The organism is Sphingobacterium sp. UBA5639 (assembly GCF_002421245.1).
GTDB lineage: Bacteria > Bacteroidota > Bacteroidia > Sphingobacteriales > Sphingobacteriaceae > Sphingobacterium > Sphingobacterium multivorum.
The window spans coordinates 34513-149855 of record NZ_DIJR01000036.1 but is presented as its reverse complement, the minus strand read 5'-3'; the positions used below and the strand labels follow the sequence as shown (position 1 = coordinate 149855).

Annotated in this window: 115 protein-coding genes and 3 tRNA genes (1 of these 118 running past the window's edge); 85 read left to right on the top strand and 33 right to left on the bottom strand. The window is 40.6% G+C overall.

The genetic code is table 11. From position 1 onward, the window contains the following. The 7 genes from B4Z90_RS23110 to B4Z90_RS23080 all read right to left on the bottom strand — a co-directional run. A protein-coding gene (locus B4Z90_RS23110; RefSeq protein ID WP_115047182.1) for a SusC/RagA family TonB-linked outer membrane protein crosses the window boundary here: on the bottom strand, positions 1-3089 show its 5' portion. Its footprint begins 163 nt before the window's first position; 3089 of the gene's 3252 nt are visible here — the first part of the coding sequence; its start codon is at positions 3087-3089; its stop codon lies off the left edge, out of view. Between the two features lie 579 nt (positions 3090-3668). Then, on the bottom strand, positions 3669-4040 hold the full coding sequence (locus B4Z90_RS23105; protein WP_115047178.1) for a hypothetical protein: 372 nt from the start codon (positions 4038-4040) through the stop codon (positions 3669-3671). Positions 4041-4170: 130 nt separating this feature from the next. Beyond that, complete coding sequence (locus B4Z90_RS23100) at positions 4171-4920, bottom strand: hypothetical protein (protein ID WP_115047176.1); 750 nt, start codon at positions 4918-4920, stop codon at positions 4171-4173. Positions 4921-4935: 15 nt separating this feature from the next. Further along, positions 4936-5424 carry a hypothetical protein gene (locus B4Z90_RS23095; RefSeq protein WP_115047174.1) on the bottom strand — a complete coding sequence of 163 codons (489 nt, stop codon included), beginning with the start codon at positions 5422-5424 and terminating at the stop codon, positions 4936-4938. A gap of 148 nt (positions 5425-5572) precedes the next feature. Continuing rightward, on the bottom strand, positions 5573-6262 hold the full coding sequence (locus tag B4Z90_RS23090; RefSeq protein ID WP_286803431.1) for a hypothetical protein: 690 nt from the start codon (positions 6260-6262) through the stop codon (positions 5573-5575). Between the two features lie 16 nt (positions 6263-6278). Beyond that, positions 6279-9776 (bottom strand): DEAD/DEAH box helicase, encoded by a 3498-nt coding sequence (locus B4Z90_RS23085; protein WP_286775364.1) that lies wholly within the window; start codon positions 9774-9776, stop codon positions 6279-6281. Then, positions 9773-11515, bottom strand: coding sequence for a hypothetical protein (locus B4Z90_RS23080; protein WP_075991004.1), 1743 nt, complete (start codon positions 11513-11515; stop codon positions 9773-9775). Before B4Z90_RS23080 ends, B4Z90_RS23085 begins: the two co-directional genes overlap by 4 nt. 800 nt (positions 11516-12315) lie before the next feature. On the opposite strand from B4Z90_RS23080, the gene B4Z90_RS23075 reads away from it, so the two are divergent. Together B4Z90_RS23075 and B4Z90_RS23070 are read left to right on the top strand one after the other, a co-directional pair. After that, positions 12316-13161 carry a S41 family peptidase gene (locus tag B4Z90_RS23075; protein WP_286775365.1) on the top strand — a complete coding sequence of 282 codons (846 nt, stop codon included), beginning with the start codon at positions 12316-12318 and terminating at the stop codon, positions 13159-13161. A gap of 34 nt (positions 13162-13195) precedes the next feature. Continuing rightward, positions 13196-14287 (top strand): DKNYY domain-containing protein, encoded by a 1092-nt coding sequence (locus B4Z90_RS23070; protein WP_286775366.1) that lies wholly within the window; start codon positions 13196-13198, stop codon positions 14285-14287. A gap of 29 nt (positions 14288-14316) precedes the next feature. Here B4Z90_RS23070 and B4Z90_RS25255 read toward each other — a convergent pair whose 3' ends face one another. Continuing rightward, positions 14317-14457 carry a hypothetical protein gene (locus B4Z90_RS25255; RefSeq protein WP_376746074.1) on the bottom strand — a complete coding sequence of 47 codons (141 nt, stop codon included), beginning with the start codon at positions 14455-14457 and terminating at the stop codon, positions 14317-14319. Positions 14458-14842: 385 nt separating this feature from the next. Between B4Z90_RS25255 and B4Z90_RS23065 the strand changes: the two genes are divergently transcribed. The 9 genes from B4Z90_RS23065 (at position 14843) to B4Z90_RS23025 (ending at position 29460) form a co-directional block, all read left to right on the top strand. Next, the gene (locus B4Z90_RS23065; protein ID WP_201639763.1) at positions 14843-16306 is read left to right on the top strand and encodes a hypothetical protein; all 1464 of its coding nucleotides are present in this window, start codon (positions 14843-14845) and stop codon (positions 16304-16306) included. A gap of 127 nt (positions 16307-16433) precedes the next feature. Further along, entirely contained in the window at positions 16434-16961 is a 528-nt protein-coding gene (locus tag B4Z90_RS23060) for an RNA polymerase sigma-70 factor (RefSeq protein ID WP_201639764.1), read from the top strand. 97 nt (positions 16962-17058) lie between these two features. Then, positions 17059-18006: a FecR family protein gene (locus B4Z90_RS23055; RefSeq protein ID WP_201639765.1), complete on the top strand. Its 948-nt coding sequence runs from the start codon at positions 17059-17061 to the stop codon at positions 18004-18006. A 67-nt stretch (positions 18007-18073) separates the two neighbouring features. Next, positions 18074-21418, top strand: a complete 3345-nt coding sequence (locus tag B4Z90_RS23050; protein WP_286775368.1) for a SusC/RagA family TonB-linked outer membrane protein — start codon at positions 18074-18076, stop codon at positions 21416-21418. A 53-nt stretch (positions 21419-21471) separates the two neighbouring features. Beyond that, complete coding sequence (locus B4Z90_RS23045) at positions 21472-22992, top strand: RagB/SusD family nutrient uptake outer membrane protein (protein WP_115047156.1); 1521 nt, start codon at positions 21472-21474, stop codon at positions 22990-22992. Between the two features lie 14 nt (positions 22993-23006). Continuing rightward, positions 23007-24839, top strand: a complete 1833-nt coding sequence (locus tag B4Z90_RS23040) for an alkaline phosphatase (protein WP_286775369.1) — start codon at positions 23007-23009, stop codon at positions 24837-24839. 165 nt (positions 24840-25004) lie between these two features. Beyond that, entirely contained in the window at positions 25005-26798 is a 1794-nt protein-coding gene (locus B4Z90_RS23035) for an alpha-L-fucosidase (protein WP_286803429.1), read from the top strand. Positions 26799-26998: 200 nt separating this feature from the next. Then, the gene (locus tag B4Z90_RS23030; RefSeq protein WP_286803427.1) at positions 26999-28894 is read left to right on the top strand and encodes a sensor histidine kinase; all 1896 of its coding nucleotides are present in this window, start codon (positions 26999-27001) and stop codon (positions 28892-28894) included. A 158-nt stretch (positions 28895-29052) separates the two neighbouring features. Then, a complete protein-coding gene (locus B4Z90_RS23025; RefSeq protein WP_286803425.1) occupies positions 29053-29460 on the top strand; it encodes a response regulator in 408 nt (135 codons plus the stop codon). Between the two features lie 103 nt (positions 29461-29563). Here the strand turns inward: B4Z90_RS23025 and B4Z90_RS23020 are convergent, their stop codons facing one another. Next, positions 29564-31339, bottom strand: a complete 1776-nt coding sequence (locus tag B4Z90_RS23020) for an aminopeptidase P family protein (protein ID WP_286803423.1) — start codon at positions 31337-31339, stop codon at positions 29564-29566. 234 nt (positions 31340-31573) lie between these two features. Between B4Z90_RS23020 and dacB the strand changes: the two genes are divergently transcribed. The 5 genes from dacB (at position 31574) to B4Z90_RS22995 (ending at position 39163) form a co-directional block, all read left to right on the top strand. Next, a complete protein-coding gene (gene dacB, locus B4Z90_RS23015) occupies positions 31574-32998 on the top strand; it encodes a D-alanyl-D-alanine carboxypeptidase/D-alanyl-D-alanine endopeptidase (protein ID WP_286803422.1) in 1425 nt (474 codons plus the stop codon). Positions 32999-33091: 93 nt separating this feature from the next. Continuing rightward, a complete protein-coding gene (locus B4Z90_RS23010; protein ID WP_070563373.1) occupies positions 33092-35374 on the top strand; it encodes an NADP-dependent malic enzyme in 2283 nt (760 codons plus the stop codon). A 32-nt stretch (positions 35375-35406) separates the two neighbouring features. Next, complete coding sequence (ruvA, locus tag B4Z90_RS23005) at positions 35407-35988, top strand: Holliday junction branch migration protein RuvA (protein WP_046672352.1); 582 nt, start codon at positions 35407-35409, stop codon at positions 35986-35988. 661 nt (positions 35989-36649) lie between these two features. Continuing rightward, a complete protein-coding gene (locus B4Z90_RS23000) occupies positions 36650-38506 on the top strand; it encodes a beta-N-acetylhexosaminidase (RefSeq protein ID WP_286803421.1) in 1857 nt (618 codons plus the stop codon). A 180-nt stretch (positions 38507-38686) separates the two neighbouring features. Beyond that, a complete protein-coding gene (locus B4Z90_RS22995) occupies positions 38687-39163 on the top strand; it encodes a GAF domain-containing protein (RefSeq protein WP_286709377.1) in 477 nt (158 codons plus the stop codon). A gap of 132 nt (positions 39164-39295) precedes the next feature. On the opposite strand, the gene B4Z90_RS22990 is transcribed toward B4Z90_RS22995, so the two are convergent. From B4Z90_RS22990 to B4Z90_RS22930, 13 genes are all read right to left on the bottom strand, one after another. Further along, entirely contained in the window at positions 39296-39898 is a 603-nt protein-coding gene (locus B4Z90_RS22990; RefSeq protein WP_286709376.1) for a hypothetical protein, read from the bottom strand. 31 nt (positions 39899-39929) lie between these two features. Next, positions 39930-41150 carry an LVIVD repeat-containing protein gene (locus B4Z90_RS22985; RefSeq protein ID WP_286709375.1) on the bottom strand — a complete coding sequence of 407 codons (1221 nt, stop codon included), beginning with the start codon at positions 41148-41150 and terminating at the stop codon, positions 39930-39932. A gap of 123 nt (positions 41151-41273) precedes the next feature. Then, the gene (locus B4Z90_RS22980) at positions 41274-42176 is read right to left on the bottom strand and encodes a WD40 repeat domain-containing protein (protein WP_286709374.1); all 903 of its coding nucleotides are present in this window, start codon (positions 42174-42176) and stop codon (positions 41274-41276) included. 257 nt (positions 42177-42433) lie between these two features. After that, positions 42434-43018 (bottom strand): bifunctional phosphoribosyl-AMP cyclohydrolase/phosphoribosyl-ATP diphosphatase HisIE, encoded by a 585-nt coding sequence (gene hisIE, locus B4Z90_RS22975; RefSeq protein ID WP_115047132.1) that lies wholly within the window; start codon positions 43016-43018, stop codon positions 42434-42436. A gap of 122 nt (positions 43019-43140) precedes the next feature. After that, the gene (gene hisF, locus B4Z90_RS22970) at positions 43141-43893 is read right to left on the bottom strand and encodes an imidazole glycerol phosphate synthase subunit HisF (protein WP_070563353.1); all 753 of its coding nucleotides are present in this window, start codon (positions 43891-43893) and stop codon (positions 43141-43143) included. Position 43894: 1 nt separating this feature from the next. Next, positions 43895-44647, bottom strand: a complete 753-nt coding sequence (locus B4Z90_RS22965; RefSeq protein ID WP_046672344.1) for a HisA/HisF-related TIM barrel protein — start codon at positions 44645-44647, stop codon at positions 43895-43897. A gap of 12 nt (positions 44648-44659) precedes the next feature. Continuing rightward, entirely contained in the window at positions 44660-45259 is a 600-nt protein-coding gene (hisH, locus tag B4Z90_RS22960; protein ID WP_046672343.1) for an imidazole glycerol phosphate synthase subunit HisH, read from the bottom strand. A 1-nt stretch (position 45260) separates the two neighbouring features. Beyond that, a complete protein-coding gene (hisB, locus tag B4Z90_RS22955) occupies positions 45261-46400 on the bottom strand; it encodes a bifunctional histidinol-phosphatase/imidazoleglycerol-phosphate dehydratase HisB (protein WP_046672342.1) in 1140 nt (379 codons plus the stop codon). Between the two features lie 4 nt (positions 46401-46404). Continuing rightward, on the bottom strand, positions 46405-47463 hold the full coding sequence (hisC, locus tag B4Z90_RS22950) for a histidinol-phosphate transaminase (RefSeq protein WP_070563350.1): 1059 nt from the start codon (positions 47461-47463) through the stop codon (positions 46405-46407). A gap of 118 nt (positions 47464-47581) precedes the next feature. Beyond that, the gene (locus B4Z90_RS22945; RefSeq protein WP_070563348.1) at positions 47582-48493 is read right to left on the bottom strand and encodes a ribonuclease Z; all 912 of its coding nucleotides are present in this window, start codon (positions 48491-48493) and stop codon (positions 47582-47584) included. 1 nt (position 48494) lies between these two features. Then, positions 48495-48875 (bottom strand): STAS domain-containing protein, encoded by a 381-nt coding sequence (locus B4Z90_RS22940; RefSeq protein ID WP_046672339.1) that lies wholly within the window; start codon positions 48873-48875, stop codon positions 48495-48497. Between the two features lie 33 nt (positions 48876-48908). Next, on the bottom strand, positions 48909-49859 hold the full coding sequence (locus B4Z90_RS22935) for a phosphoribosylaminoimidazolesuccinocarboxamide synthase (protein WP_286767636.1): 951 nt from the start codon (positions 49857-49859) through the stop codon (positions 48909-48911). A 200-nt stretch (positions 49860-50059) separates the two neighbouring features. After that, positions 50060-51025: a PhoH family protein gene (locus tag B4Z90_RS22930; RefSeq protein WP_046672338.1), complete on the bottom strand. Its 966-nt coding sequence runs from the start codon at positions 51023-51025 to the stop codon at positions 50060-50062. Positions 51026-51376: 351 nt separating this feature from the next. Here B4Z90_RS22930 and B4Z90_RS22925 point away from each other — a divergent pair, with 351 nt between their 5' ends. The 16 genes from B4Z90_RS22925 (at position 51377) to B4Z90_RS22850 (ending at position 66844) form a co-directional block, all read left to right on the top strand. After that, positions 51377-52165, top strand: a complete 789-nt coding sequence (locus B4Z90_RS22925; RefSeq protein ID WP_046672337.1) for an SAM hydrolase/SAM-dependent halogenase family protein — start codon at positions 51377-51379, stop codon at positions 52163-52165. A gap of 158 nt (positions 52166-52323) precedes the next feature. Then, positions 52324-52878, top strand: a complete 555-nt coding sequence (locus B4Z90_RS22920; RefSeq protein ID WP_070563342.1) for a hypothetical protein — start codon at positions 52324-52326, stop codon at positions 52876-52878. A gap of 160 nt (positions 52879-53038) precedes the next feature. Continuing rightward, positions 53039-54874, top strand: a complete 1836-nt coding sequence (locus B4Z90_RS22915; protein WP_286767614.1) for an ABC transporter ATP-binding protein — start codon at positions 53039-53041, stop codon at positions 54872-54874. A gap of 103 nt (positions 54875-54977) precedes the next feature. Then, the gene (locus B4Z90_RS22910) at positions 54978-55376 is read left to right on the top strand and encodes a hypothetical protein (RefSeq protein WP_286767613.1); all 399 of its coding nucleotides are present in this window, start codon (positions 54978-54980) and stop codon (positions 55374-55376) included. A 77-nt stretch (positions 55377-55453) separates the two neighbouring features. Continuing rightward, a complete protein-coding gene (locus B4Z90_RS22905) occupies positions 55454-56113 on the top strand; it encodes a heme exporter protein CcmB (protein WP_046672334.1) in 660 nt (219 codons plus the stop codon). Positions 56114-56150: 37 nt separating this feature from the next. Beyond that, on the top strand, positions 56151-56813 hold the full coding sequence (gene ccsA, locus B4Z90_RS22900; RefSeq protein ID WP_046672333.1) for a cytochrome c biogenesis protein: 663 nt from the start codon (positions 56151-56153) through the stop codon (positions 56811-56813). 147 nt (positions 56814-56960) lie between these two features. Continuing rightward, positions 56961-57170 (top strand): CcmD family protein, encoded by a 210-nt coding sequence (locus B4Z90_RS22895; RefSeq protein WP_046672332.1) that lies wholly within the window; start codon positions 56961-56963, stop codon positions 57168-57170. A 20-nt stretch (positions 57171-57190) separates the two neighbouring features. Continuing rightward, positions 57191-58174 (top strand): DUF6427 family protein, encoded by a 984-nt coding sequence (locus tag B4Z90_RS22890; RefSeq protein WP_070563329.1) that lies wholly within the window; start codon positions 57191-57193, stop codon positions 58172-58174. A gap of 175 nt (positions 58175-58349) precedes the next feature. Then, positions 58350-59675 carry a membrane protein gene (locus B4Z90_RS22885; protein ID WP_046672330.1) on the top strand — a complete coding sequence of 442 codons (1326 nt, stop codon included), beginning with the start codon at positions 58350-58352 and terminating at the stop codon, positions 59673-59675. An 8-nt stretch (positions 59676-59683) separates the two neighbouring features. After that, positions 59684-60313 (top strand): LPS export ABC transporter periplasmic protein LptC, encoded by a 630-nt coding sequence (gene lptC / locus B4Z90_RS22880; RefSeq protein ID WP_070563326.1) that lies wholly within the window; start codon positions 59684-59686, stop codon positions 60311-60313. Positions 60314-60606: 293 nt separating this feature from the next. Then, positions 60607-62712, top strand: coding sequence for a peptidylprolyl isomerase (locus tag B4Z90_RS22875; RefSeq protein ID WP_182983334.1), 2106 nt, complete (start codon positions 60607-60609; stop codon positions 62710-62712). 62 nt (positions 62713-62774) lie between these two features. After that, complete coding sequence (locus tag B4Z90_RS22870) at positions 62775-63296, top strand: DUF2480 family protein (RefSeq protein WP_286767611.1); 522 nt, start codon at positions 62775-62777, stop codon at positions 63294-63296. Positions 63297-63413: 117 nt separating this feature from the next. Next, complete coding sequence (locus tag B4Z90_RS22865; RefSeq protein WP_070563318.1) at positions 63414-64199, top strand: DUF3108 domain-containing protein; 786 nt, start codon at positions 63414-63416, stop codon at positions 64197-64199. A 5-nt stretch (positions 64200-64204) separates the two neighbouring features. Further along, positions 64205-64768: a DUF3109 family protein gene (locus tag B4Z90_RS22860; protein ID WP_070563316.1), complete on the top strand. Its 564-nt coding sequence runs from the start codon at positions 64205-64207 to the stop codon at positions 64766-64768. A gap of 50 nt (positions 64769-64818) precedes the next feature. Next, positions 64819-65790, top strand: a complete 972-nt coding sequence (locus tag B4Z90_RS22855) for a polyprenyl synthetase family protein (protein ID WP_070563314.1) — start codon at positions 64819-64821, stop codon at positions 65788-65790. Between the two features lies 1 nt (position 65791). Then, positions 65792-66844, top strand: a complete 1053-nt coding sequence (locus B4Z90_RS22850) for a TerC family protein (protein WP_115047120.1) — start codon at positions 65792-65794, stop codon at positions 66842-66844. 798 nt (positions 66845-67642) lie between these two features. Here the strand turns inward: B4Z90_RS22850 and B4Z90_RS22845 are convergent. Then, positions 67643-68587 carry a S24 family peptidase gene (locus tag B4Z90_RS22845; RefSeq protein ID WP_286803418.1) on the bottom strand — a complete coding sequence of 315 codons (945 nt, stop codon included), beginning with the start codon at positions 68585-68587 and terminating at the stop codon, positions 67643-67645. A 290-nt stretch (positions 68588-68877) separates the two neighbouring features. Here B4Z90_RS22845 and B4Z90_RS22840 point away from each other — a divergent pair, with 290 nt between their 5' ends. The 22 genes from B4Z90_RS22840 (at position 68878) to B4Z90_RS22735 (ending at position 81168) form a co-directional block, all read left to right on the top strand. Continuing rightward, on the top strand, positions 68878-69372 hold the full coding sequence (locus B4Z90_RS22840; RefSeq protein WP_286803416.1) for a hypothetical protein: 495 nt from the start codon (positions 68878-68880) through the stop codon (positions 69370-69372). Positions 69373-69493: 121 nt separating this feature from the next. After that, entirely contained in the window at positions 69494-71527 is a 2034-nt protein-coding gene (locus tag B4Z90_RS22835; RefSeq protein ID WP_286803415.1) for a hypothetical protein, read from the top strand. Position 71528: 1 nt separating this feature from the next. Next, positions 71529-72431: an AAA family ATPase gene (locus B4Z90_RS22830; protein ID WP_286803413.1), complete on the top strand. Its 903-nt coding sequence runs from the start codon at positions 71529-71531 to the stop codon at positions 72429-72431. Then, positions 72424-73101, top strand: a complete 678-nt coding sequence (locus B4Z90_RS22825) for a hypothetical protein (protein ID WP_286803411.1) — start codon at positions 72424-72426, stop codon at positions 73099-73101. The genes B4Z90_RS22830 and B4Z90_RS22825 overlap by 8 nt, the downstream gene beginning before the upstream one ends. A gap of 12 nt (positions 73102-73113) precedes the next feature. Next, positions 73114-73590, top strand: a complete 477-nt coding sequence (locus B4Z90_RS22820) for a hypothetical protein (RefSeq protein ID WP_286803409.1) — start codon at positions 73114-73116, stop codon at positions 73588-73590. Beyond that, on the top strand, positions 73587-73748 hold the full coding sequence (locus B4Z90_RS22815) for a hypothetical protein (protein ID WP_286803408.1): 162 nt from the start codon (positions 73587-73589) through the stop codon (positions 73746-73748). The genes B4Z90_RS22820 and B4Z90_RS22815 overlap by 4 nt, the downstream gene beginning before the upstream one ends. Next, positions 73723-74046, top strand: coding sequence for a hypothetical protein (locus B4Z90_RS22810; RefSeq protein WP_286803407.1), 324 nt, complete (start codon positions 73723-73725; stop codon positions 74044-74046). The genes B4Z90_RS22815 and B4Z90_RS22810 overlap by 26 nt, the downstream gene beginning before the upstream one ends. Positions 74047-74048: 2 nt before the next feature. Then, on the top strand, positions 74049-74297 hold the full coding sequence (locus tag B4Z90_RS22805; protein WP_286803405.1) for a hypothetical protein: 249 nt from the start codon (positions 74049-74051) through the stop codon (positions 74295-74297). A 90-nt stretch (positions 74298-74387) separates the two neighbouring features. Further along, positions 74388-74564, top strand: a complete 177-nt coding sequence (locus B4Z90_RS22800; protein WP_286803403.1) for a hypothetical protein — start codon at positions 74388-74390, stop codon at positions 74562-74564. Positions 74565-74759: 195 nt separating this feature from the next. Continuing rightward, complete coding sequence (locus tag B4Z90_RS22795) at positions 74760-75410, top strand: DUF3164 family protein (RefSeq protein ID WP_286803400.1); 651 nt, start codon at positions 74760-74762, stop codon at positions 75408-75410. Next, the gene (locus B4Z90_RS22790) at positions 75410-75631 is read left to right on the top strand and encodes a hypothetical protein (protein WP_286803399.1); all 222 of its coding nucleotides are present in this window, start codon (positions 75410-75412) and stop codon (positions 75629-75631) included. Before B4Z90_RS22795 ends, B4Z90_RS22790 begins: the two co-directional genes overlap by 1 nt. 4 nt (positions 75632-75635) lie before the next feature. After that, positions 75636-75878 carry a hypothetical protein gene (locus B4Z90_RS22785; protein ID WP_286803396.1) on the top strand — a complete coding sequence of 81 codons (243 nt, stop codon included), beginning with the start codon at positions 75636-75638 and terminating at the stop codon, positions 75876-75878. A gap of 95 nt (positions 75879-75973) precedes the next feature. Then, positions 75974-76204: a hypothetical protein gene (locus tag B4Z90_RS22780; protein WP_286803393.1), complete on the top strand. Its 231-nt coding sequence runs from the start codon at positions 75974-75976 to the stop codon at positions 76202-76204. Further along, the gene (locus B4Z90_RS22775; protein ID WP_286803391.1) at positions 76204-76434 is read left to right on the top strand and encodes a hypothetical protein; all 231 of its coding nucleotides are present in this window, start codon (positions 76204-76206) and stop codon (positions 76432-76434) included. The genes B4Z90_RS22780 and B4Z90_RS22775 overlap by 1 nt, the downstream gene beginning before the upstream one ends. 8 nt (positions 76435-76442) lie before the next feature. After that, entirely contained in the window at positions 76443-76973 is a 531-nt protein-coding gene (locus tag B4Z90_RS22770; RefSeq protein ID WP_286803388.1) for a 3'-5' exonuclease, read from the top strand. A 12-nt stretch (positions 76974-76985) separates the two neighbouring features. Then, the gene (locus B4Z90_RS22765; RefSeq protein ID WP_286803385.1) at positions 76986-77879 is read left to right on the top strand and encodes a ParB N-terminal domain-containing protein; all 894 of its coding nucleotides are present in this window, start codon (positions 76986-76988) and stop codon (positions 77877-77879) included. A gap of 6 nt (positions 77880-77885) precedes the next feature. Then, complete coding sequence (locus B4Z90_RS22760) at positions 77886-78929, top strand: nucleoid-associated protein (RefSeq protein ID WP_286803383.1); 1044 nt, start codon at positions 77886-77888, stop codon at positions 78927-78929. Further along, the gene (locus B4Z90_RS22755; protein ID WP_286803381.1) at positions 78919-79332 is read left to right on the top strand and encodes a hypothetical protein; all 414 of its coding nucleotides are present in this window, start codon (positions 78919-78921) and stop codon (positions 79330-79332) included. The genes B4Z90_RS22760 and B4Z90_RS22755 overlap by 11 nt, the downstream gene beginning before the upstream one ends. Beyond that, positions 79329-79922: a hypothetical protein gene (locus B4Z90_RS22750; RefSeq protein ID WP_286803380.1), complete on the top strand. Its 594-nt coding sequence runs from the start codon at positions 79329-79331 to the stop codon at positions 79920-79922. Before B4Z90_RS22755 ends, B4Z90_RS22750 begins: the two co-directional genes overlap by 4 nt. A 68-nt stretch (positions 79923-79990) precedes the next feature. Further along, positions 79991-80701, top strand: coding sequence for a hypothetical protein (locus tag B4Z90_RS22745; RefSeq protein ID WP_286803379.1), 711 nt, complete (start codon positions 79991-79993; stop codon positions 80699-80701). Between the two features lie 64 nt (positions 80702-80765). Then, positions 80766-80948 carry a hypothetical protein gene (locus B4Z90_RS22740; RefSeq protein ID WP_286803377.1) on the top strand — a complete coding sequence of 61 codons (183 nt, stop codon included), beginning with the start codon at positions 80766-80768 and terminating at the stop codon, positions 80946-80948. 52 nt (positions 80949-81000) lie between these two features. After that, complete coding sequence (locus tag B4Z90_RS22735; RefSeq protein ID WP_286803374.1) at positions 81001-81168, top strand: hypothetical protein; 168 nt, start codon at positions 81001-81003, stop codon at positions 81166-81168. On the opposite strand, the gene B4Z90_RS22730 is transcribed toward B4Z90_RS22735, so the two are convergent. The 8 genes from B4Z90_RS22730 to B4Z90_RS22695 all read right to left on the bottom strand — a co-directional run bounded on the left by B4Z90_RS22730 (position 81150) and on the right by B4Z90_RS22695 (position 87531). Continuing rightward, entirely contained in the window at positions 81150-82445 is a 1296-nt protein-coding gene (locus B4Z90_RS22730) for an ADP-ribosyltransferase domain-containing protein (RefSeq protein ID WP_286803372.1), read from the bottom strand. The genes B4Z90_RS22735 and B4Z90_RS22730 overlap by 19 nt on opposite strands. A 92-nt stretch (positions 82446-82537) precedes the next feature. Continuing rightward, the gene (locus tag B4Z90_RS22725; RefSeq protein ID WP_286803371.1) at positions 82538-83761 is read right to left on the bottom strand and encodes a phage portal protein family protein; all 1224 of its coding nucleotides are present in this window, start codon (positions 83759-83761) and stop codon (positions 82538-82540) included. Next, entirely contained in the window at positions 83754-84227 is a 474-nt protein-coding gene (locus tag B4Z90_RS22720; RefSeq protein ID WP_286803370.1) for a hypothetical protein, read from the bottom strand. The genes B4Z90_RS22725 and B4Z90_RS22720 overlap by 8 nt, the downstream gene beginning before the upstream one ends. A 1-nt stretch (position 84228) precedes the next feature. Then, entirely contained in the window at positions 84229-84663 is a 435-nt protein-coding gene (locus B4Z90_RS22715) for a phage protein Gp36 family protein (protein ID WP_286803368.1), read from the bottom strand. Positions 84664-84678: 15 nt separating this feature from the next. Further along, positions 84679-85158 carry a hypothetical protein gene (locus B4Z90_RS22710; RefSeq protein WP_286803367.1) on the bottom strand — a complete coding sequence of 160 codons (480 nt, stop codon included), beginning with the start codon at positions 85156-85158 and terminating at the stop codon, positions 84679-84681. Next, positions 85155-86747 (bottom strand): hypothetical protein, encoded by a 1593-nt coding sequence (locus B4Z90_RS22705; RefSeq protein WP_286803366.1) that lies wholly within the window; start codon positions 86745-86747, stop codon positions 85155-85157. Before B4Z90_RS22705 ends, B4Z90_RS22710 begins: the two co-directional genes overlap by 4 nt. Further along, positions 86744-87247 carry a terminase gpP N-terminus-related DNA-binding protein gene (locus B4Z90_RS22700; RefSeq protein ID WP_286803364.1) on the bottom strand — a complete coding sequence of 168 codons (504 nt, stop codon included), beginning with the start codon at positions 87245-87247 and terminating at the stop codon, positions 86744-86746. The genes B4Z90_RS22705 and B4Z90_RS22700 overlap by 4 nt, the downstream gene beginning before the upstream one ends. After that, a complete protein-coding gene (locus B4Z90_RS22695) occupies positions 87247-87531 on the bottom strand; it encodes a hypothetical protein (protein WP_286768181.1) in 285 nt (94 codons plus the stop codon). Before B4Z90_RS22695 ends, B4Z90_RS22700 begins: the two co-directional genes overlap by 1 nt. A 169-nt stretch (positions 87532-87700) precedes the next feature. On the opposite strand from B4Z90_RS22695, the gene B4Z90_RS22690 reads away from it, so the two are divergent. Genes B4Z90_RS22690 through B4Z90_RS22595 form a run of 20 tightly spaced genes read left to right on the top strand, consistent with a single transcriptional unit; the run spans position 87701 to position 102950 of the window. Further along, a complete protein-coding gene (locus B4Z90_RS22690; protein WP_286803362.1) occupies positions 87701-88687 on the top strand; it encodes an HK97 family phage prohead protease in 987 nt (328 codons plus the stop codon). Positions 88688-88706: 19 nt separating this feature from the next. Then, positions 88707-89723, top strand: a complete 1017-nt coding sequence (locus tag B4Z90_RS22685; RefSeq protein WP_286803360.1) for a hypothetical protein — start codon at positions 88707-88709, stop codon at positions 89721-89723. A gap of 14 nt (positions 89724-89737) precedes the next feature. Then, positions 89738-90241 (top strand): hypothetical protein, encoded by a 504-nt coding sequence (locus B4Z90_RS22680; protein ID WP_286803359.1) that lies wholly within the window; start codon positions 89738-89740, stop codon positions 90239-90241. Then, positions 90177-90602, top strand: coding sequence for a YcbK family protein (locus tag B4Z90_RS22675; RefSeq protein WP_286803357.1), 426 nt, complete (start codon positions 90177-90179; stop codon positions 90600-90602). The genes B4Z90_RS22680 and B4Z90_RS22675 overlap by 65 nt, the downstream gene beginning before the upstream one ends. A 17-nt stretch (positions 90603-90619) precedes the next feature. After that, complete coding sequence (locus tag B4Z90_RS22670) at positions 90620-91057, top strand: hypothetical protein (protein ID WP_286803355.1); 438 nt, start codon at positions 90620-90622, stop codon at positions 91055-91057. A 1-nt stretch (position 91058) separates the two neighbouring features. Beyond that, positions 91059-92231, top strand: coding sequence for a DUF2586 family protein (locus tag B4Z90_RS22665; protein WP_286803352.1), 1173 nt, complete (start codon positions 91059-91061; stop codon positions 92229-92231). 1 nt (position 92232) lies between these two features. Beyond that, positions 92233-92646, top strand: a complete 414-nt coding sequence (locus B4Z90_RS22660; protein ID WP_286803350.1) for a hypothetical protein — start codon at positions 92233-92235, stop codon at positions 92644-92646. Positions 92647-92658: 12 nt separating this feature from the next. After that, the gene (locus B4Z90_RS22655) at positions 92659-93204 is read left to right on the top strand and encodes a hypothetical protein (RefSeq protein WP_286803349.1); all 546 of its coding nucleotides are present in this window, start codon (positions 92659-92661) and stop codon (positions 93202-93204) included. 8 nt (positions 93205-93212) lie between these two features. Then, positions 93213-93398, top strand: a complete 186-nt coding sequence (locus B4Z90_RS22650) for a hypothetical protein (protein WP_286803348.1) — start codon at positions 93213-93215, stop codon at positions 93396-93398. Positions 93399-93401: 3 nt separating this feature from the next. Beyond that, a complete protein-coding gene (locus B4Z90_RS22645; protein ID WP_286803347.1) occupies positions 93402-95282 on the top strand; it encodes a hypothetical protein in 1881 nt (626 codons plus the stop codon). Continuing rightward, complete coding sequence (locus tag B4Z90_RS22640) at positions 95279-95884, top strand: DUF6046 domain-containing protein (RefSeq protein ID WP_286803346.1); 606 nt, start codon at positions 95279-95281, stop codon at positions 95882-95884. Before B4Z90_RS22645 ends, B4Z90_RS22640 begins: the two co-directional genes overlap by 4 nt. Before the next feature lie 3 nt (positions 95885-95887). Then, positions 95888-96853 carry a hypothetical protein gene (locus B4Z90_RS22635; protein ID WP_286803345.1) on the top strand — a complete coding sequence of 322 codons (966 nt, stop codon included), beginning with the start codon at positions 95888-95890 and terminating at the stop codon, positions 96851-96853. Beyond that, complete coding sequence (locus tag B4Z90_RS22630; protein ID WP_286803343.1) at positions 96850-97335, top strand: hypothetical protein; 486 nt, start codon at positions 96850-96852, stop codon at positions 97333-97335. The genes B4Z90_RS22635 and B4Z90_RS22630 overlap by 4 nt, the downstream gene beginning before the upstream one ends. Continuing rightward, on the top strand, positions 97336-97554 hold the full coding sequence (locus B4Z90_RS22625; protein ID WP_286803340.1) for a hypothetical protein: 219 nt from the start codon (positions 97336-97338) through the stop codon (positions 97552-97554). 2 nt (positions 97555-97556) lie between these two features. Further along, a complete protein-coding gene (locus B4Z90_RS22620) occupies positions 97557-97856 on the top strand; it encodes a hypothetical protein (RefSeq protein WP_286803338.1) in 300 nt (99 codons plus the stop codon). Then, a complete protein-coding gene (locus B4Z90_RS22615; protein WP_286803335.1) occupies positions 97856-98155 on the top strand; it encodes a hypothetical protein in 300 nt (99 codons plus the stop codon). Before B4Z90_RS22620 ends, B4Z90_RS22615 begins: the two co-directional genes overlap by 1 nt. Next, a complete protein-coding gene (locus tag B4Z90_RS22610) occupies positions 98148-99005 on the top strand; it encodes a hypothetical protein (protein WP_286803332.1) in 858 nt (285 codons plus the stop codon). The genes B4Z90_RS22615 and B4Z90_RS22610 overlap by 8 nt, the downstream gene beginning before the upstream one ends. After that, positions 98989-99459, top strand: coding sequence for a hypothetical protein (locus B4Z90_RS22605; RefSeq protein ID WP_286803329.1), 471 nt, complete (start codon positions 98989-98991; stop codon positions 99457-99459). Before B4Z90_RS22610 ends, B4Z90_RS22605 begins: the two co-directional genes overlap by 17 nt. Next, positions 99452-100195 (top strand): hypothetical protein, encoded by a 744-nt coding sequence (locus B4Z90_RS22600; RefSeq protein WP_286803327.1) that lies wholly within the window; start codon positions 99452-99454, stop codon positions 100193-100195. Before B4Z90_RS22605 ends, B4Z90_RS22600 begins: the two co-directional genes overlap by 8 nt. A 1-nt stretch (position 100196) precedes the next feature. Continuing rightward, positions 100197-102950: a hypothetical protein gene (locus B4Z90_RS22595; RefSeq protein WP_286803325.1), complete on the top strand. Its 2754-nt coding sequence runs from the start codon at positions 100197-100199 to the stop codon at positions 102948-102950. 120 nt (positions 102951-103070) lie between these two features. Here the strand turns inward: B4Z90_RS22595 and B4Z90_RS22590 are convergent, their stop codons facing one another. Beyond that, positions 103071-103268, bottom strand: a complete 198-nt coding sequence (locus tag B4Z90_RS22590) for a hypothetical protein (protein WP_286803322.1) — start codon at positions 103266-103268, stop codon at positions 103071-103073. A gap of 131 nt (positions 103269-103399) precedes the next feature. Between B4Z90_RS22590 and B4Z90_RS22585 the strand changes: the two genes are divergently transcribed. From B4Z90_RS22585 to B4Z90_RS22575, 3 genes are all read left to right on the top strand, one after another. Then, positions 103400-104587 (top strand): aminopeptidase C, encoded by a 1188-nt coding sequence (locus tag B4Z90_RS22585; protein ID WP_286752243.1) that lies wholly within the window; start codon positions 103400-103402, stop codon positions 104585-104587. A gap of 111 nt (positions 104588-104698) precedes the next feature. Beyond that, positions 104699-105937, top strand: a complete 1239-nt coding sequence (locus tag B4Z90_RS22580; protein WP_070563305.1) for a thioredoxin family protein — start codon at positions 104699-104701, stop codon at positions 105935-105937. Positions 105938-105990: 53 nt separating this feature from the next. After that, positions 105991-107229, top strand: coding sequence for a thioredoxin family protein (locus B4Z90_RS22575; protein WP_286767610.1), 1239 nt, complete (start codon positions 105991-105993; stop codon positions 107227-107229). 111 nt (positions 107230-107340) lie between these two features. Here B4Z90_RS22575 and B4Z90_RS22570 read toward each other — a convergent pair whose 3' ends face one another. Further along, positions 107341-109464 (bottom strand): prolyl oligopeptidase family serine peptidase, encoded by a 2124-nt coding sequence (locus B4Z90_RS22570; protein WP_286767609.1) that lies wholly within the window; start codon positions 109462-109464, stop codon positions 107341-107343. 321 nt (positions 109465-109785) lie between these two features. Here B4Z90_RS22570 and B4Z90_RS22565 point away from each other — a divergent pair, with 321 nt between their 5' ends. The 8 genes from B4Z90_RS22565 (at position 109786) to B4Z90_RS22530 (ending at position 115297) form a co-directional block, all read left to right on the top strand. Continuing rightward, positions 109786-111954, top strand: a complete 2169-nt coding sequence (locus B4Z90_RS22565; protein WP_286767608.1) for a M1 family aminopeptidase — start codon at positions 109786-109788, stop codon at positions 111952-111954. 59 nt (positions 111955-112013) lie between these two features. Continuing rightward, a complete protein-coding gene (locus B4Z90_RS22560) occupies positions 112014-112769 on the top strand; it encodes a UDP-2,3-diacylglucosamine diphosphatase (RefSeq protein ID WP_070563293.1) in 756 nt (251 codons plus the stop codon). Continuing rightward, positions 112751-113341, top strand: a complete 591-nt coding sequence (locus tag B4Z90_RS22555; protein WP_286767607.1) for a Crp/Fnr family transcriptional regulator — start codon at positions 112751-112753, stop codon at positions 113339-113341. Before B4Z90_RS22560 ends, B4Z90_RS22555 begins: the two co-directional genes overlap by 19 nt. 66 nt (positions 113342-113407) lie before the next feature. After that, positions 113408-113737 carry a DMT family transporter gene (locus B4Z90_RS22550; RefSeq protein WP_070563291.1) on the top strand — a complete coding sequence of 110 codons (330 nt, stop codon included), beginning with the start codon at positions 113408-113410 and terminating at the stop codon, positions 113735-113737. Between the two features lie 98 nt (positions 113738-113835). Then, the gene (gene prfA, locus B4Z90_RS22545; protein WP_070563288.1) at positions 113836-114909 is read left to right on the top strand and encodes a peptide chain release factor 1; all 1074 of its coding nucleotides are present in this window, start codon (positions 113836-113838) and stop codon (positions 114907-114909) included. 74 nt (positions 114910-114983) lie between these two features. After that, positions 114984-115057, top strand: a tRNA-Asp gene (locus tag B4Z90_RS22540). A 58-nt stretch (positions 115058-115115) separates the two neighbouring features. Then, a tRNA-Asp gene (locus B4Z90_RS22535) sits at positions 115116-115192 on the top strand. Positions 115193-115223: 31 nt separating this feature from the next. Next, positions 115224-115297 (top strand) — tRNA-Asp (locus tag B4Z90_RS22530). Positions 115298-115343 lie beyond the last annotated feature (46 nt).

Sequence of the window (115343 nt, the reverse complement as noted above, 5' to 3'; positions counted from 1 at the left end):
ACGCCAGAAAGTGTTAACTTTTCTGCTAGGCTTTTGGGAAGATTGTAGCCCAAAGCAATATTTGTCATCCGCAGGAATGAACCATCCTGCAGATAAAAATCAGAAAGACGCGTACTGTTACTTTGCGTACCGCCACGCGATGCACGGTATACTTTACCATTTCCTGGATTTTGAGCTGAACGATAGCGTTGTGCAACATCTGCATATTGATTGCCGGAACCTTCCATATTATAGAGGTAATAATCATAGCCATCCAGCACTTTATTACCCTGCGAACCGTTAAATGATGCGCGTAGATCGAATGCCTTATAGCGTGCGTTGATGGCAAAGCCATAGGTGAAATTAGGATGTGGATTGCCGATCACACGTTTATCGGCATCATTGACAACACCGTTGCCGTCCACATCTTCAAAATAAAGATCTCCAGGTTGTAGTGGAGTTGTTGAAGCCGCTGAAGGAGCGACAGTTTTATAGTTTTCCTCTGTTGCAACGCCCAGAACTTTAAAGCCGTAGAACATACCAATTGGACTTCCTTCTTGTGTAATATGCGTTAAGTATGAACGTTCAGCACCATTCGTCAAGATGGTAGAAGCCCCACCAAGATCGAGCACTTTATTTCTATTGACATTGATATTCCCGCTCAATCCTAATTCAAATTCATTTTTGCGAATCAATGTTGCATCAATCTGTACATCAAAACCTTTATTCTGCACCTTCGAATTTGGCAAATTGGTCAAGATTGTTGTTGATCCAGATACAGCGGAGAGTGGCTGGTTGAATAATAAATTGAAGGAACGGCTCAGGTAGAAATTGGTCATAATGTTGAGGCGGCCTTTCAACAAACCGAGATCCAGACCGGCGTTGTATTGCGAGGTTGTTTCCCAGCTCAATTTTGGATCAAGTAGATTGCCTGCCGTATAAGAGGTTTCTACTTTATCCCCAAGAATAACACCTGCTGGTGAGTTGATCACGGATATCGCATTGTAATCACCAATATTATTATTTCCACTACGTCCCCAGCTCGCTCTCAGTTTGACAGTCGATTGTTGCCCTAACCAATCCGTATAAAACTCCTCTTTGGAGAGCGTCCACCCTCCTGACACCGACGGGAAAGTTCCCCATTTGCTATTCGGGCCGAAACGGGATGAACCATCGGTACGGATGGACGCTGAAAGGAAATATTTAGAATCAAAGCTATAGTTTACACGACTAAAGTATGACTGGAGCGTTGTAGTACGTTTGAACGTATCGTCTTTTAGTAATTGGAAATTGGAAGGGTCGGCTCCTTTATCCGTAATTTCCCCAATCGCATTATTATTAAAACCGTTGGCTCTCACACCTTGATAATCGTAATCTGTTCGTTGAGCCGAATAGCCCAATAAAGCGGATACCTGATGTTTACCACCAAAAGTCTTGTTATAGTTTAACGTTGTTTCGACCAATTTGTCCAATTCATTTTTTGTCTTGGCATCTGCATAGGCAGCAGAAATTGCCTGCGGTGAAAACGGTTTATTGTTTCCATCGGATATACTTGTTGGACGGAAATAATCATACTTCTCGTCGTAAGTAGACAATCCACCGTTTATTTTAAGATTTAGGCCATCAATAATGGAAAAATCAGCAAAGGCATTGTATAGCCCTCTCTTTCCACGACGGTTGTTTTTAATCTCTGTAACATAAGCCAGTGGGTTTTCAGGATTCTGGATACCGTAATTGTTCGCCGAAAGATCGGCCATCAGATATTTGGCATAGGTTCCATCTTCGTTATAAACTGGGAGAGTCGGCAGATAGATTAATGCCGCCATTGACGGACTTCTGTCGTAACGGCCTGTCGTTACCTCGTTATTGTCGTTATATGTAAATGAAACATTTGCGCCAACGGTCAACCTCTTGCTTACTTTGCTATCGATATTGGCACGAAAATTAAAGACTTTTTGATCCGTCCCAAGCATGATCCCTTGTTGATTCTGATAAGATCCACTGAGGAAATAGCGATTTTTTTCGTTACCGCCATAGGTAGATAGATTATGACGTTGGAAAGGTGCATTGCGGTATAGGGCATCCTGCCAATCCGTATCATATTTCGCTTTTTTCGCTGTACCAGACGCAAAGTCATAGTAGTCTTCAGGAATACTCACCGAGCCGGCATTTCCGACATTGGCGATACGTGTTTTATTATCATCAAAGCGTCTACTATCGCTCCAAGCAATCCCTTTCGTCGCCAAAAGGTCTTTATACGAATTGTTACGACCATCAATCAGGAGATCAATAAATTGTTCCGAATTTAAAACATCGATTTTCTTGGAGAGCTGACCAAAGCCACCCAATACTTCGTAGTCCACATTACTTTTACCTTCCTTACCCCGCTTGGTTGTAATCAAGACAACACCGCCAGCACCACGAGATCCATAGATCGCTGCAGAAGCGGCATCCTTTAACACATCGATAGACTCAATATCATTGGGGTTGATATTTAAATTGTTTCCTGCTGGATATCCATCAATAACGTACAATGGATCCGAACCAGCATTGATCGATCCCATTCCGCGAACACGCATTTTGGTCCCATCGTATGGAGCACCACTTGTTTGCATCACCTGTACACCTGCTACTTTACCAACCAACGCCTGGGATAATTTTGGTGCGCTCAAATTGAGTTCCTCGGCCTTAACACTGGCAATAGCTCCAGTGACATCCGACTTTCTGATCCGCTGATATCCGATAGAGATGGTCACCTCTTCCAGTGTGTTCTCATCAGTCTGTAGGGAAAATATCTGCCCATTGGATTGGGTAACAGCTTGCACAAGTCTGCTATACCCAATAAAGGAAATACTCAGGTTATCGTCCATTTCGGCTTCGATCTGAAAATTTCCTTTTTCGTCAGACTGAACAGATTTTTTACTTTTCAAATTTTGAACGGTTGCTCCGGCGACAGCATTTCCTTGGGCGTCGACGACACGGCCTTTGACCATCCCCTGTACATGCGTAAATTGGGACGTGGTTAGTGTGAACGATTTGGCTTGAACAGCGGGTGAGCTCGCTGCAATGGCACATAACAACCAAAAGACATTGTTGGCTTTAAATTTCATAAGTAGCGCATTTGATTTATGGTTACAAGATTACAAATGCTATATGAAGGCAGGGTCAATAAAACATTAACAGTTTTTAACTAAACCGAGTTAGCATGTCATGAAAGCTTAACAAAAGGATAACAATACACCTAAGATTTATTTCCTAAGATTCCTGCTAACAAAGCTATAAATCAATAAAATCAGAAGATATAAAGTAGCAGAAAAAAGAATATTGCCGATCAATTTTAGAGGTTCAAATTCATGGTATCCGACCTGCTCATAAAGATCCAGGCTATAGCCGCTTCCTTCCCTATAAAATGTCCAAGGAAATCCTATTGTCAAGTTGCCGTCGACGTAAAGTTCATTGTGGTAGAAACAAGCTGTCAAAATAGCAAAAACACAAATAGTACCAACGAAGCCTTTTAATAGAGCCGGCACTATTTGTGTTTTTCGTTGTTCAGGTTTTACATGCATGATTAAATATAGCGATTCATTTTGATTGCATGTTATAATCACTGTAGTTGCCCTATGAATGACGAGTTAGGTTTAAACATGTTGATCGCCGTATTTATAAGGTTGATCAAACTTAACATAAAGTTACGCTATATCCCCCCCTTCATCTCCTTTCATAATACTATGAATACGATCCTCTAAAACTTTTTTGTGCCAGGCATCCAACAGTAGTCTTGTATTTCCGATCAGATCATCTCCACCAGTCTCCATCATTTTCACCCACTCTTCTGCAAATTCCCTATATTCAACAATACTGTTTTCGGACTGTGTATATTGGATCAAATATTCCATCGCAAATAGATTAGCCCAGCGATTGGGTTGTATTGGATCACACATATACTCTGCAATGTCAATTTTATCAATAAATTCCTGTACAACTTCTTCCGGTGTGAAATTGAACAGATCGCAGAATTGTTTAAATGCCGTTGTCAATTTAATATTTTCGATTGTTTCCATTATTTATTTAATTTAAGAAGTCATCATTTTTTTATCCTAGTTATCTCTATTTAACCGCTGTAAGATTACGCCATCTTCATCAAAAGACAGGTTGTTTCCCAAACTTTCCAAAGGTTGTTTATAACTCAAATTAGTCCTCCTTAGTTTCCAAAAGATTATCTAGCCAGACGTGATAAAGTGCAACTCTTTGATCAAGATCCCGATAGAAAAAATATCGTTTATTAAGCTCCTGTAAATCCATTATAAATCGTTTAAAAAAAGATGTATTACGATATTCCCAATCAATAAGGCCGCCATAACCGTCAAGGACACGATGAATAAATCCCAAAACTGGATTATAAGTCGCTTTATCGAGGTGCATTGCTGCTAAAAAATCAGGTGTTGATGCCTGCAGCATCATGGTATTGATATAATGCGATGGATGAACGGAATTCATCATGCAAGTCAGCAGAAAATCCTTACTCAATTTAAAGTATATGTTTTCATCTAAATAAATTCGATCTTTAAGCATTACCTTTTTAGCAAAAAGATCATAAAGCTGCGCAGTAATAATACGCCCTCTATTTCTGCGTTCGCCGGTACTATAATTTCTATTGACTGCTAATTTTACCTGACGTCGCAATAATTTTATCCCAACATCCCTGTCATTATCTTTGAATTCGATCTTCAAACGATTATGGTCTTTAGGAATTTTATCGTTGATAAAACGTATAGCCCTAGTCACAATATTATAGCTTGAATTATCTTTAAAATTTTGATCTATAAAAGAGTAATGATCCAAAAACAATTGGATAAAAGCTGGTACAGCGATACCAAAAAGCTCACATATTAACCGAAAATTTCGTGGTACCTTTAAAGGTACTCCAATTATATCTTCCATATTTTTTAATATTTTTTATTTATGTGCGATATAGCGGAAGCCAAAACTCTTGGCTTTAGTTTTCCGCAGCGGTGCACTCCCTTTCTTTCCTACGAACACGCCAATTTCATGCATCAAGCTTTTTATGCAAATTTTTTCTCCCAGATACTTTTCCGCATAACGCCATAGTTCAAGCGGTGTTCTATATTTCTTAAAATAATCCATCTCGATAAGCTTACCCAAAACGATTTCCACTACCATGCAATCGCATGCGAACTGTTCAGCTTGGGCTGAATCTTCTACCCTGATTTCCTCCATTAATTGAAAAAAAGTCATGGTTTCAACGGAATTGATAAAATATTCCATTTGATAGTATCGAATAGCCTTTTCTTCCCAAATCGTCAACTCAAACTGATAGCTAGATTTATTGTCAAATCTACTGATATCTATACCCCTACGGTTAAATACCCAACTGAGATGCACCATAACTTCAAGATTTCCGGCCGGAATTTTAAGTTCTTCCATTTCCTTAACATAGGTTTGCTCTTATCCCATTAAGAAAGCCATTTCTTCACGGGTAAAACCGCAGCTGATCCGATTTAATATCAGGAGATAAATAATACCCGCATAGTACATGGAAAATTCTGCGCGAAATCTCTCTCTGCCAATATCATTAATTAAATTTTGCATGCTCCTCCTTTCTATCAACCGGATAAAAAGAATACCTTCCTTCTACATTTCTGACGACCAACCTGTTTTGCTGAATGAGTCCATACAGCACATTTTTCAAATGCCTTGGATAAATCTGGAGATGAACCTGTCCCGTTTCCTTAACTTTCCGAAACAGTTGCCAAGGAGCTGCACCATGCCCAAAGAATTCCAGATCCAATAGCCCTTCAATCTTTTGGCGCACATGTAACATCGCATCCGATTCAAGCTGGACATCTTTTTCAGCTTTCCATTCCTCAAATTGCAATGCAATTGAAGACTTTTTTTGCGAGACAAACTGCCAAGGAATTTCGATAGGATAATGCCACCTGACCTCGTCCTCTTCAATATGAAGACGGACGAGACGTTCTTCGGTAACTTCATATCTTTCGCGATGGAATTCCATCGGTTCAATGCATGAGCTCATGTATATTCGATCCAGCAAGATCGATTCCTGGGTCAAAAAACTTCGTACCTGATACATTTTTTCAAAGTCTAAATATGCATGATCAGGTCTACCAACCAAGAACGACAGTTCTTCAGGTCTCCAGCCCTTTTCTATTCTCCGTTTTAGATAGGTGTACCATAGTTGAAAATCGTGCGAAAACATCATTCCCCCATAGGATGCTTTTTGTGGAGATACTTTTTTGATCATTATAGTGTACAATTGGTTATTCAAATAATTTAAGCAGCTCATCTTTACTGATCGATTTCATTAGATTAGCCTCATCTAAAATCAGTCCTTCGGATATTCGTTTTTTACTTTCTTGAAGGGCTAAGATGTGCTCCTCAACGGAATCCCGACAAACAATCTTATAAGCCATCACATGCTTTTCTTGCCCTATTCGATAACAACGATCTATCGCCTGTGCTTCGGCAGCAGGATTCCACCAGGGATCCAAAATATAGACATAGTCGGCAGCCGTTAGATTTAAGCCGGTTCCTCCCGCTTTAAGGCTAATGAGAAACACACGGCATTCGTCCTCGTTCTGAAATCTTTCGACCGCATTTTGCCGCTGATCTTGATTCATCTTACCATCAAGGTAGACATAAGCTATTCCCTTATTTTCGATTCGTTGAGCCACCAGCTTAAGCATGGAAGTATACGCCGAAAAGAGAAGAATCTTATGATTTGGAGCTACTTCATCCATGATCTCATCAATAAAATCCAATTTAATAGATTCATGACCGAAGCCGCCATCTTTCATCAGAATGGGGGAGTTGCAAAGCTGCCGTAGTTTTTGCAGCGCCTCGATCGCTAAAAATTTGGATTTCGTGGAATCAGCGCTATTCAGATTATTTTCAATCTCTCCCTTGAATATTTTTCTGACCTTATCGTATATTTTCCTTTGCTCTGGAAGCATATCCATATAGAGAATTGTTTCGGTCTTTTCAGGAAGGTCCAAAGCAACCTGTTTTTTTGTACGCCGAAGAATAAAAGGTTGGATCATCTTTTGGAGGCTAGAAGTCGTCTCTTGAACCATATCTACCTCTTTGACACCCTTATATGCCTTATTAAAATTTCGATAATCTCCAAAGAAACCAGGATTAACTAAAGACATTTGCGCATAAATATCTTGTATACCGTTTTCAACTGGCGTTCCTGTCATCGCTACACGGTAATCGGCCTTAACCATTGACAGCACCTCAAAACGCTTCGAATTACGGTTCTTGACGGCTTGGGATTCGTCCATAATCAGATAGCTAAAGTCTAAACTGGTTAAATACGCCGCATCAGTCAACATCGTTCCATATGTCGTAAGAACTACAGTGCCTTCCTCTTCAAAAATAAATGCTTCCCGGTGTTTCCCATGATAGATTTCTATTTTTCGATAGGGGGCGAACTTTTTATATTCATTTTCCCAATTGAACAAAAGAGAGTTCGGGACAACCACTAAAGCAGATTTTCCTGTAGAATGCTGTTGATAAAAGTATTCCAGCACTGTTATAATCTGCAATGTTTTCCCTAAACCCATATCATCAGCCAAAAGGCCGCCCCACTGAAATTCATTCAAAAAAGTTAGCCAGCTAAAACCTACCTGCTGATAAGGTCGTAATTGCGCTTTTAAGCTTCTAGGGATTTCCAAAAGAGGGATTTCATCCAAAGCTGCGAGTTTTTCACGACGTTCCCGAATACTGTCCTGAATAATTTTTTTATCTATTTTATCCAAAACCTTCTGCATAGACACAAGTTGAATTGTATTTAAGACAAAACAATCTTCTTCTCTTCTTCCTCCTAAAAACAATGGCCTGAAGATTTCTCGGTCAGCGCGGCGTATAATGCCAAAAGCCCCTTCAGTAAGAGTAAAAACTTTATCTGTTCCCATAATCAAATCCTCAAATTCATCCATTGAAATTGTGTGTCTTCCAAATTTCGGCCCCAGTAGAATTGAACATAGGTTATTTTCCAAACGGATATTACGTACAGTACAATTTAGAGGGAAAGGATAGTATGCGCTACCTTGCTGAAGATGGTCAATTTCTAACGAAATTTCATTGAGAGAGCAGCTTTCCATGAAATCAAATAGCCAAGTGGTATTTTCAATTTCTTTCAAAGGAATCAACCAGTTATTTTCTAATGCTGTCTCCTTAAGAATCGGATGTTGTGTTTTAACAAATTCCTGAAAAACCTGTTCTTCGAGCTTATCCCTTTCAAAATATGCCAATTGATTCTGTCTCTCCCCTAAAATCAAATTGCTACTGGAGTTTAACAAAAACCTACCCTCTTTCTCATATTCGGCAAAAGCCGCTATACAAAGGAATTGGTCAATTACAGAAATAGTAGCTATTTTTTTAAACGGCTTAAAGACTTGAGGAATTGTCATATTTTCCCCTACCCTATTTAAGATGACAAGTTCCGCTATTTTTGATAGGGGTATCAGATAATCGTTTAAGAAGGCATGATAATTCTCTTTAAAGACAGTCAATCTATATTTCCATTGTCTAAACTTTTGCAATACTCCAGCCTGGGTCAGATTATCAATAAATAAAATTTCCTCGTTAGATATTTTCAGAAAGAAACAATTTTCATCCCCCAAAAACTCAGGACAATCTATTAGCTGGTTTCTGTAATAGAGACAAATTCGCATTTTCAGATATTGATCCTGATCATCAATTTCGACTTTGAGCTGCAAATTCCCCCGTGCTTTAGTTAATGTAGCGGCACCCAGCACGCTCGAATTTTTCAAATTAATCTGATGTGCAAATCGATAGCGTTTAAATGTTTGGGCAAAACGTAATTTAATTGGAAACGGAGGATCCTCCAGTAAATCACGCCATATCTGTATAATTTCCCATTGTTTCCGCTCGAAGTAGTTGATATCTTCACTGATTAGATCCTTCTTCTCTTCCCGAAGTATTTTATCTTCATAAAGGAGGGCGGCAAATCGACGACTGAACAATTCCAGATACTGATCATAAGAATTTAAAGACATCTTCAAGTTACTTTCGTCCAATAGATAAGAGTGCGAAAAGGAACGAGAGCGTTTAAATTTATAATGAAAAGGAAAAAAAACAGGCAGACCAAAAGCGGAAAAATTTATTGTAACAAAAAAACATACTTCATCGTTTCGCTTTAAATCGAGATATCCTTCCAAGTTACGTGCAGGCAGACGAAGTCCATTCTCATAATCATTAGTAGCTAAACGATAAAATCGTCCATATTCATTATTCATTTCTACAGTTAACTCCGCATAAGAATAGTTCTCACAGACCTTAAATGGCACGATCTTTTTCTTCCATGGTGGCAAATTGTTGATTTCAGCCCGATATAGGCCCTTTAAATAATTTGGGCAACTATCCAGTAATTTATTCGATAACAGGGTTGCTTCGTGTACGCAAAGCCCTGCTACATCGTCGCTACAAGAACAATTAATGCTGAGGTGTTCCGTAGTCAGCTCGACTTTAACCGTAGTACCCGAGAACTTTTTTAACTTAAGTTCATATTTCGGTGGATACGGTCGGACCTGAATAACAATATTCTCTCGTTCCATAAATGGAATCTCATCATCAGCATAATATTTGCTCAGGTAGCGCGGAGTCATTCTCCCTATAAATCCATCTTCCCAAGGAATTACAAGAGGTTCACTAGAATTTCTTTTTGGAAGTATTTTTTCGACTGAATGGATCTTAGCATCCGTCGTAATGCAGTTAAAGCCAATTCCTATCATATCACTTCGTTTAATTTAGCCTCCGATTTCAGCTCCATATACCGTATGCTCTGATCACAGAGATCGACAAAGAAATCTGTAATTTCTTTTGCTTTTGACCTAAAGTAATCCATATCAAGCTGAGCTAATTGTGAAGGAAGCTCATAGATCCGCCCTTTCATCTGTTTTAATAACTCTGCATTCAATATTTCTTCCACATCCCCTCTGGCTGTAAAAAATTCCTTCACCTTTTTATCACAGATACAGGTCCAGTCCACCAGATCGGCTATAGTCACATTCATCGGGGCATACCCAATTCGTAGGTAGAGATAACTGTATAGTCCAATTGAAGTCAATTGATTTAAAAATAATACAGCCAATTGTGAACTAGCAAGTCCTTCAAAAGCAAATACACCTAGCAGATCCTGCATGAGTTTTGAATTGCGTGTCCATGAAATGGATGTCTTAAACAATGTATCATGCCAATTGATCGGAGAAACGGGATATGTTGGTTTATAACTCGGACGACGGTAAACAACAACAGATTCATTCCAGATAGTATGGGAGAAACGGCTGCCCAGATCCAGTTTTGTTGCCAGGAAATCTGTGCTCATAAAAGCTACAACTGCAGTAACTCGACCATAAACGATTTTTCGAAAGTGACAGTGACCTATTTTCTTTTTTATTACGACAAGGTAGATTTCTGCCTTTTCATTTTCCACTGCAGGAAAATGAAAAAGTCCTTTTCCATGCGCATCGCTGACGTAATAATTGAGCAGCATCATTTGTTCGGGATTATTCTCCTGACGAATCTGAGCCAGCACATGAAGTATATCTGCCTCATACCGATCCGGCCAAGGAAATGCATGAAACTGCGAGGCCGCGGCATTCGATAATGTAGTCTCCTTCGCCGCCAGATTACCTACTGCAACTTCGACGTTTTTATTTGCGACTTTTTGTTCCACTATTGCCAACAATTTTTCATAGCCGGTTTTAAGGCCTTCCATAAAACTCAAGTACAGCTGTTCAATCGTATGAAGAACAAACTTGCAATGCTCATAAAGCCAGGAGGCATCAAAGGCGGAAATTTCGAGGTCCTTATTTTGTTTCACCGCATCAAAGGCACTGTCCAATAATCTAAAACGTTTCTTTTCTTCCTCATCCTTTCCGACAAGGGACTCCCTTAACATGGAAAAATGTTCATTGAGGCTTTTAATTCTGTTGCTAACATGATGTACATTATTGGCTTTTCCGTCAATCATTAGCTGTAAAAAACGCAAATGGTTTTCCATACTTTGATGTAACATAAATACAGCCCTTTGATAGTTCCCCTGCTGACCAAATGTTTCAGCCCCCTGTAGGAATCCCGCTGAAATAGGCAAGAGCTTCTGGTAATATTCATCAGCTATTTCTAGAACACTTTTTAGCTCTTTCGCTTGAAGGGGTGGGTTCTTTTTGTTACCAGCCTGATGAACGGTATTTTCAGGTAGGGAGGCATAGGAATAATACAGGCTGCCCACTTTGACTTTACTGAGCATTTCAGCAATTGGCACCAGCTCAAAGGAAATATTCTTCTGATCCATTAAACATAACTCCACGATAGGCTTTAATACCTTCGGTGAAAGCCCGCTCACATGCTTGAGTGCGAGAAGCAAATGATAATGCTCCTGACCGAGAAACTGATATTTAAAAAGATAGGCACGATCGAGATCCATACGCTGAGAAAGCCGATCGATAATTAATTGGCTATTAATTTCCATACTAAATGATTTAAGATTAAAAATTTGGCACAATAAATTACTCCAACAGATCAGACTGTTACAGATCATTATTGCAAATAATCAATACTTTATTGTAAAAAAAACAGTATTACAACCAAGGAGACTAAAGAGGGGTTAACACATTACTACATATAGACGTTCGCCCCTTGGCTTTTCAGGAAATACCAGCATTTAAATCAACATGTATTCAAATCATTCATTTAGCGAAAAAGTGTTTCCCCGTCGCTGGCAATATAGACAGAGAAAACACTTTGTTTTCCCATTAAAAGAAAAACAAAATAGAATACATAAATATAGTTTATATATACAAATATATAAATAAACAAAACCAAATCAAAATATTATTTATCATTAAAGTTTTAAATAAAGGATACGGGCCTGTACATAGACACACGACCATTTATTTCCGGCTTTTACAAATTATAAATATATGCTACGAATTGTAAACAACTCACGAATCAATTATATATTTCTATTATTTTTAGGCTATTCAATTTTTAAGCATCAGAAAATACGCTATTTCTTAAATTGCATTAATTTTAACAACCATATCCATGACCAATACCAAATTATTCCTCATCTTTTGTCTTGTTTTCTTTGTTCGACCAATATATGGTCAAACTACCTGCAACTGCTCACAGGCACTTAAGCAATTAATTGTAAAAATAGAGAGCGAGTACCCTGGTTTTCCAGAAAAAACCAAGCAGAATAAGGACCTGTATCAAGCTAAAAAAAATATATTGACGAAGAAAAGCTTGCTGGTTTCAAATGAGACCTGTATGCAACTTTTGCAGGAATATCTTGACTTCTTCCACGATGAACACATTGTCTTAGCTGATCTTTCCAAAAAGAAAAATGCTCCACAAACAAGTACCGAAACCCCAAAAGCAGAACCAGAAGAGGAAATAAGTTCAAAATCGATCAGTCCCGATATATTTTATATTAAGATCTCAAGCTTCGGGTACGAAAACATAGCCCCTTTCAAAGAGCTGATCGAAAAAAACAAAGAAAAGATCGAAAGCAGTAAAGGACTTATTATAGATGTACGAAACAACGGCGGTGGAACGGACGATGTATACCAGCCGCTGTTACCTTACATCTTAACTAATCCCATCCGAATTATGAGTGTTGAGTTTTTTGCGACACAGACCTTAGTCAATGGATTGCGTGATTATGCCATCAAGAATATCAAGCGGGATTCTCTGAATGAAGTAAAAAGAATTGACGAAGATCTTCGGGAATACAGGGAAAATATCGGAAAATTTGTCCTGTATGGTGACAAGAAGGTGATCATAGATACGATTGCTATTAATAAAAAAAGTCCGCAACAGGTCATTATCCTAGCCAATAGAAATGTAGCCAGTTCAGCGGAGAATTTTTTATTCAGTTCCCGCCAGAGCAAAAAAGTAAAAATCATGGGAACCCCGAGTATGGGTGCCCTTGACTATGGCTCTATACGTGAGTTCAAATTTGGTTGCGACAACTACCAGCTCCTTTTGCCGACCTACCGATCTACCCGTTTACCACAATATCCAATTGACAATATAGGTGTACAGCCCGATATCTATCTGGATGATTCCATTACAGACTGGATCGATTTTGCGGTGCGTTACATCAATGAATAATCAATAATTGCGATAAAGTATAACGTTGGCGAGTATGAAAAATATCTTAAAAATGGGAATAATATGTGCTTTGATAGGTCTGCTCTTTTCCTGCAAAGAGCAAGTGAGTCCTTTGTCTGAAGATTACTACAAAAAGAGCGGTGCGATCTATTTTATACCGGGCGGAAACGGTTTTGAACGAGGTTCGAGAAAAATGGTTGCCGATCTGGCAAGTTTTGCTGTGATCAATGAGGTCTATGCCCGCGATAAAGATCATGTCTATTTTATGGGATGCCCGCAAGAGCTGGTCGATGTAAGGACCTTTCAACTGAAAAACAACATTCCAATCGATCAGGAGCATGTATTCAAGTTTGAAGGTTTTGCTTCGGCTACTTCAACGTGTATCCAAAATCAGCTCACCATTATCGAAAGAGCAGATCCTGCAACTTATACAACATTATATCATCAACTTCCAGCACTAGCTAAAGATAAAGCACAGTACTTTTATAGGTATCAACCGCTGAACGTCGACTATGCTTCATTCAACGTAGTTAACAGTAATTTTGTAAAAGATAAAAATCAGCTTTATGTTGTTACGGACAAAGGTATTCTTTCGCTGCACTACAAAATTGCTCGCGTTGAGGCGCTCAATGCAGCATATATCCTACTGGATGGTAAAAAGTTACTTTATTATGAACCTCATCAACATATTGGCCTGTTGGAAATCAATATTCCTTCGTCAAATAAAATCAAATTCCTTAATGAGAAAACAGTAATCATTGATCAATTGATAGTTATTTCGGGAAAGAAATTTGGATACCCTGCGGTCGATCCGGGCAGCTTTGAATTATTAGAAGGATCAAACGGAAACGCCACTTGGTCACGCGACAAAAATCATGTCTATTATAAGCAACAGATATTTTCAGAAGCAGATCCAAAGACTTTTGAGGTCCTCAAGTTTGCCGTCGCCAAGGATGCCAAACATATTTTCATTGGCAATAAAATATTCAACGGACCAGATGTAAAAAGTTTCAAAAAGGTTGATAAATCTCGGGTGAACCATGATTTCGAAGATGACCTTGGCAACAGATACTGGTATCAAACCAATAAAGGGGAGGTTATTTTGGTTCCGGTTACAAAGAAGTAATAGAAGCACCGAGGACTTTACGCCCGGCGTTAAGAAAGTATGAGTTCGTACCGTACAGATCTCCCATGTCCCAACTGTTCAACTATCCCCAGTTCCTGCAACCTTTGCAGATCCCTAGTCGCAGTAGCTTTTGAGGTCCGTGTAATAGAAATATATTTTTTTGCAGTCATCCCGCCAATAAAACCTTCAATTCCATGCTCAAATTAGGCCACTCTTTATATTGCCAGTTATACATATTGAGCCGATTTAAAAATCTAATCGGCTCAAATATAAGTAAAATTTGAGCCGATTAACCAAATTAATCGGCTCAAAGGAAAAAGCATATTCATTATTGGCCTCTCTTGACGATAATTTACAAATAAATTCCCTTCCTTTTGAATCTTCAAGATAATCACTGAAATCGGCTATTTTTCTAACGATTGTTTCCCCTACTTTAGCTTCCAAACCCAATGGTTTAGTAAGCGTATAGTTTAAATACCGGTAATCAACAAGCTGGTAACCGCAGCAATACACGGGCTACTTACAAACAACCAGGTTCAATTTATAGAAAAAAGGATGATCAAATCATTATTGCTAAGTATAACAACTATGCTATGTATCACAGCATGTGCACAGGAATCCGCCATAATCACAAAAAATGACCGGGTTAAATGGATTCCCTATCAAACCAAAAACAAGCAGTTTGTCTATGTCGACAGCGCATTCCAGAAGAAGCTATCCCAAGAGTTCCATTGGGCTCAGCCTTTCACGTCCACAGGATATGCACTGGTAGCCAATGAAAAGGATCAAACGGGGATCATTAACAGCGAAGGTGAATTTATCGAACATTATTCCGACACAGATTTACAGCTCTTAGACCTCAAGCAGCTGACTCTTCTGATGAAACGCCAGGAATACGAAAAGAAATTGCCCTTCTGGAAATGGGACTGGAATATCCTAAGCAGTTATATCAAGAAAACAGCTACTTATGTCAAGCTTGAAATACGGGTATTGGAAAGTAATCAGATTCTGCTGAAAAAAGATATTCCTTACGATGAGAACGAATATAACCTTGCAACTTACCCCTTAAACGACAAGCATCTGATCCTCAATGGGAACCTGTATCTGCTAAAAGATCAAAAACTTAAGAAAATAGAAGAACACATTGAAATGCCCTTGGAAAACGGACGTTATATTCCAGCATCAGCAAACAGTTTTACCATCCTTGATATCCGAAGCAAAAAACCGGTTTTATCCGCTTTGACAAGCATAGACAAAATAGACCTTCTTTGGAAAAATGAGGACATACAACTCGATTCTATCAATCAGGAGCGCTACAGCCCAGCAATCCCCAAACTACTAAAGGACAATAATACAGGCAGCATATATGCCTTTCCACAATACGACAAAGCTTTTCCAAAACAAATTAGACAAGCCAATGCGACACAGATTGCCTTTCTAAAAGAAATATCCTTAGTTTATTCGGTGACTAATTCGCCCTATTTTATTCTAGGCAGATTTAACTACGATCATGCCATCTGGGCTTATGATTGGTTATATATGGATAAAGATGGCAACTTATTGGACACCATCAAAGCCCCGAACTTCTATATCCTGGATCAGGTGGGTAATTTGGTCTGGCCAGACAAACACATGTTACTCACCTCGAATGCCCTGGAAAAGAATTGGAAGACCGGAAAAATAAAGTACATCGATTCATCAGAAGATCTTTATTTAATTGATGTAAAACGAGGTGATCTAGAACCTACAAAAGGCCTATGGAATTCAAGTACAAAGACTTGGGATATAAACCCCGATTTCGAACATATTGAAACCTTAGATGGTAAACGACAAATCTTTGCATTACAGGAGCATAAAGATGGTCGCTATACTTTATACAACAACAAGACAAAACAACGAATCGGCAACAAAAGCTACATGACCATCAATCCCAACGGGTGGGTACAACATAAAAATGAGCGCAATCGGGACGACGGCTATTTTATTGACATTGCTACGGGCAAGGAATATAAAGAATAAAAATATACCGCTCAATCTCAGCAATAATTCCCAAGATTAATTTATAACAGACAAAATATACTCTTTAAGATTTATTAACTTTAAAGGAATACTGAGTTATTAGCTTTGTCCAATTAAAACTGATCTTGTGAGCGAATTATTGATAGCATCATTAAAGCGAGGTGACCACTTTGCCATGGAACAGATTTTTAATCTGTACTGGGAAGCCATATTTGATGCAGCTTTTAAGAAAATAGGCGACGAAAATGTGGCTCAGGACATTACCCAGGAAATCTTCATTTCGCTGTGGGAACACCGTGAGCAGGTCATCATATCTGGTGGTCTTGCAGCCTATCTACATGGGGCTGTCAAATTCAAAGTAATCAACCATTTTCGGAATACGACAGTTAAAGATGGACATAAAGCCGAACTAGCGACTTTAATGAACCAACGATATGCGGATTCAGCGGACGACCTACTGATCCTAAAAGACGCGCAGCAAAAAGTTGAAGAAGCTTTGATGCTGCTTCCCGAACGTATGCGACTGGTCGTCACCATGAGCCGAAAGCAAGAAAAGTCTATCAAGGAAATTGCGAGCGAGCTAAATGTCTCCGGACAAACTGTCAAGAACCAAATTACCTCGGCCATGAAACTGCTCAAAAAAAGCCTCTCTTAGGCAGTTCCTCCATTTTTTTTGAGTGTTAACAATAATTTAATATACTCCTAATATTTTCGACTAGTACCATTTCCCATTTGAAGTGACATGTATTCAAATGAGGGAAGAAAAAGCAAAGCAGTTACTGCAAAAATATTTAAATGGAGAGGCTACCGCCGCCGAGATTAAGCAAGTCGAAGATTGGTACGCCCAACTGGATAACGCTGCAAAAAAAGTTCCGCAGGAACGAAAAGCTGCACTGCGCGAACAATTATTGGCCAATATTCAGTCCAGTATTTCAGAAAAGGGAAGTAAACGACCTTCCCTGCTGTATTCACCTGTATTCAAAATAGCAGCCGCTATTTTAATGATTGCTTCCATAGGACTTCTTTATTGGAAAGTAAATAATCAACCTATCACAGCATCTGCGCAGATCGTCACAACAACCCTTGCAGGGGAACATAAAAAGATTGTCTTGGCAGATGGTTCGGAAATTATCCTCGAACCATCTTCAAAAATCAGCTATCCAAGTAAATTCAAGGGCAATATCCGTGAAATAGCACTTACTGAGGGGGAAGCCTTCTTTGACATTGCCCACGACGAGAAGCATCCATTTCAGGTACAGCTTGCATCGAAGCTAGCAGTTAAAGTATTAGGAACTTCTTTTCGGATAAAAGCCTATCAGGCTTCCGATCAAGTCGAAGTCACCGTCGCTACGGGTAAGGTTGCTGTGGAGCAAAATGATAAGATCCTCGGCATATTAACCAAAAACCAAAGTCTACGCTATGATAAAGAGACCAAACAATCATCGCGCAACCTAGTAGAAAAAAATACAGCCGTAGCCATTGCGTTTGATGGAACACCACTTAAGGAGGTGGTAAAAAGACTGGAATATGTCTACAACATCGAAATTATCTTAAAAGACACTTCACTTTCGCCTTTAAAAACAACAGCCACATTCAATAGCACACAAAATCCGGCAGAAATACTGGATATCATCTGCAGCCTACATCACCTCAAGTACAGTACGATTGAAAAGGATAAAATATTTAAAGTCCACAAATAATGTCTAAAAATTTACCTAAAACATCTTAGTCACCATGCGTAATTCATTACCTAATCATTACAAAAAAATGAAAACACCTGCATTCAAAAGAGAATTCTCTTTTTATCGGATCATGAAGTATCCCTGCATCGCATTTTCGATTACTTCGGTATTCTGCAGTTCGTTGATGGCCTCCCCAAGCATGGCCCAACGTCTGGACAAAAGCAGTGTAAACATCAAAATAAGCAAGGGCGAGAAACTCGATGTGATTCTACACAAAATCGAGAGTCTTTCAGGCCTTCATTTTGTTTATAATCCCGATCTATTGCAAGAACGTAACACGGTCTTAAGCGGCAATTTTAAAACTGAACCAGTTCGCTCTCTTTTGAATAAGCTTGGAATCAATGCGGTGGAAAAAGAGGACTATGTGATCTTGAACACACAAGCAAACATGAAGGCAAATCGTATCGTGACAGGTTTTGTACGGGACACATTGGGAACTGCAATCGCAGGTGTTTCTGTAAAAGTAGTTGGTACGCAGGTTGGAACGACAACAGATACAAAAGGAGCCTTCCGAATCGAGGCAGGACCGCAAGCTGTACTTTCTTTTTCGATGGTCGGATTCCATTCCAAGGAAGTCGCAGTTGGCGAAAATGAAGTTATTAATGTAACGCTAAGCGAAGAACGTTCGACCCTATCCGAAGTTGTTGTTGTTGGTTATGGAACGCAGAAAAAAGAGACATTAACGGGTGCTGTAAGCTTGGTTTCACTTGACAAATTATCGTCTAGGTCTGTCAACAGCGTTGGCGAAGTATTGGCCGGAAAATCGCCAGGTGTTATTGTCACAAACGAAGGTGGTGACCCAACTGCTTCACCCCGTATCAATATCCGCGGTGCTGGTGGTATAAATGGTGAAAGTGTACTCTATGTTATTGATGGTTCCATTTTCCTAGGCACGCCACAATTAAATCCCAACGACATTGAGTCTATTTCTGTATTAAAGGATGCTTCTGCAGCAATCTATGGTGCCAGAGCTTCTGGTGGTGTGGTGTTGATCACCACTAAAAAAGGAAAAAAAGGGCAGATGCAAATTAGCGTTGATGCCAAGTTAGGCCAACAAAGCGCTTGGCGAAAATTACAGCCGCTAAATGCCGAACAACGTGCCGAAGTCGCTGCAACAGCTGCAAAAAATGGTGGAACGACCATCCTACCTGCTTTTGATCCGACCAAATACCCGGAGGGTCTAGTGACCAAAACAAACTGGATGGATGAAGTTTTTAGAAATGCAGCACTACAGGATTACAATGCTGCAATTAATGGTGGTAGCGAAAAATCTAGTTTTTACCTCAGTTTCAATTACCGCAACGCCGAAGGTATTGTCCTAAATACGAAAACCAAGCGTTATAACTTTCGTATAAATTCAGAACATCAACTTACCCCCTGGTTGAAAGTTGGTGAAAACTTATCCTACAGCAGTACCAATGGAAATGGTGCCAATACGAGCAGCGATTATACAGGAGCGCTATTATCTGCCATCTATTATCCAACCAATGGAACCCCTTACAATGCTGATGGCAGCTTTGCCGGTCTACCAGGGCCATTCCCGGGCGATTACGGTGATATCATTAACCCTGTTGCCGAACTGATGCGCATCGACATCAACAATCCGGTCAATGTCCTTGTTGTCAATCCTTATGCGAGCATCCAATTGGCAAAAGGCTTAACATTCAGATCCAACTTAAGTATTACTAAATCAAACGCTAGATATAAAAGTTTTACACCACGACGTCCGGAAATAGGCAAACCCGTTTTGAGCAATAGTCTGGTTGAACGAGCTGATGATGCAAACGATATCCTTGCAGAACAAGTTTTAAATTACAAAACTTCTTTCGACAAGCATCAACTTGACCTAACCGGTGGTTATACCTTTCAAAAGACAAAAAACACCTATCTATATACTTCCGGAGCAGGTTTTGACGATGAGTCCAAACAATACCGTTATTTAACAAATGCCAATACCATTCAACCTTCAGAAAGTGGCTACGCTTCAACAGCAATATCTTCGCTATTCTTACGAGCAAATTACAGTTACAATGATAAGTATTTACTATCGTTGATTGGTAGACGCGATGGGTCATCCATGTTGACAAAGGAAAATAGATTTAAAAACTACGCTTCTGCATCAGCAGGATGGGTAATCAGCAAAGAAGAGTTTTTAAAATCAGTAACCTGGTTAGATCAATTAAAATTACGCGGTAGCTATGGTATTTTAGGTAATCTCGGTAGTTTGTCAGCTGCAGCTGTCAACCCGCTACTAGCATCGACACAAAGTTATTTCGGTCAAACACCGACCTTACAAAAAGGATACGTACAAACGATTCTGGCCAACAAGAACCTCACTTGGGCTGAAAGTAAACAGACTAATATAGGTTTAGATTTGGGAATTTTCAACCATTTTAACTTAGTCGCCGATTATTTTATTAAGGAAACAAATAAAATGATCTTAACCCGTTCACTACCAGGCACAGCAGGCTTAAATAGTCAAACGATCAACGCGGGTTTAGTTAAAGACAGGGGTATCGAGCTAGGATTGACCTATAATAGTTCAAGAAATTCCGACTTTACATATTCCATCAATGCAACCTTAACCAAATTAAACAACAAGGTTGAAGAATTAGCACCGGGCTTGAACACCATTGCTGTGGGTACTAATTTCAGAAATGAATTGGCTCCGCTCTCTATTACCGTCGGTCAACCGCTCTACAGCTACTATGTGCTCAAAACAGATGGTATCTTCCAGAGTCAGGCCGAAGCTGATAATTACAAAAACGCCAATGGACAAAAAATTCAGCCGAATGCAAAAGCAGGAGATTTCAAATTTGTAGACATCGATGGCAATGGTTCAATCGGACCTGAAGATCGTTATTTTGCGGGCAGTGCATACCCGGATTTCTCCTATGGATTGAGCTTTAATGCGAATTATAAGGATTTTGATTTCAATATTTTTGCTCAGGGCGTTCAAGGCAACAAGCTTTTCAACGCTATCAAAAGAACAACGTATAGTGCAAGTGGCCCTTCTTACAATAAGTTAACGGGTATTTTGGACGCCTGGTCTCCAGAAAATCCAAATGGTAAAGTGCCAATCATTTCCACCTCGGATGCGAACGGAAACTTCAATGCATCCGATTTTTACATTGAAAACGGTTCTTACCTCCGCATTCGTAACGTTACATTAGGCTACACTTTACCAAAATCAATTGCAAGCAAATTTAAGACGGGTAACGTACGCATTTATGCAACAGCCAATAATCTGTTCACCATTACAAAATATACAGGTTTTGACCCAGAAATTGGGATGGATAACAATGGTCTTGATGTCGGCCGTTATCCACAAGCCCGAAGCTTTATTGTCGGTTTAAATGTCAATTTCTAATCTTAAAACAATGCAGATGAGTTATACTTATCAGCCCTAAAAAATAAAAAAAAATGAAAACGAATATAAAATACCTTGCAATAGCTGCACTAGCATTTTTTGCATCGTGCAACAAACAGTTAGATATAACGCCAGAGGGCTCCCCGTCTGCACAGAATTTCTGGAAAACGGAACAAGATGCGATCAAAGCAGAAGCTGGTATGTATGAAAAGTACAACGAAGAGGATTATTATGGCCGTGGAATGTTCTGGTTTATTAATGCCAGTGACGACATGGTGACCGGACGTAACAAACCCGAAGCGGACAATATCAAAAATTTCAACCGCAATTACATCGGTGGCGGTTATACAGAATCGCAATGGAGCATGCGTTATGCGATTATAAAAAGGGCCAACGATATTATTATCAATGTTCCCAATATCTCCATGGATGAAGCTCGAAAAAAACAAATCATTGGTGACGCCTATTTCAATGCAGGCCTGGTTTATTTTCAGCTGGCAGCAAACTATGGTAACGACAAGGCAGGTGTGCCTATTGTTACGCCTGAAACAGATGCTTCCGTTCCGGTAGCCAGAGCAAACAACGTTAACGAAAACTACGATTACATCATTTCACTGCTATTAAAAGCGGCCGACAACCTTCCTTATTTTTCTGAGATGAAGGATACCGATTATGGTAAAGCCCACAAAACAGCTGCATGGGCCTATTTATCAAAAGTATATCTGTACAAAAAAGATTATACCAATGCAGCGAAGTACGCGGATATGGTGATCAGTTCAGGCAAACATGAATTATTGATCAACTTTGTGGATGTGTTTAAAGCCGCCAACAACTGGTCCAAAGAATATATCTGGTCGGTGGTCTGTACGCCAAATGGTGGTGGTACTGGCTGGGGCAGCAAACTTCCAGGTGTAATGTTGACCAACAAAGCTTGGGGAATTTACAACGGCTGGGGTTACTATCTGCCGACAAAAGAACTTTACGATTCTTTTGAAACAGGTGACTTGCGTCGTGAAGCAACAATCTTGAAACCAGGAGACAAATTCCAGTTTTTTGGCGCAGAACGTACATTTACTAAAGACGGTGGCGCGACTTCGAACTATCAGTTCAAAAAATATATGGAACCATTTTCATATGCCAACCCTATTCCAACACATGTCAATCCAAATGGTGACAACGGCACTACAGACCTCAATGTACCCTTGATGCGTTATGCCGAAGTATTATTGATTAAAGCTGAGGCGGCCATTAATTTAAATGGCGCTGGTGCTGGTGATACCGAATTAAATAAAATTAGAAAAAGAGCTGGTTTAATCGCAAAAAGCGGAATGACCCTTGCTGACCTAAAACGTGAGCGCCGCAATGAACTTGCTGGTGAATGGGCAGACCGTCACCGCGATTTGGTCAGATGGGGCGATGCGCAAGCTACCTATGCCAAACCGCTACACGATTTTGATGGTGCTGTAATTTGGCCGGCTAGAAATTTCAATCCGCAAGTACATGATGTCTGGGCAGTTCCACAACGCGAGATCGACAACAGTTCCGGTGTCATTAAACAAAATGCAGGATGGTAAAAAACACTAAATTAATGTGGCTGCTATTTGCCAGCCTAAGCATTCAGTCAGTTTCTGCACAACAGAAACTGACTGCCAATGCAGGTCATAGCCACAATGATTACAAACAACAAATCCCGCTGTTGGAGGCTTACTATGCTGGAATGGGCTCTATCGAAGCGGACGTCTTCTACCGCAATGGGGAGCTCTACGTTGCTCATGAAAGCAGCGAAATCAAACCAGGGAAGACATTAAAAAAACTTTACATCGACCCCTTAGTTGCTTTCTTTAAGGAGAACGGCAATAAACCTTATGCCAAACCTGAGCAAACCTTGCAGCTTGTGATTGATATTAAGGAAAATTACGAACAGGTATTGTCTAAATTGTTAGCCGATTTGAAGGGCAACGAATCTGTATTCGACCAGCAGAAAAATCCTTCCGCCATTAAAATTGTCGTCAGCGGTGAAATCCCACCGCCCGAAAAGTTCGACAATTATCCATCGATGATTTATTTTGATGGTAGGCCGGAAAAAGACTATACGCCGGCACAGCTCAAACATATTGGGATTATTAGTCAGGATATTAAGCAGTATTCTGTCTGGAATGGCAAAGGAACTCCCACTCCGCCCGACCTTGAAAAGATGAAATCTGTAATAGACAAAGCGCATAAATTAGGTAAACCCTTTCGTTTTTGGGCTACGAAAGATAGTCCCAATAGTTGGAAAGAGCTTGGTCACATGGGGGTAGACTGGATCAATACAGACCACCCTACTGCACTTAAGAATTTCTATTTAAATAACGCTAAAGTCGAATACGCAAATCCAAAGGCCTACATTCCCTATCAGCCAACCTATAAAAATGATGGTGCAACGAGCAAGGTCAAGAATGTTATTTTACTCATTGGTGATGGAATGGGCTTAGCCCAAATACAAGCAGGTTTAAGTGCCAATTTTGGTCAGTCCAATATCATCAATATGAAACATATTGGTCTTTCGCGCACCGAAGCATCCAACTCGGATTTTACAGACTCCGCTGCGGGCGGGACAGCTTTGGCTACTGGACATAAAACCAATAACCGTTACATTGGCGTGGATGCAGACGGTAAATTGTTGAGCGCTATTCCTGATACACTTGCTCAACACGGGATCAAAAGCGGTATAATCAGTGCGGGAGATATTACAGATGCCACCCCGGCTGCATTTTACGCACATCAGATCGATCGGACCATGTCACAGGAAATTGCGGCAGATTTCAAAAATAGTCATGTGGATATTCTCGTTGGATCCCGTCGCGAAAGCTTCCTCAACAACAAGGATAACACGCTGATGAAGCAACTGACGGCAAAAGGTTATCAGCTTCAGCAAAATTTAGGTGATTTTGAAAAAGCGACATCAGGCAAACAGCTCGTTCTCCTGGCGGATTCTGCGACACGAAGAATACTCGATGGACGGGGAGAAATGCTAAAAACTTCCCTCTCAAAAACGATTGAGCTTTTGTCTAAAAATAAAAATGGCTTCTTTATCATGGCCGAGGGTGCACAAATCGACTATGGAGCCCATGCCAACGATCTTCCCTATGTTGTTACTGAGCAACATGACTTTGATCGGCTTGTCGGGGAAGCCCTAAAATTTGCGGACCAAGATGGTGAAACACTAGTCATTGTCACTGCAGATCACGAAACTGGTGGACTGTCCCTATTGGATGCCAATTATAAAAAGGGAACTGTTAGGGGCAATTTCAGTAGCGATGACCATACCAATATTATGGTACCTGTCTTTGCTTATGGACCGGGTGCGCAAAATTTTATGGGCATCTACAACAATACAGCAGTTTTTAAAAAGATTATCCAGGCCTTTAACTTGAAATAATCGCGTTAAAGCTTCATACTAAACAAAGACCCTTCGTTTAAATACGAGGGGTTTTCTCTTTTTTACAGACGACATTTTATCCTTCACAGCCACTTCAAAACCCAATTTAAGGATCGATATTCGATTTTTTGCCTATCTTGTAAGTCAAAAAACAGAACAACCTTTATGATACCATCAATCAAGCGATTACTGATTCTGTCATTATTGCTATTCAGTATTTCGGCCAAACTATTTGCACAAACTTCTGAAAAAGCCTCATGGTTTAAAGATGCCCGCTTTGGCATGTTCATTCATTGGGGACTATACAGTGCTGCTGAAGGCATGTGGAAGGGTGAACCCTTACGTTATATGAATAACTATGCCGAGTGGTTAAGATATCGCAACCGCGTCTCCAAAGAAGAATACGGTACCTTGGCAAAACGTTTCGACTGGAGTAAAATAGATCCTGAGCAATGGGTTCTTCTAGCAAAAGAAGCTGGGATGAAATACATTATCATCACCGCCAAACATCACGATGGTGTTGCTCTTTGGGACACAAAAGTTGGTCATTATAGCCTTCCACAATTGAGTGATTCCAATCGGGATGTCATCAAAGATATTGCAGTAGCCTGTAGAAAGCACGGCATGAAATTGGGTTTTTATTATTCACATTGGATTGACTGGGAACATCCATACGGCTGGAACCATCAACAGGAGCTGTCGGGACATGTTACCGATGCCCAATACAATCAATATTGGCAGGAAAAAGTTATCCCTCAACTTCGCGAACTGATGACCAACTATGGCGACATTGCATTGATATGGTTCGACATGTGGATCCCTTATCAAAAGTCGATCATCAAAAAAGAACAATTACTACAGGTTGTCAAATTGATCCGTGAACTACAGCCTAATTGCCTGATTAATTCACGCCTAGGCCTTCCTACGGATGCAGAGAATGTGGATTTCGAGACATTAGGTGACAACCAATTTGGCAGCAATTATATTAACCATCCCTGGGAAACCCCTGGGACGATTGCCCATTCTTGGGGTTACAATGGTCAGGAAAATGAATGGAAGTCAACCAGTCAAATTTTCCAGTCCTTAATCTCCAATGTAAATCTCAACGGCGGATTCACCTTAAATATCGGGCCACGTGCCAATGGAATGGTGCCCTACGAAAGTGTCAGTCGTCTGCACGAAGTCGGAAATTGGCTAAACACATACGGAGAAGGCATCTACGGCAGCACCGGCCTTGATCTAAACAACAACCAGTTCGATTGGGGTTACCTGACAACCAAAAAAGAAGGGCAAAAAACAGTCGTGTATGCACACGTCTTTAATTGGCCCTTAGACCATACACTTCGGATTACAGGAATCAAATCGACACCAGAACAGGTTTCCCTGATGAAGGGAAGTGTATCAACGGCACTAAAATTTGATCAGAGTCTCAGTTTAATCCATATCCAATTGCCTGACGCGCAGCCGGATCATTATGTTTCGGAAGTTAAATTAACCTTTAATGGGCCGGTGGAACTAGACAAAAATACGGTCTCAGAATCAACCTTTGGTGGCTTTTCATTGAAATCAACCAATAGCCTCAACCAAGGACTCAAAATTGTACGCTATAATGGAAAAAATCCAACGCATGCGATCCTGACGGGGGATACTAAGATCGATTGGGAGGTAACCATCCCTGAAGCGGGCATCTACTCACTCGATTTTTCAGCACATAATCCCAATAAAGAAAACAGTGTTTTTGAAGTCAGTACGACCAATCAGCGGTTGGAAGGGAGTTTTGCTTCGACCAACAAAATGGTGGTCGAGCCCAATGAAAACAACTATACAGAAGAATTTGTCGAAAACCGCATCGGCAAATTTAAATTCGATAAGCCCGGAAAGTATATCATAACCTTTAATAGTAAACAAGTACAACCACTTTGGTTCAACTGGATGTGGCTAGAAAAAATTAAGAATTAGACAGAAGGTCTTAGGCACAGAAGAGGTAAAATACTAGCAGGTATATTGNNCAATATACCTGCTAGTATTTTATATAAAAAGTTACATATTTTAATATTTATTTATTATTTTGGGGTAAAAGTTACCAATTTTGCAAATAAGTACTCAATGAGTTGCTTATACTTTTAAATGAGAAAATTAACCCTAAATATGGTTGAATAATGCATCAGCAGCGGGACTCTTTATCTATGCTTTTTGATCAAACTGTAAATACAAGGTTGGAGGGAACAATCACGACCACAGATGATGGCACTATTCTACTATTCAACAAAAGGGCTCAAGAACTTTTAGACCTCGATAGTACGGCAGATAGCTACAAAATACAGGAATTAATAACGTTTTACACAGCAGATGATCTTTCGGTATTGTCGCCTACAGAAACGCCATTTTTTACAGCTCTTTCCAAAAACCAAGACCAAAATGAAATTATCCTAGGAAGAAAAAAGGATCAAGAGTTTAAATGGTATCAATTCGATGTTCATGTTATGATAGAAGACAATAAAAAAGGTCTTTTAATTTCATTTATGGATGTATCGAAATTGGTCAATAAAAACCGCGTCCTGGAAGATAAACAACACCAACTTCAATTGCTTGTTGCCTCATTGAATGATCTCGTATTTGAAGTAACCGATGCTGGTGTATTTAAAAACTACTGGACCAACAATCCAGATCTCTTGTTCTACAGTCCCGAAGAATTTCTAAACAAGAGTCTCACAGAACTCTTTCCGCCGGATCTTGCTGTACCCACTGTCCAATTGATACAAAATTCATTAAAATTGGACCGCGAACTTAAGATGGATTTTCAATCCAATTTAAACGAGCACAAGGACAAATGGTATCGTTTACAGATTAAACCTATACATAGGGCTCAGAACCGGGTAGCCCTGGTTATTTCCGACATTACAAAACAAGTCGAGTCCAATGAAAAAAGTAAATTCAATGAACACAAGTTTAATCAAGCATTTTATTTATCAGGTCTGGGAATTTCATTGACAAGTCTCGAAGGCTACTCCATAGAATCCAATAATATGTTAACCAAAATTCTTGGTTATTCTCATGAAGAAATGTCGAAAACCAAGTTTACTGATAGAACGCACCCCGACGATATAAACAAAGATGTTGAACTTAGAGAAAAACTTGTCAGGGGTGAAATCGACGCATTTACGCTTCAAAAACGCTATATACATAAATTAGGACATTTTGTATGGTGTTCTGTAACGGTTGCGGCAGTTTTTGATAATACCAATACCGCACAATTTCTCATCGTCCAGGTGCAGGATATTTCCGAATCAAAAAAGAATATCGAAATCCTAAAACGGCAAAAAATTGAATCGGATTTAGTCAAAATAGATCTTGAAACTAAAATACGGCAACTGGAAGAATTTGCGAACATACTTGCTCATGATCTAAAAGGCCCACTCAGCAATATACAGATGCTTATTGCTGAAATTAAGTTAACACATGATGAAAAAATAAAGGCTGATTTTGTGAACCTGCTGCATACGAGCAGTGACGATCTGACTGAAACGTTACATAATTTGGACGGAATACTTGATATTAAATCAAACAATTCACTGATTTATGAACAATGTAATTTTTTAGATATATTCAAAAAAGTGCAGCAGCAATTTACGGAAGAAATACAGCAAAAAAATGCAACTATTTCCATCGAATTCAATGTAAAAGACATCTATTATCCTAAGATTTATCTGGAAAGTATTTTCAGCAACCTCATCAGTAATGCGCTCCGATTTACAGCGACAGACCGAGCCCCTAAGATCGAAATACATACACATCAGGAACAAGAAGGAACGTTATTAACGGTTAGAGACAACGGGCTGGGCATTAACCTGCCAAAATACAAATCGGAGCTGTTTATGTTCAAAAAGGTTTTTCACCGTGGATTTGAGAGTAAAGGTGTCGGATTGTTTCTCATTAGATATCAGATCGAATCATTGGGTGGAAAAATCGATGTACAAAGTAAAATCGATTCGGGTAGCACCTTTTATGTCAAATTTTTAGAAAAAGCATATACAGATCCGCTGATACAGCTATAATAAAAAAATCAGCGTTCAATCCTGAAGCAGAAAATAACTGCTACAATCCTGGACAGCGTGATCTCATAAATAAAAGAGTGAAAGAAAAACTGCGCTGTCAATCAAAACCAAGATGAGGGTTATTGACACGATGAAAACAATTATTAATCAAAAAGACCATGACTCCTGAAACCAAAAGAACGATCATTCTCATTGATGATAATGCCATTTTACGGACTATTTTCGCCCATATGCTACAGGGATTTACCGAATATGAAATTGACTTTCATTCTTTCAAAAATGCACTGGATGCATTGGATTATTTGGAGAACAATGACATCAGCCAGTCGTTGATGCCAGCAATACTCTTTGTGGATATCAATATGCCATTTATGACTGGTTGGGAGTTAATGGATGTACTTGAAAACCGGACCGATTTCATCAAGCAAACCAAGATTTTTATCGTCAGTTCCTCCACGAGCAAAAACGATCAGGAGCAACTGGCAAATTACCCTTTTATAAGCGGTTTCATTCTGAAACCTTTTGGAAAAGAATCCATTTATGAGATTTTGAAAAAACCCGATTAAAAAAACGGTCCCCCAACTTTTCTGCCTAAGTATTGGGGGACCGTTTATGTTGACAAATTCGTGTTGTGCGCAGCGGATAACCACTGTTGTTATTCTTTTTGGATTAAATCGCCTGACACTTGTCTGCCAACCAATTCTTTTCCTCAGCAGTAAGATGAGTCGATAATTGATCAAACACCCACTGATTATAGTTATTCAACCAAGCAATGTGTTTTTTATCCAATAGGGATTTTTCGATTAAATCGGTTGCGATATAACATATTGTTAGTGTCTCAAAATCCAGAAAGTCTCCAAATTCAGAAGAACCTGCCTTACGGGTAAACACAAGATTTTCAATGCGGATACCATGTTTGCCTACGCGATACAATCCGGGTTCTATCGATGTAATCATCCCTGGTTCAACAGCAACATCTATTGCAGCTGCATTGAACACTTGCGGACCTTCGTGTACGTTTAGGAAGAAACCGACGCCATGTCCTGTACCATGTCCATAATTGCGCAATGTTTCCCACAATGGACGACGCGTAATGGCATCGATCTGATAGCCGCGCGTTCCAGTAGGGAAAATGGCCTGAGAGCCTTCTATTGTTCCCTTGAGTACAAGCGTATAATCCTCTTTTTCCTCCTGCGTAAGACCACCAAGCGTTACCACCCTTGTAATATCCGTTGTACCAGTAGTATATTGTCCGCCAGAATCGACCAATAGTAAACCTTTAGGTTGTAATATATAGTTCGATTTTTCATTGGCTGAATAATGCGGTAGGGCACCGTGATCCAAGTATCCCGCAATTGTCGTGAATGAGACGTCGACAAAACCCTCTTGACTTTCGCGAAATCCACGTAATTTCTCCGCAATTGATAATTCAGAAAGCTCACCAGAGGAGACATTCTCTTCCAACCATTTGAAGAAACGCGTCAACGCTATACCATCTTTTACAAACGTATGGCGGTTATTTTCAACTTCAACCTTGTTCTTAATCGCTTTCAAACTTGTTGAAGGGTTTATTTTCTCAACAATCTTAACCTGTTTAGGTATGCTATCGTAAACAGCAAAACAGGTACGTTTAGGATCAATTAAAATTGAAGTAACATCCAATGTAGGAATCGTTTTAAAAATATCTTCATAAGCCGAAACACCCACTCCATAGCCTTTAAGTTCTTCAGTCGCCTGAGTTGTCAGCTTCGAAGGTTCGATATAAAGCGTTGCATTTTCTGGGGTAATCAATACAAATCCCAAAACAACAGGGTTACATGGTACATCTTGACCACGGATGTTTAATAACCAGGCCAAGTCATCCAAAGATGAGATCAGATGAGCTTCCGTTCTATTCTTTTTCATCTCCGCACGAACAGCTTCAATTTTAGAAACCGTTGACTGTCCCGTAATATTTTCGTCCAGCAGGTAGGCCTGTGCCTTAGGCAGCGCTGGTCGTCCTTCCCATAATGAAGATAACAGGTCAACATGACCATCTACTTTGATCTCCAAAGGCTCCAAAGTATGCTGAACAGATTGAGCCACCAATAAAGAAGCGAGATTGCCGTCAAAAGCAACTTTAGCACCAGCGCCCAACTGTTCGCCCAACCAATCTGCATACTCCGCTGCACCTTGCACTTTCAATTTCACCAATTCAAAGCCTGTTCCCGCCAATTGCTCTGCTGCTTGGACAAAATAACGAGAATCGGTCCAAAGGCCGGCAAAATCCTGTGTGATTGCCAACGTCCCTGCTGATCCGGTAAAACCAGACGCCCAGGCAATACATTTATAACGTTCCGGTAGATATTCACTAATATGAGGATCTGAAGATGGAATGATATATCCATCGATTCCCTGAACCTTCATCGCCTCACGAATGGCAGCTAATTTTTCGATATGCTTCATGTCGTCTATACAATTTTATGCAAGTTAGGATTTTTTAGGGTCGAATGCCTAACTTTAAGCCAAATAAAACAAACGAACTACAGCGAACGCTTTTCCCTAAAATTGGCAGCGTTCCAGGAATTACAATACGTCCAATGGAATATCCATGATTTCCAAACACGAATAAAAATAACCGTGCCAACAAGCTCATCGAAGATAAGCTGGATATACCATAGGACTATAAAAACATGATATATGAACCAATTTGTGCTAAGTGCCATTGCTTTTTCTGCCTACACGTTAACGACCGTTGCTACGCCAGTATATGCACAGGATCTTCGTAGTAAAATTCAGGATGCATTCACGCAATTTCAAAATCAGGAAAACCTCAGAAATGGTTTGAGCTCATTGACTGTTTTCGACGCAAAAACAGGCCAGACTGTATTCGCAGCAAATGAGAACGTCGGATTGGCGACCGCCTCCACCATGAAGGTCATCACCTCGGCTACGGCCCTGGACTTCCTGGGCAAGAATTTTCAGTTCAAAACAACCCTGTATTATACAGGTGAAATCGACGAGAACGGAGTGTTAAACGGAAATATTATTGTGACAGGTACGGGGGATCCTACCCTCGGCAGCGCCCGCTACCCGGAGACTCAAGCAACAACGATACTGAACAAGTGGCTTACAGCAGTCCAGAATGCCGGTATTAAAAGTATAAATGGCGCAATCATCGCCGATGACCGGCTTTACAATGGCAACCAGCTTCCAGGGGGCTGGATCTGGACCGACATGGGCAATTACTATGGTGCTGGAATTTCTTCCCTCAATTGGTGTGAAAATGCCTTTGGCATAAATTTTCTGCCAAGCACTAAAGTCGGAACTAAAGCTGAGATCGCCAATTACACAACGCCAGTTCCGTATCTGGAAATCATCAATGAAACAACCACGGGTAAATCGGGAAGCGGAGACAATGTGTACGCCTATGCCGCTCCCTATTCGACCAAGATATTTGTGCGCGGCACCTATGGACAGGACCTCAAGAAAACTATCGAGCTCTCTTCGCCAGACCCGGCCTATGATCTCGCTTATCAATTAAATGAAGTACTAAGTAACAACGGTATTCCCGCCAGCGAACTACCAGCTACCGGAACCAAGATGGATTCAGTTGATATTTCAAAAAAACAGACCCTCGATATCCATTTATCTCCAACCTTAGACAAAATTGTCTACTGGTTTAACCAAAAGAGCATCAACCTTTACGGAGAGGCCTTGTTGAAAGCGATTGCTTATACAACAGCTGGTAAAACGGGCACCGACGATGGCGCGTATTATGTACAAAAATATTGGAATGCCAAATTAGGCATAAAATCCAGTGAACTCAATAGTATGGACGGTTCGGGACTCTCGCCTCAAAATCGAGTGACGACATCAGCGATGAATAAGATTATGCAGTATGCACAAAAACAGAGTTGGTATCCTGCCTTCTACGAAAGTCTTCCCACCTATAACAATATGAAGATGAAAAGTGGAACAATTGGCGGCGTACTTGGTTATACAGGTGTGCATACCAATAAAACAGGGCAGTCGTTTACTTATACTTTACTGGTCAACAACTATGCAGGATCGGCGTCCAGCATGCGTCAGCAAATGTTTAAACTATTGGATGTCCTGAAGTAACATATTATTGTCTAATTATAATAAGATATTGGCAAATATTTCCAATTATCAAAAAGAATGATAGATTTGTAGCCTTAAATTAATAAAATCGTAATGAGTAACACTAATCGTAAACAGGCAGCATTAAACTACCACGCAATGGGTAGACCTGGTAAAATAGCTGTTGTTCCGACCAAACCAACAAATTCGCAAAGAGACTTATCATTAGCATATTCTCCAGGTGTAGCGGAGCCATGTTTGGCTATTGCTGAGAACAAAGAAGATGCTTATAAATATACTGCAAAAGGAAACCTTGTTGCTGTGATCAGTAATGGTACAGCAGTTTTGGGCTTAGGCGATATCGGCGCCCAAGCTGGTAAACCAGTTATGGAAGGTAAAGGTTTATTATTCAAAATTTTTGCCGACATTGATGTATTTGACATCGAAGTGGACACCAAAAATGTCGATGAGTTCGTCAATATCGTTAAAGCATTGGAGCCTACTTTTGGAGGTATCAACCTGGAAGATATCAAAGCACCGGAATGTTTTGAAATCGAACGCCGTCTAAAAGAAGAAATGAACATCCCTGTGATGCACGATGACCAACATGGTACTGCAATCATTTCAGGTGCAGCATTGATCAATGCCTGTGAAATTATTGGTAAAGATATTTCAAAAGTAAAAATCGTCGTCAATGGCGCCGGAGCAGCTGCAATGTCATGTACAGCAATGTATATTTCAGTAGGTGCTAGCAAAGAAAATATTGTGATGCTGGATAGCAAAGGTGTAATCCGTACCGATAGAGAAAATCTAGACAGTATGAAAGCACAATATGCAACAGATCGCGATATTCGCACACTGGCAGACGCTGTAAAAGATTCAGATGTATTTATCGGTCTCTCGGCAGCAGACGTCATGTCGGCAGAGATGTTGTTATCAATGGCTCCGAACCCAATTGTATTGGCGATGGCAAATCCAAATCCTGAGATTGCTTACGATTTGGCGATGGCAACACGTAACGATATTATCATGGGTACAGGTCGTTCAGATTATCCTAACCAAGTAAACAATGTATTGGGTTTCCCCTATATCTTCCGTGGTGCTTTGGACGTACGTGCAACAGCAATTAACGAAGAAATGAAAATTGCTGCAGTGCGTGCAATTGCAGACTTGGCGAAACAACCTGTTCCAGAAGAAGTAAATCAAGCCTATAATACCAGCAATTTAAAATTCTCGGAAGAATATATCATTCCAAAACCTACCGATCCGCGTTTGATCACTGAAGTTTCTATGGCTGTTGCAAAAGCGGCCATCGCATCAGGTGTAGCACAGACCGTAATCGAAGACTGGGATCAATACAGCGATTCCCTACGTAAACGTCTTGGTAAAGATGATGCGATTATGCGCAATTTGACCATGGCTGCTAAAAGAGATCCTAAACGTGTTGTTTTTGCAGAAGCAGACAATTACAAAACGTTACGTGCGGCACAGATTGTTAAAGAAGAAGGCATTGCGATTCCAATTCTTTTGGGTAGAAGAGATAAAATCGAACGTCTAATCAAAGAATATGCTTTTGAACTGGATGGCCTTGAAATTATCGACCCAGTTGCTGAAGTTGATAACGAAACGGAGCGCTCGAAGAAATTTATTGAGCATCTATATGTCAAAAGACAACGTCGTGGTATTTCGAAATACGACGCCCGTAAGTTGATGTACGACCGTAACTATTTTGGTGCCTCTTTAGTGGAATTTGGCGAAGCTGATACCCTAATTTCCGGTATGACCAAAAATTATGCAAATACAATCCGTCCGGCATTACATGTAATCGGTGCTAAACCAGGCAGCCGTGTCGCAGGTATGTATATGATGTTAACTAAAAAAGGACCAATCTTCATGGGGGATACAACCGTAAATGAAGACCCTACAGCACAAGAATTAGCAGACATTACGCTGTTACTGGATAAAGCGGTGAGACGTATGAACATTCAGCCACGTATTGCATTACTATCCTACTCTAATTTTGGTTCAAGTGAGGGAAAAACGCCAACAAAAGTGAGAGCAGCAGCGCAGATCCTACACGATCAACATCCAGAGATTATTGCTGATGGTGATTTACAAGCAAATTTCGCCTTGAACAGCGAAATGTTGACAGCAAACTTCCCGTTCAGCTGCTTAAATGGAAAATCGGCGAATACACTCGTATTTCCTAATTTGGAGTCCGGAAATATCGCTTATAAATTATTGCAAGAAGTTGGTGAAGCTGAGGCAGTAGGTCCAATCCTTTTGGGTATGAACAAACCTATTCACGTATTGCAATTGGATAGCTCTGTGCGCGAAATCGTCAATATGGTTACCATTGCTGTAGTTGATGTACAAGCACATCTTAAAAATTTATAGAATAGCTTAAAATCTTCCTATATTCGTATACTATGTACGAATATTTCAATGGAAAATTAGCATATAAAGCCCCCACTCATGTTGTTATCGATGTGAGTGGGATTGGTTATTATGTCCACATCTCGCTCTATACCTTCTCCCAAATCAAGGATCAGGAAAACTGTAAACTATTTATTTCACTTCAAGTTCGGGAAGACTCACACACGCTTTATGGCTTTGCAACTGAAGGCGAGAAAAAATTATTCGAAAATTTGATCTCTGTTTCTGGTATTGGCCCCAATACAGGCCGTATGATCCTATCGTCAAACACACCCGATGAGATCCAGTCTGCCATCGTCAATGGCCAGGTTGCCCTCATTCAAAAGATTAAAGGAATTGGTCCTAAAACAGCACAACGTCTTATACTGGAACTTCAGGATAAATTAAAAAAACAGGGCTTCGAAGCTTTGGCATCACCGATCCAATCCCAATCAGTTCCGGACGAAGCATTGTCAGCACTAGTGATGCTCGGATTCAACAAAGTCGCGGCAGAGAAGGTGTTAAATACCATTTTAAAGACCGAAAGCAATCTTTCCGTGGAGGATATGATCAAATTAGCATTGAAACGACTTTAATGCATAAACATTTGCTGAACATATCCGATATTAATCATTAGATGACAGATACGTGCTGTTCATGCTGTAGCGTAAAAGATATAAAGGAACCTTCGGGTTCCTTTGTCATTTCCCGAACCTCAGTTTTGCAATACTTCGCGCCCTATTAACAGTGCTTCAAATTTGAAACATCAAAAAGATATTGTTATAAATAATAAGGAGCTGATAGGGACTTTATAGGGACCTCATTCGGACCTTATTCGGATAAAGCCCTATCAGCTCCGTTGAATGTACCTATAAACTAAGCATTAAAAACGGATCAAAAATGACATCATTCAGAAGAAGTTATAAGGTCGTTATCTTCCCTTCACGTGATCGAAATAATCTGTACAACGAAAGAAGGTTTAGTGATAAAGCATCAGCTCACAGGAGATACGAACATTTAAAAAGGCATAAATTTTTTTACCTAAATTTGGATACTATTCCCCGAAGTAAAATATCCCCTTTAACAGACTAAACAAACGATTGATCTAACCCAAACACGTTATTATCCAAACTACTTCTAAGTGCCCAAAAATACGTTCAACAGTGTTTTCATACCCTATTTGTTACATTTCCTCTTTGCTAAAACGTATTTATTCACCTATTTTTAGAACTTCTTATTTCAGTTATAATCTCACGCATGAAGAAACTATTTTCACTTGCGCTGGCTCTAAGTATAGGAGCAGCAGTATTTGCGCAAGAAAAGAAAGATGCTACCTTGAACATTGTGCCCTTACCGCAACAGGTTCAAATTAAAAATGGTACATTTAAAATCAACGCTAACACCAAAATCGCCTTTGATAGCGAAGAGGACAAAAAAGTTGCAACGCTGTTTCAGGATTTCCTAAAAAGCAACTACAGTCTCAATTTATCCCTAGTGAAATCAGCGAGCAGCAATACGATCTATTTCTCCTCCAAAAACGCAAAATCCACTAATGCTGAAGCGTATGAACTTAACATAAGTTCAGACCGCGCAACTATTAGCGGAAAAGCTGCCGGTCTATTTTATGGTATGCAATCGTTGATCCAGTTGCTACCTGTGGATAAAAAGGCCAGCATAGAAATTCAACAAGCTTCAATCCAGGATGAACCTCGCTTTGCTTACCGTGGATTACATCTCGATGTTGGCCGTCATTTCTTTCCAGTAGAGTTTGTAAAAAAATACATTGATATTCTGGCGTCTTACAAATTGAATACGTTTCATTGGCATTTGACAGACGACCAAGGCTGGCGTATCGAAATCAAATCACATCCAAAATTGACTCAGATTGGCGGTTACCGCAAGCAAACACTACTGGGTAACTACAAGACAGATGGTGATTATGATAACACACCTTATGGCGGTTTCTATACCCAAGACCAAATCAAAGAAGTGGTTGCTTATGCTAAAGCTAAATATGTAACGGTTATACCCGAAATCGAAATGCCTGGGCATGCGTTAGCAGCACTTTCGGCTTATCCAGAATTGGGCTGTGGTGATAAGCCAGGACCTTACACGGCTGCGCAGACTTGGGGGGTCTTTGACGATGTTTTCTGTGCTGGAAAAGAAGAAACATTCAAGTTGTTGGAAGATGTCATTGATGAAGTCATTCCCCTATTCCCGAGTGAATATATCCACATCGGCGGTGATGAATGTCCAAAAACAAAATGGAAAACATGTCCATTTTGTCAAAAAAGAATCAAAGATAACAACCTCAAAGATGAACACGAGTTACAGAGCTATTTTATCCAACGTATGGAAAAATATATCAATAGCAAAGGTAAACGTATCATTGGATGGGATGAGATCTTGGAGGGTGGTTTAGCGCCTAATGCGACTGTCATGAGCTGGAGAGGCGATCAAGGTGCGATTGATGCAGCCAATCAAGGTCACGATGTGATCATAACGGCAAACAGCTATGGTCTATATTTTGATCACAAACAAGGTCCTGATCAAAACAGAGAACCTTTAAGTATCGGCGGACTTTCCACATTGAGCAAAGTATATTCGTCAGACCCAATGCCTAGCAAAATTGCTGAAAACAACAAGAAACACGTTCTAGGTGTACAAGCAAATATTTGGACAGAGTATATTGGATCATCCAATAAAGTCGAATTTACAGTGTTACCGCGCGTTATAGCGCTTTCTGAAATTGCCTGGACACAGCCAGAGAAAAAGAATTGGAAAAATTTCTCAGAACAGCGTGCAGCAAATCAGCTGGCTAAACTTGACCAAACCAATACATTCTATCGTGTACCGGAAGTATATGGCATAACAGATACCACCGTATATGCTTCGGAATATACGATCAGAGGCTTGAAACCATCTGTTGAAGGGGCCAAAATTTATTACACATTGGACAACTACGATCCTTCAGAATTGGATTTAGAATATACAGGTCCAGTGAAAATTACGGTTCCTAATAGTAAGGAACGTGTTTTCAAAGCCGTTGTTGTAACGCCTTCCGGCAAAAGAAGCAACTACATTCGGGTGAATATTATCAACACCAAGAAATAATAACATTTGCCTGATAAGAAAGCGCTAATATTCTGTTAACTTTGAACAGCGTATTAGCGCTTTTTCATTTCATGCAGGTTGGAACTCAATATGCCGTGAAGCTTTCCGGACAGGCAAAACATGCTTGGCAATTGTAATCCTGATAGCAAATGCATGATTATTTTTTTTACATAGATTTTTATGGCAGAGGATTTACAAATAGCTAAAGGTAGCAAAGAAGAACAATATCAAAATTTACTTCCTCAAATTGAGGGACTTTTGCAAGGCGAGCCGAATCAAATTGCCAATTTGGCTAACATCGCTGCTGCACTGAAAGAACAATTCAATTTTTTCTGGGTTGGTTTCTATCTTGTTGATGGAGACGAGCTCGTGTTAGGCCCTTTTCAGGGACCCGTTGCATGCACGCGTATCAAGAAAGGTCGTGGTGTATGCGGGGGTGCTTGGGCACAGGAAAAAACATTGATTGTTCCTGATGTGGAGCAATTTCCGGGACACATTGCCTGTAGTTCGCTCTCGCGGTCCGAAATCGTGCTACCCGTTTTTAAACAGGGACAGATTATCGGTGTGCTGGACGTTGACAGTAGTGAATTAAATAGTTTTGATGAAGTCGATGAGAAATACCTTACGCAGGTATTACAGCTTTTAGACGGCGAATAAGTAAGCTCCACAAAAAAGAGTGAAATAGCGTTAGTATCGGCCTAGATTTGAAAAACGAACCGTATACTTACGCTATTTTTTTACATTTCAAGCTATCGACACCTGTTAATAAAAAAAACATCCGATCGATACCTAAAAACCAAATCCTACCTGTAAAGTAAAACGGTGCAGATCATATTTTTTATCCATTTGTGTTGTTCCATACCCTATGCTAGTGTCTGGCAAACTTGCTGAGGGTCGCGTATAAGTATCCTTTCGGCTATAGTGCTGATACCGATATCCTGTTGCCAAAGACCAATATTTCGCTGAATTCTTAAATTTAAAGCGCCAACCCAGCTGTGGATTTACCAACGAGCCACCCTGATATTCATATTTTAAATTGCTCTCGACTAGATTTTTATTCAAGAAAGCAAAACTATAGCCTAAATCCAATCCTGCAAAAAAACTACGTTTTCTGTCAGGGAATTCCACATAATTTACTTTGGCTGAGAGTGGTAAAAACCATTTTGATCCTTCATTGTTTACAGGATACCTATCCACCCCTGTATTTAAACCCAGAGCGATATTTTCATGGAGCTGCACCCCATGCAATGTATGTAAGCCAAATCCAGATTCCAGAAAAGCAGGGCCATAAGTAATAACCGAAAATTCATTATGATTTGTATATTTTTTTGTTTGGGCATCAACAGTTAAATACCCGAGAAGAGCCAAAATGGCAATCGAAAGTCTTTTCATATCAGAATAATGAAGCTCTTGAAATAGTGTCTTAATTGGGTCTAATAACAGGAATAATGCTCAATTCCTTCAATTTGGCCTTATTGCTATAATCATATTGATGTACACCTTTTTCTCCAACAATAATTAGCGATTTTGGTCCAGCGATAACATCCATACTCATCAGGTTTTTGTGAGTTTCTAAAAGCTTATTACCTATTTGACTAACATCACTGGCATCGAATGACTTCAACCCAAATTTTCCATCACAGATATACAGCGTGTGGTCCGATAGCGCCAGTCCGTAAGGATTCTCCAAAGTGAAGCTATGTTTCAGCATCGGTTTCGTCAGATCTTGGATATCGATAACTTCCAACAAATTTTGCTGCCCCCCACATACCACGCCTGCACGTAAGGTTACAAAGGCATATTTCTCATTGACAACGACAGGATCACAGGCACGAATATGTGTATAACGCGACAGCTCTACGGGAGCTGATGCCGTCGTGATATCATAAATCACCATACCTGTATTGGAGCCGATAAACAGGTTGTTTTTAAAGGGAAAAATTGTTTCGATGCCAGGACCTATTTTGATATCCTTTACATAGGCAGGTTTACTCGCATTCTGCACGTCAAAAAGGTGCAACGTCGTTTGGTCCACGGCATATAGATGTTTATTGGCAATGGTAAATCGCGCCATGGATCCGCCCTGTCCCGAGCCCGAATTGGTCTCGTTATAGAGAGGTTCTTTTCGGTCATAAGGTGAATATTTATCTTTTTGGCTATAGCTTACCAGGCTATCTCGGTATCCTGTAATGATGCGATCGGCAGTATTATTCAAGTAATCCATTTGAAGCAACATCTTAAACACATCCTTATTTCGTGTCAATAATTTTGGAGATGCAGGATTTTCGAGATCGAAGGTCAACAGATCTGTAAAACTATCCGCATACAGCTTTCCATCTAGAACCGCAAGATCCACATTGCCGGGAATACTTAAGAATGCCATCGCCACGGGTTTTGACGGATCAACATTATTAAAGATATGAACTCCTTTCCGTGGCTCATTTATAAACAAGTAATCTTGATAAATATAAATCTTTCCGGTTTGAACAATTGTCGTAGGGCTGCTTACGGGATTAGCTTTAGCTCGTATACTTTCCATTGTTTCGAATATGGGCACGCTAGCTAGATACATTCCTTTACTTTCGATTTTATCACAGCTCGAAAGCGCTATACAGCCTAATAGGATAAGCCAAATTCTTTTCATAAAATATAACTATAAGGTCAATTAAATTTATAATTACCATAGTTAACGATATAATTATGAATTCGCTACAAATGACTTTACTTTTTATGCCCCTAAGTTAGTCCGCACTTCCTACCCGATATTTTATACATGAAATTCCCAGACTTTCACCAGTTTGTCATCGCTGACGCTAAAGAAATATTGACCATTTTCGGACCATGCTCCCGCATTTACAGATAAATGATGGCCATCTTGCATCTTCTCGCGGCTCATATTTTTCAATAGTGCAAAATCGGCTGTGGACCAAAATTTCAACGATTTGTCGCGACTGACAGTAACAAAAATTGGTGCTTCAGGATGGGGATATATTCCATATACGGTAAACAGATGCGGTACAAACGAAAAATTAGTTGTCAATTGATTGGGGTCTGAAATCACCAATTGCGCATCCCGTCCACCGCTTAGCAATTTATTATGGATAAATGCCAGCGACGTAGCGGGCATACTATGCAATTTTGAATCCGCAATAATATGAAAATCAGCACTGTCCAAGGTATAAACTTTGCCATCTTTATCCCCTAATGCTATTCTTCCAAGTCCTTCATCAATTGCAATTGCGCGAATTGTTGTTGGGGATATTCGCTTCTCATAAATACATTTATAAGTTGTCAGATCAATAACGTACAATGTTCCCTCTTCACCTACTGCCAGAAGCTCATTTTTCCAGGACATATAAGCCAATGCAAAAATAGCTTTGCTGCTTAGCTGTATACTTGCTACAAGCTTTTGCTCTTCGACATCTACAAAAAGCAGTTTACCCTCACGCAAGGCTATGGCCAGAATCGGCGTCCCCGGGATCAACCGTAAAGCATAAACCGATGAACTTACCGCACAGAGAATACGCTTAAATGCATTTTGCTCAATATCCCATTCGACAACGCCCTTATCGTTACCTGCCGTAAAAAAAGTATGTGCATAGTAGCCCTTCTCTACACAAAAAATAGGGTTTTGATGCCCTGGTAACGTCGATTTTAATGTAATATCCATAGTAATTCGCTAAAACGCCTTCTCTATTCGGAGCACCTGTTTTAAGCCTATTTTTTATGTTATAGGACCGAATTCTCCGCTGACTGAGCTGTGATCCAGTAAAGATCAATACAGCAATACGCATTGTTAGTCGGTAGAAACAAGAAGTGCAGTATATCCACAAATATACTGCACTTCTTAGATTATTTTGTCATCTTAGCTTAAAGCCTTCTTTCCGCTTCAGATTTTGTTCAACGCTGATGCCGTCGTCCAAATACCTATTGATGTCTGCTCTCGAGGTTTTTCGCAATTGTTTCCAAAGAAAATCCTTTCTCACGCAACAATACGATCAAATGAAACAATAAGTCTGAAGTTTCATTAATAAAATCAGTATCCGTTTCGGTCAATGCTGCAATGACTGTTTCTACGGCTTCCTCGCCAACCTTTTGCGCAATCTTATTGATACCGCGAGAACGCAGACGATTGACATAAGATTCGTCAGAAGGATGTTCATAGCGATGGTTGACAATACGCTCTAGCTCCAACAGAAAGTTTTGGTTGAAGTCTGTATTAAAACAACTTCTGCTTCCTGTATGACAGGTAGGTCCCATTGGTTCTGCTTTGATCAAAACAGTATCCTTATCGCAATCAACATGGATGCTTTTTACATTCAAAAAGTTTCCACTTTCCTCTCCTTTTGTCCAGAGGCGATTTTTGCTTCGGGAGAAAAACGTAACGCGTTTCTCTGCTTGTGTCTTCTCCCAAGCTTCCTCGTTCATATAGCCTAACATCAACACTTCCAATGTTTGGAAGTCCTGCACAATCACTGGAACAAGGCCGTCACTTTTTGCAAAATCTAACATGATTTTAGTATTTCAATTTTAATTATTTTCGAAGAGCCATGAGCCCAGTTTAATTTCTCAGGATTTCTTTCAGCAAGTTTATAACTTCCACCCCTTTGATTATCGATCTTTACTCCGCTATCCTATCTTACGACAATACCATTTTGGCGTAAGGTAGCTTTAAGATCGGGGATCAATATTTCACCATAATGGAAGACCGATGCCGCCAGGGCAGCATCCACGTTAGCTTGTTGAAAAACATCGACAAAATGCTGTTGATTACCGGCACCGCCAGAAGCAATCAGTGGAATATGAATCTGGTCGTTTATTGTTTTTAAAAAACCATTGTCAAAGCCATTTTTTGTTCCATCATGATCCATTGACGTCAACAGGATCTCTCCTGCTCCACGTTCTTGCGCTTCAAGGATCCAATCCGCTGTGTCCAATTCCGTCTTAATGCGTCCGCCGCTCAGATGCACAAAATTCTGACCTTCGATCGACCGGGTATCCACAGCAACCACAACAAATTGTGCACCAAAAGCTGCAGCCATCTGGTTGATAAGAGCAGGATTGCGTACCGCAGCGGAATTGATGGATATTTTGTCCGCACCTGCATTCAACAAGATATCAGCATCTCTGATTTCATTGATACCACCGCCGATTGTAAAGGGAATATTCACTTGACGTGCGACTGCTTTGACCAGATCAATTGTCGTTTTACGCCCCTCATGCGTTGCTGTAATATCTAGGAAAACGAGTTCATCAGCCCCTTGTTGAGAATATTCATAGGCCAATTCAACAGGATCACCTGCATCGCGCAGATCCACAAAATTGACTCCTTTTACCGTCCGCCCATCTTTGACATCCAAACAGGGAATTATACGTTTTGCCAGCATTTTAAAATCTGATTAACGATTTTAAATTCCAATCTTTGATTTCATCGATCGAGATTCTATTTTCATAGATTGCTTTACCAACGACAACAGATTCTACACTGCCCAATTCCTGAAGTTTCTGAATATCGTCCATTGAACTGATCCCGCCAGAAGCTATTAACTTGATAATCGGAGAATGGCTCAACAACTTTTGGTAGAGTTCAACGCCTGCACCGCCCAATTTTCCATCTTTACTAATATCGGTACATAAGAACCTAAAGAATCCTAAAACCAAGCATTTATCAATATATTCGATCAATTTGATTGGCGAACTTTCCAACCAACCCGAGTATTTGATTACCTCATCCAAAACGTCGATTGCAATAACGATGTGGTCGGCATATTTTACTTTACCTTCGTTCAACGTAGCCAGCTCCTCCAAGAATGAAGGATTGGTGATTGCCTGTGTTCCGACAATAACGCGATAAATCCCTGCATCAACCAATTCCTTAACCTTTTCGATACTTCTTACACCACCGCCATACTGAATTTTCATATCTGTCTTTTGGATGATATCAAATAAATAGGCCTGATTGCTGAAGTCTCCTTTTGCACCATTTAAATCAATGATATGGACGAGTTCCGTACCATTTGCACGGTAGGTTTCGATTTGCTCTTCTAAACTAATCGCATACGTTGTAACGTCATTGTAGTTACCCTCTCTCAAGCGGACAACTTTTTTGTCCAAGACATCTATTGCTGGAATGATATACATAGTCGAATATTTTTAATCAATTTGAATAGTTGAAAAATTGAGCAGCAGCTGCTCTCCTGCTTTTCCAGATTTCTCTGGATGAAATTGTACGCCAAAGAAATTGTCTTTGGAAATTGCAGCCGAAAAAGGCTGTCCATAGACACATTTCGCCGCGGTATATGTCGCATCGAATTCGATAAAGTACGAGTGGACAAAATAAAAATAAGTCTGGTCTTCAATATGTGCAAATAAAGGACTGTTTGCTGGCACGGAAACACTATTCCAGCCCATATGTGGTACTTTACCCGACTTTTCGGCATCAAAATGTAAGGTCTTCAAAGGAAATAGCTTTAACATTTCGGCATTTCCTTCTTCTGAAAAAGCCGTCAGTAATTGCATACCAACACAAATACCCAATACAGGCTTTTTTAGCTTTTTGATATAGGGCACCAATCCCGATTCCTGTAGTTTGTCCATCGCGGCTCCAGCGTGGCCCACTCCAGGAATGATGATACGATCGTATTGATCGATCTCATCGGCAGTATTGACCATACCATAGGTAAGCCCAACACGATCCAGTGCCGCTGTCAAGGAGAAAATATTCCCCGCACCGTAATTAATAATTCCTATCATCTTACAATACTCCTTTTGTACTTGGCAATTGCATATGGTCGGCATCGCGTCTTACCGCTTTCTTGATAGATTTAGCAAAAGCTTTGAAAATCGCTTCAATCTTATGGTGCTCATTGTCACCTTCAGCTTTAATGTTTAAATTCGATCGTGAAGCATCTGAAAACGACTTAAAGAAGTGGAAAAACATTTCCGTAGGCATATCGCCGATCTTCTCCCGCTTAAATGCCGCATCCCACACTATCCAGTTGCGACCACCAAAATCCAATGCAACCTGAGCCAAACAATCATCCATCGGCAACGTATAGGAGTAGCGCTCAATTCCACGTTTATCCCCTAAAACCTTCAAAAAGATCTCGCCCAGCGCAATACCCGTATCTTCGATGGTATGATGTTCGTCGATATGAAGATCCCCTTTCGCCTTAATGGTCAAATCAAGTGCTCCATGTCTAGCCAATTGATCCAGCATATGGTCGAAAAACGGTAACCCCGTTTCGATGTCTGACTTACCCGAACCATCCAGATTCAACTGAATAAAAATATCCGTTTCATTGGTTTTACGATGATGTTCGGCAGTGCGCGTACCCAATTTAAGGAATTCATACACCGTCTTCCAATCCGTTGTCTCTAAAGCTATAACAGTTGAATCTATCGCAAGGTTTTCCAAAGCACCTAATTGATCGTTTGCACGCAGCCAAATTGCCTTTGCACCGAGGTTTTGTGCCAATTTAACATCGTTCACACGATCGCCAATGACGAAGGATTGGCTCAAATCGTATTTCGACGCATCAAAATAGGCTCCAAGCATACCAACTCCCGGTTTTCGGGTTTCCGCATTCTCGTGTGGAAAGGTTTTATCAATATGTTCCTCGGCAAACACTACGCCTTCTCCTGCAAACGTATCAATCACAAAATGATGGACTGGCCAGAAATTCTCTTCCGGATGGGAAGACGTTCCTAAACCATCTTGGTTGGAAACCAAGATCAATTCGAAATCCAGCTCCTTTGCGATACGTGGTAGATACTGCAAAGCACCAGGATAGAATTTTAATTTGGCAAAAGAATCGATTTGTTCGTCTTCAGGTTCCAAAATCAATGTTCCATCGCGGTCTATAAACAGTACACGTTTTAAGTTATCAGGCATAGTATTATTTATTGATTTGATTAAGTTTTTCTAACAATGTTTTATTTTCAGCCGGTGTACCGACCGTGATCCGTAGACAGCCTTCACACAGTTCGACTTTGGATCTATCTCTAACGATAATTCCATATTGAACGAGATAATCGTAAACTTCACGTGGCTGCTCCATCTTCACCAAAATAAAGTTGGCATCAGAAGGTGTAATATGCTGCACATAATCCAGTTCAAGCAATCCACGCACTAGTTGCTCACGTTCTGCTACTGTCTCCTTGATCCAGTCATTGACTTGATCAACCTGATCTAAGGCTTCCAATACAATATCTTGTGTCGCTTGATTAATGTTGTATGGTGGTTTTATTTTATTGTAAACAGCGATAATCTCCTTACTGGCAAAAGCCATACCCAAGCGTAAGGCCGCAAGCCCCCAGGCTTTGGATAAGGTCTGCAATACCACTAGATTGGGGTATTCAGCCAGTTCTTGCGTAAATGACTTGACAGCAGAAAAATTAATATAGGCCTCATCCACTACCACAAGCCCCTGGAAATTATTCAGGATTGCTTCAATATCCTGACGACGGATTGAGTTTCCGGTTGGATTATTCGGAGAACAGATAAAAATCAGTTTAGTATGTGCGTCTATTGCATTGGCAATACCATCCAAATCCAGCTGGTAATCAGCAGTAAGGTTTACCTTTTTGAAAGCAACATCATTGATGTTCGCCGAGACTTCATACATCCCGTAGGTTGGCGGAACTAATATGACATTGTCAACACCAGGGGTACAAAATGCACGGTATAAAATATCAATAGCTTCATCACTTCCATTTCCCAAAAAGATATTCTCTGATGGTACACCTTTTATTTTAGAAAGTTTTGCTTTAACTTGATGTTGGAGAGGGTCTGGATATCGGTTGTAATCATGGTTTAAGGGGGATCCAAAAGGATTTTCATTGGCATCAATTAATATGGATGCCTCCCCTTTAAATTCATCTCTTGCGGATGAATAAGGTACGAGCTTCTTAATATTTTCCCGTAGTAGGTTGTTTAAGTTGAATGGATTATCCATTATAAAAAAATTAGAGCCGTAAACTTAGATAAATTGTTCATCATATGCAATATAATAAGCAATTATTCATAGGTGTTAACCCGTTTATCGTTGGGATATCAGCGAAAATTCAAAAAAATTAAACGGAAAACCACCGACCTTCCACAGAGAGTTCCGTATTTGGGAATACAGTTCTCGCTTCTTCCAATAGGGGATTTAAATCTCTGTACCGCGCTGAATAATGACCCAATAGCAACTTCTTTGCATGAGTTTCCTGGGCGATCTCTCCAGCCTCCAACGCAGTGGTGTGAAATGTCTCTTTTGCGCGGTCGACCATATCGTGCAAGAATGTGGACTCATGATACATCAGATTAGCCTTTTGCACATAAGGCAGGTATTCTGCCGTCCGTACGGTATCCGAACAATACACATAACTGCGCGATAAGGGAGCGGGAAGGCTCAGGTCATCTGCAGTATATACTTTACCACTTTCATCGACGTATTCAAATCCTTTTTTGATCATCGGAAAATAAGCGGTGGGTATATTCAGTTCCTGTACGACATCGCCAAGCAATGTTCGTGCACGGGGACCCTCATCAAAACGAAAGCCTGTACAGGCAATACGATGCTTTAATGGAAAAGTGCTTACTTTTAATGTTCTGTTTTCAAAAATGACCCCCGGCTGTTCGGGTGAAATCGGATGAAAAACAAGATTATAGCGTAAAATAGTCTCGGAATGCAAAAATTGCACGTCTAAAATTTCCTTTAACGCAGGTGGCCCATACAAATGGAGATCACTTTTTCGGCCGACAAGGTGCATCGATGAAAGCAGCCCCACCAAACCCAAATAATGATCCCCATGCAGATGGCTAATAAATATATGTCCTAAACGATTGCTTTTGATGCCGTATCGGCTAAGTTGCATTTGTGTACCTTCTCCACAGTCGATCAAAAACAATTGCTCATTAAAGTTCAACACTTGGCTAGTCGGATGACGATCAAACATCGGTGTGGCCGAGCTATTTCCTAATATCAGAACTTCAAACTTCATATTAATCCTCGATTGCCCCGCGATACTCAGATTCCAATTCGTGTGCAAAGATTAAATCTTCCGCCACCTTTAAAGATGGTGCTATTTTAAGCGATTTATCCAAATGCGACACACGAACCATATCCATTAACGTTGGACAAAGATTAACCAAAATAAATATGCCCCCAACAGACTGACATAAACGATGGGCAAGCACACCTAAACGGATACCGACCTCGTCCGTTTGCTTAACGTGGATCATATCCAAAACGATATTCCGTTGTCCAATCGTATTCCGCAACAAAAACTCCCCTTTGAGTTTAGCGGCATTATCCGCGTCAATCACATCGACATGAGGTTCTATGACAATATAGCGATCGTGCTTATCAATGGTATACTTCATTAGTCTATCTCCTTTGTTTGAGGATACAATGTACTAATAATTTAGCGTTTTCAAGGCCTTTGCCACATTTCTTTCCACACGTTCCAGTACGTTTTCCTGATCTGGATACACAAACTTCTCTCCGACGATATGCTCGTAAAGCTCAATATAACGTTCAGAAATGGAAGCGACAATCTCATCCGTCATCTCCGGAACAACCTGACCGTCTTTCCCTTGGAAGCCGTTTTCAATTAACCATTTGCGAACAAACTCCTTCGACAATTGCTTTTGTGCCTCCCCTTTTTCCTGACGTTCCGCATAACCTTCCGCATAAAAATAACGGGAAGAATCTGGTGTATGAATTTCGTCGATCAGCACAATTTTCCCATCTTTTTTTCCAAACTCATATTTTGTATCCACCAAAATAAGCCCTCTTTGCGCGGCAATTTCGGTACCCCTTTGAAACAACGCTTTGGTATATTGCTCCAATTGAACATAGTCTTCTTCGCTTACGATGCCTTTTTTCAAGATATCGACACGTGAAATATCCTCATCATGTCCAACAGCAGCCTTTGTTGTCGGTGTAATAATTGGCTCAGGTAATTTGTCATTTTCTTTCAGTCCTTCTGGCAATGCCTCACCACATACTTCCCGTTTACCCGCAGCATATTCGCGCCAAGCGTGTCCTGACAAGTAGCCCCGAATAACCATTTCCACTTTAAACGGCTCGCATAGCTGACCGATAGTTACACTGGGGTCCGGAACAGACACGACCCAATTTGGAATAATATCAGCCGTAGCCTTTAAAAATTTGGCTGCAATTTGATTCAACACCTGTCCTTTATAAGGAATAGGACGTGGAAGTACCACATCAAATGCCGAAATACGATCTGAGGCAACCATCGCCAAATACGTATCGGCAATCGTATACACGTCACGTACTTTTCCCCGGTAAAAAGCAGTCTGGTTTTCGAAATTGAAATTTGTTTCTTTTATAGCATTCATGTTCAACGTAAAATTCAAATGTAAGTAATTGTTCATTTATGACTGCGTTCAACGGCATTCATAAATGCAGCGCATTTATTTAAGAGCTCACTGTACTCGATTTGCCTTTTAATAAGGCTATTTGAACTATATCAGTCGGCACCTTTTGTACCCATGCCAAACTGGGATATCCCAAATCATACGTTTGCAGCATAGACCGATTAAATATCGCCATACGCTTCGAGGATGCGGCGAACCAATTTATGGCGAACCACATCTCCACCGCTGAGGTGGATAATGTCTATTCCTTCGATATTCTCCAATAGGCGAATTGAAGTAGACAATCCAGATTGATTTTTTTTCGGTAAATCTACCTGTGTCATATCACCGGTAACGATAAATTTTGCCGTTGGCCCCATACGTGTCAAAAACATCTTCAGCTGCATATCCGTTGCATTCTGAGCTTCGTCCAGAATCACAAAGCAGTTGTCCAATGTTCGTCCACGCATAAACGCTAGAGGTGCAACTTCAATGGTCCGATTTTCCAGGTAACCTTTTAGCTTTTCTGCTGGAATCATATCGTCCAATGCATCGTAGAGCGGTCTCAAATAGGGGTCTACCTTCTCCTTTAAGTCGCCCGGTAAAAACCCGAGATTTTCGCCGGCCTCGACGGCTGGTCTCGTTAGAATGATCCTTTTGATTTCTTTATTTCGAAGTGCCCGAACAGCTAATGCAACCGCCGTATAGGTCTTTCCTGTACCCGCCGGTCCGATAGCAAATAAGATGTCATTTTTCGAAATACTATCCACCATCTTCCGTTGGTTGGCCGTACGTGCACGTACAATAAGGCCATTAGGTCCATACACGATCGGTTCGGATCCAAAGGCTGCATGTTTGGCCGCAAGTTCTTTTTCCTGCTGAACAGCAGAACCTGCACTTGCTCCAAGGAGATTTTCAAAATCCAATAAAGTAATGTTGTTAAATTTCTCCAGATGAGCCATGACTTCCTTAAACGATTGCTCAAACAGGTCTAATTCCTTCGCGTCTCCCAACACCTTCATTTCACTTCCGCGAGCTACAATCCGCAGTTTTGGGAATTGCTTCTTCAAATAATCGAAGTGCTCATTGTCTGCTCCCCATAATATGGGCAAATTCAGACCATCTAATGCAATTAGTAATTCGTTCAAATTTTATCCTATTTAGAATTAATTAGATTGTAGCCATTACACAATATCGTTCCTGTATAATACTATTCAAAATTAACGTATTCTAACGAAACAACCAAGAAGATACGGCGTACAAACGACGATGATTTATAAGCTTATGGAGACAGCCGACAAAGGGGCACAAAGATTTCGTTATGCATAAAATCTTCGCTATGTTTGTGTATATCAATCGAAAAAAGACAGATTCAAAATAAGTTATCCAATTAACTTTATAAATCATCTGATAAATAGTAATTTTGTCCACTATTTAGATAAATTTAAGGGTATATTTAAGGGAATTCGACAGCAATTCGATCTAGGATTTAGATTATAATGGCAGTAATTACATTAACAACAGACTTAGGACACAAAGATTTTTATCAAGCCGCGTTAAAGGGTAGTCTTTTATCGCAATTGTCCGGTGCCAATATTGTTGATATTACCCACGAAATTCCAGCATTCAATATCCCTCGAGCGGCCTTTGTGTTAGGCAACGCTTATCATTATTTCCCTAAAGGAACCGTACATATTATCGGCATTAACACCCTGTTTCATGAAGAGTCGAAATATATCGGCATGAAATACAACGATCATTATTTCGTCGGAGCCGACAACGGTATTTTCAGCTTATTGTTGAATGGCAACGAACCACAGGAACTCTATGAGCTCAACTTAATGCAAGACCTTCGGTATCTACACTTTCCGCTCGCAGATATTCTTTCTAAATCCGCCTGTCATATTGCTAAGGGGGGCAAACTGAAAGAAATCGGTACTTCAATGCAACAGCTCATCGAAAAAGTAACTTTGCAGCCCATCTTTGATAAAGACATGATCCGAGGCAACGTCATTTATGTTGATGCATTCGGCAACGCCATTACCAATATCTCGAAAGATCTATTCAATAAAGTTCAGAAAGGACGTCATTTTGTCCTCTATTTTAAACGTAATGAAACCATTACCAATCTTTCCTGGCATTACAATGAAGTGGGAGAAGGAGAGAAACTTTGTTTATTCGGTATTTCCAACTACCTTGAAATCGCCATCAATAAAGGTAATGCCAGCCAGCTACTCGGACTTCATGATGACGATTCCAATGTTATTCGTATAGAATTTAAAGATTAATTTCATAAATTCATTTGTCGTGCTTTCGCTCCATTTTTTTATCCTTGGTCAAACTGACCACAAGGCTAAAATTGTAGTTGTAGCTTCGTGGCAAAATAAAATTTTACCATCAACGTTAGTTTAAACTAGACATTTGATTAAATAGATCGTCCAAATACATGATGAAATTCTTAAAATTCCTACTTCCAATCGCCGTTCTATTTTGCTTCTTTGGACAGGCCAAGTCGCAAAACAACCCAGACTCCAGCTCTTTTGAGGTCCAACGAAGCCGTGTAAATGACCTACTCGATGCCCGTCAACAGAAATTCGGCGCCTATGACACGAGCCTCACTCAAAAAACAGGGCTTTTTGGCCTTTTCAAATCAAAAGGTGACATGCAAAAGAGCATTGATATCCTTAAAGATATTGTTATCACCGACAATAACATTTTCTTAGAGACTCAAAAACTATTGAAAATCAAAGATTTTGAGAAAGATAAATTCCAACAATTGGCAACAGATTACGACAAGCAGGTATCAGCCTATATCGGCACCATAAGTAAGCTTCAAAAAGAGAACGAGAAACTGCGGGCACAGATTGACAAAACATCAGGCAACGGAGGTATAGGCAATATCCTGCTCTATATCGCTTTACTTGTTATCGCCGTATTAGGATATTTATTGTATAAATTTAACGCGCAACTAACAGCTTCGAAACAACAAAATTTAGGATAAAGCAGCAGCAACAAGCATTTGCACAAGTACAAGCCACTTAAAACAGCCGTTTTAAATCAGAAAAAGTACGGTTTAGTTCAAAAAATTGACTAAAGTATGATAGCAAAATATTTTTAATCTCTTTACATTTGTCCTCGCAACAAAATTTGAAGTAGCGGATATGGCAAGAGGATTCAACAGCGGTAACAAACAAGAAGAAGATCTACCAAAACCAAAATTGAATAAAGAGCTCCTATTGAGAGCATCTAAATTGATGACCTATTTAAAACCTTATCGTTTTAAATTTGGGGTCGGCATGTTTTTCTTGGTATTATCCAGTTTGGCCATGCTCGCCTTTCCGGCTTTGCTTGGCGCCATGATTGATGCCGCGCAAGGCAAGCAAACTTATCCATGGCTTGCACCACATGTTTATTATATTGGTGGAATTGCCTTTATTATTCTGTCTTTTCTGTCAGTCGTTTCTTTTTTTCGTATCCGAATTTTTGTTGAGATTGCCGAACGTACGCTATCCGCATTACGCAAGGATACTTATCTTAAGCTGATTTCTTTGCCAATTGAATTTTTCGCCAATCGTCGTGTTGGGGAATTAAACAGCCGCCTGTCTGCTGACCTTTCACAGATCCAGGATACGTTAACAACAACTTTGGCTGAAATCTTAAGACAGTTGATTAGTCTTTGTTTCGGTGTGTTCCTTTTGGTTTGGGTATCGCCCAAACTTGCCCTCATGAACCTTTGTATTTTACCGATTATCGTTGTAGCTGCTATTATTTTCGGAAAATTCATCCGCGAATTGTCCAGACAGGCCCAGGATAAAATGGCCGAGTCAAATAGTATCGTTCAAGAAACATTATTGGGGATAAGCAACGTAAAAGCCTTTGTGAATGAGTACTTCGAGTTTAATCGCTACAGCAATCAAATGGATTCAGTGGTAAAGTTGGCAGTCAAAGGAGCTACTTTCCGTGGTGCATTTGCCTCTTTTATTATTTTCTGTATTTTCGGTGCGGTGATTGCTGTCATCTGGTACGGCGCAGCATTGGTTTCTATCCATGAAATGACTGTAGGCGACCTGACTACTTATATCTTGTATTCGATGTTTGTTGCAGGCTCCATGGGCAGTTTCCCCGAACTCTATGCCAATATCCAACGCTCTTTGGGTGCAAGTGAGCGGATCTTGGAAATTTTAGATGAGCCCCAAGAACACCTCAATGTAAAACCAACTTGCAAGGAAGTGCACAAGACCATGACCGGAAAACTAAGCTTCAACCATGTTTCCTTTGCCTATCCAAGCCGCCCCGATATTGAAATTCTGAAAGACATCAACTTTACAGCCAATGCTGGCGATAAAATAGCCATCGTTGGACCGAGTGGAACCGGAAAATCAACAATAGCTTCATTGATTCTTCAATTCTACACAGCCAATAAAGGGGAAGTATATTACGATGACAAACCGGCATCCGATTTTGAACTTTGCGATATCCGCAACCAGGTCGCTATCGTGCCGCAAGATGTTTTGCTGTTTGGCGGAACAATACGTGAAAATATAGCCTATGGTAAGCTCGATGCCACGGAAGATGAAATAATAGCGGCTGCAAAACGTGCCAACGCACATCAATTTATATTAAATTTCCCCGAAAGCTATGACACCTTAGTTGGTGAACGTGGCGTTAAACTCTCTGGTGGTCAGCGCCAACGAATCGCCATTGCGCGTGCACTATTAAAAGATCCTGCAATCCTTATCTTGGACGAAGCCACTTCTTCCCTAGACTCAGAATCAGAAAGACAAGTGCAGGAGGCGTTGGAAGAATTAATGCGTGGACGCACCTCGATCATTATTGCACACCGACTATCGACCATTATTGATGCCGATAAAATTATCGTTGTCGAAAATGGAATCGTGTCTGAGAGCGGTACGCACTTTGAACTGCTCCAAAAAGAAAGCGGTCTTTATCAGCACCTCTATAATCTGCAATCAAAGCAGCAGAAAATTGTTATGTAAAATTTTGTTAATTATTGATTCTTTTTAAACAAATTCACCCTGGGATTGTTCATTTGGTATCATACTTGATTATCATTTGAATATATAACAAAATAGAAGAATTATGAAAAATAGCAAAAATGGATTAGTGGCATTTGCTTTGGTAGGATTAGCTGCGGGAGCTGCTGCATGGTATCTTTTAGGAACTGATGATGGGAAAAAACAATTAGATCGTGCAAATGACGGCATTAAAAGCTTAACTAAGTCATTGAAAGATCTTTCAAAAAAAGAAGCTAAAAAGGCACAAAAACTAGCGAACAAAGCTTCGGCTGAATTAGACAATTTGAAATCAAAAGCACAAGCAGCTTTCAGCAAAGCATCGGATGATGCAGATGCACTGAAAAACAAAGCAAAAGAAGCCGGCAGAGAAGCTTTGGACCACGCTAACAATGCCGCTCAAAATTTGGCAAGCAAAATCGACAATACAACTGATGCTGCAAAATCCAAAATTTCTAACGCATAAGTAAAAAAACAGCTTTTTTAAGAATTGATGGTTTTGGTCACTCCCGTGGTCAAAATACATTTGTATCTTTGCTGCATATGACTTTGCTGCAACAGGTAAAAACTTTAATTCTTAAAGACATCATTCTGGAATGGCGTTCAAAATATGCTATTAACGGAATTCTACTATATGTCGTATCAACTGTTTTCGTCTGCTATCAAGCGTTCAAATCAGTTGATACGGCTACATGGAATGCATTATTTTGGATCATTATGCTCTTCGCTTCGATCAATGCAATCAACAAAAGCTTCGTCCAAGAAAACCCAAACCGGCAACTTTATTACTATTCACTGGTTGATCCCAGAGCGATCATTTTAGCGAAAGTCATTTACAATATGATGATGATGACCCTGCTGGCGATCATTGCATATTTTGTCTATTCGACGATATTCAGAAACCCTGTCGGTGATCCAACACTTTACTTCATTTCGGTCATCTTAGGCAGCATCAGTTTCGCCACAGTCTTTACCATGATCTCCGGGATCAGCTCCAAAGCGGGCAACAACAGCACCTTAATGGCCATCTTGAGTTTCCCCGCCATCATCCCACTGTTAATCGTATTAATCAAGCTATCCCGCAATGCAATAGAAGGCCTGGAAAGGGCTTCCAGCAGCAAAGAAATAATCGTATTACTTGCAATTAATGTAATCACCATCACTATTTCTTTATTGTTATTTCCGTACCTTTGGCGAGATTAAGTGTCAGAATTGAGAACAAACTAAATTCAATTTATCCATGAGAAAAAAATGGTGGAAAATATTAGCGGTAATGATTATCTGTGCGGTCATTATCAATGGTCTTTTGGGACCTGTTCCCCGCCTATTCATCCTTCACGAAAGCATACGCAACGTTTATTTTCATGTCCCAATGTGGTCGGCTATGTTCGTTATGTACCTGGTTTCTGTTATTTATAGTATCAAATACCTCAATACGGGCAAACAGGAGTATGATTTAATGGCCATTGAAGCCGTTAATACCGGAATAACATTTTGTTTTCTTGGACTTGCAACAGGTATGCTTTGGGCAAACATCACCTGGGGAGAGCCTTGGCCAAACGACCCGAAGCTTAATGGCTCTGCCATAGCAACACTGATGTATCTAGCCTATTTGGTGCTCCGCAATGCGCTGGAAGAAGAACAAAAAAGAGCCAAAATATCGGCTGTGTACAATATCTTTGCATTTCCGATTATCATCGTGTTACTTTATATTCTACCAAAGATGACAGACTCTCTTCACCCTGGAAGTGGAGGAAACGCAGCCTTTGGCGATTTAAAAATGAGCAGCGAGCTACGCCCTACATTTTATGCCGCGATGATCGGCTGGCCAATGATTGCAGCTTGGATTTGTTCACTTCGCTATAGAGTACGCCTGCTCGAAAAGAAAGACTTGAACGCATAATATTGAACGGCTAATACCGTACTTTATTTCTAAAATAAAGAAATCCGGTAAAACCCAATCAGTAAAAAACAGAATATTACATAAATCAAATAGCGTGTATCGAATCATACATAACAATGAAAACGACACGAATAATATTTTAAACAAATGAAAAAAATAACATTGTCAATCGCCTTACTACTCTTATCAACTTTGAGCACATTTGCACAGGATGATGTCGAGATGGCGACTGGATTACGTAGCGAAGGTAAGATCTACGTTGTTGTATTGGTCATGTTGGTCATTTTTCTGGGTTTGGCTTTCTTCCTTTTCTTGCTCGATCGCCGTATCAGCAAATTGGAAAAAAAGAATAAATAGCATTTTATTGATTGCATACGATGATTATAAGTCAGTTTAGAAATTATTCACCCATCAATATTTTATTTCTATCCATCGTGGGTTTTGTTTTATGCTTAGGCATATTTCTTCACCTTCCGGACAAACTTGATTCTGTAATCTTTGAGCCTGCCTTGGGGAATCTTTTGGGAGAAAATAACTTAATCAACCTCTCTCCTTCGACCAATGTTTTTATCACACTGATCCTGACGATTTCTCAGGCAACGATACTCAATCGCATCACAAGCCATTTTAACCTGCTGGGTAAACCCAGTTTCTTGGTTGCTTTGATGTACATGACACTGGCCAGCCTGTTTTTACCATTTTTGGTACTTTCACCCACACTGATCTGTAATTTCATTTCGATATGGATGTTAAGCAAATTGCTCTCCCTCTATCGGCAGACAGATGTTAAAGCCGAAATGTTTGATCTCGGTATGATTGTAGGGATAGGAAGTCTGATCTACTTCCCTTTTCTGAGTATGTTCGCCTTACTATGGATAGGCCTACTCATTTTTAGGCCATTCAACTGGCGCGAGTGGATTACACCTTTACTTGGCCTAGCAACGGTCTATTTCATCTTAGCGGTTATCTACCTTTGGATGGGTAAAATGGAGCAGTTTTATACCATTTGGCTACCGTTTACCTACAAATTCCCTACTGCTATTCGCATTCAGTTAGTCGATTATCTGGTACTCGTCCCAGTAATCTTTACGTTAATACTCTTCCTCTTGGTATTGAAAGACAATTTTTTCAAAAGTGTCGTGCATATTCGCAAGTCATTTCAACTGTTGTTTTTTATGTTATGCCTTGCGATAGTTTCTTTTTACTGGAATAAAAAACTAACGGAGGCCCATTTTTTACTTTGTGCCCCCTCCATCGCTATTTATATGGCTTATTATTTCACTTATGCCAAAAAGAAATGGTTTTTTGAAGTTGTATATGCCATCATAACACTGACCATAATCTACTTTCAGTTTTTCTAAACGACTGTACAATAAGTGTTTAACCTTTTTTAACAAAATCGGCTTAACAAGCTCGCAAAAATTGAATAGTTTTGTATGCGATTAAAAGCAAAGAACATTTAATATAAGAGTCAGATAACTCGAAAATTTCACTAAAACTAAATAAACATTAGTTTCTCAATTTTATAGATTGACCATGCAGAAACGCTTTACAAGCTCTCTAAGAAATAAATCACTCCAACTGTTGTTAGCAGGTGGAATTTTAGCTAGTTCTACTACCGCATTTGCACAAAAAACGACATCCGCATCACCTTATTCTCAATTTGGACTTGGTCAGATGCGTGAAGATTTATTGCCACAATATAGAGGGATGGGAGGTGTCAATACCGCTGTCCGGAGAATCAATGGCGTGTATAATACCAACCCAAGCAACCCTGCATCTTATTCTGCTACACAGTTTACGACCTTTGATGCTGGTTTATACGGGAACTACACGCAGTTAAATTCGACAACAAGATCGGATAATACCGCTGACTTTGCCTTTAGCCACATCACCATGACATTCCCAATGAAACGATTTGGTGGTATCAGCTTGGGTATCCTTCCCTATTCAGATATAGGCTATCGGACATCTTCAACGGGAACAGTCAATTCTGATCCCTATACGAAAGTTTTTACGGGCGAAGGTGGTTTAACTAAAGCCTATGCAGGTTGGGGGGTACGCATTGTAAAAGGTCTGAGTATTGGTGCCAATATGTCTTATCTATTTGGAACCCTAAATGATTATAGCCGTGTAGAGTTTTTGCCTTCATCCGGAGCATTAAATACACAACAACAAAATAAGCGCGAAATCCAAGGGATTATCTTTGATTATGGTCTGCAATACGAACAACCTTTAAATAGAGAATACTCGTTGATCGTTGGTTATTCAGGGTCGCTCAATAATGATATCAAAGAAAGAGCAACAATTTTTAATACACGGGTTACACCTTCAACGGATCCAGACAACCAAAATATCCCGTTGGATAGCACCTATGTTTCGGACCGTAGCAGCAGGCATTTGACGCTTCCGTTGCGACATAATGTAGGTATTACCCTTGCACGTAACAACCGATGGTTAATCGGGGCCGATTTTAAATATGCCGATTGGTCAAGATTTCAGACCAGAGCGGGTGAAAACGAACTACGGAAGAATTATGGCGTAGCGATTGGTGGTCAGATTACACCAGATGTTACTTCGCTTAAATATCTGAACCAAGTAGACTATAGAGTTGGTTTCAGGTATAATAAAACACAATATTTCTTAAGCGACCAGAATATCAACGATATGGCGGTTACTGTAGGTGTGGGACTGCCGTTGGCAAGAAATCAATTTTCAGGAGCTTTCTCTAAAATAAACTTCTCTGCAGAATTTGGCCAAATGGGCAAAATCAGCAACAGTCTCCTACGTGAACGGTATATTAACTTTAATATCGGCTTTACCCTCAATGACCGCTGGTTTAGAAAACCGCCTTTAGATTAATTAATACGATGGTACGCAAGACATTTGCTTCATCCATATTCCAAAATATATCGCCCCTAGTAATCTTATTTTTACTAGGGGCGCTCTCATTGACCTCTTGCGAACCGGATCTAAAAGAGGTAGACCGCATTGCCAATATGAAAAAGGAAGAGGCGGTCGACATTTCGCGTCATGTCGATATTATTTATAGCGATTCCACACGGGTAAAAGCGAATCTTACAGCCCCTGAAATGCGTATCAAACACGATAGCACCGAAGTATACGAATTTCCAAAAAGCATAAAAATCATCTTTTACGACGACAATTTAAAGGAAACTCAGCGAATTACTTCCGACCATGCTATTCGGCGGGAAAAAGAAAAGACCACCGTATTTACCAAAAATGTGGTGGTTACTATGGCTGACGGTTCTGTCATCAAAACAGAAGAGATCATCTATGACGAAAGTAAAGCCGATAGCAACAGCAACATGACCTTTTATAATCATGTTCCCATTACGGCATTCTTTCGGGATAATCGCGGTAACTTACAAGGTTCATCATTTACTTCGGACAAGGATTTTAAACACGTCAATATAGCCAATGCAACTGGTTATACGGTGATCACCAACAACAGTCTCTTCCCTTCCTTAGGTAAATAACTATTTGCAGGCCATAAACCAGATTCAGGTTTAGCTTAACAGCAGGTATAGATCCGAGACAATACCTCCAGGCAGTTTATTTATACGATTAAGTTGTTCAAAACGAATCATTTGAACTAAAAGAGCACAAAAAACTCCACTTTATACAAATAGTTTTCAAATTTGTTTTGTTACATTCAGGAAAATATTCCGTTTTTTTTTATAAAAATTGTATCTTGCACCGCATTTTGCTATGCTATGCATAAATTAACGAAATACAAGTATTTACACAATATAAACACAATAAGCAGACTATGGGATTAATGGGCTTTTTGCGTAACAAAGCTGGTGTCATCTTGACCGCAGCTATGGCTATCGCAATTTTAGCATTTTTACTAGGCGATGTCGTTCGAGGGGGAGCTCCTTTTTGGGCGAGACATCAAAATCGTGTAGGGGAAGTCAACGGAACTGAAATTGAATATCCTGAGTTCAGTAAGCAAGTTGAACAAACAGAGGAAATGTTCAAACAACAAATGGGCGGTGCAGTGACCCCTCAAATGCGGACCTACGCTGTTCAACAAGTATGGAATCAATTTTTATCAAGAGAAATCTTGAAAAAGGAAATTGAAAAAATCGGTTTGACTGTCGGTAAAGACGAATTAAATGATTTAGTGCAAGGTAACAACCCTTCACCTCAAATCGTTCAAGCGTTTACCAACCCACAAACAGGACAATTTGACCCGAGTCAACTGCGTGCTTTTATCACCCAAATGAACACATCAGGTAACCAACAAGTGGCTGAACAATGGGAGGAACTACTGAAAGGCGTTAGAGATGAGCGTTTAAGCAGCAAATATGGCGAATTGCTTTCTAATAGCGTATATGTTACTTCTTTGGAAGCAAACGAAGAATACCAAGAGCGTAATAAACTAGCAGACTTCAAATACATTCTTTTGGATTACGCTTCTGTTAAGGATGCTGATGCCAAATTGACTGATGCAGATTACCAAGAATATTATAATGAGCATAAAAGTATGTTCAAAACACAAGAGGAAACACGTGCGATCCAATACGTAATGGTGGATGCAAAACCTCTTGCAAAAGATTCATTGGCCGTAAAAGAGACGATCAATAAATTGAAACAAGATTTAATCGTTGCTAAAGATGACTCTTTATTTGCTTCGATCAATTCAGACAACAAATTTCCGTTTACTTATGTGAAAAAAGGACAGTTGAGTCCTTCATTGGATTCCGTTGTCTTCAATGTTGCGGCCGGAACAACTGTGGGACCTTTCTTAAACAACAATGCGTATGAAATTGCAAAAGTTGTTTCGACGATCGTAAGCCCTGACTCTGTGAAAGCATCACACATACTATTGGATCCTGCTGCCGAAGGTGGAATGGATAAAGCATTGGCGAAAGCAGATTCGATCAAAGGATTGATTCAAAAAGGAGACAATTTTGCGGCATTGGCGGTTCAATTCAGCAAAGATCCAGAGAGCAAAACCAACGGTGGCGAGCTGGGTACTTTAACAAGAGGCCGTATGGCTCCAGATCTTGAGACAGCCATCTTCGAAAGTAAAACAGGCGATATCAAAGTTGTAAAATCACAATATGGTGTCCATGTCATTAAAATTGAAAAACAATCAGGAAGTTCAAAATATGCAAAAGTTGCTATCATTGACAAAGTGATCAACAGCGGAAAAGAAACGTTGAACAATGCACATAGCAAAGCAACAGCATTCTTATCTGCAGCTACAGCACAGAACTTTGCTCAAGAAGCGAAAAAAATTGGTCTGGAAGCAAAAACAGCCTCACGCGTAACAGCGATGGACAATGTATTAGATGGCGCCGAAGCTCCACGTGATTTAATCAAATGGGCTTTCGAAGCTAAAAAAGGCGATATTTCAGATAAAGTTTTCGAAACTGAAACCTCTTATATCTTAGCAAACTTGGTCGACATACAGCCTAAAGGAACTCTTTCCTTGGATGCTGTTAAGAAAGATATCGAACCTGCAGTAAGAAATATGGTTAAAGCTAGAATCTTGAAAGATAAATTTGACAAGGCTTTAGCAGGTACATCTTCTATTGATCAAGTAGCACAAAAAGTTGGTAAAGCAGCTATTCACGTTGAAAATGTTGTCTTCGCAAATCCAGTTATTCCTGGTGTTGCATTAGAAAACAAAGTGGTTGGTACTGTTTTTGGGCTACAGCCAAACAAACCTTCCAAAGCGATTGAAGGCAATACCGGTGTATATGTTGTACAAGTAAATGGTTTTACCAATCCTGCCGCGATTTCGGATATCAACGGACAAAAGAAACAAATGCTTGCAGCTAAAGCACAACGCGCTTGGGGATCTATTTTCCGCGCTTTACAAGACAAAGCTGAAATCATTGACAATAGAGTGAAATTCTTTTAAAAGATTTTTAAGTAAATTTGTAGCCGGACGAATTATCGTCCGGCTTTTTTTTTGATGTAAATATGGATATTCAAACAGATATTGTCAACAAAGTTGCGCAAAGTGGGTTAGTCACAGTTGACCTGGCCAACTACCATCCTAAAGCAGACAATGTAGTCTATGATATTAAGGATAATCTCTTCCATGGCTTGATTCTTAAAGAAAAGGATTTCCGAGAATTCATTAAGACACACGACTGGTCGCAATACGAAGGTAAACATGTCGCAATTACGTGTACTGCCGATGCTATTGTTCCGACCTGGGCTTATATGTTATTAGCCAACAAATTGGAACCCTATGCGAAGACAGTTATTTTTGGGGATTCAGAGGAGTTGTTGCGTATGCAGTATGCTGCGGCAATCGAACAGATTGACATGGAACAATTTCGAGATCAACGTGTGGTTGTGAAAGGTTGTGGTGATATTTTTATTCCGGAGTCTACCTTTGTGCAGTTTACGGTAAAATTGAGTAAGGTAGCAAAGAGTATTATGTATGGTGAACCCTGTTCTACGGTCCCCGTATTTAAGCGGACACAGCCTAAATAACTCAGCTCAACATAAGTATATGTCATCGTCCATGAAGGTCTCATTAACTCCAAAAGTTAAATTTATTTGAATGAAATTAACATTTCTTTTTCAAACAAATTTCGTAAACTTACGTACATGAAACTTATATCGACTTTGCTCCTTTACTTATCCGTTATCGTAAGTACTGCTTTCGCTCAAGATTTACCGCATTTAAAAGAATCGGCATTTAAAGGTGGCGAGAAATTAAAATATAAACTCCGTTATGGCTTTATTTCAGCCGCAACAGGGACATTAACCGTTGAGGATACCAAGGATGGAGCCGGAAACCCTTCCTTTCATCTATACGCTGCCGGCAAAACAGCTGGCGCCTTTGCCATATATACGGTGAGAAATGAATACAACTCGTATATCAATAGCAAGACATTTTTACCGTATTACTATACGGAAAACATTCGTGAAGGAGGATATAGACGGAACGATAAGGTGCGCTTCAACCAGGAGACAAATAGTGTTGTAGGCAACAAGGGGACTTTCAATTCGAAGGTAGATCAGACTTTCGACTTGCTTTCTTCCTATTATTTCGCCCGAAATCTAGATCTGTCGACTGTTAAACCAGGAGAATCTTTTAAGCTGACTTATTTTTTGAATGATGAGATTGCCACCTTAGGCATACAATATATTGGAATAGAAAAAATAAAAACGGAATTAGGCACTTTAGAATGTCTCAAATTCAGTCCTGAGATTAAACCAGGACGTATCTTTAAAAAAAATAGCAAGCTTTATCTGTGGGTAACCAATGATGGCAACCGTATTCCGGTCAAAGCCAATGTAGATATTCTAATCGGTTCGGTAACACTGGAATTACTCGAAGCCAGTGGATTAAAATACAAATTGGGACAGAAAGCAAGCTACTCAAAATAATTAGAATGATTGAAGTAGGAAATGTATTGGTGCACGAAGATCTAATCAACAATGACTTTGTGTGTAATTTATCAAAATGTAAAGGAATTTGTTGTATTGAAGGCGATTCAGGCGCACCTTTATTGGAGAGTGAAAAGGCTATATTGGAGGAGATTTATCCCAAAGTAAAGCCCTATATGACCGAGAAAGGTATTGAAGCGATTGAAGAGCAAGGGAAGTATGTTGTCGATATTGATGGCGATCTAACGACCACTTGTGTTGATGGGAATAAAGAATGTGCCTATGTGACCTGGGAAAATGGCATTACAAAATGCGCTATCGAAAAAGCTTACGAACTTGGCGAGGTGCATTGGCGAAAACCCGTTTCGTGTCACCTCTATCCTATCAGGACAACACATTACCCCGAATTCGACGTACTTCACTATGACCGTTGGCATATCTGTAAAGATGCATGCTCATTTGGTAAAGAATTACAGGTCCCTGTATTTAAATTTTTAAAGGATCCTCTCATCCGAACCTATGGTGAGGAATGGTACAAAAATCTTGAGAAAGCAGTCGAAGAGTTGTAACAAAATCACTATCTTTAAGCTTTAACTATTTTGGTATTTCACCCCAATTCATGTCAAAATTAAGAGAGATCCAACGTCCTATTGCCCATGAACTTGAGGCTTTTGAAAAAAAATTCAAAGCTTCAATGAAAAGCTCCGTCCCCTTGTTGGATCGCATTACACAATACCTGATCAAACGTAAAGGCAAACAAATGCGGCCCATGTTTGTGTTCTTTTCTGCTGGGATATGCAACGGAATCAATGAATCCACCTACAGAGGAGCTGCTCTCGTAGAATTGCTGCATACCGCATCACTCGTACATGATGATGTGGTAGACAACTCCTACGAACGCAGAGGTTTTTTTTCCATCAATGCTTTGTGGAAAAATAAAATTGCTGTTTTGGTGGGTGATTTTCTGCTGTCAAGGGGCCTGCTCCTTTCTGTAAAACATCAGGATTATCACTTACTAAAAATTGTATCGGAAGCTGTTGATCAGATGAGCGAAGGTGAATTGCTTCAAATCGAAAAGGCCCGTAAACTGGATATCGAAGAGTCTATTTATTTTGAGGTCATTCGAAAGAAAACAGCTTCGCTGATTGCCTCTTGCTGTGCCTGTGGATCGGCTTCTTCGAATGCAGATCAGGAGACAATCGACAAGCTCCATCAATTTGGTGAAAAGATCGGAATTGCATTTCAAATCAAGGACGATTTATTCGACTTTGGTTTAGATGACGTTGGCAAACCACTCGGCAATGACATCAAAGAGAAGAAAATGACCTTACCGTTAATCTATGCCTTGAATCAAGTGACTTCAAGTGAAAAGCGAAGGATCATTAATTTGATTAAAAACCATAATGAAGACACACACAAAGTGGCTGAAGTCATCGACTTTGTCCGCCAGAGTGGTGGGCTCGAATACGCTACAAATAAGATGCTGGAATACCAACAAGATGCTTTCCGGATCTTGGAAGACTTTCCCGACAGTGAATACAAATCGGGGTTGGAGCAACTGGTAAAATATACAACAGAAAGAAAAAAATAAAATGAGTCACGAATTAATGTTTTTTGGCGGATTCCTCATCTTTATTGCACTTATGCTAGCAATAGATCTAGGCTTATTCTCCAAAGGCGACAAACCTGTTAGCCTAAAGATGGCTAGCATCATGAGCGCCATCTGGGTCTTATTCTCCTTGGGTTTCTATTGGCTTCTCCGTCACTATGGATTTGAATTGCACAATATCCATGACTTGGACCACCTTCAAGAAATCATTACCAAACACCACCACGATATTAAAATCATTCCCGGTGATTTAGCGGCGAGTCTCGAGCTCTACAACAAAAACCTTGGTCTGGAATATATCACCGGTTACGTTGTGGAATATGCCCTATCCGTAGATAATATCTTTGTGATGGTATTATTATTTACTTCTTTTGGCATTCCGGAGCGCTATTACCATAAAGTTTTGGTGTGGGGAATTTTGGGCGCAATCATTATGCGTTTCTTGTTTATTTTCCTTGGCGCAACCCTTATTGCTAAATTCGGCTGGATCCTCTATGTTTTTGGCGCTTTCTTGGTCTTTACAGGGGTCAAAATGTTTATCAACCGTAACCAGGACGAAGAAGTGGATCCACAGAATCACCCGGTCGTTAAATTTGCTTCCCGATACTTTAAGGTAACCCCCAAATTAGATGGTGGACACTTCTTCCATGTAGAGAACGGCGTGAAATATATGACACCGCTATTTCTTGTACTGCTGGTCATAGAATTTACGGATTTGATTTTTGCTGTGGATTCTATCCCTGCAATTTTCTCGGTTACCAAAGATCCCTATGTTGTATTTTTCTCCAATATTTTTGCAATACTTGGATTGCGGTCGATGTTCTTCCTTTTGGTCAATATCATCCACAAATTCCAATACCTCAAAGTAGGTTTAGCATTTTTGCTGGTCTTCATTGGTTTAAAAATGCTGCTGCATCATTGGTTGGCCGAAGTAGGTTTTACAACAACGCATTCGTTGATCGTTATTGTCGGCATACTTGCATTGAGTATCATTGCTTCGCTGCTTTTTCCTAAAAAAGCTGAACCGACTGATTAAACGACTATTGAAAGCGTACCGACGGTCATTATTCGGCGATAAACTCCGGTAATCTGCGCGAAATTACAAACGATACAGAACACCATGGTCAGAAAGAAATTTCTGACCATTTTTATGTGATATTATGCTTTATGCATATCCTATTCTCCAGCAAAAGATTGCAGAAAAACAGCAGATTTTTAAGAACAATTATTTTACAGAGGAATTTACCTTACTAAATTTTATTTATTTAATTTATATAGGGCATAAATCGAAAAGTAATAAAATAGAAAACGGCAAAAACGGCTAAAATCAATGTTAATGATACCAAAAACGGTGTTTTTATCAAAAAACACCAGCCGAAGGCTGCATAAACGAAAGGTAAAATACTTCCATTAATTACCATTTATATACCGCTTAATTGACTAGTAAATTCTGAATAGGATACGAATACTACCACTTATAACTGAATACAGCTAAAAAATGTCTTAAAACGCTTAAAAACCTTGTTTTGTATAGAATAACGGTCAGTAATCCAATGTGATTTCTGGCCTTTTTTATGAGGTTTTCTGAACTCGGTAAAAATGACAAAAAAATCTTTGCAGGGACAGTTGGGGGGACAGTTGGGGGGAACTTACCCCGTTCCAAACATGCGTTATTGACACCCTTTAAGTACTTAAAATATGCGTTAAAGGCGTACTTTTTGCATTATTAGCACCCTTTAATGCCTTTCAATTTATTCTGTTTTACATAATCAACATGCTGACAATCAATGGTATTACCTCCTTTTTAAGGAAAAGGCAAAATAAAAGTTATATATTACTCCAATCTTATGACACCACATACCAAACCTATTGCATTGATATGTTTATCAAATTCCAGGTCAAATGGCGGATAAGATTCATTGTCTGAAACGCATTTTATATACCCTGGTGTCTCGCTTTTAAATACACGTTTGACTAGGCCGCCCTGTGTTGTGTCCAGGACATACACCTTCCCCCATTGGAAGAATGTATCCATTGTCAAGCGTCTACAGCCAAGCACATCGCCTGAATTATACTTCGGTTGCATTGAATTCCCTTTGACCCGGATCAGGAATTCTACACCCAGTTCGGTGAATTCGGGAATAATGTACCGCTCCATGTCGTAGGTCATTACCTGAGTGGCTATTCCGGATCCAAAACCAGCCATTGCATCGACTGGGATCAGAGGGATTGAACGATTTTCATTGATTGGCTGACCGTGGCCGGTATAAAGCCATGTTTTGTCGATTTCTGGGAAATACTCAGCAATATCGTCCAACAATTTAGATGGCGCTGGCTTCATACCTGTTATTATTTGTATAAAGTCAATTCGATCAAAGCCAATTGCATCAGCTATATCCTGTGGATCCACGTTTAAAAGGCGCGCTATTTCATCTATACGTAGTCCTACGCGCTCCAATGATTCTTTAGAGTGCTTGGGGCTGTCGTGTTCAGACTTTTCATCCTCTATGATCCAGTTTTTCGGCTCTAAAGAAGGGTTTTCCGGTACATCTGTACGGGTCATGGAGCCTTTTCCAGTAAGTAGCCAAATAGGATCTACATCTTTGTGTTTGGTGATAATTCTTTCTAAAACATCCGAACTTAGTGCTTGATCCTTAGCTTTTCCTTTGAAATTACCATAAGTTACGCCTAATTCTTCAAAAAATTTTTCTTTACTAAATCCTTTAATATCAGTATAATACAACACTCTCTCTTTTATATTGGCAAGATTTCTTTCCATTCACTTGTTTATTAGTAATAATTGTTTCTATATTTGTGTTATCGAAAACAAAACGCAAAACAGTTTTCAAAAACGCAACCAAAATGACAATGGACAAAAATAACAAAAAAAGGAACAGCTACAACCCTGTGGTCATAGATCACTTGGTCAAGAAGTATGGCTTTTCTAAGTCATATATCAGGCAATGTATTGATGGAACGAAGAAGGGAATTTCTTGCGATACAATTAAGAAAGACTATCACACACAAGTAGCAGCCATCCAGTCAGTGCTACAGTAACCCCCTATAGCTATGTCATATACAAAGTATAAAAAAAGCACCGACAAGGGTGCTGATAACGGGTTTCATAGAGATCCGAACTGGAAGAGGCAAAATGTGGCTACGTTAGACTCAATCAATTCAGTCCCACAATTCCGTGAGATATCGGCATTTGACCTAGTGTGGCCGATAGTTTTTGAACCTGTCCGTCCTTCTGGTGGTATTCAATGTGAACAGGAGAAATGTGCTTTAAGCATTTATCTGGGAACGGGTATAGCTGTAGACCCTCAGCTGTTTGACAAAAGCAGTCCACTCCACTTGATGAGAGATGCGAAGCGGAGAATACATCTTCAAGTACCTTCATTAATCGTTTCTCAGTTATCCGAGTGTTCTCTGTCGAGCGAAAATAAATTATGTCTGAATCAGATTCGGTTTCTGTTGGTAAATGATCGAATATTCTGGTGCTTTCATCAATCCAATATTCCAAAGCATGTAAAAACGCTAAAGACCTTAAAATATGCTGAATAGGCACCCTTATTTCGTGTGCTTCATCAGTCAGCATATAGGAGACTATAAAGTTTATCCGGAACGTCTTTAAAGTTTTTTTCATAACCAGTGATTAATTAATAAAACAAAATTATAAATAATAATGGCATATCTAATAGATAATACTGTGGTCGTGACCAAGGAAGAGCTTGTCCCATCCTGTTATCCTAGTTACGACAGCCTAAAAAAAGCCCTGAGTCGGTACAAGGATAAGAAATTTGGCCCGAAACGCTTTATGAAAGGTGGGAACGGCAGATTTCTCTTGATTGATTATGATACTTTACCTAAAACAGCCCAGGAAAAAATTGAAGATCCCCGGAAAAATGGTCATCCACTGGCACCGTATTTTGAAATTGACGGCGACGCTGTTCGCTTTTATAGCCTATTTCAGTTCCAGGACGGAAGTTATCTGTCTGAAGAACATCAACAGAAATATACTGTAAACGCTTCGACGTTGAAAGCCGTGTTAAGACTTCGTGAAGCACGTATTTCCGAAATCCTTCGTAAAAACGGAAAACCAAGGAATATTTTTCCGACTCTTTTGTCCGACGCACATTCATACAAAAAATTCATGCTGATCAAGCATCACATGGAGCATACGCTGCCCGTTTCTGCAAGGCATTTTAAAGATGCTTTAAATGCCTTTGAAACACTGGTAGACGGTAAGTTAAATTATGCTTCGGTGATCAGCGGAAAACATAAAAACAGCAATTCACGTAAGGTTTTTGACCATACTTTGAAGCTGCTGAACGACATGTTTGCCGATAGGCAAAGAAAACCTACAGCCACTGAAGTACATAAGATGTATGAAGGCTTTCTATCCGGTTATATTGAGGTGATCAATAACGGTACCGGTGAAGTTTACGATCCATCCGGTTATAAAGCATTAAGTTTTGCTACTGTGAACAATTACCTGAATGAATGGAAGAGCGCGGTCGGAACAATGCAGCGCAGATCATCAAACCGCGAGCTGAAAATGGGCAAGTTCAAGCCTTACTGGAGTTTCGACATGCCAAAATATTCGGGATCCATTATCTCCATTGATGACCGTCAGCCGCCGTTCAAAACTTTGGAAGATGGTAAAAGGGTGTGGTTCTACCTTGGTGTAGATATCGCGAGCCGGGCAATTATATGTCAGGTATACGGAGAAACCAAAGAAGGAATAATCATTGAATTCTATCGTCAATTGGTTCGCAATTATTACAGTTGGGGAATCAATATCCCGGCGGAACTTGAATGTGAAATGTCACTTAACAGCAGTTTTAAGGAATCTTTCCTGAAAGAGGGCGCGATGTTCCAGTATGTTAAAATGGAAGCAAACAACCCCCGTGGAAAATATATAGAACGTGTAAATAAAGAGCTCCGTTACAGCAAGGAAAAGAAACATGAGGGATGGATTGCACGCCCTAAAGCGAATAAAGAATCCAATCAGCCCGGAATTGAAACTGAAAAGATCAAAAAACTTCCATACAACACTATCATTGAGCAATGTCTGTACGATATCGAAGAATGGAACAATGAAGGGCACCCAGAAGAGGAAAGTTTGAGCAGATGGGAATATTTCCAACTCAATCAACACCCGGACGTACAGCCGACCAATTATCTGGCATTCATGAAATATATCGGAAAACGGACTGAGACAAGTTGCAATGTCGGAAACATCCAGCTGAACTACGGATTGTTCCTGATCGCTGACAATGGCAAAGTAGCCAAAGGCGAAACCCTGATCAGGTACATGAGCCTGATCGAAGGAAAGGATCTGGAAGTCTATTGGCTAGACGACAACGAGGGGAAAGTGTTTAAGGCCCTTGCTTATGTAAATGGTGAGTATGCCTGCGAGCTTATCCAAAAACCACGACCTAATCGAGCAAGGATCGAACGGACGGATAAAGACAAATACGCGGATCAGGAACTTGCAGCGTATACAAACACCGTTGAGAGCTATGCAAGACGTGTGATGGGTTCCCTTGATTCGTTGACGATCATCGACAACACCCCAAAACCTGAACGTAAGTTCAAAATTGAGCAGCTGACAAGGCAAAAACCTGTTGATTTCGGGGATTTCTGCAATGAGGATCCTGAAGAAGAAATCATGGAATATGTATCAAATCGAAAATCACTTAAAGACAGAATATAAGATGAATATATCAGCACAATTTAGAAATCAGGTAGCTGAAGCGCTTATGAGCGTGCGCCATACTTTTAGCGGTTCGGATGCTGCTTTTGCAAAAAAATGGGGTATCAACGGAGCTGTCTATTCCCGTATCAAAAATGGCGAGCGCGATAATGTTCTCCGTGATGCCCAATGGATGATCATCGGAAGAGATCTTGGAGTTGTCACGCATAAGGAAAATCTAAAATTTACAGTCACGGAGGTATTTCTTCAGATACAGGAAGAAGTAGAATTCTGTCAGGCTTATAGCAAGTCTATGATGTTCATCGATGAACCTGAAATCGGCAAAACACGTGCGTTGAAATATCTATCTCAAAAACGTCAGAATTGCTTTTATGTGGACGCCAGCCAGTGTAAAACCCGGCAACTATTTACCCGGACACTTGCTAAAACAATCGGCTTGGACTCATCTGGTAGATATGCAGACCTGAAGGAAAATATCAAATACTGCTTAAATACCCTTATGCCGCCCCCTATTGTCATGATTGATGAATTCGGCGATCTGGAAGTCCCTACCATGATGGACCTGAAGGAATACTGGAACGGAACAGAAAATGGCTGTGGTTGGTACTTAGTTGCAGCTGAAGGCGGCAAGGAAAAAATGATCAAGGGTATGCGGAGCAAAAAAGTAGGCTTCAGGGAGTTGTTTTCACGTTTCAGTAGCAAATTTTCATCCGTTGTTCCAGTGGAGATAAATCAAAAAATAGGCTTTTATCAGAAGCTAGTTTCCGAGGTGCTACAGGCGAATGATCCTGATCGTGATGATGCCAATGCGATTATGAAGAAATGTCTGATCAAGGATGACAACAATAAAATAGGTGGCCTAAGACGATTGGAACAGCTTTTAATCCTGCACCGAAATGGCTGAGCAAAAGAAAGCAAAGCGTCGAAGGCTGAAGAACACCAAGAATGTCTATGAGAAAGAGTTTCGGGAGTACACCCATTTCACAGGTGTTCTGAAAGAAAAACTTGGAGAGCCAGAGATCGGCGGTTTTTGGGTGATCCAGGGAATGGAGAAAAATGGTAAAACGTGGGCCGCGGTAATGCTCGCCGTTTACTTCTCCATGTTTGTACGCACTTTATACATATCAGCTGAAGAAGGTATCAGTAAATGGTTTCAGGATACTTTAAGGCGTGTTGGAGCGAGTCCAACAAATAGAAAACTTTTCTATGACGAATATATGCCGATAGAGGAAATCGAACATTATGTCAGCAGGAATAAAAACCGATTTAAAGTAGTGTTTTTGGATAATGAGCTAATTTATCGGGACGAATTGAAAAATGGCGGTGTACGTCGCCTAATGAAACTGTATCCTGATATTCTTTGGGTGGTACTTATCCATGAAGAAAAAGGTGAACCAGCCGGAGCAACGGCCAAATTGCTCAAAAAATTATGCAAGGTCTATTTTATTGTAAAAGGCCTGCGGGTAGAAGTGGGCGGTCGTGTTCCAGGTGGGGAGTTTGATCTTGATCAGGATGGTGCAGAGCTCTACTTCGGACACAAAGCAATCGAACAAGCAAATGAAAAAGCATCCTAAAAAATTACGGTTATGAAAACATCAGTATTAACAGGAGAAAAGAAAAAAAAGATGCCTAGTCTGGTTGAACAGACCCGGGTTCTTTGTCAGGAGCAAATCCAAGAAATATGCCGTCTTATGAAATGGACCGAGCAGGAATATTGTGATCACCAATTTGAACAATATGAAATTTTTCTAAAGCGGGCATTATTCGGGGCACATATAAATGTATTCAATAAAGTCAGATTTTCACCACTTATGCGTGGTCTCTGGATCAATGAGTGGATGAGAAGAAATGAAGATATTTTTCTTCCTATGGCACGCTATAACATGTTTGAGGGCATGGAGGTTAACGAAAAAGGAATATTAGGCACTGTAGTACCAGATGAGGAATCCCGGATTTACACTTCAGAGGAATATTATACGCTCCATAATGGCAAACGGTTATATGCCGATGCGGATATGATGGTCAAATTCGGTCACGTCCTAAACTTAATCTATAAGCAATGAGAAGCATCAACAAATTTACCAAAGCGGCACTGATCCTGGTCGAGGCTCAAAAGATGGTCGAAAAACTGATTGGTGCTCCGATCGAACTGCAGTTTGAAATAAAACACAATAACAAGGAAACAACAGACGAACATGGAACCAAGGAAAATCAAGTTTAAACTGAGCTGGGATGAACTTAAGGAATGGGGCGGTATCATGGAAAAGACCTTCAATCCCCTGCATTATAAACAGAAGGGACCTTACGAAAGAATCACCGGCTTGCTATTATCGAAGCTAAATGAAACGCTCCGGGTCAAATGGGCTACAGTGGAGCAGGTCAACAAGATCGATATCCCAACGGAACAGGGGCTGGCATTTCTGATCCATATCGACAAGCTCAAAGCTATTGCATGGCCCTCTGAAACTAATCTTGCAATCAACAAAATAATTGGAATTATTGATCATAAAACAAAGTAAAAATGGAAAACACGAAAAAAGAACAGATGATGAACCTGAAAAATGCATTCACTTCTATTGATGACAATGTTAACAAAATGGTTATGGCTGACGACGGTGAAAGGCTCCTTTTAGGACTTAACACCAAGGATCCTATTGGTTTCGCTGCACAATTGGCCATGCAAATGAGAGAAAATAAAGGTCTAGCAAATGTGATCACAATGGCCTGCCGTGCCTATGAAAAAAAAGAGTCTAAAAATCCTATTTCATAGGACTCCAGACTAATTGCAATAGACAAATTGCTTGAAAAGCTTCCGGATTCAGCTACTGTGTTTTCAGTCGTGAGCTACAATGGTAAAACAATGGCGCATATTAAAGGTGAAACTATACAGATATCAGCGACACTATGCAGTATACAGGAAAGAGATACCAAGGCGGAGCATATATTGAATGTTGCTGTAGATGGCTTTAGATCCGCTAAGAGAGTAGGTTTTTTGGATGATTTGAGAAATAACAGAAAGGATAGCCATGTCAACTAACAACAATTCAAATGGAGGCACGATCGGCTTTCCCGCAATACTTGCTCTAGTATTTATCGTACTGAAGCTGATAGGAAAAATTACCTGGTCCTGGTGGTGGGTTTTATCACCGATATGGATTCCCGTAACATTGCTGATTTTGGGTTTTTTAATTTACTGGGCTGTTCGTGAGGTCCGCAGAAACAAATTGAGAAGATGACAGATGTATCAAAACTTTCAGCTGATCAGCGCAAAGCGCTTATGGCTGAACTAGCTAAAGAAGAAAAGGCTGAAAAAGCTAAACGGGCAAGAGAAAAGAAAAAGTATGAGGAAAAGAAAGATGCTTCGATCGAGGAGCTGATGGATGAAGCGAGAGAGGTATCTCTCGCTGTTGCTCGCTTCAAAACAAAATTACATACCGTAATGGAGGGGCACCGTGAATCACTGAACCAATATGGTGGTATCCGATCGAACAGTCAGGGAGGTTTTACAATGACCAATTCCCGGAATGACCTTAGGGTCACCCGGAGACGGGATACCGATCCATCATGGGACGAACGTGCCAACAAGGCTGTAGAACTTATCAAAGAGTTCTTGTTATCTGAAGGGATCAAGAAAACGGCCGGACGTATCCATGGGATCCTGATGGGCTTCATTGAACGCAATCAGGATGGTGATCTTGAATATGCTAAGGTTATGGAACTTTTGCAACACGAGGATACTTTTCAGGATCCACGCTGGGTGAAAGGTCTTGAGTTGATCAAGGAGGGCTATAGTATCACCTTTAAGAAGTTCGGTTACGAGTTCAAGGAAAAGAATAAAGCCGGAAAATGGGTCCGTCTCGAGATGAATTTTAGCAGTCTGTGATGAAAAAGATCCATTTCGAAGATAACGGTCAGGATTTCTTATGGTGGGAAATTGACAAGGATGGCGTGGTAGTTGGCTGCGGACCTTTTCAACAGAATATTTGGGTAGGTAGTACAGTAATCAACCATGTACGCCTAAGAGTTGGCGGTCCAGTGTACTTTATCAGTAATCAAGGTAAAAAATTGACATTAATTCATAAGGTTTTAAAAGTAGAAAATTAGTAGGATGAGTATTTATAGTGATATATCAAAAAGAATCGGATGGGACAAGGACACAAAAGTGTCCATCCCATCTTTGGATGAGGCTAAAGAGCTTCACAATGAAGTCATGGTAAACAAATCGATCGATGCGTATGAAAGCGTGTTCCGATATCACCGGTTTGCACCACTGCCGGATGGTGGAGAAGATGAAATCGCAATGCGATATATTCAGGATGCTTATCTTGAAGGAAGGAGTTTTTTCCAGTGAGAGAAGATATTTCAAACTGCATTCTGGTCATCGTTTTTTGTCTAGTGTGCATAGGAACCATCTATTACGTTCAAAAAAAACAGCCAAAACAAACCATGTACAAAATTGAATTTGAAAAGAGAAAAGGCGAATATGTCACCGTCTGGGTAGGTAAAGATGGATTGATAAAAAAAGCGGATAAAGATCCAGCATACTGGAGCGAGCGTGTCGTTATCAATCCCCATCTTTTGGGAACAGGAAAAGATATGGTAGTATATGGTTTATTGACCGATGCTATCGATAGGGAGTCTTATTTTGTCTTAAAAGTCGAAAAGGAGGAAATATAATGCACGCGAGTCATCAAGCAAGATTATTGGATGCCGGATTTACTATTTATTATGGTGGTAACGATGGCGCCCGTGGTTTGGTCATCAAAGTGAAGACCAAACAGAATCATAATTGGACCATTTACGAAAAAGGATTCAAATCCAAGGCAGAGCTGAAACGCAGACTGATAGAACTTGACCAGATAAAAGACTGGGTAGATCTTTACGATTCTAAAAACACCTTAAAATAACTTCAGATATGAAAGATATAATGATCGACATTGAAACGATGGGTACAAAACCATATTCGGTGATCTTATCTATCGGTGCCGTTAAATTTGATATTAATACTGGCGATATCGGCGAACAGTTTTACAGGGTAATAGATGTGAAATCATCCAAGAAAGCCGGGCTTGTGTTCGATTTTGATACAGTCATGTGGTGGGCAAATCAACCAGATGACGTCCGTGATTCAATCTTGGAGGGCAAAAGCAGCCTGTTCCTAGTCTTATGTGATCTTATGATGTTCATTGGAACTGATAAGGCTACCTTATGGTCAAATTCGCCGTCTTTCGATCTTTCCCTGATCCGGAATGCGTGCGAGCGTGTGGACATTGAACCTATATGGCAATACTGGCAAGAACGGGACGTCCGTACAATCTCGGGTCTGAACCCTGAAGTGCGTAAAAATATGTCCCAAAATGGTATTCCCCATCATGCGATCAGTGACTGTATATATCAGATCAAATACCTAGTCTCCACATTATCCAAATTAAAGATCAATTCATAAACATTTAAACCGATGAAACAGGTTAGAAATATTGAAGAAATAGTCGGAAAGACTATTCTCTATGACAATGCTACGTTCAAAATTAGCAATTACAGTGTTGATGGTCTCATGATGACCATCAACACGGACAAAGGTCCAGTATCATTTTTGAAGAGCCAAATGGCGACAGAACTGGCAAAAATGCAGCTCGGTGAGCAGCAACTGATGCAGAGCACAACAGATTATGACATTTTCGGTCACATCAATTCAAACAGGAAGATAGACAAAAGGCATGTTAAAACTTTAGTGAACCTGATCAGCAAAAATAACCTGCTGCACCTAAATCCGTTGATCGTGGATGGTTATAACCGTGTTGTAGATGGACAGCACCGCCTGGAGGCAGCTAAACAGTTGAAAGTACAAGTTTATTTTATTAAAGATACAGGTGTCAACAAAACCGATATTGCGACCCTTAATTCAAATAAAAAGAACTGGTCGCTGATCGACTACATAAATTTTCATACTGAAGAGGGAAAGCCAGGTTTTAAGGCCCTGCATAATTTTATGGCATTGTACCCTATGCTGCCGGTGAGCTCCGCACTGAGTCTGCTCAGTACAGGTGGCAGGCACGATACAGCTGCAATTCGTGAAGGATCTGTCGATGTAAACAATGCTGATCAGGCCGAGGAGATCGCAGAGTTCCTTACATGGCTGCACCCGATGTATGATTCAGCTTATAGCGGATCCGTCGCTTCGGTGATCAGAAGGATGTTCAACGCTGAAGGCTTTGATCAGGAATTATTCAAGAGCAAAATTCAGGGACAGCCTCGATCACTCGTAAAATGTATTAACCGGAAACAATATTTGGAAATGTTTCTGGAAATATACAATTACAAATTATCTCTCAATCGTTTAACCATTAAATAAAATCATATGCTATTTTTTGCAGATTCTAAAATAGAAGGTGTTGCCGTCCATAGAGTCGGTAACAAAGCACAGGACGAATTTTATATATTGTCGGATCAATCCCTTGATATTGATGAAGAGACGCAAGCCTATTTAATGTGTTTTTTTATTGATCCTTTCCATAAGTCACCACGCGTTTATAGATTGTCAGATATCAACAGTTCATTGGATCTGAATGAGGTTTATTATTACGCTTGTCGGATTTTTGACGGTAGGTATGAGTTTTTGGAAGCCTCTAAGATTTTGGCTCAACGATTATATGAAGTTTCCAATCATCCAAAAATCAAGGCTGGAGAATTTTATACAGTTAAATTTAGTAATGTACTTTTTGAAGGTGAAGAATGGGAAGCTCTGGCTCTTTTCAAAGTAGATAACCAAGAGAGTTTCCTAAATGCAAATCCAGAAAATGGTACATATAAACTGAAAATTGCGAATGGCGTAGGTGTAGGGAAAATTGACAAGGCCGTCATCATTTTAAATTGTGAAGCCGACCACGGATTTAAGGTAATTCTAGCGGAGAATACCAAATCTTTTGACGCTAGCTTTTGGCGGGACGAATTCCTTCAGGTGAAATTGCGCAACGATTCCAATTTCCAGACCGAGGCGACGATCAGGATTTTTAAAACTTTTGTTGACGGATTGGATGAAGTCTTTGAGGTTGAAAAAATGGACAAGATCGATCTGCTCAATAAAGCACAGGCATATTTTAAAAATAATGAGACTTTTTCTCAAGAAGAATTTGAAGAATCGGTCATTGGATCAGAACAAGCTATCGAGCTATTTAGAATATCCAAAGCGAATGCAGAAGAGCTACTGGATACCAAGATTCCAGATGATTTCCCGCTTTCCAATGCCGTAATTAAAAAAAGCAGAGCAGGTTTTAAAAATATGATCAAGCTTGATAAAAATTTCCAAATCAACGTACATGGAAAACGGGAACTGATCGAGAGAGGGTTTGATGAGAAAAAGGGTATGAATTACTACAAGGTGTATTTTGAAAATGAATCATAGGGATTACCGTCGGTTTTACGCGATGTGCAAGGCACTTGATAAAACAAAAGAAGAGGCCGTCTGCGAATTTACAGACGGCCGAACCGAGAGCTGCAGGGAACTTTCCGATGAGGAATTCGACCAGCTTTTTGCAAAACTTGTAACATTGCAGACAGCTGTTCAAAAAATCCCGGATGACTGGGAGCCCGCTCCTGGAGATGCGATGCGAAAAAAGATGTTCAGCATTGCCCGGGAAATGTACTTCCATAAATCAACTACTGAACTGAAAACAATCATTGACGATTTTTGCATAAAGCAAAAAAAGAAGCCATTGAACAGACTGGATGTGATCGAGCTCGGGCAGGTTCTGACGATATTCGAGACCAAAGTTAAACCTGATCATTTAAAAGCATTGAAACGATGAAACAAGTGTATAAATTAACCTCCCAAAAGATAGAAGGCTGTCTATATGTAACCTTTAGTCATGGCTTTTTAAATACAATTGAAATAGCTGTTAAATGTCCTTTAAACGAGGGGCAGTTCAGAGGTTTAATGATCAGTATCCCATATGTTGAGGAACAGATCGCTAGCAAAAGTAACCAGATCGGACTAACCTGTGATAAAATTGTTGAAATGGCCACAAATAAAAAAGTGGCCATGTTCTGCATGATGTACGAAAAATACAACAGGATCAAATACAAAGCTTCGCGGCAGGATGGCGGAAAGATCTCCAGCATAAAAATTACTGAAGAGATTTTAAAGCATTACTTTGAAAGCGAAAATTTTCTGTTCAAGGGCAAACATTCGATATCTAACCTCGTTCGTTACTACAATGAACTTTTACTGGAGATATCCAAAAAGGGTAAAGTTGGATTTCCAAACACCTGGTCAAAGGATTACGCCGATAAATTGAGCCCTGCTGATCTTTCGTTATACTGGAAGCACTTACGCAGTTTAGGACTGCAGCCAAAAAAAGATAGGTTAGGAAATACTGTAGACTGGGTAAAGAATTAAATACGGTAAACCGTAAATTCAATATGTAATATTTTATATCTTTAAGCAATTATTAATCGAAAAGCAAAATGAATCGAAGTAACAATCAATCATCTACCGGAAATAGTGGACAAAAACCCAATAAGGCAAAAGGATGTTTATTAATGGCTGCTATATTTTTTGGATTAGCATTTGTTGGCGGAATTACAAAAATGTGCTCTGGAAGTGACTCCAGTTCTAGTTCATCGGATTCGACAAGCACCGATACTACAACTGTTAATAAAGAGCTGAGTATCGGTCAAAGGTTAAAAGGTTCTTATAACTTAATCAGTATGGATCCAACCCCAATATCTAAAGATGCCAAAGACGCAACGGAAATTAATCTTAGATACGCATTATTAGCAAGTGTTTATAAAGACCTTGAAAAAGCTGAATCTGAAAAGGCAGATTCAATAACCACATTAGTTAAAAAAATAAAAAAGAGATTGCCAGTTTATCAAAGCAAAGAATTTCCAATATTAAGAAAAGCGTACGCTAAAATTTCAAATAGACTGATGTGGGAACATGATATTGAAGTTAGCATTAGGGGTAAAAACAGTTCTAAGTTAATGTTGGTAGGAGCCGCATTTGCAACGAATAAAAATATTAAAACAATTTCTGAAAGTATGAGAGAAATGGTTAATAGATTAAGATTTAAAGAGCTTCATTTTAAATGGTATTCACGTCAGGATGAATATACATATCTCACTTACGATACACCATCTGATGAAAGCCCAGTAAAGCCTATAGAAACAAATTAATGAGAAGCCTGAATGGAAACATTCAGGCTTCTTTCGTTATTCAATATTTTGTATCTTTGTATCAATGGCCAAACAACGACTGAAGGAACGCAATCAAGCTGTTAAAATCTATTTCGCTGAACTTTGTAAGAAACATCCCCAATGGCGCCTTGACGCGCTGGAAGATGAAGCTGCAAAGCGCTTTTTTATTGCTTCGCGTACAGTTAGAGCAATCCTGAAAGAGGAAGGCTGCTACGCTGTTAATTAAATTGTTTCCAGACTGTTGTATTTTATATAATTTTATTACGTAACTTTGTGCTATGGCGACACTTGACGAAATGAAAAAAATGAGTGCTAAGCTTCAGGAAGAATCCAGCAAACGAACCAGTAAGCTGTCTTCTGAAGAAAAAAAGCGACTTGAAGAAACAAGCCGCCATTTTTCGCGTAAATGTGAAATCCCGGAAGGTTCTCAAATTTCTTCCAAATAGATATCATATCTGTCTTCTATCTTTTCGACTCCCCTGACAATAAATTTCGTTTTTGATCTAAACAGGACTTCATATTCACTGGAGCTGCCGAACGTTTCCGAAAACGCTGATATTTCGCCTACTGTCCGCCCGCTTTTGTGTGCGATATGAAATATCATTTTATCACCTCCTGAGAAACTATTTGCGATAGCATATTCTGTGGAGCTACTGGTAAACCCTCCGTGCATAACTTCTTTACCTATATTATCAGCATACTGTTTAAAAATAGCCTCGTTGTATCTAACACCACGGAAGAGTATTTTCTGTTCACTGACAGGAAGCTTTTCAAGCGTCTTGTTCAGGATTCTTTCGTATGCACCAAAGTAATCCGTGGTTTTCCCTGCAAATAATGTCTGGTTCAATTTACTATACCCAGAGCCGGTGTAATCGTGTAATGTAGCTAATTCCTCTGCTACCACATGCGGAAACTTATCCTCCAGTTTTACCTTTTTTATATCTTCAAATGCTTTTTCCCAGCCGCTATTGCTCCGGAGCATTTCATAATCTTCCTGGTCAATAAATTTCTCCAGTCTCTTTTCGACATCTTTGGTGCTACCATTGCCGATCTGATAATAAGGATGATCGTTTTCAAAAATCTTTCCTGTGATCGCCGGATTTCCTCCAGTACCCGGTTTATTTTTGATATTTAGATCAACTCCTTCAGGAACCGAAACATCATCATCGGTCTGCTCGGTACCACAACGGCAGCCATATTCCCAGGGCGGCAGATGCTTTACCCAAAAAGAATGATGGAAAGGCAGGACCAAGCCGTCATAGGACATGTGCAGCGGCCGTGTTCTGGCGTCACCAACTGCAATATATCTGACGTTAGGATACAGGTGAACCCTGCTTTCATAATCTTTCCACTCCAGCGCGCTTTGCGCTTTGGCAATGGTCATGTCGAACTCGGTGTCCAGCCAGTGGCGATTGTAGAGTTCATTCAGTTTGATCGCCTCCGCTTTGAACTCTGCCCTTGTAGGTACCGAACCCGCCTTTTTATTTATAAGGTCGATCAGGGCCTCATGAAAATGATCCTCTTTGAATGCCGAGAATTTTGCGATATCTCCCTTCAGCAATTCGGCCAGATCACCGGATTCCACGGTAATATTACCTTTATTCTTAAAAGCTTTTGTTATACCTGCAGAGAAAGTATCATTATAAAACCCCCATAACTTTTGGCGCGTCTGCAGATCGACATTCCGTTCATCGAAAATCTGGTCGATATATTTTTCGATCAACCTGCCCAAACTTTTTTCCTTTCCTTTGGTCAGCCTGACAACATTTGGGTTAACGGTGCAGCACTGGGTCCGGTAAAGCAGTTTGAGCAGGTTTATTGCTTTCCCTGCTCGGTCTCCTTTTCAATAGCTTGCTGTCCACCTGCAGCACGATCCGCCGGTACTGACTCTACCTCCATACCGTATACACGTTCTACATATTCTCTGGTCGGTATAAAACCATTTTTCATCAGTTCGCTATCAATCTTGATCTGACGGTCTACGTCCAATGTAGGAACAATATCTATGCAATATCCTTCGGGGATATCGTAGCCATTGGCGCGCATGGCCGGAACGAGCATATCATTCAGAAACGAAAGCATGAGCTGATCATCGGCCATTGTCACCTGTTTTAGCGTTTCTTCGTGCACTTCACCCTGCGACCTGCTGCTCCCGCTATCGGTCGTCATTGTCTGGTGCAGCACCAATTTGGAAAGTTCCGCGTCAAGGGCTTTAATTTTCATATAGAAAACGTTGAAAGCATCGGATTTTGAATTCTCCTTGATCTCCACTTCCGTGCCCAGGGGAAACACACCATAGGATGAACTGCCCATTTCTTCCAGCCATCCGGCAACTTCATTTTTAACCTGCTCGCTACGACTGGCTATTTTAGCAATACGGATCGGTATCCCAAACAGTTCCTCAAATTCATCCCAGGAACCCCAGCTATGACGCTTTAGGATTGTATAAGGAACAGCCTTTTCCAGTAGGCCGATCTGGTTGTAAAATTCTGCTTCCAGTAAAACTTCCCTAAAATCTCCATAGGCAATACCCTTCTGGGAAAGATAGTCGCTGACGATCAGTCCGCGCTGTGGTACCACCAATCCACGCTCGATAAGTTCCACATCATCAATCGTGCCTTTTGTCTCTGCATTGACCAAAATAACCGTTGTCCCCCGAAAGGTGCTTTCATGCGCATATTTGATACATTTGCGGAACCATGATTTCTTATCAATAAATTTGCTGCGTTCCACGTCATGTTTGCCATCAGGATCAAAGAAGCCATAATCTTTGTTGATGTTACGCAGTGTACGGTCTTCAGTGATCCCTGTCAGGTGACCGTCCAATAATGCATCATCGTAGGTCGCGTGCATGAGATAGGTCTGCGGATTGTCCACGGAATAAAAACAGGTGCGTGCACGCTGCCAGTCTGTGATTTCCTTTCGCCAGATCGAGCGTGTACGCTTGATGATATCGACCATCAGGTTGGTCGCTTTCTGTATATCTGCTTTGACGGCACTTGAAACGTTTTTGCCTGTCAATTTGGTTGATTTAGCCATTTCTAAAAATATTGTTTAGGGTTCTAGTGATCTTGCTCTTGATTTTATTGTTGAGGTAAGCTGAATTGCCGATAAACTGCCTTTTGGGCATGTGTCCCTTTCCTTCGTTATGCTGTTCAGCATATTCTTTGGAAGTCGAAAACTTCACTTCAGAAGCTGTCGCACGTGCCCGAAATGAATTTTTAAGTTTATTTCCCCCTGTCCTGTGGCCTGTTAAAATGGCCCGTCCATTTTGCTTCAGTCCGAATTTTGTAAGCGTTCCGATCGTGCCGACCTTATTGGTCCTGTACCTGGTCAGATCTTTTCCTTTTTTATCGACTGTCTTTCGGTCTTTCCATTTCTTAAAGCTTCGGTCGGTATAACCCTGATCCCTAAAGTTCTTCTTGATAAAATTGAGCCCTTCGGTCTCAATGATAGCCGGGAGATCGCGCTGCATAAATCCCCTTAGTTTGACAAATAGATTCATATTACCAGTGGTTAGGATAATTTTTATTGCTGCCCAGTTTCAAAAATGTCGCTTCTTTGTCCGGAACGCCATCGCCGTCGCTGTCCACAATCTTTGATGGTAGATCAAGCTTTATATCGCCTGATCCTGCTTTGTCCAGTAATGCTATTGCTTCATCGTAGCCGTCTTTGACTGTCTGGTTCATCACCCGGCTGCGCCTGACGAAAATCTCATGGATCACGATTTTCTTCAGTAACCGGACAACGATTTTTTTACGGGCCTGTCCAATGGCAGAGAAAATGGTATCGGTGTCATAGTATTGATAAAGGTAGTTTTCCATCAGTTCAACACTTTCATCGATGATGTCCTCAACAATACTATCCTCAGTGCCTGTGATCAGATTGACTATTTCTAAAGTGGAAACGGTCTTTAATTCTTCTTTGGTTATAAAACTCATTTAAATGCTTTTTAATTATTGTTTAAAAGGGTTCTGAATCTTGGTGTAACGGGGAGCGGTCTTACGGTAGACCAGACAATTGAAAGTCATCCTGTAAGCCATTATTCCGTCGATATCCGTGTCGATAGATCCCTCATCCATCTGCTGAAGCGGCCGGAAGGTTTCACCTTCCAAAAACTGTATTTTATCTGCTATTTCATCGATCAGATCGATTTCCGTCATACCATCATCCTGATCTGCTGTACCGAACAGCTGGTCTGCAAAACCGTCCAATGTATATAGGATGATCTCAATCGTTGCCAGCCCTTCCTGTCGCTGCTCGACCATTGTTTCCCAGGTGATACCGGTGATCCTGATCAGGCTTGAGGTATAGTATTGGGGATAATTATCCTTTCCAGGTCCGAACTGGTTCCGGTTGATATCGATATATTCAATCCCTGCGATCGCACCGATCTGGTTCCTTATCGACAGGTAGAGTTCTTTTTTTGGTGTCATAGTCTCCTCTTTTTCTTTTTGCCTATTTTTGGTTTGTTATTGTTGTTAGCTTCATCCTTAGAGAATCCAAAATATTGCTGAGCCAGTGTGATTGCACGCTCCAATGTATCGGCAGGGTCATCTCCAGTAGCCATCCCTTTTTCAAATGCCAGGAACCATTTCATAAATAGATCAAAATCCACTTTGGATCTTACCTTTAGTGACTCGTCCCAGAATAATATCTTCCTGAATAAAGCATTTAGGATACCGGCAGCAATTCGGTTATGCTTGTCACCTTCTTGATGTAGACCAATTGGAATATTTGGACAATCACAGTCCTCAGCAGATTGCAGAATGATGGGTGTATATACTGCCTGTTGTGCTGCCGTCGCATCAAAAAAACCTAGGGTATTGTATCCCATACGCAGATACTTTTTTACCCATTGCGACCTGACTTCCATTGCAGAGTTGATCTCGCATTTTTGACAAAACACTTCAAGGACAGTGAGCCTAATCCCTTTAACCCCCAATAGTACACCAGCCTTATAATCTCCAGTTCCTGTATAACTCAAGTCCCAGTGATCCAGAATAGCATCCCATTCTTCATGATCCGCCACTCGGGTATATTGAACCTGATCGGCTTTGAACAGCTTACCTTCATCTATGGGGTTGTTGAAGTCTTCACGTTGTGAGGTATAGAAATCATCATCATTCAAGATTCGTATGATATCCGCTTTGGTGTCACGTTCCGGAAAGGATGGTTCCCATTTGATCTTTTTATAATTCTCACGGGTAATATTTGCTGTAGCTAGATTCGTGACCGAATCATGATAATGTGGACTAGCTTTCCATTTTTCCTCGAAATAATCCAGCAGTCCTTCCTTGACGATATAATTGTTGTTGACGATCAAACGTCCTCTTTTTCGATGGAAGGCTTTTACTAGGTCACCGGTTACTTTCTTTCCATACTTCCGGATCATCTCCGGACGGGTTGCCCTGTCAATATCTTCACAGTCATCAAGAATGGCTAGATCTGGACGATGCGAGCCAAAGCGCAATCCCCTGAAAGGTTGATTTAACCCGAGAGCCTTGAAATGCCTGCCGTCGTTTGTTTCAAATTCACCGTCTGCCCAGTCTCCATAACTCATCTGCATACCAAAATCCTTGATGTACCGCTCATTTGATTCCATGTGAACTTGCAAGTCTGATAATAGGATCTTACCAAACTTTTCATTCATTCCGATGATCAACCCAAAGAAGCATTCGTCATTTTCCTTTAGATGGGTGATATTTCCTACATTGGATTGAATGGACTTACCTGCTCCACGGAATTTCTTTCGCATCTGTTTGATGAAAGGATCATTGTACAGTTTGATATAATCCTCAATATGAAACCGGGGTGTCTTAGCATCAGCCAATGCAATGCTGCAACCTATACCATAATAGTAGTCAAAAAATTCACCGTAGTTTTCAGGCAGCAGTAGATGTTTGATCCGCTCTTCCTGTTCCTCCGCCGTTTCCTTCACAATGTTCTGATAGGTCAGTTCCCGGATAAATTTGGATTTGGCCCTGTATTTTTCGAGGGCTATCTTGTATTCGCTCTGGGTCATAACAGTGTGTTCAAATATTCATCCTGCAGTTCGCGGATCTCCTTTAGGATTTCCAATGCCCTTTCCCTTTTTTTAGCCTTGGATTTTGCCGTTCTGTCGAGCATAAAATCAATGAAGCCATCAAAAGCCTCCATCGTAAATACCGCTCTTTTTTTAGCGTCATCCATTTTCTCCCAGGCGGCGGCCAGTTTCGATATGTCGTCCGGTTTAAAGGGCATGGCCTTTCCGGATTTGATGGCAGCCACATTTTTTAGGATCATCGCCTTGATCTCATTGGGCGAAATATTCTGCAGCTGTTTTTCCTCTTCCCAGCATTCGTCCTTTGCCCATTTGGCCAGCGTCTTTACCCCGACCTGTATTGTCTCCATATCTGAAATGGACTGTAGGGAATATCCTCTGAGATACATTCCTTTTGCATCTGCCATCTTCCGGTCACGCTGTGCATTGTTCATTCGGCCTTTTTTCTGTTCCAAAGGCTCTTCTGTTAGCTCTTTTCCCATTATTCAGTATAAGGTGCATTAATAATCAGGGTATTTTCCTCGGTAAAGCGTAGCTCTTTGACCTTCATCCGGTCGTATTCAAAATTCCTTTTTGCTTCGATCAGCATTTTTGTCGCATCCTCCCCGCTGAGTATATTGTTGATACCGACTCCCAGCTCCGGGAACTGACGGTATTCACCTTTCTGTGCGATAAGGATATGTTTCTGGTGCTGCCTGTCGGAATTGCCGATCACAAGGTCCCCGCCCTGGATCAGGATATCGTCATCAATCAAAAAATCCTGCATTTTTATCTAGTGTTTAGCACAAATCTCCACCAATTTAAGCAGGTGATAAAAAGCAGGATCAAGGATTGTAAGATACCTGTACAATGATTGTTAAAAGGCTCACAATCATTGATCGCCAATTTTTTTAACGCCCAAAATCGTGTCAATTTTGCTTCATCAACAAAGGAAGATGACACATAAATTCATTGTAAATACCAACGATGTCAATGCATACGGATACCGGGTCCTAACAGAAGGGATCGATTATGTCCAGTATATGAAAAATGCGGTAGTCTATTTCGGACATGACCGTTTTCTGAAAGATGAGCGGGGCAGCGAAGTAATCGGGCGCTGTTTATCGCTATCCAAGGAAGGCGATAAACTGATTGCAGAGATCGAATTTGATATTCAAGACGATTTCGCAAAAAAGATCGCCGAGAAGGTCGAACGTGGTTACATCCGTATGGCCAGCATCTATGCGGATATTATTTCAACGAGTACCGAGCCTTCAGATTTATTGCCGGGACAGTCCTACGAAACGGTAACCAAATGCAAATTGATCGAGATTTCAATCGTCGATATCGGAGGTAACGACGGTGCGCTCAAGCTGAGCCGCAATGGATCTACTGTCCAACTTTCAAAACTAGAAATTCAAAATCCAAAAACTATGTCCTTTAAAACAATTGCAATTGCACTGGGTCTGATCCCGGATGCAGATGAAAGCGCGATCCTCGCGGAGATCACCAAGGTGAAGCTCAGTAAAACGACCGCGGAAACGCAGCTTGAAACCCTGAAGAAAGAAGTAGAAACGGGCCAGATGCAGGATGCAACTGTATTGGTCGAAAAAGCTATCCAGTTAAACCTGATCCCTGAAGCCCTGAAAGACGCACAGCTATCTGCGTTCAAATCTGATTTCAATGGACAGAAAGTCACCCTGTCCCGACTTATCGCAGAAAAGGAAGGTGAAAACGGTGTTTCAAGCAAAGTAAAACTTGTCAAAGATTTCGTTTCAAACGGTAAAAACATCCCAGTTGCCGGAAGCGGGGAATATCAAAAAGGAGACTTTGTCAAGTTATCCAAGGAAAACCCGAATGAGCTGATCCGTCTGCGCAATGAAGAGCCGGAAGTATTCAAGGCCATGTATAAGGCTGAGTACAATGTGGAACCCAAATTATAATCTAATCCAACGAACAGAAATGAAAAACAAATTATCCTTAAAGGCAGTTTTTGCCAATCTTTTATTGGCCATGTTGATCGGTACGGCGTTATCGTTCGCAGGCTTTAATGCTGTAGCCTCCACTGCTGTTGTTTTTGGAGTGGGTACCGGACTGCAGTTTGTAAAACCGTTCGGAATCGGCGGTGCATTTATGGGACTTCAGACGGAAATCTGGGTTCCGGGTATCAAGGAAAACCCAGTGCCGGACACGAGCTTTGTAAGTGCCAGTACTGACCTGTCAGAATTCGTTGAAAACAATAAACTCCATTTAGCGGAAGCGGGTGTGGAACCTGGAGTGCACGAGGATTATTTTGAGGGGAACGACGATGATTTACCTTTTGCTACCATAGAAGATATCCCGGGTGAAGTTGTATTGAAAACATACAGTACTGAACAGACACGTCACCGACGTCTTCAGGAAGTGGAATTACAATACAATAGAAAAGCAAGCATTATCAATCGTCATAAAATCAGCCTTGGTAAAAATATCGGTAAACGCGCTGCCTTTGCCTGGTCGCCTACTGCTAATAACGCATTCAATAAGATATTGAAATTGGGGGCAAATGATAGTGTAATAGACGCTTTGATCGATATTCAGCTATTTTATGCACAGTTGGATAAAACAGATGGTTTAAACTTTTGTCTTGATCCGATCCACATGGCTAAGATCCGCAAGGAGAATGTGAAGCTTTATAAAGAAATCCTGGCCGAAAAAGGTCAGACCCCTTATGGTTTCAAAATTTATAGCTATACACAAAATCCGATCTATACAGATGCCGGGGTGAAAAAGCCTTTCGGAGCTGTTATGGATGCAACAGACAAACGGGCATCTTTCGCGTGGTGTACAGATGAAGTGTTCCGCTGTTTTGGTGATACAGAAATGTATGCGACACTTGGAGCCAGTGGCAGTCAGGCGGACACTATATCCTTTGCACAACGTGCACTGGTTGGAAATATCCGAGCCGCAGCACCTAAATATTTGGCAGCTTTTTATTAAAAATATTCGGCATTATGAAATCAATTAAAGAAAGAGCCGGTGATTACTTTAAAAGTAATCCCGGCACCGCCGAACTGTTCGGAACTAGCGATGGAACCTTATTTCTTCAAAAACAGCACGCAACTGCTCACGCTTCGACACTGGAAGAAAAAGAAGTGGAAACTTTTACCGAATCTTCTATTTCCACAGCAGCTGCTGAAGAAAAAACAGCGGATGCTGCAGGCGGATCCAAAACGGATAAAAAAGCTGACACCCAAAAGACAACAGCAGCTGCTGGGAAGAAAGCACCTGAAAAAAACACTAAAACTCCAGCGGCTAAAGAAAAGGATCAGTTAGTCACTGATACCGTAACAAAAGACGACGGCGGACAAAACACCAAAGACGTTCAGGAAAAAGCCGATGATCAGCCAGTAGTGGAGGTTCAGTCGGAAAATTCTGATCAGGAGCAAAAAGATGTTGAGAATACTCCAGCTGAAAAACCAGAAGAAGAAAACAAGGAACCAAATGCAGCTAACTAAAAATTTTAAACTCGAAGAGTTCGACTGTAAAGATGGGACACCGGTGCCAAAGCAATATTATGGCAATGTGACCAAGCTGGCCAAGAACCTTCAGGTCCTCCGGGATTATCTCGGAGTTCCTGTTACGGTCACCGGTTCGGGCTATCGCACTCCTTCCCACAATAAAGCGGTGGGCGGCGTTCCGCACTCCAAACACCTGACAGCTGAAGCCGGTGATATCAATGCAAAAGGTTACACGCCGAACCAATTGGCTGCTGTAATCGAAAAGTTGATCAAGGAAGGCAAAATGGTTCAGGGCGGCCTGGGAATCTATCCGGGATTCGTGCATTACGATATCCGGGGCACAAAGGCCAGATGGTAACAGCAATAAAAAAACAGATGATAAAATTTATTAAAAAATTGGTTGAAAAGATCAAGGCGATCTTTTCAACCCTTTCACCGGGTTATAAGAGAGCATTATCCATTGCGGTTACAGTGATCGATGTGATCTATCAGGCCGTGGATAATCCGGCAACGGATTTTCTGGTATCCCTGACCAGCAACAAAGTGGATGATGCAGCCGTAGCCTGGCTACGTGCGAGACTCCCTGATTTTCTGAAGCAGTTCAAGCTATTCGCAGAGGTGGCCGACCTGACTGATCCGCATGAGATCGTGCTGAAGGTTTCTGAGATATTGCAGGCTATGGACTGGGCAGACCGTAATGGTGAACGTCTGAAGCTCGCAACTGCACTGGCGATAGAAATTACCGCAGATGGGAAATTGGACTGGGCCGATGCTGTAAAAATCATTCAATCCATAAAAGATAAAAGCATTTAAGATGAATTTACCCAATATAAAATTTAATATCCAGAATGGCGGCCTGCTTCAGCAGCTGGTCACGAGCGATAAGATTATTGGTATCGTATTGACAGGTGTGTCCGTAGCGGACAATGTTCAGATCAATACGGCCTATCAGGCTTTTAGTCTTGTTGAGATCGAAAATTTAGGTATTACTGCAGCGGGTACCAATGCCTTTGCCTATAACTTTTTCTCACAGTTCTATAATGAAGCCGGACAGGGGGCTGAAATATGGTTTATGCTTGTCAGCGATGCGACGACATATACCAATATGCTCGACATCACCGGGCAGTATGCTCCCAAATTACTGGATGCTGCCGGCGGCGCCATCCGAGTACTGGGTGCACTCAAAAAGGCCGCGGCGGAACCTGTCATTACAGATGGATTAGACGGAGATGTGCATACTGCAGTAATAAAAGCACAGACCCTGGCCGATACCTATACCGAGCGGTTTATGCCTATCCGGGTGATCATCTCCGGAAATAACTTTTCAGCTGTCGTCGCCGATCTGAAAAGCTACAAGACAACGGAAAACAACCGTGTCGTGATCCTGATCGCAAATAATGATGGCAGCAAAGAGGCTTCCGTAGGTCTGGCGCTCGGGCGGCTGGCCAGGACTCCTGTACAGCGCAATATCGGACGCGTTGCCGATGGACCGATAGAAAGCCTTACAGCTTATTTTACCAATGGCGCAAAGGTTGAAACGCTTCAGACTTCCTGGGATGCAATCCACAATAAGGGTTATGTATTCCTGCGTTCGTTTGTTGGTAAGAGCGGCTATTTCTTCACGGATGATGTTACCCTGACAAAGGATACCGATGATTTTAACTCCCTGGCACGGGGGCTGGTCATGGATAAGGCGATCATTATTGCCTATGCAACGCTAGTTGAAAATCTATTGGATGAAATCAACGTGACACCACTTGGTAAAATTCATCCGGCAATCATCAAATCCTGGCAGGGACAGATGGAAAACGCACTTTCAGCAATGACAGCTGCCGGCAATATTTCGGGGCAGGAATGTTTCATCGATGAAAATCAAAGCATCCTGAGCACAGGTGTCATGCAGGTTACCATCCGGATACAGCCGGTGGGATATGCCAAACAGGTGGAAGTCAACATCGGTTTTACGACAACCCTAAACAATCAATAGTATGGATTTTTCAAGCAAGCAATATTCATGGAGCGATATCAGCATCGCTCTGGGCGGTAGGATCCTCGAAGGGATCACCGAAGTGGAATACACAAAAAAGAGGGAAAAGGAAGCCATTTATGGCCGTGGATCAAATCCGCATTCTATCGGATCGGGAAACAATAGCTATGAGGGAAAGATCTCCATCTGGCAAAGTGAGCTGGAAGCAATGATCCAGTCCGCTCCAAATAAGGATGTTCTTTCATTATCCTTTGACCTGGTTGTTTCTTATGTTCCGGCATCAGAAACCCCGACAGTGACGGACATCCTTAAAAATGTCGAATTCACTGAATTTAAAAAATCAATGCGCCAGGGAGATAAAAACATGATCGTTGAGCTCCCTATCATCTTTACAGAAGTCAAATTACAACAATAACGCAAAACAAAAATGAAAGCTACAGACAAGCAGATCCAGGAATGGAAATCCAAACATGGTGGAGTTTATATGATTCCGGTAGATGACAAGGTCATTTACTTACGGGAGCCGAATATCACGGACTGGAAAAGAGCATTTACCGCGATGCAAAAAAATGGTGAAATCGGTTTCACCGAGGAAATGGTCAGTGCCTTATGGCTGGACGGCGATGCAGAGGTTAAAACTGATGACCGTTATTTCGTTCCTCTTGTCAAGGAAATGCCAACATTTTTCAATTATGATGATGCTATCGTGATCAAGGAAGGCAGCAATTACCTGATCACTATCGGGGAGGCTACCTGTAAGATCAGGATCATCACACGGGATGACCTTAAAATTGCCGAACGTAAAAACCCATCAGGAAAACCGTTTGTGACACAGGAAAATCTGTTTGATATGGTTGTGATCGAAAAAGATGATGCTTTTGCCGACCGGAACAATGCAGAGCTCCGTTTTCCATTGTACAAAGCAATCGAAGATCTGCAGAAGCAAAAAATTGCGAGCATAAAAAAGCTTTAGTCGACGCGGTGATCGACACCGAAGATCCGGAAGCCTATGAATATGGTGATCTGGATTATCGCATCGCGGACGCCTACCTCAGGTATTACCTACATATTCAAAACCCCGAAAAGCTGTCAGATGAAGAATGGGCAGATCGTTTGCTCGATCTGCACTTCATCCGTCAGGCTGAAAAAAGAGCATCACAGAGTTAACGGATGAACGGATACGACTTTATAATCAGGTTACGAGACCACGCTACAACAGGCATCACAAGTATTGCCAGGGCTGCGGGCGTAGCTATGAACAGGCTTTGGGGTATGAGCCGCGGAATCCGTCGTGTCGACGATGATAGCCGGGCGCTGGGCGGAACCTTGGGGAAACTCAAGGGATTCCTTTTGGCCGCGTTTACGACCGCTGCCATTATGGGCTTTGCAAACAAGGTCATGGAAGCCCGTGCCGAATATGAAAAGTTTCAGGCCGTGATGGCCAACAGTTTCCAGTCCCAGGATGTAGGGAATGGAGCAATGGCACTGCTGACCAAGTTCGCGGCTGATACCCCTTACCAGCTCAATGAACTGACAGGGGGCTTTATTAAGCTGATCAACCGGGGTATTTATCCGACGAAAACAGAACTGACCGAATTGGGGGACCTGGCCAGTTCGCAGGGAAAAGGGTTCGACCAGCTCGTGGAAGCCATACTGGATGCGCAGACAGGGGAATTTGAACGTCTGAAGGAATTTGGTATCAAGGCCAGTAAAGCCGGGGATCAGGTTTCGCTTTCTTTCAAGGGGGTGACCAAAACCGTCAAGAATAACGAGCAGGCCATCAAGAACGCAATCCTTGAATATGGTAACATGGCCGGGGTTGCCGGTTCGATGGATGTTATTTCAAAAACTTTGGGCGGAAGGCTCTCTAATCTGGAAGATCAGTGGTGGGGTTTTCTTGTCGCTGTGGGCGGGGAATCAAATGAGGTGTTCGGATCGGTTCTCGACCTGCTCACTTCCGGCCTTGGTTTTCTTCAGGAAAACCTTCCGGTCATTTCCAGATGGTTCAATATCCTGTGGACCTATATACAGCCTGTAGGATCAGCCCTGGAAACATTGATCCGGAATATATTCGGGTTTAAGACTGCAGGTGATGCACTCGATAGTTTTGGGAAGATCATGCGAGGGGTACTGCTCTTTATCGACGTGTTTACCACTGGCCTGATCACAGTTATCAATTGGCTCAGTCCTTTTGGCAAAGAGATCGCAACGGTAGCAATTGCATGGGGTGTGCTCAATGCGGTATTCGCTCTTTCTCCGATCGGGTGGGTTGTGATCGGCTTGGTTGCTCTGATCAGCGCGATCGGCCTGGTCACTAACTACACGGATGGCTGGGCTGATTCCTGGGAAGCCTTAAAAGTGATGTTTCAACTTTCCTGGGAGCAGATCAAGGCTGACTTTATGCATGGGATCAATAATTTCAAGCTTGGTTTTCAGCTCATGTACCTATCGGCCAAAGACACGGCACAGCAGATTATCGGAACATTTACCAAAGTCGGTGATGCAATAACGTTGGCTCTTCAGGGCGACTTTTCCGGGGCTTTCAAAAAGATAGGTGAAAAGGTAAAAACAGATGCTGCTGCAGAGATAGAAAGGGTCGCAGGTCAGGGGTACAAAAATGAAAAGATGTACCTAGCACAGACAGAACAGCGGAAAAAAGATTTTGAGCTGGCAAAAAGAGACTTTGGTATTACGATCGATAAGACTGGACTTTCACACGATTTCGCAAAGCTCAAAGAAAGTCTGAAAGTTGGCAAAGCAAAGGATACCGGTTCGCTCGCTTATGACGATTTTATCAAAAATGGCAGCAAGATCGGTCCCGGAAAAGACGGATCAGACAAAGATGGATCCGGAAAGTCCAAAAAAGGAAGTGACGGCATCGTAGGCGGTGGCTCCAGATTGACAAATATTACGATCAATGTCGCAAAAATGCAGGATCAGATTGTGATCAATACCGTAAATACAGGAGAAGGTGCCAATAAAATGCGGTCGATAATTGAAGAAGAACTAAACAGATTGATCGGGTCAGTATCAGCAATGCAGGCAACATGATAAACAGAGCAACGAACACATTTTCTATACGTGAACTGACCGCTATGGCACACTTAGGCTACATCGGTGCAGCCTTTCCTGAATTTGGGGGATCGATCAGTAAACAGGTAGCAGCATTTTCCCGGTTCAATATCTTTAACGTAAATGAATCACAGTCATTGGGAAAACCCTATTTTATGACTTTGACAGTGCAGGCCGGAAAAGAAATCACTGAATTTCCAAATGAACCGTTAGTGACCATTTATTCGCAAAAAACGATTGTGGAAACGCCTACAGTGGGTGAAGAGCGCAAAGGAACAGTGAAGGAATATATCAGTACTGAAGATTATCAGATCGACATCAAAGGAATTATCATGGGGACAGGAGCCTATCCGGCTGAAGAAGTAAAATCACTGAATGAACTCTACAATAAAAACGAAGCCCTAGATGTGATAGGAAACCTGTTCTTTGATTTATTTAACATTCAGCGTATCGTTCTGACCAGTATCAAATTTGATGACATGATGGGTCAGCAGGAATTGCAGAAATATACCATCACTGCTGTCAGTGATCAGGATTTCTTTGCGGAACTCAATGAAAGAAACAACTTCTTAAAAGGTTAGGTTATGTTTATACTGGGAGGCACATTTGAAATCGGGTCGTTTAAGTTTTCAGCGATCAATGAAATTGAGATCATAAAATCTGTTGATGATATTTCCGACACTGCAGTGATCAAAATGCCGTCAAAATTTTTGGTAAAACAGAACGGCGGACTGAAGTATACGGAAGAAGTCATCAAAAAGGGTGATCCGGTTAAAATCACATTGGCCTATAAAGGAAAGTTTGAAAAAGTGGAATTCGAGGGATACGTTGACCGGATCAAAGCGGGGGTGCCAATGGAAATTCATTGTGTTGATGCGACCTGGCTATTGAAACGGAAAGAATGCCTCTTCAGTAAATCCAAAACTTCACTTAGAGAAGTTTTGCAGAGCATTGTATCTGACACAGAAATAAAATTGGCTGAAAATATTCCTGAAGTCAAGCTGGAAAAATTTATCCTTAAAAATGTAAATGGTCTTCAGGCACTCCAGGGCATAAAAGATCAGATGGCCATGAGCATTTATTTGAATGATGCCGGTGAACTGTATTGCGGGCTGCAGCAGCTCAATAACATCGGGCAGATTGTAAAATATGACCTGAATTACAATTTGGTCGAAAACAACTTGGAATTTCGCACTGCAGACGATAAAAAAATCAAAGTGGTCTATGAATCGACCACCAAGGATAACAAAAAGCTGAAAGTTGAACTGGGTGATGACGGCGGTGAAAAGATCGAAGTGAAAACCAAGACTATCACTGATCAGGCCACACTGGAGCGAATGGCCAAAACACATCTGGAGCGTGCAAAATATGACGGTTATGACGGCGATGTCACCAGTTTTTTAATTCCATATGCAACCCGGGGCATGGCCGCAGAGATCATAGACAAAAAGCATGTCAACCGCCAGGGCAAATATTTCATAAAAAAAGTAGTGACCACTTTTGGAACAGGTGGTGCTCGCAGAAAGGTAAGTATCAGCAATAAACTATGAGTTTAAGGGAGGCATTGAAAAACGCTACGCGCCAGGATACCGATACCACGATCATGACCGTGGTATCGGTAGATCGTACAAATGGGACCTGTGTCTGCAACGACGGTGAGCTAGAACATACCGATGTAAGGTTATCTGCCATCATTGATGATAAGAAGCAAAAAATGTATGTCCTGCCTGCCGTCGGATCCACTGTCCTGGTCACTCCCATTGAGGAGGATTATACACTCCAGTTTGTAAGCGCTGTCAGTGAGTTATCGGAATTATATGTCTGTATTGACAATGTTGTTTTTGATATGGATAAAAACGGGTTTTTATTGAAAAAAGAGAATGAATCGCTCCGGTCTTTGATACTCGATCTTATATCTGCCATCAAGGCAATGAAATTTACGACCAACATGGGACCGACGATTGAGCTGATCAACAGACCGGAATTTATTGCAATTGAAAACAGGTTTAAATCATTTTTAAAGGCAGATTAAATGGCACTCAGTAAAACAAGACTAAAAAACAAAATTATTGAAGCTTTCCGGTATGAGCAGACGGAAGAGCAGGATCATGAAGCGGCTCTGGATCGTATAGCAGATAAACTGGCCAGTTGCCTGATCGATGAGATCAAAGAACTGAAGATTAATTATACTGGAGGTTTAACAGCTTCAAATGTGCCGGTAACCGGCGCTATCAACGCTACGATAACTTAAATATGGAAGAACTACTAAAATCGATTGCTCCAGAACTGATGACTGCAACTGCCGGTGCGTTCATTGGCTGGTTTTTCCAGCGCAAAAAACAGAATGCAGATCTACGTGCCAGTGAAATTGAAAACGCAGAGAAAGCCCTTCAGTATTACAGAATCATGGTGGGTGATTTGGGGGAACAACTCACTGAAGCAATAACGGAGCTCAGAGCCACAAAGCTTACCGTTAAGGACCTGGAGGAACGGGTTGAGGGATTGACCAATGAGCTCAAAAAGTATAAACAATTAAATGGAAAGGTACTATAATGGCTTTTTATCCAGCATTACATAATCAGTCTGTTTTAGATTTTGTACTTCAGCATACCGGAAGTATATCCGGTGCAGTCGAGTTTGCGGTTACGAACGGTATATCAGTTACAGATGATCTGGTCATTGGCCAGACGTATTTTATTCCTGAAGAAATTGATACCGATACTGATATCTCAGATTATTATGACCGAAATGACTATGTACCTGCAGGAGGTGTCGAATTTACGGTGGAACCTGAATTCGTTATTGGTAGAATGGTTATTGAACAAAGTTTTATAGTAAAAGAAAATGGCTAGAACAATTTCACAGATACAAGATGAAATCAAAACAGCGGTTCAGGCACGATCTGAATTAGCTGACCTGACGTCTACGAGCAAATCAGCTGTTTGGCTTGCAATGAGCTATGCGATCGCATTTATTGTTTTTACAGTTGAATCATTGTTTGACCTGCATAAATCCGAAGTTGAAAACACCCTTTCATTACTGAAGCCGCACACACAACGCTGGTACCGGGAGAAGGCTAAAGCTTTTCAGTATGGTTATTCACTGATTACAGACTCTGATCTGTATGATAACAATGGCCTGACTGATCAGCAGATCGATGACTCCAAAATAATAAAATACTGTGCCGTAAATGAAGCGGTAGACGAAAGCAGGCTTATTGTCAAAATTGCTACAGCAAGCAGCAGCGGTGATCTGGAACCGATCGGACCAACAGAGCTTATTGCTTTTAAATCTTACATGAATGAGGTCAAAGATGCCGGCCTGACAATAACGATCACAAATTATCTTCCGGACATATTGTTCCTGGACATGATCATATTTTATGATCCATTGATATTTAACGAATCGGGTGAGACGCTGATCGGAGGAACAAAACCTGTTGAAATTGCGATAGATCAATTCTTAAGGCAATTACCTTTCAATGGTGTATTGCAGCTGAACTTATTGGCTGAAGCATTACGATCAATAGAAGGCGTTGAAATCCCCCATATCGTAGAAGCATCCAGTTGCTGGATCAACCCATCGATGGGTGGTTATGGGGAACCTGTCACTATTGAGGTTTATAAAATTCCGGAATCAGGTTATTTCAAGGTCAATGATTTTTCAGATATAAAATATCAGGCGTATGAAAAAGGTATATGATGTGGATTTAAAAAAGTTGGTGGTTATGCTTTTGCCATCTTTTATGAGGACTGAAAAACTGATAGCATTCATTTGGTGCCTGATCGTTGGTATCCGGACGGTACACTTCAAACTGTTGGCCCTGTGGTATGATACTGACAAGGAAATGGAAGTAACCCCGCAAGTTTTTAGCCTCAGAAAATTACTGAATGATTATTTCGACTCTGTCAATAGAACCATTAGGATAGAAGATGCTAAGGTAGGTGGAAGGTCATATATTTTTAGCATAACTGAGCAGCGCCCCCTGTTCCTGGGCGAACGTGCGATATATACAGCAGATGAATTGCGCAGCGGAACCGGCTTTGTGGTGATCGTACCCGAAGCCCTCAACAATACAGCAGAAACGGCCAGGTTAAAGGCCATGATCAACAAATACAAATTAGCAGGCACCAAATACATTATCAGATATGAATAAGGTCAATTTTGAACAGACAGGCGGCTTTCCGCTAGAAACAAATACACTTTCATTTTTACAGTCAGCCTATGGCCAGTTATCGGGACTTGCAGGTCTCGGAGGTCAGAGCTACATCCTTAACGGCTGTACAGTGGCCGGCGGTAACGTCACAGACGGAACAGTGGTGATTGATGGTGAGGTGCTGCCATTCGTTGGAGGCCCTAAATTAGCCCGTTTAATCATCGAAGAATCCGTAACGGATAAAACCTTTGAAGACGGTGTCAGTAAGCCCGTGTACTACACGCGAGTGGCTAAGATGGCCACTGCCGGCGGTGTGATGGATTTTAATTCGTTGAAACGTGTATCCAACCTGCTTGCAATGGCTGATCGGATCAAGGATCAGGAGGTTGTCAAGTGGACGGCATCATCTACGGGATCAGGAATGTCGATTACAGAACAAAGCTGCTGGATGTTTAAGCAAGGCAGATTTGTTGTTTTAAAAGGGTTTGTAGAGATCGTAAATACCGTTTCCTCTGGAGTTACGGGATTCTCACTAACTGGAATTCCAAATCTGGGAAATACAGGTGAACGATCATATGGAAACGTTGTCCGTCGAAACCTGGATGCTCTGAATATCTCCATAGTCGAAGTGTGTTACAAATTGCCGGAAACCAATGCGATCGCATTTCAGGTTGATTTTTCAGCCAATACAGGGGCAATTTTAGATTTTAATTTAATGATCTTTTTACCAGAATAACATGAAACAACCTATATCAAAATTAAAAGAATGGTTTGGTCCATTTAAAATGCCTTCAGCAAGTAATTTTGGTGATTTAATCGATTCATTCTTTCATAAAGACGGTAAGATACCGGCACAAAATGTCGAAGGATGGACAGATGATTCGGCCGTTGAACTCGAAGGTAATGTATTGCCTCAATTGGCAGATAAAAATAAATATGTTGAAGTATACGGTGGTGCAAACGGACGTACATTAACATATCTTAATACTCCTATATATATACAAGCTAATCATAAGGCAATATTGTTTTGGTCAGCTGCTGAACAAATATGGAAATTGCAGGATGAGATTGCAATTCCCGAAAACCCTACAAAAACAAAAAATTGGCAAGTTGGAAGTTACGAAAAAGACATTACTGCTGTTAGATCTGGTATACCATATCGTGCTATAGTGGAATTCACAAGCGAAGAGCCTCGAACAGGTGCCGACTGGGAGGCAATAGTTCCGTCGAAACGACTTGTTGAAAATTTTATAGGGGTCAACAATCTGTTGAGAAATTCATCATTTGAATCAGGATTGCGATCATGGGTGAAAAACGACGAAGCTGGGGGGACTATTGTTATGGACAATGGCCAGATGGTGGTCAAGAATACTGGGATGGTTAACTTTGCATTAACGCAACAACAGATACAGGCCTTCAGTGTTGATGATATTGTACACTTTTCCGCTAAGGTCAAGAAAAAGAGTATTGGCGATGTAGTAGTACAGGTTAATCTCTATAATGTATCCGATAAAAAATATTTCAATTTAGTTGGCGAAGATTGGACAGTGATTCGAGGTACTTTGAAAATTCATACGAGTGCAATTTCTTCTTTCGCACTAGCTATCCAAGATGTTGGTGGCGAGGTTGTCGTCGATAACATAGCAGTTTACACTTTAGTTGAAAATTCTATCGAAAAAAATGCATCAGAAGGCTTTAAAAAGGCAAATGAGTCGATTGTTCAAATTGGATATAGTGAACTGTTGCCAAATAACAATTTTAAATCAGGTCTATTTGGATGGTACAAAAATGAAGAGGTCTTTGATCTTGATTTGAGTGCTGGTTATTTACACGCTACTACGCACGCGAGTAGTAACGTGGGTATATTACGAAATGGAGTAAAAGTAGATGGCCCCGGACGATATGCTGTTGAGGTCAATGTCAAACGAATCAGTGCAAGTGATTTTAGTTTTAGTTTAGGCACTTATAGCCCTACTTATATTCAATCTCTAGTTATATCCGATTCGATGGACTGGCAGTTATTACGCACTACGATTGAATTGACAGCTGGCGATATCAAGTCAGATGGTACAGTCGATTTTATGATCCAGTTGACAAGTAATGTCGAAATATTGGTCGAGTCCGTGAGATTTTATAAAGTACAAGCCAGCTCTTTGATAGACAGGCTTAACGGCTTAGAATACAAGTCTCCTCAGGCGTCGTGGATGCCTGCAAAATCTAGTATTATTAGCGCTTTTTTAGCACAATTAAAGCCTTTTTTCGACAAACACATAGAACAAGACAATGATGTCACTGTCGTTCAAATAGGTGATAGTATTTCGACAGACTTAAACTGGACAAAAAAGCGAGATGATGCAAAAGAAAGACCTCCTTTTTGCGATGAGTATAATGTTAATAGTTTTTTGGAGGAAAAATTACGCTGGCGTGAACAAAAGTACAGGCGGCACGACTATGCCGGAGTCTTTGCAGAAATCAAGGGTGGGGGTAATTCACTGGTAAAATCTGTAGATTCAAACTGGGGCTTTGTTGGCGATGCTTATTATCTGCCTTCAACTCGTGTTATTGATAGCGGCACTAATGCCGGTGTGGCATTCGATACAATAGCAATGACACAGCGAGTTTCACTTATTGTTCATACCGATAAAGCGTGGGCAAATAGCACACAGATCACAATTTCTGCGGGTAATGGAAAAGCTTTAGTAAAAAATAATGCAGGCAATTGGGTTGAAGCGAACGGCTATACACTAAGTCTCAAAGAGGAAGATACAATCTCTACTTTGGGATTTAATAAAGATAACGCACAGAAGAGACTGGATTTTAAAATTATTACTAATGTAAGCACACCGACAACGATCACTGTTAAAAATATTGGTGTTGGTAGATTTGCATACTGGGGTATAGAGTACAGCCCTAAAGAATTTCTTTTTAGATATATCTGTGCATCAAAAGGCAGTCATACAATTGCAGATTTGGAGCGTTATGAAAGTTGGATGGTGGACAGTTTTAACCCTGATTTGGTACTTTGGCAATGCCCGATATTGAATGAGGGTATCGGTCAAGAGTTTAGAAGCTATAATACAGCGGCATTCGTGAAGCGATTTACAGATAAATTGGCTCGTCTTCACACTAAGAACTACCTTGTATTTCCTTATATCTTATGGGGTGCAGTTTACAGTAAATTCATATCCAATATGGGGGAATTTCTATACGGATTCTCAACAGACAACAATAAGGAGTATACAGCTTTTCAGGAAGCGGCTAAATTGAATAGTGCTTTATCTAATGCTAACAACGGTCTATCTCTTAATTTATTCGATCGGATTACGGAAGTAGGGTTAGAAAAATCAAAAATAGAAGGCCGGAATATTTTCAAAGCTGCATTATTGGGAAGTGGAAAGGACGGTAATAGCTTCACAATCGACAGTATACATCTAAATCGAACAGGCAATGAAGTTGTCTGGCGTATGCTGGAAACGTATTTTAATTTTTAGATATGAATTAAAACGGTTTTAAAACAAAAAATGATAAAATCGCAAAATCCAGTAGTGCCATTTTTTTTAGATTTAATCAAAACCAGATGTGCCAAAAATAAAAGCCCTTTAAAATTCAACTTAAAGGGCTTTTATTTTTAAAACCTGCAAATCAATTTCCACACCAGATAGTCGGTCATAAATTTCTTTGTAGTCATATTCACTTTTCATTGCTGCGTCTCGTGCTTCTTCAATAGTGTCAAACGACTCCCTCAAATCACATAAACCACCTGAAGGATAATATTTGTCGTATACAAATAAAAGATACCTCTTGTCCATATATTCTATTTTTTTTATTGATATGTATATCAAATATAATATTTTTTTTATGCACGTTTCGTTTTCAAAAGTTTGACATTTCGTTTTTGCGTTTATATTTAGCACCACACTAAATTAACAAAATACTAACAATGAATTGGAATAAAACGATTGTACTAGCTGCTTCACTTTTCGCAGCTTCATTCCAAGTACAAGCACAAGACAATTTGATCAATGCGCTAAAAGCAAATCAAAATGACAATAGCAAATCTGGATTTACATTTACTGAAGTTATCAATCTGGGTAACACATCCATCAAAAACCAAGGTTCATCTGGTACCTGTTGGTCTTATTCAGGTAATTCTTTCCTGGAGTCAGAAATGATCCGTATGGGTAAAAAACCAGTGGAGATCTCACAAATCTATACCGCGCGCAACACGTATTTAGATAAAGCACGCACGTATGTACGCCTTCATGGCGGATTGTCATTGGGTGAAGGTGGTCAATTCCATGATGTGTTGAACTCTTTCCGTAAATATGGTACAATGCCGCAATCGGCTTACACAGGTCTTCACTACGGTACTACACGTAACAACTTTGGTGAAATGACCAATATGTTGGATGCGATGTTAGGGGCAGTAGTAAAGGGTAAAACGTTAACGCCAAACTGGGAAAAAGCGTATACCGCTGCGATGGATTCTTATCTTGGGGAAGTACCTGAGAAATTTGACTATAACGGTAAATCCTATACACCGCGCACCTTTGCAGATCAGGTAATCGGTATCAATCCGGATGATTACGTGGGTATTGCTTCGGTAACTGACCACCCATACTACAGCCAATTCGTATTGTTGATTCCAGACAACTGGTCATTCGACCGTTTCTATAATGTTAAGATGAACGATTTAACGGACATTATTGACAACGCTTTACAAAAAGGTTATACGGTAGCTTGGGCTACTGACGTATCAGAAAAAGGTTTCTCTTGGAAAAACGGTGTAGCTTATGTACCAGAAAAACCTTTCGAGGAAATGACAGATCAAGAAAAGTCCACAATGTTTGTTGGTCCTAAACCAGAGTTAAAAGTAACACCGGAAGAAAGACAAAAAGCTTTCGACAACTGGCAAACTACAGATGACCACGGTATGCATATCGTAGGTCTTGTAAAAGATCAAAACGGAAAAGAGTATTACATCGTTAAAAACTCTTGGGGTACAACAAATGACTACCATGGTTATTTGTATGCATCAAAAGAATTTGTACGATATAAAACAACTTCTTTGATGTTACATAAAGACGGTCTAACAAAAGATTTAAAATCGAAGATAAATATCAAATAAGCGATTTATCAGTCCACGAAAACACCTCTGAAATTAATACTTCAGAGGTGTTTTTGTTTTCAGATTAATTTAATAACTTAAACATAATTATGAATCTTTTGTTGAGTGAGTATGAGAAGTATAATCGCGTTATGCCTTACAATTTTATTCGGGAATTTGGCTCAAGCCCAGACTAAGGGAGTGAAATTTGTAGAAGGGTTGAGTTGGAAGCAGATAAAGGAACGGGCACAAGCTGAGAACAAGTTTATCTTCGTAGAGCTATTTGCAACCTGGTGTGGCCCATGCCAATATATGAGCAATGAGATCTTTCCCCTAGAGCAGGTGGGGCAGCCAATCAATCAGAACTTCATTAGTGTAAAAGTGCAAATGGATTCGACAGAGTCCGACAATGCCAATGTCAAAAAATGGTATGCCGATGCGCGTGCTATTTCCAATGAATACAATATTCAATCCTTTCCCACATTTCTTATCTTTAATCCCGATGGGCAGGCGGTACACCGGATTGTCGGTGCAAGTGATGCTCCCGAATTTGTCGGACATGTGATGGATGGACTAAATCCCGAAACACAGTATTACACGCTGTTAAAAAAATTCGAGAAAAGACCCCAAGATATTTATACGGCCAAGCAGATGCTGAAAGCAGCAAATATCGCTTACGATGAAAATACTGCACGAAAGGCAGAAAATACCTTAGCGAATTCATTGGGTACGGATGAGTTATTCAAAAAAGAAAATGTCCATATTTTATTGGCAGCTGCCAAATTCACCAATTCAAAAGCTTTTAATCTTATTCGCAACAATAAAGAGAAAATCGATATTCTATTAGAGTCACCAGGTATTGCCAACCGCACCCTGGCTAATGTTGTCGTCAACGAATTATTTCAGATTAAGATTGATGCCAAACATGAACCCAACTGGGATAGTTATCAGAATGAACTCGCTGCAAAATATCCAGACATCGATTTCATCCCGATGTTCAAGAAAATAAAAGCACACTATTACCTTCAGGTGAAGAATTACGTCGCCATGAAGAATACCATCAATGATTACCTTTCGTCAGAAGATTTTACCCCACACCAATTAAATACCTTTGCCTGGACTATTTTTAATAATAGCAGTGATACTGCATGTATTGAATCCGCGTTAAGCTGGAGCAAGAAATCCATCCTTGAGGATCCAAGCAGTGCATTTTTGGATACCTATGCAAATCTGCTCTATAAGAAAGGAGAAAAAGAAAAAGCCATAAAGTGGCAAAACAAAGCGATCGAAATGGCCAGTGAGGACGATCGTCCTATCTATCAAGAAACACTGGACAAAATGATGAAAGGAATAAAAACTTGGGAAAACTAAACCTATCCCGACCAATACGAACGATTAAATTAAAAATCCAAAATACCAACATTATGAAAAAATTGATTTTAATGCTATTTCTAATTCCAACCCTCCTATTTGCGCAGAGCGAAGGGGTCAAATTTGAGCATGGGCTCAATTGGAGTCAGATTAAAGAAAAAGCGGCTAAAGAAAACAAATTCATTTTTGTAGACTGTTTTACAACCTGGTGTGGCCCCTGTAAATATATGTCGAGTACCATCTTCCCACAAGCCAAAGTAGGCGATTTTTTCAATGCTAAATTTGTCAATGCAAAAATTCAGATGGATAAAACTAAGAATGACAATGAAGATGTAAAATCATGGTACGAAGAGGCCGATCGTTTTGCCAAAGAATATAAAGTTAGAGCCTACCCAACTTTTCTGATCTTTGACTCAAAAGGTACCCTTGTGCATCGTATCGTAGGTGGTGGTGAAGCGGACGATTTTATAGCGAAAACACAAAAATCACTTGATCCAAATACACAATATGAAACACTATTGGCAAAATTCAATGCCGACCCAACAAATGTAAACATCGCCAAAAGTATGGCTATAGCTGCCAAAGAAGCTTATGATCAAGAGACACAAGCAAAAGCGGAAGGAGTCGTATTAGCGTCCTTGTCTACGGATCAAATCTTTACAAAGGAGAATGTTAGTTTATTACTTTCAGCGGCGAATGTTGTCGATTCTAAGGCTTTTAATTTAATCAAAGACAATCCTGCTAAATTTGATGTCGTTAGTGAAAAAGTGAAAGCAAATGACTTCCTCTCCCAACTGTTGGTTAGTAATGCAGTAAACACCAAAATTCGTGCAAAGGAAACAGTTGATTTTACGAGCATAGAAAAAGAATTGGCGCAAAAATATCCGACTGTGAATACAGAGAAAGCAAGTCTCGAAATGCAACCACGTTATTATGGTTATACCAAAAATTACCCTGGTTTAAGAGATAGCTTCAATAAATACATTGCAAAATATGGTTCAACCATTACCGCTGCAGAACTAAACAACATGGCGTGGTCCATTTTTGAAAACTGCAATGACCCAGCGTGCCTAAAAGCAGCAGCTGAATGGAGCAAATTATCCAACGAAAAAGAAAAAGATGCACCCATGTATTTAGACACTTTTGCAAACATATTATATCGCCTCGGAGAAAAAGAAAAAGCAATTAAAACGCAAGAAAAAGCGATCTCACTCATTACCGATGCTACTCAAAAAGAAGAATATGTAGCAACATTACAAAAAATGAAAAAGGGTGAAAAGACCTGGCAATAAGAAGATATTCGAATAGTCAATGAATAAAAAAAGCCGCAATCAAATTATTGATCGCGGCTTTTTTATGGAGAACAAGACAGACAATATGTTGAGTCTTTGACTGCTGTCCGCTTATTTTAATTCTTTAATACCCATATTCCAAAGGGCAAAAGCATATTTATCAACTGTACTATTGATCAGGACTTCTGTTGACCTTCCCGCACCGTGACCAGCTTTTGTCTCAATACGAATCAATACAGGATTATCACAAGCTTGTTTTGCCTGTAGTTCGGAAGCAAACTTATAGGAGTGCGCCGGTACCACCCGATCATCATGATCTCCCGTAAAGACCATCGTCGCTGGGTAACAAACTCCAGTTTTCACATTGTGCACCGGAGAATATGCTTTCAGATAGTCAAACATTTCTTTGCTATCATTGACTGTACCATAATCATAGGACCAACCTGCACCAGCTGTGAAGGTATGATAACGCAACATGTCCAAAACACCGACCTCGGGAAGTGCGACCTTGGCTACTTTGGGATCTATTGTCATTGTTGCCCCCACGAGCAAACCACCATTGGATCCCCCCGATAAAGCGGTGTACTCGGGTGATGTATAACCATTCTCCTGAAGATAATGTGCGGCGGCAATAAAATCATTAAACACATTCAACTTATTGAACTGTCTGCCGCCATCATGCCATTTCTGACCATATTCGCCGCCCCCACGTAAATTCGGAACAGCATAAACACCGCCATTTGCCAACCACACCGCAACGGAAGTACTAAAGGCAGGTGTCAAGCTGATATTAAAGCCGCCATAACCATACACAATCGTCGGGTTTTTCCCATTCAAGACAATCCCCTTTTTGTACGTAATAATCATCGGAACCTTTGTACCATCTTTGGATGTGTAGAAAACCTGTTTCGATTCATACTGATCGGAATCAAACTTCACCTTAGGTTTGATATAAAGTGCAGACTGACCAGAATTCACGTCAAACTTATAACTTGAAGAAGGCGTAATGTAATTTGAAAAACCAAAATAGATTTCTTTTTCCTTTTTCTTGCCCGAAAAACCACTCGCTGTGCCTACACCTGGCAATTCTATTTGCCGAATCTTTTTACCGGTATAATCATATTGAATCACCACTGAAACCGCATCTTTCAAATAATTTGCAAAAAGATAACCACCTCCGGTGCTGATCGAAAGCACATTTTCAGTTTCTGGAATAACATCTTTCCAGTTCTCCTTTGCAGGATTCTTCAAATCAACTCTTACCAAACGGTTGTTGGCAGCCTTGTAGTTTGTCTCCAATAAGAAACTATCCCCAATATTGTCAACGACACTTGTATTGGCATCAAAATGATCTTGTAGGCAGACAATCTTGCTATTCGGTTGCTGGAGATCCTGATAATAAAGTTCATTTCCTGTTGTCGTATTTGCAGCTGAAATAATCAGGTAACGTTGATCGTCTGTTAATGAAGCACCGACATAACGTCTCGGTGTTGCAGCACCGCCAAAAACCAATTTATCTGTAGACTGAGCTGTTTTAAGTTTATGGTAGTATAATTTATGTTGGTCTGTTTTTTCAGAAAGTTCAGATCCTTTTGGCTTATCGTAACTCGAGTAATAAAAACCATCGTTTCCTTTCCAAGCAATACCAGAGAATTTGACATCTACTAATGTTTCTCCCACAGGCGCCTTATCTTTGGCATTCAGTACAATGACTTTCCGCCAGTCCGATCCCCCTTCAGAAATAGAATAGGCGACTAAGCTCCCATCCTTTGAAAACGAAACATCGGCCAATGAAGTCGACCCATCTTTCGAGAACGTATTTGGGTCCAAGAAAACTTCTTCTGCTCCTCCCTCCCCTAGTTTACGGTAGAGGACAGCATGTTGCTGCAAGCCATTATTCTTAAAAAAATAAGTGTACTCGCCTTCCTTAAACGGGGTTCCTATTTTTTCATAATTCCATATTTCGGTTAATTGATCTTTTAATTTTGTACGGAATGGAATAGCATTCAAGTAGTCAAAAGTCACTTTATTCTCTGCCTGTACCCAGCTTTTTGTTTCAGCTGAACGATCATCTTCCAACCAGCGGTAAGGATCGGCTATCTTTTCACCCCAAAATTCATCCACGACGGTTCCTTTATTTGTCGTCGGATATGTCAACTGTTGTCCATAACCAGTCGTCGCTGTACCTGCCATACCTATCATCATTAGGATAAGACCAAAATTCTTATTTATCATAAAACCTTATACTTGTTTCAACCAATCTAAGTTTTATTCACTTAGCATTTGAAAATTCAATTTGAGTTGAATATAAACAAATTTATCGACCTCTTACCTACCTTAGGCAGTTTTTTCTCTTCCTCGAATAATAACTAAAAAGCCTAGATTCATCACTTCCCGCTTGTCCTTTACGTTAGCATCCAAACTACCTAAATCAAAGCGAATAAATAAACAAAACATGGGCCGCTCATAGTAGCATTAGACACATTTCTGCAGCGTATATTTTTATCACAACCGAAATTTCTTTAGATTTATTTAAATCTTGAAAATACTATAACCATGTTTAAAAAAGTCATATACCTTTCTTTGTCGATTTCCATTCTTCAAATCGGAATAAGCGAAGCACAACAATTACCTATAGATCAGCAATATCGAGCCACCCCTACCAAGATCAACGATCTTGTCCACACCAAACTCGATGTACGTTTTGACTATACAAACCAATTTCTGAATGGCAAAGAATGGGTCACTTTACAACCCTATTTCTACCCAACAGACTCCCTCCGCCTTGACGCAAAAGGCATGGATATTAAACAGGTATCTTTGGTCAATGGCACACAAATGATTCCCTTGAAATATACCTATGATGATCACTCTCTACTGATTAAGCTCGACCGGAATTACCTTGCAAAGGAGCAATATACAGTATACATCGATTATACCGCAAAGCCCAATTTATTGAAGGCGCAGGGCAGTGCAGCAATCAACGATGCTAAGGGGCTTTATTTTATCAATCCAGATGAACGCACACCCAACAAACCTCGTCAAATATGGACACAGGGCGAGACTGAAGCATCATCAGCCTGGTTCCCGACAATTGATCGCCCCAACCAAAAGACGACGGCTGAAATCTCCATGACCGTTCTTGACAATTACGTCAGTTTATCGAACGGTGCATTGAGCAATCAACAGAAAAATAGTGATGGTACACGTACAGATACCTGGAAAATGGATTTACCACATGCCCCATATCTATTTATGATGGCCGTTGGTGATTTTAAAATCTATCAGGACAAATACAACAATATCCCCGTTGACTACTACCTTGAACCGAAGTATGCACCCTATGCCAAAGATATCTTCGGAAAGACACCGGCCATGATGGATTTTTACAGCAAGACTCTAGGCGTTCCTTACCCTTGGAATAAGTATGCACAGATTGTCTGTCGCGATTATGTCTCAGGCGCCATGGAAAATACAAGTGCAACCCTACATGGTGAACATGTACAAAAGACAAAACGCGAATTGTTGGACGATAATCAGGAGGGAACGATTGCCCATGAACTGTTTCACCAGTGGTTTGGCGATTTGGTAACAGCAGAATCTTGGTCCAATTTGACCATGAATGAATCTTTCGCTACTTTCGGCGAGGTTATCTGGCGTGAGCACGATGGTGGTAAAGATCGTGGCGATAAATCTAGATTTGAAAAACTCCAGTCTTATCTCAAATCGACAAAAAATGGAAAAAGTCCGACTTTAGCCCGTTATTATTATCATGATAAAGAAGATATGTTTGATAATATCAGCTATGCAAAAGGTTCATTGATTCTCTATGCTTTAAAAGAACAAATGGGTGATGAAGCGTTCTATCAATCGCTGAAAAAATATTTGACAGACAATTCCTTTAAAACCGGCGAACCGCAACAGCTCCGTCTAGCGATGGAAGAGGTGACCGGAAAAGACTGGGCTCCGTACTTCAATCAATGGTATTACCAAGGTGGGCATCCAATTTTGAAAATCACGACAAGAAACGGAGAGAACAGTATCATCCTGAATGTAGCCCAAATTCAAGATTCAACCGTGCAGACATTCCAGCTTCCCTTAGCCGTCGATATCTATACGAAAAATGGGAAGATCAGACAGACCTTTCAACTCAACAAGCGGAATGCCCAATTTATGATTCCTTTACCTGCTGCTGTTGAATTTATTGATGTCGATCCCGAAAAAACACTCGTTGGTCAAATTCAAATCGATAAGTCAGATGCCGACTATCTGTATCAATATGAGCATGCACCTTCATTTGCTAACCGCGTCGGTGCGATTGCATACGCCTCAAAAAATCCGACAAATACCATCAGCCAGCAAATCTTAACAAAAGCATTGGCGGATACCGATGCGGATCTTGCTGCAACAGCAATTCAAGGGCTCGATTTAAGCAATCCCACGGTTCGCAAATCAACAGAAAAAACAATCTTGACACTTGCAGAGAAATCCGAAGCCTCTGTCATCCGCGCCTCTGCGATTCAAAAGCTCGCACAGACAAAAGATAAAAAATACAAAAGTCTAATTCTGAACGCTGTAAATGACAAATCTTATATGGTTATCGCAAGTTCAATCATGGCGATAAAAAGTGCTTATCCCGATCAACTTCAGCAGTCTTTGAAGCGCATTGATCCGGATGCCACGGAATATCTAAAGGCGCTCATCACCGAATTATCGAAATCATAGCAAATTATATTGTGGCGGCGAATTTTGTATTCGCCGCCATTTTTTTTAGTTTTGGCCACATGTCAACAAGAACAAAAATTTATTTTGCCTCCGACTTTCATCTTGGATCTTACCCCTTGGAACGTTCACGGGAAAGGGAGCTGCAAATTATACAGTGGCTGGACCAGATCAAAACAGATGCTGCACAGCTCTATCTTGTTGGTGATATTTTTGATTTCTGGTTTGAATATGCCACGGTTGTCCCGAAAGGCTATATCCGCTTTTTGGGTAAATTAGCCGAAATTTCGGATCTCGGCATTCCCATTACTTTATTTAAAGGAAACCACGATATGTGGATGTTTGACTACCTCAAAAAGGAATTAAATGTTCAGATCATCGACAATGAGCTGGAATTAAAACTCAACGGAAAACACTTTTATATTCACCACGGCGATGGATTAGGTTCGGGTGATTACAAATACAAGGTACTCAAGAAAGTATTTCGGAGCCGTCTCTGCCAATGGTTATTTGCGCGGTTGCACCCAAATTTTGGAATCGGAATCGCGACACGCTGGTCCAAACATAGTAGGCTTTCGAATAATGAGGACGAAAAGTTTTTGGGTGAAGACAAAGAATGGCTGATTGGCTATGCAAAGGAGCTGGAGTCAACCCAACATCACGACTATTATATCTTTGGCCATAGACATCTTCCCTATGATGTTGAACTCAACTCCAATAGCCGTATTCTAAATTTAGGGGAATGGATCAATTACCATACCTATGCAGTATGGGATGGTGAAACTTTACGTTTGGAAAAATGGGCGAGCAAATCCTAATTTCTTTATCCGATTGCCTGAACGGTTACCACTTTCTAACGCCTGAAAGTGCTGTAAAATTGGAGCAGGTCAGTAAGAAAATCACAGCGAAAAGAAATAGCCTGCTGATCGAACAGGACAAAATTCAAAAAAATCTCTATTTTCTGGCTTCCGGATTAGCCCGCGTTTACTACGAGACGGCCAACCGTCAGATTACCTTGGATTTCGTTTCACCCGGTGGAACGCTCATATCCATGAATAGTTATGTCCATGATACCCCGGGTTATGAAAACATAGACCTTTTGGAGGACAGTGTTGTTTATCAGATAGACCAAAAGCAACTTTTTGATCTCTACGAAAGTGATATTGCCATTGCCAACTGGGGAAGAAAGATGGCTGAACTTGAATTTATCAAGACCGAGCAACGAACCATGTCCAAGCTCTTTAATACTGCCCAAGAGCGCTATGCCGAGTTACTTCAAAAATACCCTCAATATATTCAACGGATCAAACTTGGTTACATCGCCTCCTATCTCGGTGTCAGTCAGGTTACCCTAAGCCGGATTCGCGCAAATATTCACACAAATTTTTAACATTTGTAAAAATTATTATCGCCCTAAAGCCGGATCTTTGTATCGAAACAAAAAATCAAAAAAGATATGAACTGGGTATTTTTAATATTGGGTGGATTATGTGAAATCGGCTTTACGACCTGCTTAGGTAAAGCCAAAGATGCGACCGGAAATGCGCAATGGCTCTGGTACGGTGCCTTTGTCGTATTCTTATTTGCAAGTATGGGCTTATTGATCAAAGCTACACAGACACTTCCCTTAGGCACAGCTTATGCTGTTTGGACCGGAATAGGTGCAGTAGGCACAGTTTTAATGGGGATCATCTTCTTTAAGGAGCCTGCAGATTTTTGGCGCATATTCTTTATTTTCACGCTGATTGCTTCCATCGTGGGACTAAAAGCAGTTTCCTCTCATTAATAGCAGGCTAGGTTGTTTAAAAGCAACAAAATTTCCTTACTTTTGTACACTCAATAGTAATCTAGGTCATACATTCCTAGAAGAAGCATTTTTGATATATGTTAGATAAATTACAAGCGATAAAAGAAAGATGGGAAGAAGTGGAAGCTGAATTGAGCAACCCTGATACCATGCAAGATATGAAACGTTTTGCCAAATTGAATAAAGAGTACAAAGATTTGGGCAAAATCGTGGATCAGTACCATATTTACAAAAATATGGTGAGTAATATTGATACCAATAAGGACATCATCATGAACGAGAAGGATCAAGAACTTCGTGAGATGGCTAAAGAGGAATTGGATCTTTTATACGTAGCAAAAGAAGAAAAAGAAGAAGAAATTCGCTTAATGTTGATTCCTAAGGATCCTGAAGATGCGAAAAATGCCATTATCGAAATTCGTGGTGGATCAGGTGGTGATGAAGCAGCCTTATTCGCTGGCGACCTTTACCGCATGTACACACGTTATTTCGAAACCAAAGGCTGGCGCAACGAAGTAATGGACGTTACCGAAGGAACTTCTGGCGGTTATAAGGAGGTGATCTTAAAAGTCATCGGTGAAGACGTTTACGGACAATTGAAATACGAATCAGGTGTACATCGTGTACAACGCGTTCCGGATACGGAGACACAGGGTCGTGTACATACTTCTGCAGCATCTGTTGCAGTTCTTCCTGAAGCTGAAGATGTCGATGTTGAGATCAATCCGGGTGATATTGAATTACAGACATCCCGTTCAGGTGGTGCTGGTGGACAGAACGTCAACAAGGTTGAAACAAAAGTGCAGTTGACGCATAAACCAAGTGGTATCGTTGTGGTTTGTCAGGTAGAACGTTCCCAATTAGCCAACCGTGAGTTAGCGATGGAGATGTTGCGGAACAAACTTTACGAGCTCGAGTTGAACAAAAAGAACGGCGACATCGCTGCAAAAAGAAAAACTTTGGTATCTACTGGAGACCGTTCGGCAAAAATTCGTACCTATAACTACCCACAAGGTCGCGTAACGGAGCACCGTATTGGAATGACGATGTACAACTTACCGGCAATTATGGACGGTGATATTCAAGGTATTATCGATGCATTGCAGTTTGCGGAGAATGCAGAGAAGATGAAAGACGGTCAAGTAGATTAGTTTTTTTTTCAAAAAATCTTTGCAGATACGTAAACAAACGCTATATTTGCACACCTTCTGAGGAGAAGGGTTGAGGTCTGGTAGTTCAGCTGGTTAGAATACATGCCTGTCACGCATGGGGTCGCGGGTTCGAGTCCCGTCCAGACCGCTTCAAAAGAGAGAGAAATCTCATACGTTCTTTAACAAATAAGTTTTTAAGATTTTTAGGTCTGGTAGTTCAGCTGGTTAGAATACATGCCTGTCACGCATGGGGTCGCGGGTTCGAGTCCCGTCCAGACCGCCAAAAATTATTAAAAACAATCCTTAAGATTTTAGGTCTGGTAGTTCAGCTGGTTAGAATACATGCCTGTCACGCATGGGGTCGCGGGTTCGAGTCCCGTCCAGACCGCTAAAATTTTAAAAACACATTGTTGGTCTGGTAGTTCAGCTGGTTA

Coding starts and splice junctions, on each gene's coding strand:
- B4Z90_RS23105 (WP_115047178.1), bottom strand. CDS start 4,040: ATGGAAACAATCGAAAATATTAAATTGACAACGGCATTTAAACAATTC.
- B4Z90_RS23100 (WP_115047176.1), bottom strand. CDS start 4,920: ATGGAAGATATAATTGGAGTACCTTTAAAGGTACCACGAAATTTTCGG.
- B4Z90_RS23095 (WP_115047174.1), bottom strand. CDS start 5,424: ATGGAAGAACTTAAAATTCCGGCCGGAAATCTTGAAGTTATGGTGCAT.
- B4Z90_RS23090 (WP_286803431.1), bottom strand. CDS start 6,262: ATGATCAAAAAAGTATCTCCACAAAAAGCATCCTATGGGGGAATGATG.
- B4Z90_RS23085 (WP_286775364.1), bottom strand. CDS start 9,776: ATGATAGGAATTGGCTTTAACTGCATTACGACGGATGCTAAGATCCAT.
- B4Z90_RS23080 (WP_075991004.1), bottom strand. CDS start 11,515: ATGGAAATTAATAGCCAATTAATTATCGATCGGCTTTCTCAGCGTATG.
- B4Z90_RS23075 (WP_286775365.1), top strand. CDS start 12,316: ATGCAACTTTTGCAGGAATATCTTGACTTCTTCCACGATGAACACATT.
- B4Z90_RS23070 (WP_286775366.1), top strand. CDS start 13,196: ATGAAAAATATCTTAAAAATGGGAATAATATGTGCTTTGATAGGTCTG.
- B4Z90_RS25255 (WP_376746074.1), bottom strand. CDS start 14,457: ATGACTGCAAAAAAATATATTTCTATTACACGGACCTCAAAAGCTACT.
- B4Z90_RS23065 (WP_201639763.1), top strand. CDS start 14,843: ATGATCAAATCATTATTGCTAAGTATAACAACTATGCTATGTATCACA.
- B4Z90_RS23055 (WP_201639765.1), top strand. CDS start 17,059: ATGAGGGAAGAAAAAGCAAAGCAGTTACTGCAAAAATATTTAAATGGA.
- B4Z90_RS23050 (WP_286775368.1), top strand. CDS start 18,074: ATGAAAACACCTGCATTCAAAAGAGAATTCTCTTTTTATCGGATCATG.
- B4Z90_RS23045 (WP_115047156.1), top strand. CDS start 21,472: ATGAAAACGAATATAAAATACCTTGCAATAGCTGCACTAGCATTTTTT.
- B4Z90_RS23040 (WP_286775369.1), top strand. CDS start 23,007: ATGTGGCTGCTATTTGCCAGCCTAAGCATTCAGTCAGTTTCTGCACAA.
- B4Z90_RS23035 (WP_286803429.1), top strand. CDS start 25,005: ATGATACCATCAATCAAGCGATTACTGATTCTGTCATTATTGCTATTC.
- B4Z90_RS23030 (WP_286803427.1), top strand. CDS start 26,999: ATGCATCAGCAGCGGGACTCTTTATCTATGCTTTTTGATCAAACTGTA.
- B4Z90_RS23025 (WP_286803425.1), top strand. CDS start 29,053: ATGACTCCTGAAACCAAAAGAACGATCATTCTCATTGATGATAATGCC.
- B4Z90_RS23020 (WP_286803423.1), bottom strand. CDS start 31,339: ATGAAGCATATCGAAAAATTAGCTGCCATTCGTGAGGCGATGAAGGTT.
- dacB (WP_286803422.1), top strand. CDS start 31,574: ATGAACCAATTTGTGCTAAGTGCCATTGCTTTTTCTGCCTACACGTTA.
- B4Z90_RS23010 (WP_070563373.1), top strand. CDS start 33,092: ATGAGTAACACTAATCGTAAACAGGCAGCATTAAACTACCACGCAATG.
- ruvA (WP_046672352.1), top strand. CDS start 35,407: ATGTACGAATATTTCAATGGAAAATTAGCATATAAAGCCCCCACTCAT.
- B4Z90_RS23000 (WP_286803421.1), top strand. CDS start 36,650: ATGAAGAAACTATTTTCACTTGCGCTGGCTCTAAGTATAGGAGCAGCA.
- B4Z90_RS22995 (WP_286709377.1), top strand. CDS start 38,687: ATGGCAGAGGATTTACAAATAGCTAAAGGTAGCAAAGAAGAACAATAT.
- B4Z90_RS22990 (WP_286709376.1), bottom strand. CDS start 39,898: ATGAAAAGACTTTCGATTGCCATTTTGGCTCTTCTCGGGTATTTAACT.
- B4Z90_RS22985 (WP_286709375.1), bottom strand. CDS start 41,150: ATGAAAAGAATTTGGCTTATCCTATTAGGCTGTATAGCGCTTTCGAGC.
- B4Z90_RS22980 (WP_286709374.1), bottom strand. CDS start 42,176: ATGGATATTACATTAAAATCGACGTTACCAGGGCATCAAAACCCTATT.
- hisIE (WP_115047132.1), bottom strand. CDS start 43,018: ATGTTAGATTTTGCAAAAAGTGACGGCCTTGTTCCAGTGATTGTGCAG.
- hisF (WP_070563353.1), bottom strand. CDS start 43,893: ATGCTGGCAAAACGTATAATTCCCTGTTTGGATGTCAAAGATGGGCGG.
- B4Z90_RS22965 (WP_046672344.1), bottom strand. CDS start 44,647: ATGTATATCATTCCAGCAATAGATGTCTTGGACAAAAAAGTTGTCCGC.
- hisH (WP_046672343.1), bottom strand. CDS start 45,259: ATGATAGGAATTATTAATTACGGTGCGGGGAATATTTTCTCCTTGACA.
- hisB (WP_046672342.1), bottom strand. CDS start 46,400: ATGCCTGATAACTTAAAACGTGTACTGTTTATAGACCGCGATGGAACA.
- hisC (WP_070563350.1), bottom strand. CDS start 47,463: ATGGATAATCCATTCAACTTAAACAACCTACTACGGGAAAATATTAAG.
- B4Z90_RS22945 (WP_070563348.1), bottom strand. CDS start 48,493: ATGAAGTTTGAAGTTCTGATATTAGGAAATAGCTCGGCCACACCGATG.
- B4Z90_RS22940 (WP_046672339.1), bottom strand. CDS start 48,875: ATGAAGTATACCATTGATAAGCACGATCGCTATATTGTCATAGAACCT.
- B4Z90_RS22935 (WP_286767636.1), bottom strand. CDS start 49,859: ATGAATGCTATAAAAGAAACAAATTTCAATTTCGAAAACCAGACTGCT.
- B4Z90_RS22925 (WP_046672337.1), top strand. CDS start 51,377: ATGGCAGTAATTACATTAACAACAGACTTAGGACACAAAGATTTTTAT.
- B4Z90_RS22920 (WP_070563342.1), top strand. CDS start 52,324: ATGATGAAATTCTTAAAATTCCTACTTCCAATCGCCGTTCTATTTTGC.
- B4Z90_RS22915 (WP_286767614.1), top strand. CDS start 53,039: ATGGCAAGAGGATTCAACAGCGGTAACAAACAAGAAGAAGATCTACCA.
- B4Z90_RS22910 (WP_286767613.1), top strand. CDS start 54,978: ATGAAAAATAGCAAAAATGGATTAGTGGCATTTGCTTTGGTAGGATTA.
- B4Z90_RS22905 (WP_046672334.1), top strand. CDS start 55,454: ATGACTTTGCTGCAACAGGTAAAAACTTTAATTCTTAAAGACATCATT.
- ccsA (WP_046672333.1), top strand. CDS start 56,151: ATGAGAAAAAAATGGTGGAAAATATTAGCGGTAATGATTATCTGTGCG.
- B4Z90_RS22895 (WP_046672332.1), top strand. CDS start 56,961: ATGAAAAAAATAACATTGTCAATCGCCTTACTACTCTTATCAACTTTG.
- B4Z90_RS22890 (WP_070563329.1), top strand. CDS start 57,191: ATGATTATAAGTCAGTTTAGAAATTATTCACCCATCAATATTTTATTT.
- B4Z90_RS22885 (WP_046672330.1), top strand. CDS start 58,350: ATGCAGAAACGCTTTACAAGCTCTCTAAGAAATAAATCACTCCAACTG.
- lptC (WP_070563326.1), top strand. CDS start 59,684: ATGGTACGCAAGACATTTGCTTCATCCATATTCCAAAATATATCGCCC.
- B4Z90_RS22875 (WP_182983334.1), top strand. CDS start 60,607: ATGGGATTAATGGGCTTTTTGCGTAACAAAGCTGGTGTCATCTTGACC.
- B4Z90_RS22870 (WP_286767611.1), top strand. CDS start 62,775: ATGGATATTCAAACAGATATTGTCAACAAAGTTGCGCAAAGTGGGTTA.
- B4Z90_RS22865 (WP_070563318.1), top strand. CDS start 63,414: ATGAAACTTATATCGACTTTGCTCCTTTACTTATCCGTTATCGTAAGT.
- B4Z90_RS22860 (WP_070563316.1), top strand. CDS start 64,205: ATGATTGAAGTAGGAAATGTATTGGTGCACGAAGATCTAATCAACAAT.
- B4Z90_RS22855 (WP_070563314.1), top strand. CDS start 64,819: ATGTCAAAATTAAGAGAGATCCAACGTCCTATTGCCCATGAACTTGAG.
- B4Z90_RS22850 (WP_115047120.1), top strand. CDS start 65,792: ATGAGTCACGAATTAATGTTTTTTGGCGGATTCCTCATCTTTATTGCA.
- B4Z90_RS22845 (WP_286803418.1), bottom strand. CDS start 68,587: ATGGAAAGAAATCTTGCCAATATAAAAGAGAGAGTGTTGTATTATACT.
- B4Z90_RS22840 (WP_286803416.1), top strand. CDS start 68,878: ATGTCATATACAAAGTATAAAAAAAGCACCGACAAGGGTGCTGATAAC.
- B4Z90_RS22835 (WP_286803415.1), top strand. CDS start 69,494: ATGGCATATCTAATAGATAATACTGTGGTCGTGACCAAGGAAGAGCTT.
- B4Z90_RS22830 (WP_286803413.1), top strand. CDS start 71,529: ATGAATATATCAGCACAATTTAGAAATCAGGTAGCTGAAGCGCTTATG.
- B4Z90_RS22825 (WP_286803411.1), top strand. CDS start 72,424: ATGGCTGAGCAAAAGAAAGCAAAGCGTCGAAGGCTGAAGAACACCAAG.
- B4Z90_RS22820 (WP_286803409.1), top strand. CDS start 73,114: ATGAAAACATCAGTATTAACAGGAGAAAAGAAAAAAAAGATGCCTAGT.
- B4Z90_RS22815 (WP_286803408.1), top strand. CDS start 73,587: ATGAGAAGCATCAACAAATTTACCAAAGCGGCACTGATCCTGGTCGAG.
- B4Z90_RS22810 (WP_286803407.1), top strand. CDS start 73,723: ATGGAACCAAGGAAAATCAAGTTTAAACTGAGCTGGGATGAACTTAAG.
- B4Z90_RS22805 (WP_286803405.1), top strand. CDS start 74,049: ATGGAAAACACGAAAAAAGAACAGATGATGAACCTGAAAAATGCATTC.
- B4Z90_RS22800 (WP_286803403.1), top strand. CDS start 74,388: ATGGCGCATATTAAAGGTGAAACTATACAGATATCAGCGACACTATGC.
- B4Z90_RS22795 (WP_286803400.1), top strand. CDS start 74,760: ATGACAGATGTATCAAAACTTTCAGCTGATCAGCGCAAAGCGCTTATG.
- B4Z90_RS22790 (WP_286803399.1), top strand. CDS start 75,410: ATGAAAAAGATCCATTTCGAAGATAACGGTCAGGATTTCTTATGGTGG.
- B4Z90_RS22785 (WP_286803396.1), top strand. CDS start 75,636: ATGAGTATTTATAGTGATATATCAAAAAGAATCGGATGGGACAAGGAC.
- B4Z90_RS22780 (WP_286803393.1), top strand. CDS start 75,974: ATGTACAAAATTGAATTTGAAAAGAGAAAAGGCGAATATGTCACCGTC.
- B4Z90_RS22775 (WP_286803391.1), top strand. CDS start 76,204: ATGCACGCGAGTCATCAAGCAAGATTATTGGATGCCGGATTTACTATT.
- B4Z90_RS22770 (WP_286803388.1), top strand. CDS start 76,443: ATGAAAGATATAATGATCGACATTGAAACGATGGGTACAAAACCATAT.
- B4Z90_RS22765 (WP_286803385.1), top strand. CDS start 76,986: ATGAAACAGGTTAGAAATATTGAAGAAATAGTCGGAAAGACTATTCTC.
- B4Z90_RS22760 (WP_286803383.1), top strand. CDS start 77,886: ATGCTATTTTTTGCAGATTCTAAAATAGAAGGTGTTGCCGTCCATAGA.
- B4Z90_RS22755 (WP_286803381.1), top strand. CDS start 78,919: ATGAATCATAGGGATTACCGTCGGTTTTACGCGATGTGCAAGGCACTT.
- B4Z90_RS22750 (WP_286803380.1), top strand. CDS start 79,329: ATGAAACAAGTGTATAAATTAACCTCCCAAAAGATAGAAGGCTGTCTA.
- B4Z90_RS22745 (WP_286803379.1), top strand. CDS start 79,991: ATGAATCGAAGTAACAATCAATCATCTACCGGAAATAGTGGACAAAAA.
- B4Z90_RS22740 (WP_286803377.1), top strand. CDS start 80,766: ATGGCCAAACAACGACTGAAGGAACGCAATCAAGCTGTTAAAATCTAT.
- B4Z90_RS22735 (WP_286803374.1), top strand. CDS start 81,001: ATGGCGACACTTGACGAAATGAAAAAAATGAGTGCTAAGCTTCAGGAA.
- B4Z90_RS22725 (WP_286803371.1), bottom strand. CDS start 83,761: ATGGCTAAATCAACCAAATTGACAGGCAAAAACGTTTCAAGTGCCGTC.
- B4Z90_RS22720 (WP_286803370.1), bottom strand. CDS start 84,227: ATGAATCTATTTGTCAAACTAAGGGGATTTATGCAGCGCGATCTCCCG.
- B4Z90_RS22715 (WP_286803368.1), bottom strand. CDS start 84,663: ATGAGTTTTATAACCAAAGAAGAATTAAAGACCGTTTCCACTTTAGAA.
- B4Z90_RS22710 (WP_286803367.1), bottom strand. CDS start 85,158: ATGACACCAAAAAAAGAACTCTACCTGTCGATAAGGAACCAGATCGGT.
- B4Z90_RS22705 (WP_286803366.1), bottom strand. CDS start 86,747: ATGACCCAGAGCGAATACAAGATAGCCCTCGAAAAATACAGGGCCAAA.
- B4Z90_RS22700 (WP_286803364.1), bottom strand. CDS start 87,247: ATGGGAAAAGAGCTAACAGAAGAGCCTTTGGAACAGAAAAAAGGCCGA.
- B4Z90_RS22695 (WP_286768181.1), bottom strand. CDS start 87,531: ATGCAGGATTTTTTGATTGATGACGATATCCTGATCCAGGGCGGGGAC.
- B4Z90_RS22690 (WP_286803362.1), top strand. CDS start 87,701: ATGACACATAAATTCATTGTAAATACCAACGATGTCAATGCATACGGA.
- B4Z90_RS22685 (WP_286803360.1), top strand. CDS start 88,707: ATGAAAAACAAATTATCCTTAAAGGCAGTTTTTGCCAATCTTTTATTG.
- B4Z90_RS22680 (WP_286803359.1), top strand. CDS start 89,738: ATGAAATCAATTAAAGAAAGAGCCGGTGATTACTTTAAAAGTAATCCC.
- B4Z90_RS22675 (WP_286803357.1), top strand. CDS start 90,177: ATGTTGAGAATACTCCAGCTGAAAAACCAGAAGAAGAAAACAAGGAAC.
- B4Z90_RS22670 (WP_286803355.1), top strand. CDS start 90,620: ATGATAAAATTTATTAAAAAATTGGTTGAAAAGATCAAGGCGATCTTT.
- B4Z90_RS22665 (WP_286803352.1), top strand. CDS start 91,059: ATGAATTTACCCAATATAAAATTTAATATCCAGAATGGCGGCCTGCTT.
- B4Z90_RS22660 (WP_286803350.1), top strand. CDS start 92,233: ATGGATTTTTCAAGCAAGCAATATTCATGGAGCGATATCAGCATCGCT.
- B4Z90_RS22655 (WP_286803349.1), top strand. CDS start 92,659: ATGAAAGCTACAGACAAGCAGATCCAGGAATGGAAATCCAAACATGGT.
- B4Z90_RS22645 (WP_286803347.1), top strand. CDS start 93,402: ATGAACGGATACGACTTTATAATCAGGTTACGAGACCACGCTACAACA.
- B4Z90_RS22640 (WP_286803346.1), top strand. CDS start 95,279: ATGATAAACAGAGCAACGAACACATTTTCTATACGTGAACTGACCGCT.
- B4Z90_RS22635 (WP_286803345.1), top strand. CDS start 95,888: ATGTTTATACTGGGAGGCACATTTGAAATCGGGTCGTTTAAGTTTTCA.
- B4Z90_RS22630 (WP_286803343.1), top strand. CDS start 96,850: ATGAGTTTAAGGGAGGCATTGAAAAACGCTACGCGCCAGGATACCGAT.
- B4Z90_RS22625 (WP_286803340.1), top strand. CDS start 97,336: ATGGCACTCAGTAAAACAAGACTAAAAAACAAAATTATTGAAGCTTTC.
- B4Z90_RS22620 (WP_286803338.1), top strand. CDS start 97,557: ATGGAAGAACTACTAAAATCGATTGCTCCAGAACTGATGACTGCAACT.
- B4Z90_RS22615 (WP_286803335.1), top strand. CDS start 97,856: ATGGCTTTTTATCCAGCATTACATAATCAGTCTGTTTTAGATTTTGTA.
- B4Z90_RS22610 (WP_286803332.1), top strand. CDS start 98,148: ATGGCTAGAACAATTTCACAGATACAAGATGAAATCAAAACAGCGGTT.
- B4Z90_RS22605 (WP_286803329.1), top strand. CDS start 98,989: ATGAAAAAGGTATATGATGTGGATTTAAAAAAGTTGGTGGTTATGCTT.
- B4Z90_RS22600 (WP_286803327.1), top strand. CDS start 99,452: ATGAATAAGGTCAATTTTGAACAGACAGGCGGCTTTCCGCTAGAAACA.
- B4Z90_RS22595 (WP_286803325.1), top strand. CDS start 100,197: ATGAAACAACCTATATCAAAATTAAAAGAATGGTTTGGTCCATTTAAA.
- B4Z90_RS22590 (WP_286803322.1), bottom strand. CDS start 103,268: ATGGACAAGAGGTATCTTTTATTTGTATACGACAAATATTATCCTTCA.
- B4Z90_RS22585 (WP_286752243.1), top strand. CDS start 103,400: ATGAATTGGAATAAAACGATTGTACTAGCTGCTTCACTTTTCGCAGCT.
- B4Z90_RS22580 (WP_070563305.1), top strand. CDS start 104,699: ATGAGAAGTATAATCGCGTTATGCCTTACAATTTTATTCGGGAATTTG.
- B4Z90_RS22575 (WP_286767610.1), top strand. CDS start 105,991: ATGAAAAAATTGATTTTAATGCTATTTCTAATTCCAACCCTCCTATTT.
- B4Z90_RS22570 (WP_286767609.1), bottom strand. CDS start 109,464: ATGATAAATAAGAATTTTGGTCTTATCCTAATGATGATAGGTATGGCA.
- B4Z90_RS22565 (WP_286767608.1), top strand. CDS start 109,786: ATGTTTAAAAAAGTCATATACCTTTCTTTGTCGATTTCCATTCTTCAA.
- B4Z90_RS22560 (WP_070563293.1), top strand. CDS start 112,014: ATGTCAACAAGAACAAAAATTTATTTTGCCTCCGACTTTCATCTTGGA.
- B4Z90_RS22555 (WP_286767607.1), top strand. CDS start 112,751: ATGGGCGAGCAAATCCTAATTTCTTTATCCGATTGCCTGAACGGTTAC.
- B4Z90_RS22550 (WP_070563291.1), top strand. CDS start 113,408: ATGAACTGGGTATTTTTAATATTGGGTGGATTATGTGAAATCGGCTTT.
- prfA (WP_070563288.1), top strand. CDS start 113,836: ATGTTAGATAAATTACAAGCGATAAAAGAAAGATGGGAAGAAGTGGAA.